This window comes from Escherichia sp. WS1368 (assembly GCF_046487485.1).
In the GTDB taxonomy this organism is placed as follows: domain Bacteria; phylum Pseudomonadota; class Gammaproteobacteria; order Enterobacterales; family Enterobacteriaceae; genus Escherichia; species Escherichia coli.
In genome coordinates, this window is sequence record NZ_JBJQJI010000001.1 from 919,650 (window position 1) to 1,032,775 (window position 113,126).

The following is a 113,126-nucleotide window of genomic DNA, read 5'->3' on the forward strand; positions in this document are numbered from 1 at the left end:
GCAGGTTATTAACTGCAAAGAACGAATAAAAAAACCGCGTCAGTGACGCGGTTCAAATAAACTGGTTTGACCTTAACGCAAAATAATTTTGCAAATCGCGTCGGCAACCTGTGGCGTGGTGGCATTGCCTTTCATATCAGGTGTTTTCGGCCCGTGAGCAATCACTTCTTCAATCGCGGCCAGAATACCGTTATGCGCTTGCTGGAAACGCTCATCGCCATTGCCGAGAAAATCGAGCATCATTGCACCGGCCCAAATTGTGGCGATAGGGTTAGCAATGTTTTTCCCGTAGATATCCGGCGCGGAACCGTGGACTGGCTCGAAGAGCGACGGGAAAGTGCGTTCCGGATTCAGGTTGGCGGATGGGGCAATGCCAATGGTGCCGGTGCAGGCCGGGCCAAGATCGGAAAGGATATCGCCAAACAAATTGGACGCCACTACCACATCGAAGCGTTCCGGCTGCATCACAAAACGCGCGCAGAGAATATCAATATGCTGCTTGTCCCAGCAGATCTCCGGGTAATTCTCGGCCATTGCTTCCACTCGCTCATCCCAGTACGGCATGCTGATGGCTAAACCGTTCGATTTAGTGGCAGAAGTTAGCGTCTTACGTGGGCGGCTTTGCGCAAGTTCGAAGGCATAACGCAAAATGCGATCGACACCACGACGCGTAAATACCGATTCCTGAATGACGACTTCATGCTCTGTACCTTCATTCACTCTGCCGCCGAGCGAGGAATATTCGCCTTCGGTGTTTTCCCTGACCACGTAAAAATCGATGTCGCCAGGCTGTTTTCCCGCCAGCGGGCAGGGAACGCCAGGAAAGAGACGAACCGGGCGCAGGTTGACGTACTGGTCGAATTCACGACGAAATTTCAGCAGCGAACCCCACAACGAAATATGGTCCGGAACGGTGTCCGGCCAGCCGACGGCACCAAAATAGATGGCGTCGAAACGGCTAAGTTGCTCATGCCAGTCGTCCGGCATCATTTTACCGTGATGGCTGTAATACTCGCAGCTCGCCCACTCCATTTGCTCAAAACTCAAGGCGAAGCCCCAGCGCTCAGCGGCAGCCTGTAACACGCGAATCCCTTCAGGAAGGACTTCTTTGCCAATCCCGTCTCCCGGGATCGCAGCAATACGCATCGTTTTCATCATTGGGTTCTCACTTCCTGACCATCAAAATTGACAACATCACCATCCTATAATTGACTGAAAAGGAATTAATCCCTGTAACTGGTGAAACATAAAACACGAATCATGAATAATTTACCGCTGCTGAACGATTTGCGCGTCTTTATGCTGGTGGCTCGCCGGGCTGGTTTTGCCGCCGTGGCGGAAGAACTGGGCGTTTCTCCAGCGTTCGTCAGCAAGCGCATCGCCTTGCTGGAGCAAACGCTAAACGTGGTGTTGTTACACCGCACCACCCGCCGTGTCACCATTACCGAAGAAGGAGAGCGGATTTATGAATGGGCGCAGCGGATTTTGCAGGATGTCGGTCAAATGATGGACGAACTTTCTGACGTGCGTCAGGTGCCGCAGGGGATGCTGCGTATTATCAGCAGCTTTGGTTTTGGACGACAGGTGGTGGCCCCGGCGTTATCAGCGCTGGCGAAGGCGTATCCGCAACTGGAATTACGTTTTGATGTGGAAGACCGGTTGGTCGATTTGGTCAATGAAGGTGTCGATCTCGATATTCGCATTGGCGATGATATCGCCCCTAATTTAATCGCCCGCAAACTGGCGACCAATTATCGCATTCTCTGCGCGTCACCGGAATTTATTGCGCAACATGGCGCGCCGAAACATTTAACCGATCTTTCTGCATTGCCGTGCCTGGTCATTAAAGAGCGCGATCATCCTTTTGGTGTCTGGCAATTACGCAATAAAGAAGGCCACCATGCGATTAAAGTTACCGGCCCACTGTCGTCTAATCATGGAGAAATTGTCCATCAGTGGTGTCTTGATGGGCAGGGGATTGCTCTGCGCTCCTGGTGGGATGTTAGCGAAAATATTGCCAGTGGTCATTTAGTGCAGTTGCTACCGGAATATTACCAGCCAGCGAATGTCTGGGCCGTTTATGTTTCAAGGCTGGCGACGTCAGCGAAAGTGCGGATAACGGTAGAATTTTTACGCCAGTATTTTGCCGAGCACTACCCGAATTTTTCACTGGAGCATGCCTGATTAATGATTCAATTATCGGGTTGATATCGGGTTAAAACCTGATTTTCTCCTTTCTAAGCCGCTACAGATTGGTTAGCATATTCACCTTTAATCGCGCATGATCGAAAGATAATTAAAGAGGTTAATGTGTTCGCTGAATACGGGGTTCTGAATTACTGGACCTATCTGGTTGGGGCCATTTTTATTGTGTTGGTGCCAGGGCCAAATACCCTGTTTGTACTCAAAAATAGCGTCAGTAGCGGTATGAAAGGCGGTTATCTTGCGGCCTGCGGTGTATTTATTGGCGATGCGGTATTGATGTTTCTGGCATGGGCTGGAGTGGCGACATTAATTAAGACCACCCCGATATTATTCAACATTGTACGTTATCTTGGTGCGTTTTATTTGCTCTATCTGGGGAGTAAAATTCTCTACGCGACCCTGAAGGGTAAAAATAACGAGGCCAAATCCGATGAGCCTCAATACGGTGCCATTTTTAAACGCGCGTTAATTTTGAGCCTGACTAATCCGAAAGCCATTTTGTTCTATGTGTCGTTTTTCGTACAGTTTATCGATGTTAATGCCCCACATACGGGAATTTCATTCTTTATTCTGGCGACGACGCTGGAACTGGTGAGTTTCTGCTATTTGAGCTTCCTGATTATTTCTGGTGCTTTTGTCACACAGTACATACGTACCAAAAAGAAACTGGCTAAAGTGGGCAACTCACTGATTGGTTTGATGTTCGTGGGTTTCGCCGCCCGACTGGCGACGCTGCAATCCTGATGCTTTCAGCCCGCGTTGTCGCGGGCTTCCCATCTGTAATCCTCCCTGATTCTTCTCTGATATGGTGCTAAAAAGTAACCAATAAATGGTATTTAAAATGCAAATTATCAGGCGTACCCTGAAACGGCTGGAATAAACCATTTTCAGCGCATTCACCGAAGGAGGGAAAAGGATGCTGCAAATCCCACAGAATTATATTCATACGCGCTCAACGCCTTTCTGGAATAAACAAACTGCGCCTGCCGGAATATTCGAACGTCATCTTGATAAAGGAACGCGCCCGGGAGTTTACCCACGCCTTTCCGTTATGCATGGGGCGGTCAAATATCTCGGCTACCCTGATGAACACAGTGCAGAGCCTGATCAGGTGATCCTTATCGAAGCGGGGCAGTTTGCGGTGTTCCCTCCAGAAAAGTGGCACAACATTGAAGCCATGACTGACGATACTTATTTCAACATTGACTTCTTCGTTGCCCCTGAAGTCCTGATGGAAGGTGCGCAACAACGGAAAGTCATTCATAACGGGAAATGAATCATGGGCAAAGCAACGTATACCGTGACCGTCACCAATAACAGCAATGGCGTTTCTGTCGATTATGAAACAGAGACGCCGATGACTTTGCTGGTGCCAGAAGTGGCGGCTGAAGTGATAAAAGATCTGGTGAATACCGTGCGTTCTTATGACACGGAAAACGAACATGATGTTTGTGGTTGGTAATTATCACTGATCGTTGATGGCGCAATTTCTGCGCCATCGCAAAAAAATCCTCCGTGATGCTCGTCACAAATCTTGCCCTCCCGATGTTGTGCTATGCTTTTTATCAGCGACTAACCCGCTAATGCAAAATAGATAAGTGAGGAAACAATGGGCATTCTGTCATGGATTATTTTTGGGCTTATTGCCGGTATTCTGGCGAAGTGGATCATGCCAGGTAAAGATGGTGGTGGATTCTTTATGACTATCCTGCTGGGGATAGTCGGTGCCGTAGTCGGCGGATGGATCAGCACGCTGTTTGGCTTTGGTAAAGTCGATGGCTTCAATTTTGGCAGCTTCGTGGTTGCCGTTATTGGCGCGATTGTCGTGCTGTTTATCTACAGAAAGATTAAAAGTTAACGCGTAAATTGCACAAAGGCTGCACACAGGCAGCCTTTGCTATTTTCTAGATGTGACGTTACCACCATCCCAGCTCAGTGCCGAGTACGACAATAATCGCCACACCCATCATAATAATCGTTGTTTTTTTCATCTTTATGCTCCCGGGGCAGCATAGCCGCCAATAAAAAACCATGCTAAAAATACGACCGCTGTAATAAAGATTACAACCGGAAAAATAATACCGATTCGCATGTTATCACCAATCAAAAGGATGTGAATACGCCTCAGGAATGTAGCGCTGGATGCGCGACAAAAGGTGTTTTCTGTTTGTGTTTTTTCTCCTGATACATCGCGATATCGGCAGCATGCAGGGCACTGTCTGCATCGGTCGTTTCAGGATCGACTTCTACTATGCCAAGACTGGCACCGGGATAATACAAATCAACATCACCTAAGTGATATTCTCCGCATATTTGCTGCTGAATACGTTCTCGCAGAGACGAAATATCCGCATTCTCGTTGTTCAGTGAAACAATCAAAAACTCATCACCGCCGAGACGACCAATAACTTCGCCATTTTGCTGGAGCGTATTAAGGCGCTCGCCAACCTGAATGAGGAACAAATCACCACTATTATGACCAAAACGATCGTTGATTAATTTGAAGTTATCCAGATCGATAAACGCGATCATTATCTTATGGTTAAGATGTCGGGCGAGAGAAAACAGCGTCGTCAGGTTTTCAAAAATCGCCCGCCGATTCGGTAGCCCGGTTAACGAGTCGGTATACGATTGCGCAATCAGCGCAGCATTGGCTTCGCGCAGCTGTTCAACCAGTGCCTCTTTTTGAATATATTGTGCAATCAGTCCGGCGAATAACTGTAAAACCTGTTCCGCGCGTTCACTCCACTGGCGCTTCTCACTACTGGCGGCGCAAAGCGTGCCATAGAATGATCCATCCGGTAAGTGAATTGGCGTGCTCAGAAATGTGGTGATGCCAAGATTGCGTGCCGCAATACAGTCGCCCCAACGGTCAGGGACTTCATCGCTGAAAAAGCAGTTTTCATCAATGGCGCGTTTGCATAACGAGTAATCCCACGAGACGGTAAAATTCTCCGGGATGTGCATTTTCTGGCTGTTACGGGCAAACATAATATGCTGCAGGCGCGCTTCGACATCCACTTTGGTCAGGTAGGTTGATTCCATATCAGTGACCATTTCCAGCATCTCCAGAAGCTGTCGGACCAGACTTTCCAGTGACTGTTCTTTGGCAAGGGATTGCGAGACGCGGGCGATAATCTGATCTGACACGAAACAACTCCAGGATACGGCGGGTAAATGCTGATTATTTAATCTTTGCAGGCATGATAAAACATCATCAACAAAGATGAAACAAGGCGTAATATGATTTGAGTGAATGTAATAAAAATAGTGCTGCAAAACAAAACGATACCGCGATACTCTAAGTCTGGATAAATATGTGAGATCAATAAATGAAAATTATCAGTTTTGTTCTGCCTTGCTTGCTGGTCCTGGCTGGTTGTTCAACCCCTTCTCAGCCAGAAGCACCCAAACCGCCGCAGATTGGTATGGCAAATCCGGCGTCGGTCTATTGCCAGCAGAAGGGCGGGACGCTCATTCCAGTGCAGACAGCGCAAGGGGTCAGCAACAATTGCAAATTACCGGGCGGTGAAACGATTGATGAATGGGCATTGTGGCGACGGGACCATCCGGCTGGTGAAAAATAACCGCCGGATGCTGTACTAAAATCACAAGCTACGTAGCCAGTCGGCCAGCACCAGCGCATGGTTCTGCGTGGTGTTTTTTGCTGAGTAGAGCAGGGTCAGCGGCTGTTTTTTGGCGATGTCCGCCAGCCGCTTTCCTTCTTGCTCGTGTTGCGCTAGTTCTGCAAGATATTGCTCGCGAAAGGTTGCAAAATCGACGACTTCGCCGTGAAAGGCTTTGCGCAGTTCCGTTGACGGCGTGATTTCTTTATCCCACTCATCAAGGGCTAAATCGGTTTTTTTGATACCACGCGGCCAGAGGCGGTCGACCAGTACGCGATAACCATCGCTCTGTTCTGCCGGATCATAAACGCGTTTGCACTGAATATTCATCGTGTTTGTTCTCCCTTCCACGCATGATTGGTCACGTCACTATAGCACCGGATATTAGCGAATTTCTTTGTCTCTCCCGGCGCAAAGTCCGAAAATCGCCATCAGTAGTGAAAGTATGGCAACACCCATCAATGGTATGGACCAGTCACCGTTAGTATCGTGTATTTTACCCATCAGCGGCGGCCCACAGGCTGCCAGCAAATACCCGACGGATTGTGCCATCCCCGAGAGTGCCGCCGCCTGATGCGCAGAACTTGCCCGAAGACCAATGAACGTCAATCCCAGTATCATTGTTGCGCCGGAACCAAAACCGAAAAGCAGAGTCCAGGTGATCGCGTGCGCTGGCATAAAGCAGAGCCCAACCGCGCCCACTGCGCACATCAAGGCAACGAACGCTGCAATACCACGCTGATCTTTCACATGATGTAAGAAAAGTGGGATCAGCAAACCGGGAGCTGCTGTGGCTAGTTGCAGCAAACCATGCAGTGAACCCGCCTGTGCTTCGCTATAGCCGTGGCTGATGAGGATCGCCGGAAGCCAGCCAATAATCACGTAATAGACCAGTGAGTTGATCCCAAGAAACAATGTTACCTGCCAGGCAAGCGGCGAACGCCAGATACCCCGAGTATGTAAGGCGCGTGAGGTACTCAAATTTGCATGTTGTTGACTTCGCCACTGTGGCAGCCATAAAAAAAGAGCCAGCAGAGGAAAAGACATCAGCATGAGCAACGCGCCTTGCCAGCCAAAACCGTTCAAAGCCAGCGGCACGACCATAGCCGATCCCAGTGCCGCTGCAGCTCCCATTGTCAGGGAATATGCGCCGGTAAGTCTGGCGACGGAATGAGGGAAATCGCGTTTAATTAATCCTGGCAGTAAGACATTGCCTAATGCAATCCCACCGCCAATGACCGCTGTACCGCCAAATAAGAAGTAAGGCGAAGGGAGAGAGCGAATTGCGATGCCAGCACAGATCAAAAGTAACGCGGCAAACAGGCTACGTTCCATACCAAAACGTCGCGCCACCGGGGCAGCCAGAGGTGAGATTAGCGCAAAGGCTAATAATGGCAGGGTGGTCAATAAGCCGGTTTGCGCCGTCGTCAGCGAGTAAGCGGAACGAATCGTATCCAGTAACGGTGCTGCGCCGGTAAAGGTGACGCGTAATGTTGTGGCAATCATTAAAATGCCAGCGATAAGGACAATCCTGTTTTTGCCGCTTAATGAAGTTGAACAGGTCATATGCTTCTCATTGTTACAAACGAGGCTGTACCTTACCGTTTTTATTGTTATGTTGAATCAAGCTAAAATGACAAATTATCGCTAAATTCGGACAAAATGATGCACAGGTTGAATCTCAATGGCTATGAACCCGACCGACACCATGAAGCCGCGGTCGCATTTTGTATTCACGCCGGAACGGATGAGTTAACCAGTCCTGTACATCAGCACCGCAAAGGACAGCTGATACTGGCGCTACATGGTGCAATTACCTGTACGGTGGAAAATGCTTTGTGGATGGTGCCACCGCAATATGCGGTTTGGATACCGGGCGGAGTGGAACATAGCAATCAAGTGACAGCTAACGCTGAACTCTGTTTTCTGTTTATCGAACCCAGCGCAGTGACAATGCCGACAACCTGTTGCACATTGAAAATATCGCCCTTATGCCGGGAATTAATTTTAACCCTGGCAAACAGGACGTCGACTCAGCGTGCTGAGCCGATGACCCGCAGATTAATTCAGGTCCTGTTTGATGAACTCCCTCAGCAGCCACAACAACAGCTGCACCTACCCGTTTCTTCTCATCCTAAAATTCGCGCGATGGTGGAGATGATGGCGAAAGAGCCCGTCGAGTGGGGGTCATTGGGGCAATGGGCTCGCTTTTTTGCGATGAGTGAACGCAATCTTGCCCGACTGATAGTGAAAGAGACGGGGTTGAGTTTTCGCCAGTGGCGTCAGCAGTTACAGCTGATTATGGCGCTTCAGGGATTAGTGAAAGGCGATACTGTACAGAAAGTTGCTCATACGCTGGGGTATGATTCAACAACGGCCTTTATTACTATGTTTAAGAAAGGCCTGGGGCAAACGCCAGGCCGATATATTGCGGGATTAACTACTGTTTCCCCACAATCAGCGAAACCAGACCCGCGGCAATAAGCGGGCCAACCGGTACGCCGCGAAACAGCGCCACGCCCAAAACAGTGCCCACCAGCAGCCCGGCGACCAGTTGCGGCTGGCTGCCCATTAACGTCACGCCGCGCCCACCTAGCCAGGAGACAATAACGCCTACTGCAATTGCCACCAGCGATTTCCAGTTCAGAAACGAGTGAATCAGGGTTGAGGGCGGTAGCGTGCCGCTGGCGATGGGGGCCATAACGCCAATCGTCAGAATGATTATCCCGATACTTAGCCCCTGTTTTTCAATCCACGGGAAAAAGGTGCTTAACGGTGTGACGCGGACAATGATTAACACCAGAATTGAAACGGCGACAGTGGTGTTATGACTGATAAAGCCCAGCGCAGCTAACCCGAGCAGGATCAGCAAAGTGACATCAAACATCGTGGTTTCCTTGCCAAAGAATAATAAGCCTGCTTACTTTACGCTTGCTGCAGGAAGGAAGTAGAAAATCTTTACGTTTTTTGCATAAAAAATCAGGCGAACTGTCATCAAACTGCCATTTGCGCACGCTAACAATAACGTGAAAACAGCTATCTCCCGGGGGTATACTATGAACGATCAAATGTTCGTCGAGACACTGATTATCACGTCATCGTTTTTTGCCATTGCTGTTGTGCTGGTTTTGTCCGTTCTTCTTATCGAACGGACAGGCTAGTTACACAGTGCGGCGGAAATTGACCAGTTCTGGTTGCGCAATGCGCAAATAATCCGCGGTTTTCAAAATAACGGATTTATCCAGCATGCCTGCATTGAAGGCGATTTCATCAAATCGTTCGAAGAGTAGGGGATCGGCAACCAGTTTGAGTTTTGGATGGAAGCTGAAAGGGGGGATCGCGCCGAAGACACAGCCTGTGAGTTCATCGACTTCCGCCGGGCTGGCCAACGAAGCGCGTAATCCGCCTATATGGCTGGCGAGTTGGCTCAGATCGGCCTGTTGATCGGCCGCGAGGATCGCCAGAACATGTTGATTTACACCATTGCCTTTGACTTTACATACCAGTGCCTTAGCCCCCTGGCCTAAAGCGGTGCCACGAATTTCTGACACCGCTTCGCATTTACCTACCGCTTCATGGGTAACGACGCGGAAGTCAGCACCTTCTTGTGATAATAAAGCGATTAACCGCTGATGCGTCACGCTTCCTTTAGCCATTTCAGTCATTTCATGCTCCTGAGATTACAAGCAAACAACCACAGAAGATTATCATGAACGGCTGTTTTTGTTCTGCTTATTGACATATAAACGCTCATCGGAAGCTTTATACGCATCATGTAACGTATCGTTTTCTTTCATCGCGTAAATACCGGAAGAGAAGCCGATCTCTTTCTGCGGCGCGATATGTTGCAGACGTTTTTCGATACGTTCAGGCAGTTGTGCTGCAATTTGCGGCGTCGAATCGACAAGAATGATGCAGAATTCATCGCCACCGAGTCGGATGGCATAATCACTTTTACGAATCGACTGTTTAATCGCCTGAGCTAATAACGTAATCGCTAAATCCCCCTCCTGATGACCAAGGGTGTCATTTATTTGCTTTAACTTGTCCATGTCAATTGCAATAAACATCACCGAAGAACCGGATTGCACCAGTTTTTGCAACCGCTGCTCCAGTTCAGGGGTTAAAATTTTGCGATTATAGAGTCCAGTCATCGCATCACTAATATTTTCTCGCGACACATTTTGGTATAAACGGAAGTGCATCCGCACCATATTCAGCAAAATTAACGCCGTCAAAATCCAGAACAGAACGCTTTTCCACGAAGACGTGATAAAGTAAAGAATATCAATGGATAACGAGACACGAATGCCGCCCGGTAAGTCATGGACGTAACTGACATACTGGAACAGATTATCTTCGCTCTGGTTGATGATAATGTCGCGCCCCGAATCGGTATCGGTTAGCGTGACATTGAGAAAACGCCAGAGGAGAGGGCGGTCATGAGTGTAAAAGATATTCCGCAGATTGTTTTTGTTAATATCCAGCAGCACAATCCCTTTTAGCTGCCCTGCGACATATACCGGCGTCAGCAAACTCATCACGTTCTGTTTAGTACGCTGATCCTGGTAAATGCTCGATAATACGGTACGCCCGGTAAATACCTTTTCAATATCTTTGCGATCGATGCCAATACTTCCTGACTGCAGGAAGGACCAGTTATTCATCGCAAAGTATTCAACATTAACCGGCTCATAAAAATAGACATAGCGGTCATTGAGATCGAGATAATAGTGAAATTTCTCTTCGGCCATCCCAAGACCTGAACCGTAATCATCCTGGTGGCGGTTGCCTTCCACTGCCTGATCAAAAGCGGGTAATAGTGCAGCAGCTTCCACAATTGTGTCGCAGTCAGTGGATGCGGTTTGTAGTGTGCCGCGTAAGCCCGGGTATTTATGGGCAGTCAGGTTTAAGCCATGGGTATTATTGGCAGACTCAAAAGCCTCGCAGATGGCGCGCCGCTGTTCTGGCGACACTTCCGACTGCTCAGCAGCGAGAGCGCGCATCACATGCGCGGCAATACTCTGATTCTGATACTTATCATAAAGAAAGGAGGAGTCTGCTCTCTGCACGATATAGCGCAGATAGGCACTCATTGCTCTGTCGCTGGCGACAAGTTCAAAAATAAGGAAGGAAGATGTCAGCACAATGACACTTGCGGCGATAAAATGCCGGAGCATTCTATGGTGCAATTTCATGATAAATGGCACTCCTTCGGTTAGTGAAACGAGAAAACCAGATAAAGTTCGATTGCGGCCTGGCACAGGGGCGCTAATTATACTCATCTCTGCGCCGCTGGGGAGGGGAAATTTAGGGGTAATAGTAATAAATTGTATGCAAAAGCCACGCAAAAAGCATGGCTCTGAATATTTTTGCACTTAAATATGATGAATAATCACTTTGTTGCCCCCCTCGCTTTTCGCTTCGCGTAAGGCTTTATCTGCTTCCGTCATGACAAGCGAGATATTACGTGTGTCACCCGTTGAAAAAACCGTGCCAATACTGATGGTCATTTGCTCAGGAACATCATATCTGTTACTAAAGCCGGTCAGGAGTTCGACATTTTTACGCATACGTTCCGCAATGATTTTTGCCTGGGCACTATTGAGTTCGGTAAATAGCAAGCCAAACACCTCACCCTCCAGTCGCGCTAAAATATCATCGGGGCGGATGCTTTGCTGGATAATATCGACAATTGAAACCAGCACTTTATCACCCACACGATGTCCCCATTGGGCATTGATGCGTTTGAACTGATTAATATCAACCAGCATGACACAGAAGTCCTTAACAACAGGTCGCGACAATAATGACTCTACGCTGTTGAAAAAGTAGCGCCGATTATAAATATTGGTCAGTACATCATGAACTGCCAGTTTGCTGGAGAGTTGCAGTTCCTGAAAAATGTTATAAATCAGAAAAGACACCACAAACAGTTTACTGGAAACTTCAATCCCGCGACTGATATACCAGATGGTATAATTATACTCATCCAGAGTCAGTAGAAGTAAGTTGCAGCATAGCGATGCCAGACATAATAATGCTATTAACGGCCATAGTTCGCTGGCTAATCGTGTACGCATGATAATAAAGAACAGTAAAAATGCCCACAGACAAACCAATATTTTTGTATAGTTGATTCCCCAGGTCGCAGTATGGTTGTCCGGACAGTAATCGACGACATACAAAGAATAGTCAGCGTTATAACTGCTCAGATTGTGTGCCAGAAGGGGAAAAACTAAAAAAGGGATCAGCGCCAGCAACAGTATTCCCGTTTTTTTCTTATTATTGTTCAGGATGTTGTCTTTACCATAACAAAAGAGCGCCAGCGAGGTTAAACAAATGAAACTGAGTTGGCGGAAAATATAGAAAATAGAAACATCATTCGACTTTGTCTGGATCAGTGTACTGCCGTTGATTGGTTTATGGATAATTACAATGGTTTCAACTAAATAGATAAGGCCACTTAAAAACGCAAGGCTTAAAATGAGTGTTGGTAAAATTTGTTTGTTAGTGAAATATTTCATTAACATGAAAAGAAAAATGACGGCGTTAAGGAAAAACAAAGCCACAACAACCATCAGGTAATTCATCTGTGGGATGAGTTTTACATTCGTGTTTTCGTTATATAAGGTAGTAATGCAAAATAAAATTAACGTCAGCAATAAACTGAAAATAAAAAAGCCTTGAGCTTTTAATTTTTGTGTACCCATAGAAGCCATAAAAAGGAGAGCAATGTGAGTGCTGGATTTTATTGATGGCAGAGATATATAGTTTTGACCAGGATCAATTTTCGTTGACGATAAAAAATAATTAAAGAATAACCCCAGGGAAATACGTGTTGACCGAATCATTTTTCCGAATGATTGTTTTCTGGAACTAAATTGTGTAAAGGTTATGCTGTCATATTTAAAGCGATTGTAAGATAATGTATGTAATAAATGAGATAATTTACAGTGAGCTAAAAATCAGCCAGGCGATAATGACCCGGCTGATAGTTTTAGTCTTTAGCTGTTGCATTTTGTTTATGAAACAGTTCACGGAACACCGGATAAATATCATCCTGGTCGCGGATATGCTGCATCGCAAAGTTGTCGAAAGTAGATTGCAGATGCTCATATTCTCGCCACAGTGTCTGATGAGCGCGACGGGTAATTTCGATATAGCTGTAATAACGAACGACGGGTAATAATTTTTTCGCCAGGATTTCATGGCAAAGCGGAGAGTCATCGGCCCAGTTATCGCCGTCCGATGCTTGTGCCGCGTAAATATTCCACTGTGCCGGGTTATAACGCTCTTTCACTACCTCATCCATCAGTTTCAGGGCGCTGGAAACAATGGTGCCGCCAGTTTCCTGCGAGTAGAAAAACTCATGTTCATCGACTTCTTTCGCCTGGGTATGATGGCGGATGTATACGACTTCCACGTTCTTATATGTTCTGCTGAGGAACAGATACAGCAGAATATAAAAACGCTTAGCCATATCTTTAGTGGACTGATCCATTGAACCGGAAACGTCCATCAGGCAAAACATCACTGCCTGGCTGGAGGGATCGGGCCGCTTCTCGTAGTTCTTGTAACGTAAATCGAAGGTGTCAATAAAAGGGACGCGTTCAATTTTGGCACGTAATTCTGCAATTTCTTTGCGCAGACGTTCCTCTTCCAGTAGTTGCGCAGGTTCACTGTTGCTGATGATGGCCAAATTCTCTTCCAGTGCATGAAGTTCCCGCCGCTTGCCTGCCGTCATGGCTGTGCGTCGCGCCAGTGAGTTCTGCAAGGAACGCACAACGCTGATATTGGCCGGAACGCCGTTAGCGGTATAACCCGCCCGATGCGTTTTATATTCGGTCAGCTGGCGTTGTTGGTTTTGTTTCAGATTCGGTAAGGCCAGATCTTCAAAGAGCAGATCAAGATACTCATCTTTCGAGATCTGAAAGACAAATTCATCCTGACCTTCACCATCCTGGCTGGCCTGGCCCTGACCACTGCCGGAACCTCCGCCGCCACCCTGGGGACGTTCAATTCGGTCATTCTGGACGAAATGGTCATTGCCCGGATGCACGCGGTGGCGCAGACCGCCACGCCCCTGATGAAACATCGGTTCGCTAATATCTTCCGTGGGAATGGATACAGACTCGCCGCTGTCGACGTCAGTCACCGAACGCTTATTAATGGCCTCGGAGATCGACTGTTTAATTTGCGCTTTATAACGGCGTAAGAAACGCTGGCGATTCACCATGCTTTTGTTTTTGCCGTTCAGACGCCGGTCAATAAACCAGGTCATATGCCCCCCGTACTACATTTGCCAACTGTATGCTACGCCTGTGTTGCCGCTTCTCTGGCCCACGGTTCGCTGTCGTTGTAGGCCCGGTAGCATGTGTACCGGGCCAGGGTTGTTAAGACGATTTACGTACGCGCAAATACCATTCGCACAGTAAACGCACCTGTTTACGGGTGTAGCCTTTTTCCATCATACGGTCGACAAAATCGTCGTGTTTCTTTTGCTCGTCGGTTGACGTTTTGGCGTTAAACGAAATAACCGGCAACAGCTCCTCGGTATTGGAGAACATTTTCTTCTCGATAACCGTGCGCAGTTTTTCATAGCTGGTCCAGTTCGGATTGCGTCCGCTGTTATTCGCTCTGGCGCGCAGTACGAAGTTAACAATCTCGTTGCGGAAATCTTTTGGATTACTGATCCCCGCCGGTTTCTCGATTTTCTCCAGCTCGGCGTTAAGAGACTCGCGATCAAACAGCTGCCCGGTATCTGGATCGCGATACTCCTGATCCTGAATCCAGAAATCCGCGTAGGTAACATAACGGTCGAAAATGTTTTGCCCATATTCGGAATAGGATTCAAGGTAGGCCGTCTGGATCTCTTTGCCGATAAACTCGGCATATTTCGGGATCAAGTAACCTTTCAGGAACTCCAGATAGCGTTCTGCCTGCTCTTGCGGGAACTGCTCGCGCTCGATCTGCTGTTCCAGGACGTAGAACAGATGGACCGGGTTTGCCGCCACTTCTACATGATCGAAGTTGAACACGCGGGAGAGGATCTTAAACGCAAAACGCGTCGACAGACCGTTCATCCCTTCATCGACACCGGCGTAGTCACGATATTCCTGATACGACTTGGCTTTGGGATCTGTGTCTTTCAGACTTTCGCCATCATAAACCCGCATCTTTGAATAAATGCTGGAGTTTTCTGGCTCTTTAAGGCGCGAAAGAATGGAAAAACGTGACAGCGTTTCCAGCGTGCCAGGGGCGCAGGGGGCGTGAGTCAATTCACTGTGATTAAGCAATTTCTCGTAGATTTTGATCTCTTCGGAAATGCGCAAGCAATACGGCACCTTCACGATGTAAACACGATCAAGGAAGGCTTCGTTGTTTTTGTTATTACGGAAAGTGACCCATTCGGATTCGTTCGAGTGGGCGAGAATAATCCCGTTGAACGGCAGGGCGGAGATACCTTCCGTCCCGTTGTAGTTACCTTCCTGAGTGGCGGTTAGCAAGGGATGCAGCACTTTAATCGGTGCTTTAAACATCTCAACGAATTCCATGATCCCCTGGTTGGCGCGGCACAGTGCACCGGAATAGCCGTAGGCGTCCGGGTCATTCTGCGCGTAGTGTTCGAGTTTACGAATATCGACTTTCCCAACCAGCGCGGAGATGTCCTGGTTGTTCTCATCACCGGGTTCCGTTTTGGCGATAGCAATTTGTTGCAGAATTGACGGCCAGACCTTCACTACCCGGAACTTAGTGATATCGCCACCAAATTCATGCAGGCGTTTTGCCGCCCACGGCGACATGATGGTGCCGAGATAACGGCGAGGAATGCCATACTCTTTTTCCAGAATCTGCGCATCTTCCTGCGGATTGAAAAGACAGAACGGATGATCGTTGACCGGGCTACGCTCACCGTTGGCGCTCAATACATAAATCGGTACGAGCTGCATTAATGATTTCAGTCGCTCAGCAAGCGATGATTTACCCCCACCCACAGGCCCCAGCAGATACAGGATTTGTTTCTTCTCTTCCAGCCCCTGAGCCGCGTGTTTCAGATAAGAGACAATCTGTTCAATCGCGTCTTCCATGCCGTAAAACTCTTCAAATGCCGGATAACGTGCTATGACCCGGTTAGAAAAGAGTCGAGAAAGTCTGGGTTCCTGGGCTGTATCGACCATGACAGGCTCACCGATAGCCATCAATAGCCGCTCAGCCGCGTTGGCATAAGCACTGCGATCTTGCCGACAAGTGGTAAGAAACTCCTGCAGTGTGAACTCTTCGTCCTTGGCAGCTTCATATCGCTGGCGATAGTGATCGAATATATTCATGGTATGCCGTCCTTTCGTTTTTTAGCACAGGTTAAGAGCCGTTCATATGAATAGTAGAGGCTCCCGGAAGAGGTAAACTGAACGACGTCTCTTGCTAAAACACAGCAACTCTCATGCCATTTTATCGACGATGAGAACAACGTGCCCGGTGATACACCTTCAAAATTAAGCGTAGATGGCAAATGGAAAACTTGCCTGCACGGCTTTCTTAATTTCAATGGCATATCAACAACTCATCCATAAATTTTGCATAATTAATGTAAAGACCAGGGTCGCCAGTAACGCTAAATTCATTTGGCTGTAAGCGCGGTGTCATCCGCGTCAGGAAAATTAAACAGTTACTTTAAAAAATGAAAACGTAAAAAGGTTGGGTTTCGATGTATTGACGGGTAAACTTTGTCGCCCGCTAAACATTTGTTTAAGGAATGATTAATTGTGACCAAACTCAAACTTCTGGCACTTGGAGTGCTTATCGCAACGTCTGCAGGCGTAGCGCACGCTGAAGGTAAATTTTCCCTGGGCGCAGGCGTAGGTGTCGTTGAACACCCATATAAAGATTACGATACCGATGTTTACCCAGTACCGGTAATCAACTATGAAGGCGATAACTTCTGGTTCCGTGGCTTAGGTGGTGGTTACTACCTGTGGAATGACGCAACGGACAAACTTTCAATTACCGCTTACTGGTCGCCGCTTTACTTCAAAGCGAAAGACAGTGGCGATCACCAAATGCGTCACCTGGATGACCGTAAGAGCACCATGATGGCTGGTCTGTCTTATGCTCACTTTACCCAGTACGGTTACCTGCGTACCACCCTGGCTGGCGATACCCTGGATAACAGCAACGGCATCGTCTGGGATATGGCCTGGTTGTATCGTTACACCAACGGTGGCCTGACCGTGACCCCGGGTATCGGTGTACAGTGGAACAGCGAAAACCAGAACGAATACTATTATGGCGTATCGCGCAAAGAGTCTGCTCGCAGCGGTCTGCGTGGCTATAACCCGAACGACAGCTGGAGCCCTTACCTGGAGCTGAGCGCCAGCTACAACTTCCTCGGCGACTGGAGTGTTTACGGTACCGCGCGCTACACCCGTCTGTCTGATGAAGTTACTGACAGCCCAATGGTGGATAAATCCTGGACTGGCCTGATTTCTACCGGGATCACCTACAAATTCTGATAATGCATCTTTCCAGGGCATTTTGTGCATAAAAACAGGGCGTCATGCCCTGTTTTGCATTACGGTGGTGCAATACCTGGGAGGAAACAATGCAACAAAAAATGATTCAATTTAGTGGCGATGTCTCACTGCCAGCCATAGGGCAGGGAACATGGTATATGGGCGAAGATGCCAGTCAGCGTAAAACAGAAGTAGCTGCACTACGCGCGGGCATTGAGTTCGGTTTAACCCTCATTGATACCGCCGAAATGTATGCCGAGGGCGGTGCCGAAATGGTGGTTGGGGAAGCATTAACCGGCCTACGTGATAACGTCTTTCTCGTCTCTAAAGTCTATCCGTGGAATGCTGGCGGGCAAAAAGCGATAAATGCATGCGAAGCCAGTTTACGCCGTCTCAATACTGATTATCTCGATCTCTACTTATTACACTGGTCTGGCAGTTTCGCTTTTGAAGAGACTGTCGCAGCGATGGAAAAATTGATCGCCCAGGGAAAAATCCGCCGCTGGGGCGTTTCTAACCTTGATTATGCCGATATGCAGGAACTCTGGCAGCTGCCGGGGGGAAATCAGTGTGCCACTAATCAGGTACTTTACCATCTCGGTTCACGAGGGATTGAGTACGATCTACTCCCCTGGTGCCAGCAACAGCAGATACCGGTGATGGCTTACAGTCCGTTAGCTCAGGCCGGGCGGTTGCGCAATGGGCTGCTAAAAAACGCAGTAGTCAACGAAATTGCACATGCTCACAATATCAGCGCGGCACAAGTATTGTTGGCGTGGGTAATCAGCCATCAGGGGGTGATGGCGATTCCAAAAGCGGCAACTGTCGCACATGTCCAACAAAATGCGGCTGTGCTTGAGGTTGAACTTTCGTCAGCGGAATTAGCTATGCTGGATAAAGCGTATCCGGCACCAAAAGGAAAAACTGCGCTGGATATGGTGTGATGTTGATACGTGCCGGATGCATCGCACCCGGCACACAACATTAACGCAAATTAACGTTTGGCAACGCGAATGGATTGCGCCAGATGTGCAGGTTTTTCTTTGGTGACTTTTTGCGTTTCTGAAGCGTAAGCCGTTTCTACACAAACAAAGGTCTTGTAGCCATCGTCCGGCATGTCGCCCATGCTAACTGAAAGCGCCGGTCCCGGATTCCAGCCTACAACGTTCAGATGATGCTGGTGACCTACGGCGATAATACGATTCAGCGCTTCATCATTAATCACGCTGCAATCTTGCGGATTCAGATACACGCGGTCGGTACGGTCAGGGAAGGTCTGAATACCGTCGGTCAGTACATCTTCTTTCGCGTCATTCACTTTATCAATGAAGCGATCGCCCAGCCCACTGACGCTTACCTTAGCGATATCACCCACGTTAAAGTAGGTATGCAGGGCAGAGGTGGTTTCAAATTCGCCATGTGATTCAAGATCGATTTCACAGGTTTTACCCACGCGGAAATGCGCTAACAGCGTAAAGTCGTGCGGCCAGAATTTTTTCGTCTCTTCGCTTTGCGTCAATTCAAAAGTCAGCGCTACGCCATCAGCATCTTCATGATGTGATTTCAGCGTCCACGGCAGGTTGCGGGCAAAACCGTGCGCAGGCAGGCCTTGTTGTGCAGCCGGACCAAACCACGGCCAGCAAACCGGTACGCCACCGCGAATAGCGACGCCATTTTTGAACGGTGTGTTGTTACTCAACCACAGAACTTCTTCTTCACCCGCAGGTTTCCATGAGAGAAGGTGTGCGCCCTGTAATGCAAAAGAGGCTTTTACCTGGGGATGATCGACCACAATGAGGTCCAGTTCATCCAGTTTACGACGGGAGAGGACAGGGGAGATTTGTTCGATGACCGGAAGGGCAAAAATTTTCTTAATCATGACGCAGTCCTTTAACTTCATTTTATCAGGTAAAAAAAAGAGCGACCGAAGTCGCTCTTTTTAGATCACAGTGTCATCTCAACTTATTTGGAGATGTGAGCGATCAGGTCCAGAACTTTGTTGGAGTAACCGGTTTCGTTGTCGTACCAGGATACCAGTTTCACGAAGTTGTCGTTCAGAGCGATACCAGCTTTAGCATCGAATACGGAAGTGCAAACTTCGCCGTTGAAATCGGTAGATACTACGTCATCTTCGGTGTAGCCCAGAACGCCTTTCATTTCGCCTTCAGCAGCAGCTTTAACGGCAGCTTTGATCTGCTCGTAAGTTGCAGCTTTTTCCAGACGAACGGTCAGGTCAACTACGGATACGTTCGGGGTCGGAACGCGGAACGCCATACCAGTCAGTTTGCCATTCAGTTCTGGCAGTACTTTACCTACAGCTTTAGCTGCACCGGTAGAGGACGGGATGATGTTCTGGGAAGCACCGCGGCCGCCGCGCCAGTCTTTGTGAGACGGACCATCAACGGTTTTCTGAGTAGCGGTAGTAGCGTGAACGGTGGTCATCAGACCTTCGATGATGCCGAAGTTATCGTTGATAACTTTAGCCAGCGGAGCCAGGCAGTTGGTGGTGCAGGAAGCGTTGGAAACGATGTCCTGGCCAGCATATTTGTCGAAGTTAGCGCCTTTAACGAACATCGGAGTGTTGTCTTTAGACGGACCAGTCATAACCACTTTCTTCGCACCAGCGGTGATGTGTTTACGAGCAGTTTCGTCAGTCAGGAACAGACCAGTTGCTTCAGCGACAACGTCAACACCAACTTCGTCCCATTTCAGGTTAGCCGGATCACGTTCAGCGGTAACACGGATTTTTTTACCGTTAACGATCAGATGACCGTCTTTCACTTCAACGGTACCGTCGAAACGGCCGTGAGTGGAGTCATATTTCAGCATGTATGCCATGTAATCAGCGTCTAACAGGTCGTTGATTGCAACGATCTCGATGTCAGAACGTTTCTGAGCAGCACGGAAAACAATGCGACCGATACGGCCAAAACCGTTGATACCTACTTTGATAGTCATATATTCCACCAGCTATTTGTTAGTGAATAAAAGGTTGCCTGTAAAATTACAAAAACCTTACGCAGCGTCAAGCGGAATCGTGTCAATCATTGCGACAAATCAATCCTGTGCCTAAGCATTACGCGACTGACTCGCCTCACTCTTCCTTTGGGCTTGAGACCACATGGGGTCGGCGTCCCGAATTTTAAAGGGCAATTACGATAAAAATGTGATTTTCATCACGATTTAGGTGCAGCCATTTCGTCGAGATCAAGTTTAGGACAAATTTTTGCCAGTTGGTGTTAATGTTTTGTTAGAATCAGTCACGTAATGTGAGCACGATTAAAGTGAGATGTGAGCAAATGGCTAATAAACCTTCGGCAGAAGAACTGAAAAAAAATTTGTCCGAGATGCAGTTCTACGTGACGCAGAATCATGGGACAGAGCCGCCATTTACGGGTCGTTTACTGCATAACAAGCGTGACGGCGTATATCACTGTTTGATCTGCGATGCCCCGCTGTTTCATTCCCAAACCAAGTATGATTCCGGCTGTGGCTGGCCCAGTTTCTACGAACCGGTGAGTGAAGAATCCATTCGTTATATCAAAGACTTGTCACATGGAATGCAGCGCATAGAAATTCGTTGCGGTAACTGTGATGCCCATCTGGGGCATGTCTTCCCCGACGGGCCGCAGCCAACGGGTGAACGTTATTGTGTTAACTCAGCCTCTTTACGCTTTACCGATGGCGAAAACGGCGAAGAAATCAACGGTTGAAAAAACGATTCAGCAACTTATTCCACAGGAGCGGAAAAATTATGAATCTTGATGACATTATCAACAGCATGACGCTTGAGGTATACCAGCGTTTGTCGACCGCCGTTGAATTGGGCAAATGGCCTGATGGCGTTGCGTTGACCGAGGAACAAAAAGAGAACTGCCTGCAACTGGTGATGCTGTGGCAAGCCCGCAATAATACCGAAGCACAGCATATGACAATTGACACAAATGGTCAGATGGTCATGAAGAGCAAACAACAGTTAAAAGAAGATTTTGGTATCTCAGCAAAGGCTATTGCCATGTTTAAGTAAGTGGTTTGTCCCCTTTTTGCCGCGGTTATAAAGGGGATAGCCAACAATAACCCCACGACTCATCTCAATTATCTCGTCACGACCAGGCTAAGTCCCAGCCCGGTCTCTTGCAGTCGCGTTCACGCCTGAATGACTTCTCCTGAACTTAAGTCTCAGACCTATTTGGCCGGTAATCCCTCTCAAATTTGCTCATTTTGCGTTCCGCCTTCCATCAACCTGTAACAGATCCAGCCATTTTCTGCGTAATTGTGATCTGAGTTGTAAAACGCAGATCATTATCTGTGTTTTACAGATTTAATGTTGACCTCAAAAATCATGTGGGTAAGTATGATGACCATCTAAGCAAAACAAAACACAGAGGATGACGCAATGAAAGCACTGGCTCGGTTTGGCAAAGCCTTTGGCGGCTACAAGATGATCGATGTCCCACAACCCATTTGTGGCCCGGAAGATGTAGTGATTGAAATTAAAGCCGCGGCAATCTGCGGCGCAGACATGAAGCACTACAATGTCGATAGCGGTTCTGATGAGTTTAACTCTATCCGCGGCCATGAGTTCGCAGGTTGTATTGCGCAGGTTGGTGAAAAAGTCAAAGACTGGAAAGTGGGGCAACGCGTCGTGTCGGATAACAGCGGTCACGTCTGCGGCGTTTGTCCGGCCTGTGAACAAGGTGATTTTCTGTGTTGTACAGAAAAAGTAAACCTTGGTCTGGATAACAATACCTGGGGCGGTGGTTTTTCCAAATATTGTCTGGTTCCTGGTGAAATTCTCAAAATTCATCGTCATGCATTGTGGGAAATCCCTGATGGTGTTGATTATGAGGACGCAGCCATACTTGACCCTATCTGTAATGCCTATAAATCCATCGCGCAGCAATCGAAATTCCTCCCTGGTCAGGATGTGGTCGTCATCGGCACTGGCCCACTCGGGCTGTTCTCCGTACAAATGGCGCGGATTATGGGGGCGGTAAATATCGTCGTCGTTGGTCTACAAGAAGATGTGGCGGTCCGCTTCCCGGTTGCAAAAGAACTGGGTGCGACGGCAGTAGTAAATGGTTCTACCGAAGATGTGGTGGCGCGCTGCCAGCAAATTTGTGGCAAAGACAATCTGGGACTGGTGATTGAATGCTCCGGTGCCAATATCGCACTGAAACAAGCCATCGAAATGCTCCGTCCGAACGGGGAAGTGGTACGCGTTGGAATGGGCTTCAAACCTCTTGATTTCTCGATTAATGACATTACCGCCTGGAACAAAAGCATCATTGGGCATATGGCCTATGACTCCACCTCATGGCGTAACGCTCTCCGGCTATTAGCCAGCGGCGCTATCAAAGTCAAACCGATGATCACGCATCGTATCGGCCTGTCGCAATGGCGCGAAGGGTTTGATGCGATGGTCGATAAAACCGCAATCAAAGTGATCATGACTTACGACTTTGATGAATAACTACTCTCCTGAAGGAACGTTATCGCATGGAACAGATAACAAAACCGCATTGTGGTGCACGGCTGGATCGCTTACCGGATTGCCGCTGGCATTCGTCAATGTTTGCCATCGTCTCGTTTGGCTTGCTTGTCTGCTGGAGTAATGCCGTTGGTGGCTTGATCCTCGCGCAGCTGAAAGAGTTGGGCTGGACAGATAATTCCACCACTGCCACATTCTCAGCAATCACGACCGCCGGAATGTTTCTCGGTGCGCTGGTTGGCGGCATCATCGGTGACAAAACCGGTCGCAGAAATGCGTTCATCCTCTATGAGGCCATTCATATTGCCTCGATGGTGGTCGGTGCTTTTTCACCGAATATGGATTTCCTTATTGCCTGCCGTTTTGTGATGGGCGTTGGGCTGGGAGCTTTACTGGTGACGCTGTTTGCTGGTTTCACCGAATATATGCCCGGTAGAAATCGCGGAACGTGGTCCAGTCGGGTTTCTTTTATTGGCAACTGGTCATATCCGCTCTGTTCATTGATTGCGATGGGACTCACGCCGCTGATTAGTGCAGAGTGGAACTGGCGAGTACAACTGCTTATCCCTGCAATATTGTCGCTTATCGCTACGGCGCTGGCCTGGCGCTACTTTCCTGAATCCCCGCGCTGGCTGGAATCGCGCGGACGGTATCAGGAAGCCGAGAAAGTCATGCGGAGTATAGAAGAAGGCGTCATACGCCAGACGGGAAAACCTTTGCCGCCCGTGGTTATTGCTGATGACGGTAAAGCGCCACAAGCGGTGCCGTATTCAGCCTTAATGACAGGAGTATTACTGAAACGCGTGATATTAGGCTCTTGTGTGCTGATTGCCATGAACGTTGTGCAGTACACACTAATTAACTGGTTGCCAACAATATTCATGACCCAGGGGATTAATTTAAAAGACTCGATTGTTTTAAATACCATGAGTATGTTTGGCGCGCCATTTGGTATTTTTATTGCTATGCTGGTGATGGATAAAATTCCGCGTAAAACAATGGGTGTGGGGCTATTAATCCTGATTGCGGTGCTCGGATATATCTATTCACTGCAAACCAGTATGTTGCTCATAACGTTGATTGGTTTCTTCCTGATTACTTTCGTCTATATGTACGTTTGCTATGCCTCGGCAGTGTATGTCCCTGAGATCTGGCCGACAGAGGCCAAATTACGTGGCTCCGGTCTGGCGAATGCAGTAGGGCGAATCAGTGGTATTGCCGCACCTTATGCCGTTGCAGTGCTGCTCAGTAGTTATGGCGTAACGGGAGTCTTTATTCTTCTGGGGGCGGTTTCAATTATTGTCGCAATTGCTATCGCCACCATTGGAATTGAAACCAAAGGTGTCTCCGTTGAAAGTTTAAGTATTGATGCAGTAGTCAATAAATAATACTGGTGGATTCAAAATGAAAAATTCAAAAGCAATATTGCAGGTGCCGGGCACAATGAAAATTATTTCAGCAGAAATACCTGTGCCTAAAGAAGATGAAGTTTTGATTAAAGTGGAATATGTCGGTATTTGTGGTTCAGATGTACATGGTTTTGAATCAGGCCCGTTTATTCCGCCTAAAGACCCAAATCAAGAAATTGGCTTGGGTCATGAATGCGCCGGGACGGTTGTGGCTGTGGGAAGCCGTGTGCGCAAATTTAAAGCGGGGGATCGGGTAAATATCGAACCTGGCGTTCCTTGCGGTCACTGTCGTTACTGTCTGGAAGGCAAATATAACATCTGCCCGGACGTTGATTTTATGGCGACACAACCTAACTACCGCGGCGCATTAACGCACTATCTGTGTCATCCGGAGAGCTTTACTTACAAACTGCCCGACAATATGGACATGATGGAAGGGGCGCTGGTGGAGCCTGCTGCAGTCGGGATGCATGCCGCGATGCTGGCAGATGTTAAACCGGGTAAGAAGATAATTATTCTGGGAGCGGGTTGTATTGGTTTGATGACGTTGCAAGCGTGCAAATGCCTGGGAGCTACGGATATTGCCGTCGTTGATGTACTGGATAAACGTCTGACAATGGCGGAACAGCTCGGCGCGACAGTGGTTATTAACGGTGCAAAAGAAGACACTATTGCACGCTGTCAGCAATTTACCGAAGAAATGGGCGCAGATATTGTTTTCGAAACAGCGGGTTCTGCGGTCACCGTTAAACAGGCACCTTATCTGGTAATGCGCGGCGGTAAAATTATGATTGTTGGTACTGTACCGGGCGATTCGGCAATCAATTTCCTCAAAATCAATCGCGAAGTCACTATTCAGACAGTATTCCGCTATGCCAATCGTTATCCGGTCACGATTGAAGCTATTTCCTCAGGGCGATTCGATGTGAAATCGATGGTGACACATATTTACGATTATCAGGATGTACAACAGGCATTTGAAGAGTCGGTTAACAACAAACGCGACATTATTAAAGGCGTTATTAAAATTAGCGATTAATTAATACGGGAGAACAGAATATGCTCGCAGATATCAGATATTGGGAAAACGATGCCACAAATAAACATTATGCAATTGCCCATTTTAACGTATGGAATGCAGAAATGTTGATGGGCGTTATCGACGCAGCCGAAGAAGCGAAATCACCGGTTATTATTTCTTTTGGTACAGGTTTTGTCGGGAACACCTCTTTTGAAGATTTCTCTCACATGATGGTATCAATGGCAAAAAAAGCAACGGTGCCGGTAATAACTCATTGGGATCATGGTCGGAGTATGGAAATTATTCATAACGCCTGGACTCATGGTATGAATTCATTAATGCGTGATGCTTCCGCATTTGATTTCGAAGAAAATATTCGTTTAACCAAAGAGGCTGTTGATTTCTTCCATCCGCTGGGTATTCCGGTAGAGGCAGAATTAGGGCATGTCGGTAATGAAACCGTTTATGAAGAAGCGCTGGCGGGCTATCACTATACCGATCCTGACCAGGCGGCTGAATTTGTTGAACGTACGGGCTGTGACTCATTGGCTGTCGCCATCGGCAACCAACATGGGGTTTATACGTCAGAGCCACAATTGAATTTTGAGGTCGTCAAACGCGTACGCGATGCCGTTTCTGTTCCGCTGGTTTTGCACGGCGCATCGGGGATCAGTGATACCGACATTAAAACTGCAATTTCGTTGGGTATCGCGAAAATCAACATTCATACGGAGCTCTGTCAGGCCGCAATGGTAGCAGTGAAAGAAAACCAGGATCAGCCTTTCCTGCATTTAGAACGTGAAGTACGTAAAGCTGTAAAAGAACGGGCATTGGAAAAAATTAAACTGTTCGGTTCTGATGGCAAAGCGGAATAATGATATGGATAATCTCGACGTTATTTGTATAGGTGCCGCTATTGTTGATATTCCATTGCAACCGGTCAGTAAAAATATCTTTGATGTGGATTCTTATCCTCTTGAAAGAATCGCAATGACCACCGGGGGTGATGCAATAAATGAAGCAACAATTATTTCTCGTCTGGGCCATCGCACAGCATTAATGAGTCGTATTGGTAAAGATGCCGCCGGGCAATTTATTCTCGACCATTGCCGCAAAGAGAATATTGATATTCAAAGCCTGAAGCAGGACGTCAGCATAGATACCTCAATTAACGTTGGACTGGTGACGGAGGATGGCGAGCGGACGTTTGTCACAAACTGTAACGGCAGTCTGTGGAAATTGAATATTGACGATGTTGATTTTTCGCGGTTTTCTCAGGCGAAATTATTATCTCTGGCCAGTATTTTCAACAGTCCTCTATTGGATGGTAAAGCGCTAACAGAAATTTTTACGCAAGCTAAAGCCCGGCAGATGATTATCTGTGCCGATATGATCAAACCGCGGTTGAATGAAACGCTGGATGATATTTGCGAAGCATTGAGTTATGTCGATTATCTGTTTCCTAATTATGCCGAGGCAAAATTACTCACCGGGAAAGAGACACTGGATGAAATTGCTGACTGCTTTCTTGCGTGCGGCGTAAAAACGGTGGTGATTAAAACGGGTAAAGACGGCTGCTTTATCAAGCGTGGTGACATGACGATGAAGGTGCCGGCGGTCGCAGGAATAACCGCCATCGACACCATTGGCGCGGGCGATAACTTTGCTTCAGGTTTTATTGCGGCACTGTTAGAAGGCAAAAATCTGCGTGAATGCGCACGCTTTGCCAATGCAACGGCGGCTATCTCGGTTCTAAGCGTCGGTGCCTCCACCGGCGTAAAAAACAGAAAGCTGGTCGAACAATTGCTGGAAGAATGCGAAGGATAATGAAGGCAAATGAAAAAGATACCTTTAGGCACAACGGATATTACGCTTTCGCGAATGGGGTTGGGGACATGGGCCATTGGCGGCGGTCCTGCATGGAATGGCGATCTCGATCGACAAATATGTATTGATACGATTCTTGAAGCCCATCGTTGCGGCATTAACCTGATTGATACTGCGCCAGGATATAACTTTGGCAATAGTGAAGTTATCGTCGGTCAGGCGTTAAAAAAACTGCCCCGTGAACAGGTTGTAGTAGAAACCAAATGCGGCATTGTCTGGGAACGAAAAGGGAGTTTATTCAACAAAGTTGGCGATCGGCAGTTGTATAAAAACCTTTCCCCGGAATCTATCCGCAAAGAGGTAGAAGCCAGCTTGCAACGTCTGGGTATTGATTACATCGATATCTACATGACGCACTGGCAGTCGGTGCCGCCATTTTTTACGCCGATCGCTGAAACTGTCGCAGTGCTCAATGAGTTAAAGGACGAAGGGAAAATTCGCGCTATAGGCGCTGCTAACGTCGATGCTGACCATATCCGCGAGTATCTGCAATATGGTGAACTGGATATTATTCAGGCGAAATACAGTATCCTCGACCGGGCAATGGAAAGCGAACTGCTGCCGCTATGTCGTGATAATGGCATTGTGGTACAGGTTTATTCGCCGTTAGAGCAGGGATTGTTGACCGGTACCATCACTCGTGATTACGTTCCGGGCGGCGCTCGGGCAAATAAAGTCTGGTTCCAGCGTGAAAACATGCTGAAAGTGATTGATATGCTTGAACAGTGGCAGCCACTCTGTGCTCGTTATCAGTGCACAATTCCCACTCTGGCACTGGCGTGGATATTAAAACAGAGTGATTTAATCTCCATTCTTAGTGGGGCTACTGCACCGGAACAGGTACGCGAAAATGTCGCGGCATTGAATATCAACTTATCGGATGCAGACGCAACATTGATGAGGGAAATGGCAGAGGCCCTGGAGCGTTAAATACTCAACACGATTCACCTCTGTTTCTGTGAAAACTGTGATGAAAATCTGTGATTCAAACAGGTTATTTTGAAAGTAAACATCGGTTATGCGATAATCGCGCTAATGTGATGTAAAAAGATACAGGGGTGTAATCGTGGCGGCAAAAGACAGGATTCAGGCAATTAAGCAAATGGTTGCCAACGATAAAAAGGTGACAGTCTCAAATTTGAGTGGGATTTTTCAGGTAACCGAAGAAACCATTCGCCGCGATCTCGAGAAGCTGGAAGATGAAGGCTTTTTGACCAGAACCTATGGTGGTGCTGTTTTAAATACAGCGATGTTGACGGAGAATATCCATTTTTATAAGCGCGCTTCATCGTTTTATGAAGAGAAGCAGCTTATTGCACGCAAGGCACTACCCTTTATCGACAATAAAACCACTATGGCAGCCGATTCCAGTAGTACCGTTATGGAATTGCTCAAATTGTTGCAGGACCGTAGTGACCTGACGTTGCTAACTAACTCGGCGGAAGCGATTCATGTTCTGGCTCAATCAGAAATTAAAGTCGTTTCAACGGGGGGGGAACTAAACAAAAATACACTTTCCCTGCAAGGAAGAATTACTAAAGAGATCATCAGCCGCTACCATGTCGATATCATGGTAATGAGTTGTAAAGGTCTTGATATTAACAGCGGCGCGCTGGACTCTAACGAAGCGGAAGCTGAAATCAAAAAGACAATGATCCGTCAGGCGACAGAGGTTGCGTTATTGGTTGATCACTCTAAGTTTGATCGCAAAGCTTTTGTCCAGTTAGCTGACTTTAGTCATATTAATTACATAATAACTGATAAATCACCGGGTGCAGAGTGGATAGCATTTTGCAAAGACAATAATATCCAGCTGGTGTGGTAATTTAAGCACACGTTGTCAATATTATTTGTTCCTGCGCCTGGAAAATAAAATGATGATAAAGATGCGGCAAGTGAATTTGCCGCAATTGCTACCTTTTTAGCAAATCCGAGGCACCTAATGGAACAATATGATCAAATTGGCGCAAGACTGGACCGCTTGCCTTTGGCCCGGTTTCATTATCGTATATTTGGTATTATAAGCTTTAGTCTGTTATTAACGGGTTTTTTGAGTTATTCAGGCAATGTTGTTTTAGCAAAGCTGGTAAGCAATGGATGGTCAAATAATTTCCTCAATGCCGCCTTTACCTCGGCATTAATGTTTGGTTATTTCATCGGCTCTCTTACCGGTGGGTTCATCGGTGATTATTTTGGGCGGCGCAGGGCTTTTCGCATAAATCTTCTCATCGTCGGTATTGCGGCAACAGGGGCCGCTTTTGTCCCTGATATGTACTGGCTCATCTTCTTTCGCTTCCTGATGGGCACAGGAATGGGGGCGCTGATTATGGTTGGCTATGCTTCGTTTACGGAGTTTATCCCCGCGACGGTGCGTGGAAAATGGTCCGCGCGGCTCTCATTTGTCGGTAACTGGTCGCCCATGTTGTCTGCGGCGATAGGCGTGGTGGTTATCGCTTTTTTTAGTTGGCGGATAATGTTTCTGCTGGGTGGTATTGTCATACTGTTAGCCTGGTTTCTCTCAGGTAAATACTTTATTGAGTCGCCTCGATGGTTGGCGGGGAAAGGACAAATCGCAGGTGCAGAAAGCCAACTTCGTGAAGTAGAGCAGCAAATTGAAAGAGAGAAGAGTGTTCGTTTACCCCCGCTTACTTTGAATCAGAGCAACAGCAAGGCTAACGTAATCAATGGTACTTTCTGGCTGCTGTTTAAAGGGGAAATGTTACGACGTACATTAGTCGCGATTACTGTTTTAATTGCAATGAATATTTCACTTTATACCATCACCGTATGGATACCGACCATATTTGTTAACTCCGGCATTGATGTCGATAAATCAATATTAATGACTGCTGTTATTATGATTGGCGCTCCGGTAGGAATATTTATTGCGGCATTAATTATTGATCATTTTCCTCGTCGATTATTTGGCTCCGCCTTACTTATTATTATTGCCGTGTTAGGCTATATCTATTCAATTCAGACTACAGAGTGGGCGATTTTAATCTATGGCCTGGTGATGATCTTCTTTTTATACATGTATGTTTGCTTCGCGTCGGCGGTTTATATCCCGGAGCTCTGGCCAACGCATTTACGCTTGCGCGGTTCGGGTTTCGTTAATGCCGTCGGACGGATCGTCGCGGTCTTCACGCCTTATGGCGTTGCGGCACTATTAACGCATTATGGGTCAATCACGGTGTTTATGGTGCTTGGCGTGATGTTAGTGCTCTGTGCGCTGGTTCTCTCCATTTTTGGCATCGAAACGCGGAAGGTGTCGCTGGAAGAGATTTCTGAGGTGAATTAAATCTTTCGTTGATGGCGTCAATTGCCAGATGTACCACTGACGTGTTTTATCTGGCCTACAATGGCAGTACAGAATTGTAGGCCAGCATAAAATTACTCCTGCGTCTCTTCCCAGTCTGCCAGCGTATATAGCGTTGCCCCAGCTGCTGACATCTCCATAAACGCGTGCGCACTGTCCTGTGGCTGGATATTCACACCACGACAACCATCGGTAATCACATTAACCTTATAACCTAACTGTAACGCGTCCAGTACGGTAAACTTCACGCAATAGTCAGTAGCCAGGCCCATAATGATCAATTCATCGATTTCATGATCGCGTAACCAGTCATCGAGCGTGGTTTTCTGCCGACGGCCGTTATCAAAAAAGGCACTGTAACTGTCAACTAAAGGATTTTCGCCTTTATGGAACACCGCTGCGATCGCTTTTTGGTTCAGTAACGGATGTAATTGTGCGCCTTCACTGTTCTGCACACAGTGATCTGGCCAGAAGGTTTGTGGCAAACCGTCGAGTTGGCCTGGCGTATAAGGCTCTACACCGTGCTGACTGGCAAAACTGCCGTGATTCGCCGGGTGCCAGTCCTGACTGGCGATAACCGCTTCACCGCGCGACTGGCACCAGTCAATCAGGCGGTTAGCGACATCCACCGTACTGTCACCTTCCGGCACGGCGAGCGCGCCACCAGCACAGAAATCATTTTGTAAATCGACCAGTAACAGGGCGCGAGGGGGCATTGCAGTCTCCTTAATCATCCGGCGTCAGTTCGCCGCGCAGGTTTTGGCTCATGGCCTTGCGAATGGTTTCAGTATCCAGTTCCTGGCTAAGCAGGTAATGCAGTTTGGTTAGTGTGGCTTCTACAGTCATATCTGCACCGCCAATAACGCCGGCATGGGCGAGGGCGTTACCGGTGGCATAACCACCCATGTTCACTTTACCGGACATACATTGTGTCAGGTTGACCACCACAATACCGCGATCGCTGGCTTCTTGTAATTCCTGCAGGAAGGCTTTGTTTTGTGGCGCATTACCCACGCCATATGAGCGCAGAATCAATGCTTTCACCGGTTGGCGCAGAAAATTGCGCACGACGTCAGCAGAAATCCCTGGATAAATCGTCACTACGCCAATCGGTTGTGGGGTGATTGGATGAACGATCAATTCCCCTTCACCGTGCGGGGCGGGTGGCGTATTCAAACGACGAATATGGATACCTGCTTCCAGTAACGGAGGAAGGTTTGGAGAGGCAAACGCATCAAAACCATCGGCATGGGCTTTGGTGGTACGGTTGCCACGATAAAGTCGATTATTAAAAAAGAGAGTTACTTCGTTGATAGGATAATTCGCCGCAACGTACAACGCATTCAGCAGATTAATTTGTCCGTCAGAGCGTAACTCAGCTAGCGGGATTTGTGACCCTGTCACAATGACCGGTTTACCGAGATTCTCGAGCATGAACGACAGCGCAGAGGCGGTATACGCCATCGTGTCGGTGCCGTGCAGAATGACAAAACCATCATAGTCGTCATAATGCGCTTTAATATCTTCAGCAATATGCTGCCAGTCTTCTGGCGTCATATCTGAAGAGTCCATCAGCGGCGTATATTCATGAATGGTGAAATCTGGCATCTCCGGGCGATGGAATTCCGGCATCAGCGCCAGTTGGCGCTGTAGATGACCTGACACCGGAATATAACCCTGCTCGGAACGCTGCATCCCGATGGTCCCGCCCGTGTAGGCGACGTAAATTGATTTCTTTTGCATGATATTGATATGAATGATATCGAAAGAGCAAAAGTATATACGTGAGGCAGGGGGAGCGCACCTGATACTATGCGGATAAGGAAATATGGGGCGAGACAGCGGGAAGAGGATTCGTCGAGGTAAAAAAATGTGGCCGACGATCTGTCGGCCACTCAGTACAAGACTTAACGCACGTTGGCGCAGGTCAGGCAAAACGCATAACGGTTTTGTGGGTCGTTAAACGCGGCCAGCTTGTCGCTTTCACTTTTAACGGTAGAGGCTACCGAGGCCAGCGGTGCAGGTAACATGGCCTGGAACGCATCTGGCAACATTGCCCGGACAGAACCAGACATGTTGTCCATCACTTTGTCGAAGAAGGTCGGTTCATCAACGTAGTATTCCAGATGCCACTGTTTCACTTTTGCCAGCTCTGCTGCTTTGGCGACCGCATCATCGAAATCCCCGAGACTATCGACCAGCCCGTTAGCTTTTGCATCCTGACCGGTCCAGACGTGGCCCTGGGCGATTTTATCAATCTGCTCCGGCGTCGAATGACGCGCATCAGCAACCAGCGTGATAAAGCGTTTATAGCCATTCTCAATGCTTAACTGCATCATCTGCTGCGCTTCCGGCGGCAGTGCCCTGGTGATAGAAACATCCGCCAGCGGTGAAGTTGAGACACCATCAGTATGAACACCAATCGAATCCAGACTATTTTCTACGGTGGTGATCACGCCGAAGATACCGATAGAACCGGTCAGGGTGCTGGGGTTAGCCACAATGTAATTAGCTGGCGTGGAAATCCAGTAACCACCAGATGCTGCCATGCCACCCATCGATACAACCACAGGCTTACCCGCTGCCCGGGCTGCTGCCAGTTCAGCGCGAATCACTTCAGACGCGGTAACGCTGCCGCCTGGGCTATTAACACGCAGGACAATCGCTTTCACTTTCGGGTCAAGGCGAGCGTCGCGGATTTGTGCCGCAGTGGTATCACCGCCAACATTCCCCTGAGTTTCCTCGCCATCCATAATTGCGCCATTAGCGAAGACGACACCGATACTGTCACCGGTATCTGCCGGCGTTTTCAATGCGTAATCGTAATAACTGATGGCGCGATAATTTTTATCAGTTTTACTCCAGCCGAACTCTTTGGTCAGAGTTTTTTCGATTTCGGCACTCGATGCCAGTGCATCGACCAGCTTGTTTTCCAGCGCATATTTCGCGGTATCGCCACCGGTTTTGGTTAAACCCTCAAGCACCCCTTGCGCGCCAGGGAATACCTGCTGAGCAGGGATCTGCCGGTTAGCGGCAACAGTATTCAGATAGTTTTGCCACAGCTCACCAATCCAGCGGCTGTCAGCTTCGCGGGCTGCAGGCGACATATCATCACGAATAAACGGTTCAACGGCAGATTTATACGTACCCACGCGGAACACATGGGTGGAAACTTTCAGCTTATCCAGCAACGATTTGTAGTACAGACCGTTGGTGGCAAAGCCGTGCAGATCCACCACGCCTTGCGGTGACAGCCAAATTTTATTGGCGAAACTGGCGAGATAATATTGCCCCTGGCTGTAGTTCTCGCCAACGGCATAAACCGGTTTCCCGCTGTCACGAAACTCTTTCAGAGCTTTGCCGATGTACTGCATAGACGGCTGGTCGCCACCTGCGAAGTTTTTCAGATCCATCACGATACCGGTGATATTGCGGTCATCCTTCGCCTGGCGAATGGTATTGACGATATCAAACAGTGAGTTTTCCTGCAGACGATCGGAACTGGCACCAAGCAGTTGGCGGCTTAATTTACTAAACCGCTGAGAACTGTCGGGTTTATCGACGATCACACCAGAAATGTCCAGCAGCAGTGCGCCACGACTGGCCGTTTCTTTCGAATCACCACCACTGACCTGCATCCAAATCCCCACACCAACCAGTACGAGAAAAATAAAGAACAGGTTAAGTACCATTTCACGGACGAAATTCAGCAGACGCCACGTCCATTTAAAAAATCCGGCAATAAATCGCCAAAGGGTTCGCATGTATTCTCCCAACTAAAGGTCACACCTGTCACAGGCGCAATAGATGTGGTTATCGTAATGACCCAACCGGCACTTGTCAGCAGGAATTGCGGACTGGGCTGTAACAAAATCCACTCTCGTGTTAATTTTGTGAATAAATATCACGACAGGAGTTAATCAAATGGATGCACTCGAACTATTGATCAATCGCCGTAGCGCCTCCCGCCTGGCTGAACCTGCGCCAACGGGTGAACAACTGCAAAACATCCTGCGTGCGGGTATGCGTGCGCCGGACCATAAGTCCATGCAACCGTGGCATTTTTTTGTGATTGAAGGGGAAGGGCGCGAGCGTTTCAGCGCCGTTCTGGAGCAGGGGGCGATTGCTGGCGGTAGTGATGACAAAGCCATCGACAAAGCCCGTAATGCGCCGTACCGCGCACCGCTCATCATAACGGTGGTGGCAAAATGCGAAGAAAATCATAAAGTCCCGCGCTGGGAACAGGAAATGTCTGCGGGATGCGCGGTCATGGCGATGCAAATGGCAGCAGTTGCCCAGGGGTTTGGCGGCATCTGGCGCAGTGGCGCATTAACTGAAAGTCCGGTAGTGCGTGAAGCATTCGGTTGCCGTGAGCAGGATAAAATTGTCGGTTTTCTCTACCTTGGTACGCCGCAGCTGAAAGCATCTACGTCGATTAACGTCCCGGACCCGACGCCGTTTGTCACTTATTTCTGATAATTGTCGCGAAACTGTCTGGATTGTGAGCAAAGGCGCAGGAATTCAGACACTCTCACTTATCACTTCACGGAATGAGGGTTACCATACCCGGATTGCATTGACAGGAGATGTCCATGAGCGAGAACTCGATTCGTTTGACCCAATACAGCCACGGAGCTGGTTGCGGCTGTAAAATTTCCCCAAAAGTGTTGGAAACCATCCTGCACAGTGAGCAGGCGAAGTTTGTTGATCCGAATTTGCTTGTGGGTAATGAAACCCGCGACGATGCGGCGGTGTACGATCTGGGCAATGGCACCAGCGTTATCAGTACCACCGACTTCTTTATGCCGATCGTTGATAATCCTTTCGATTTTGGCCGCATTGCGGCGACTAACGCCATCAGCGATATCTTCGCGATGGGGGGCAAACCGATTATGGCGATTGCGATCCTCGGCTGGCCGATTAACAAACTTTCCCCGGAAATTGCCCGCGAAGTAACCGAAGGTGGACGCTATGCATGCCGTCAGGCGGGTATTGCGCTGGCTGGCGGTCACTCCATCGATGCGCCGGAGCCGATTTTTGGTCTGGCGGTAACGGGGATCGTACCGACCGAGCGGGTGAAGAAAAACAGTACCGCACAAGCCGGATGCAAACTGTTCCTGACGAAACCGCTGGGGATCGGCGTTCTTACCACGGCTGAGAAAAAATCACTGCTGAAACCAGAACATCAGGGACTGGCGACGGAAGTGATGTGCCGGATGAACATCGCAGGCGCGTCCTTTGCCAACATCGAAGGCGTAAAAGCGATGACCGACGTTACGGGCTTTGGTCTGCTGGGGCATTTAAGCGAAATGTGTCAGGGTGCTGGTGTGCAGGCGCGCGTCGACTATGAAGCGATCCCGAAACTGCCGGGGGTTGAAGAGTACATTAAGTTGGGCGCAGTGCCTGGCGGCACCGAACGTAACTTTGCCAGCTACGGTCATCTGATGGGTGAAATGCCGCGTGAAGTGCGCGATCTGCTGTGCGATCCGCAAACTTCTGGCGGTCTGCTGCTGGCGGTCATGCCGGAAGCAGAAAATGAGGTCAAAGCTACAGCCGCCGAGTTTGGCATTGAACTGACGGCGATTGGCGAACTGGTGCCAGCGCGCGGCGGTCGTGCCATGGTTGAGATCCGTTAATTCAATGCGGTTGTTTATTGCCGAAAAACCGAGTCTGGCGCGCGCCATTGCTGATGTCCTGCCCAAACCGCACCGGAAAGGCGATGGCTTTATCGAGTGCGGTAATGGTCAGGTGGTGACCTGGTGTATCGGTCACCTGCTTGAGCAGGCGCAGCCAGACGCCTACGACAGCCGCTATGCGCGCTGGAATCTTGCTGATTTGCCGATTGTCCCGGAAAAGTGGCAATTACAGCCCCGACCCTCCGTGACCAAACAACTTAATGTCATCAAACGCTTCCTGCATGAAGCCAGCGAAATCGTTCACGCCGGTGACCCGGATCGCGAAGGGCAATTACTGGTGGATGAAGTGCTGGACTATCTGCAACTGGCACCGGAAAAGCGCCAGCAGGTGCAGCGTTGCTTGATAAACGACCTGAACCCGCAGGCGGTTGAGCGGGCGATCGACCGTCTTCGTTCCAACAGTGAGTTTGTGCCGTTGTGCGTTTCTGCACTGGCGCGAGCCCGAGCCGACTGGCTGTACGGCATCAATATGACCCGCGCTTACACCATTCTCGGTCGCAATGCGGGTTATCAGGGCGTACTTTCCGTGGGACGCGTGCAGACGCCCGTACTCGGACTGGTGGTGCGCCGCGACGAAGAGATTGAAAACTTCGTGGCGAAAGATTTCTTTGAAGTCAAAGCGCATATCGTGACACCTGCCGATGAGCGGTTTACCGCTATCTGGCAACCGAGCGAAGCGTGTGAACCTTATCAGGATGAAGAAGGGCGCTTGTTACATCGTCCGCTGGCGGAGCATGTGGTCAACCGCATCAGCGGCCAACCGGCTATTGTCACCAGCTATAACGATAAACGGGAATCAGAATCCGCACCGCTGCCGTTTTCGCTTTCGGCGTTGCAGATTGAAGCGGCAAAACGCTTTGGTCTGAGTGCGCAGAACGTGCTTGATATCTGCCAGAAGTTGTACGAAACGCACAAGCTAATCACTTATCCGCGTTCCGATTGTCGCTATCTGCCGGAAGAGCATTTTGCCGGACGCCACGCAGTGATGAATGCCATCAGCGTTCATGCACCGGACTTGTTACCGCAGCCAGTGGTCGATCCAGATATACGCAACCGCTGCTGGGATGACAAAAAGGTCGATGCGCACCACGCCATCATCCCGACCGCACGGAGTTCTGCGATCAACCTGACGGAGAACGAAGCGAAGGTCTATAACCTGATTGCCCGTCAGTATTTGATGCAGTTCTGCCCGGATGCGGTGTTCCGCAAGTGTGTTATCGAACTGGATATTGCCAAAGGCAAATTTGTCGCTAAAGCGCGTTTTCTTGCTGAAGCAGGCTGGCGCACGCTGTTAGGCAGCAAAGAGCGCGATGAAGAAAACGACGGTACGCCATTGCCTGTGGTGGCGAAAGGCGATGAGTTGCTGTGTGAAAAAGGTGAAGTGGTAGAGCGGCAAACCCAGCCGCCGCGTCATTTTACCGATGCAACACTGCTTTCGGCGATGACCGGGATAGCACGTTTTGTGCAGGACAAAGATCTGAAAAAGATCCTTCGTGCGACCGATGGTCTGGGGACAGAAGCGACTCGCGCCGGGATTATTGAACTGCTGTTCAAGCGAGGCTTCCTGACCAAAAAAGGGCGCTATATCCACTCCACCGACGCCGGAAAAGCATTATTCCATTCGCTGCCAGAGATGGCGACGCGACCGGACATGACCGCGCACTGGGAATCGGTGCTGACGCAAATCAGCGAAAAGCAGTGTCGCTACCAGGACTTTATGCAACCGCTGGTGGGGACATTGTACCAGTTGATTGATCAGGCAAAGCGCACGTCGGTAAGGCAGTTTCGGGGAATAATGGCTCCCGGCGGTGGAGAAGGGAAGAAAAAGGATTCGCCACGCAAGAGAGCGCCGAAAAAAAGCCCGCCATCAGAAGAGGCGGGCAATGGAGTGATAACATAAAGGTTCTTTCAACCATCTGATACTGAAGATTTTTATGGCCGGATTAGGCGTTTGCGCTGTATCCGGCACAATTGTCTTAAATCACGCCCTGGCTTAACATCGCATCCGCAACCTTCACAAAACCGGCAATGTTCGCGCCCTGCACGTAGTTGGTTTGCTCACCTTCACCACCATGCTCAACACAGGCATGGTGGATATCCAGCATGATGTGATGCAAACGTGCGTCAACTTTCTCGGCTTTCCAGCCCAGGCGCGCAGCGTTTTGCGCCATTTCCAGGCCCGATGTTGCTACACCGCCAGCATTAGCCGCTTTACCCGGTGCAAACAGTACGCCTGCCTGCTGGAACAGTTCAGTCGCTTCGATGGTGGTCGGCATATTTGCCCCTTCGGCGACGGCTTTAACGCCATTGGCGATAAGCTGATGCGCGGCGTCAACATCCAGTTCGTTCTGGGTGGCGCAAGGCAGGGCGATATCAACTGGTACAGACCACGGCTGTTGGCCTTCGAGATAGACCAGACCAAATTCTTTGGCGTAATCTGCCACTCGACCATCGCGGCTGGCTTTGATTTCGATAAGACGCGCCAGTTTCTCTTTCGTGAATCCGCTTTCATCAACTACAGTGCCACTGGAGTCTGACGCAGTGATCACACGAGCACCAAATTCCATCGCTTTTTCGATAGCGTACTGGGCGACGTTGCCGGAGCCAGAAACGGAAACGCGCATTCCTTCAAAACCCATACCGTGGCGTTTTAGCATTGCTTCTGTGAAATAAACCAGACCGTAGCCGGTAGCTTCCGGGCGAATAAGACTGCCGCCAAATGAAAGGCCCTTACCGGTGAAGACGCAGGCGGTATTGTTGGAGAGCTTTTTCATCATCCCCGCCATAAAGCCGACTTCACGACCACCAACCCCGATATCACCTGCCGGAACGTCGGTATCCGCGCCCAGGTGGCGATACAGTTCAGTCATCAGCGCCTGGCAAAAACGCATCACTTCACCTTCGCTTTTTCCTTTCGGATCGAAATCGCTGCCGCCTTTACCACCGCCCATCGGCAGAGTAGTCAGGGCATTTTTGAAGGTTTGTTCGAAGCCGAGGAATTTGAGAATGGAAAGGTTAACTGACGGATGGAAGCGCATACCGCCTTTGTACGGGCCGATGGCAGAGCTGAACTGCACACGCCATGCACGGTTGACCTGTACCTGGTTGCGATCATCAACCCATACCACGCGAAACTGGATCACGCGCTCCGGTTCAACCAGACGCTCCAGTAATGACATCTGGCGATATTTTGGATTTTGTTCAAGAAAAGGCCAGAGTGTGGTCATTACTTCACGAACGGCTTGCGCGAACTCGGTTTGATTCGGGTCGCGCTTTTGGACATGGTTGAGGAATGACTCCAGAGAATATGTCTGATCCATAGATATAAAACCCTTATATATTAATACGATTGTGCTTATGTTGTTTATGTCATGTGCTTTTGCAGTTTTCGACTATACCATCAAGAATGTGACGGTAAGCAAGAAAAAAATGACCCAGGAAAGCAAATTAATAACGAGAGTAATCTCATAACCAAATGCGATAACTCAGACGCTAAAGTTTTGCCACCCGGCTACCGTTATCAGTAGCAGAGACAATAACGTTAAGGAGTTCCCTGTGAGTCGAGCATTGTTCGCCGTAGTATTAGCATTTCCATTAATTGCACTGGCTAACCCGCATTATCGTCCGGACGTGGAGGTAAACGTACCGCCAGAAGTGTTCAGTTCAGGCGGGCAGTCAGCGCAGCCCTGTACTCAGTGCTGCGTTTATCAGGATCAAAATTATTCTGAAGGGGCGGTAATTAAAGCCGAAGGAATACTGCTGCAATGCCAGCGTGATGACAAAACCCTTAGCACTAATCCGCTGGTCTGGCGGCGCGTAAAGCCATAAACGCCTCTAATAATGGAATGTCAGCAGGGGCCAGCGGATATTGCAGCGCCTCTTCAGGTGAGCACCAGACCAGCGCCTGATGTTCATGTGCCTGTAACGTCCCGTGGAAGTCGGGTACGTGCCAGGCATGAAGATGGATAATCCGCCCCGAAACTTCTCGCTGATGGCTGGCAACATATTCACCCACAGCTGCTTCGATGCCCAGTTCTTCGCGTAACTCACGCACCAGCGCCTGCCGCTGGCTTTCATCCGGCTCGACTTTACCACCGGCAAACTCCCATAATCCCGCCTGATCGCTATGGGCGGGGCGTTGCGCGAGTAAAATTTTGCCATCACGTTCGATGATGGCGGCAACAACTTCAACCATTTTCATAAATTACACACGGGTAGATAAGCGAAAAATGCCATAATATCCGCACTGTTGCTCAATCAGAAAGGCTTTATATTTAAGGAGTGCCTGTGCTAGACCGCCATCTTCATCCCCGAATTAAACCTTTGTTGCATCAGTGTGTGAAGGTGCTGGATAAACCCGGCATCACGCCAGATGGTTTAACATTAGTGGGATTTGCCATCGGTGTGCTGGCACTGCCTTTTCTGGCGCTGGGCTGGTATCTGGCGGCGCTTGTCGTCATTTTGTTAAACAGGCTGCTTGATGGTCTGGACGGTGCGCTGGCGCGGCGCAGAGGGCTTACCGACGCGGGCGGCTTTCTCGATATTTCTCTCGATTTTCTCTTTTACGCGCTGGTGCCGTTTGGTTTTATTCTTGCTGCACCGGAGCAAAATGCGCTGGCAGGCGGCTGGCTGCTGTTTGCGTTTATCGGTACGGGCAGCAGTTTTCTCGCCTTTGCTGCACTGGCAGCAAAACATCAGATTGATAACCCCGGTTATGCACATAAGTCGTTTTACTATCTGGGGGGATTAACCGAAGGCACTGAAACGATCTTACTGTTTGTGCTGGGATGTTTATTCCCTGCATGGTTTGTGTGGTTTGCGTGGATCTTCGGTGCGTTGTGCTGGATGACGACCTTTACGCGGGTGTGGAGTGGGTATCTGACGCTGAAGTCGCTCCAGCGTCAGTAATTGCAATGTTATTTGCTGCTGTCCGGGCCGCGTTCACCGGTTGCAACCGGATTTTTTGGATCGCTGCTCCATTCGTACCAGCCGCCGTCGTAAACGGAGACGTTATTCCAGCCCATTGCTCGTGCGTACATAAAGGTTTCGGATGCGCGCCAGCCGGTGCCGCAGTAGAATGAAACTTGCTGATCTGGCTTGATATTCCATGCTTTCCACATAGCGGTAATATCATCGGCGCTACGCATGGTGCCATCCGGGTTATGGAAATCTTCCATATGCGTCGAGTCGCTACCAGCGTGTCCCCAACGTGCTCCGGCTATTTCACCTTTTGGTTTAATATAGCTGTAACCGCTGGTCGTACCGATAAATTCTGGCCACGAACGAATGCTCACCAGCGATGCATCCTGGCGATGCAGCAGTCCACGCGCCTGTTCCATATCAAGCATCAGTTGCGGTTGTGCCGGGATCTTCACGCCGAAATCCGGTTCCGCTTTCACTTTCGGTGGCGTTCCGCGCTCAACAGGCAGTCCCGCGTCGGACCAGGTTTGCCAGCCGCCATCCAGCAGGCGGACATCTTTCACGCCGGCATAAAGCATTATCTGCGCCACACGCGCTGCAGCGTATACGTCACGCCCGTACAGAATGACCGTGGTGTCATGGCGAATGCCGTGTTTTGCCAGCATCGCTTTTAGTTGTTCATCAGAAACTTTGTTCCACAGCGGTTCGCTTTCCACTTCGTTGGTATCGATGTAGTCAGCGCCGGGAATATGACTGATAAGGTAAAGCTTAGGAGCGCCCCAGGCCGCTTCAATGACTTTCCAGTCACCGGCAGGTTTCGCCGTAACCTCTTTACCTTGTTGCAGGTCGTGCAGCCATTGCGGATAAACCAGCTGCTCAAAGTGCGGCAGTTTTTGCAGACGGGAAGGTTCACTTAGCGCGTCACTCAGGATGGAGATATGCGTAAAACCTGCTTTTTGCAGACGCGTTTTGACGGCATCGACATCTTTGTCATTACCGTACAGCGCAACCGGAGCATCGGCTTTCAGGTTATGTAGCTTGATCCACGCGTTAAGCTGTTCGGTGCTCATTTTGTCGAGCCAGCTGGCAGAGAGGTTTAAGGCGGCAGGCTCATGACCAGAAGGGCCATTTAAGATTTGTGGCCAGCCGTTATAAAACGCGCTGGGGCGAGTATCTATCGCTTTGCCATTTTGTTGTTGAAGCTGGTCAAGTGTAAGAGGCTTCGCCAGTTCAGCGGCCCACGAAGAAGCGCAAGCCAGCCCTAAAGCCATTGCCAGCGCGGTCATTTGAGAAACACGTTTCATCGAAAATCCCGACATTGTAGTTTTGAGTGCGCCATTCTGAACTGACGCATTGGGAAAAACTTTGCGTTATCGCAGTTTGTTGTAATTTTCTGACCACTGCGCCATATCCAGAACAGAACTATCAGCAGGAACATCCTGGAGATCGTGCGTTACCTGAACGACTGGGATCGCCTGGGCGCGAACTTCGCTGAACACCCACTGGCGAAAATTATCGCGCAGAGCTACATCAAGACGGCTGAATGGCTCATCCAGTAGCAACGCTTTTGGCTGAGCGAGAAGAGCGCGAAGCAGAGCAACGCGCGCTCGCTGACCGCCAGACAAAGTGGCAGGATCCTGATGGAACATACCGCCAAGCCCCGCACGCTCCAGCGCATCATTTACCGCATCGCGCCTTGCAACACCTTTGAGTGCCGCTGGCAGAGCCAGCAGTAAATTTTGCCCGACGCTGAACTGGTCAAATAACAGTGCATCCTGGAAAAGAATGCCAATCTGACGCTCTGCGGTGGGTAGCATGTCAATCCGTTGCTCATTGAGCCATAGCTCACCTGTACAAGAAAACTGTCCGGCCAGCGCACCAATCATCCATGAAAACAGAGTGGATTTTCCACAGCCAGACGGCCCCATTAACGTGACAATGTCACATTTATCCACCGTAAAGTTAACGTTTGTCAGCAAGCAGCTTTCTGGTAAACGTAGCGAAACATTTTTCACGCAGAGCATTAGCGGAGTCCTTGTCTGACATAACCTACCCATTTTGCGACTAACGCGGTCAGGGCAAAAATAATAAGCGGCAACAGTAGTTGCCATAAAGCCTGGGCGGCGAGAATACCGTTGCTGCCGCCGCTGCTTAATGCCACCGCTTCAGTGGTGAGCGTCGGAAAACGCCCCGCGCCCAGCCACAGCGTCGGCATATACTGTGCAATACTGACTGAAAATCCCACCGCGAAGACAATCAGCGCAGGGCGTAGCATGAGTGGGCATTTCACGTAAAAGAAGATTTTGGCCCGCGACCAGCCCAGTGTTTGCGCAATCAAAATTAACCGTGAATCAATGCGCTGCCAGGCGGGTTGCAGGATAAACAGCATCCACGGCATTACCCACAGCAGATGCCCCCAGACCACCGCCGTCCAGCTTCCATCCAGGTTCAGCCATAGCGCCAGCGTGTACTGGCCCGCCACCAGCGGCAGAGCGGGTAATAAAATGGGCAACCATAGCCACAACTGGCGACGCTGTGGCCCCCATTCCAGCCACAGCAGTAACAGGAGCAAAGCGATGAATGCCGCCACCAGCCCCATTGTCAGGCTGTTGATGAGCGCTTCACTATTGATCGTCGACTGATCCGCGAGGATCGCCAGCAGAACCACACACAGCACACCGGTTAAGGGTAAAAAACTCGCCAGCGTATTGCCTGGCAATAAAGGCGTGGCAGGCTTACGAACGCCATCTACGCGGGGAATAGTACGCCGCCAGCTACGCCATAGCAGATAGCCCAGCAAAACGTAGGCGGCGAGTAACAGCATCAGCAGCAGGCTGGCGAGTGCGCCTTTCGTTTGTTGATCGGCGTCGCCCTGAGTTAACCACTGCCAGCTAATTACTGCCAGCGTCGGGGGATTACCTGGCCCAAGGATAATCGCCACATCCACGACCGACAGCGACCAGGCGACAATCGCCAGCATCGCCATTGCCAGTGCAGGTGCGACGGAGGGCAACAACAGCCAGTTCAGGCATTGCCAGCGGCTGTAGCCCAGCGAATCCAGTACAATAACTTGCTGCAACAGCCGTTTTTCGCTCAATACTGCCGCTAAGATCCACAGCAGAAATGCGCTTTCTTTCACTGCAAGGGTGAGGCCCAGACCGATGCCAAATCGGTCCATTGGCGGAGTGAAATACGGGAAATAGTCATAAAGCAGCCCTCCGTCAGCAAAGAGCAGAAGGGCGCTGGTGGCAAAAGCCACATGGGGAATGGCGAGCAGCCACGGCAGACGGGCGCACATACGCTGCCATTTCGGCCCAGGCCACAGCGCCACAATCACCAGCAGGGCAATCAACAACGCCCCGACCGCCGCGATGGTTGTCGACACCAGCGTTGCCAGTAATGCCTGCGGTAACTGTGGATCGGCAAATAACGTCTGCCAGTGTGTCAACGACAAAGCAGGCGATATCAGCGTGAGAGCTGCCGGGATCAGCGGTGCATAAATCACCGCCACCATCGCCCACAGCAAAAAGATTAATGCGTACCGTAACGGTGTAGCCATTCTTGTTCCAGCGCATTTACCCAACCTGCGTGCGGTTCAGCCAGTACCGGCGGCAGATCCTGCGGCATTCTTGATTGCAATATTTCGCGCTGCCCGTCAGGCAGTTTTTGCGGATCGAGAACCGAAGGATCGCCCCAGACAGCAGGGTCTGCTTTACGCAGTTGTGCATCGGGTGAGAGCAGGAAATTGGCAACTACCTTCGCCGCAGCACTGGCATTCGCGTTGGCGGGAATGGTGACGAAATGCACGTTGCCAATCATTCCCTCGCTAAAGCCAAAGCTGTAACTGCTGGCGGGTAAATCGCCGCTGGCGATTTTTTGCTGCGCATGCGCGGGATTAAAGGTCAGCGACAGGCGCAATGTGCCGGCTTTCAGCAGAGCATCCATCCGCGCGGGCGAAGGCGGGAAATCCTTTCCTTCGCGCCACAAATACGGATGCAGCGCATCAAGATATTGCCACAAGGGAGCAGTGACACGGGCGAAAGTCGCATCGTCCGGCGCTTCTTTTAATGCTGTGGGATCTGGCGTTAGCATAATCAGCAACTGTTCAAGAAACGCCGTGCCGGTAAAGTCCGGTGGGCGCGGATAGGTAACCGTACCGGGATTGGCTTTAGCAAACTCCAGTAAGGCTTGCGGCGTTTGTGGTGGCTGCGGCGTAACATCGCGGCGGGCGATAAACGTCAGTTGCGCGCCCCCCCAGGGCGATTCAGCCCCTTCTGTAGGCACTGAAAAATCTTCCCGCACCGGCAGCTGTGTGTCGACATAGCGCCAGTTGGGCAGAGTCTCCGCCCAGCCCGTTTGTAATAAATTGGCCTCTTTTAAGGTGCGGAAGTTTTCGCCGTTCACCCAGAGCAGATCCACCGAGCCGCCTGTTTTGCGTCCGGCAGCAGCTTCGGTCTGAATGCGCTTCACCGCGTCTGCGGCATCCGCGAGACGAACAATCTTCAGGTTTATAGCGTAATGGGTTTTCATCTCGCCGCTAACCCAGTCGAGATAGCGGTTAATTGCGGTATCGCCGCCCCAGGCGTTAAACCAGACGGTTTGTCCTTTGGCCTCATTTTTTATTTCCTGCCAGTCACTGGCATGTGTTGCCAAAGAAAACAGCGATAACAATCCCAGCAACCACCCACAATGGCGCATCATCTCTCCTTAAGAACGTTTTTCAGGAATACGGCACAGCCCCTGAGCGGGAATGTCCATGGCAGAATTAAAACGGGCTGACAGGTTTTGCAGGCCGATCAATGCCGTCAGTTCGGTGAGCGCCTGGGCGTCAAAATGCGCAGCCAGTCGGGTACGCAGGGCATCATCGACCGTTGGCGGCGTTACGCTTGCGGCTTCGGCGTACTCCAGCGCCAGCCGTTCTTCATCGCTAAAGAGCGGGCTTTGCCGCCAGTCAGCCACTGCCAGCAGTTTATCGGTGCTGCCAGTGCGCTCGGCGACTTTCATACTGGTGATATCCACGCAAAACTCACACAGACACATTTGCGCAATGCGCGCGCTGACAAGCGATCGCACTACTGGATCCAGCGGTGAGCGTTTGCGCTCCAGCCAGCCGACAAACATCGACACCAGATAAAAGATAAACGGGATCCGCCCCCACCAGCGAATCGGGCTTAGCACCTCGCCGTAATGGCGACGATGCAGCCACGCCTGCGGACGTAAAATGAAAGGAATTTTGCTAAGCGGCGGTAAACCCATCAGGCATTCCTCTTCTGGCGCTCAAGCCATATTTTCTTCGCCATAAAAATCACCACGGTCAGGGCAAACAGAATAAACAGTCCGGTGACAAACCAGAAAGTACCGCCTGTTAATATGCTGCCCGCCCAGGAATAAACAATAGTCGCTGGTAACTGACCAAGCCCGGTGGCGATAAAAAACGAGCGAAAACGTATTGAAGTCAAACCGGCAGCATAGCTTACGGGATCAAAAGGCACAAAAGGCAATAATCGGCATACCAGAATGGTGTGTTTACCATAGCGGGTAAAAAAGCCGTCCATACTATTGAGTACCGTTTTACCCGTTAACTTTTCCACCACTTCGCGGCCCATCACTCTGGCGATAAAAAAGCACAGCGCCGCGCCGGCCATCGAACTGGTCCACGACAGCAAGCCGCCCCAGAGCGCGCCAAACAGCGACGCATTGGCAAAGGTGATCAAAAACGCAGGTAGCGGTGCAGCAATGGCCTGTAAAATCATCAACAAGAACGAGACAACTGCCGCCAGTGCGCCGTAAGACTGAATAAAGCGTTCTATACCCTGTTGGTCCACGGCGGCAAACGCCGCAACGCTGCGATTAATAAACTCATGGACGCCGGGAAGCAGCGCCCATGCCAGCAGCATAGCGAACAACAGGATGATGAGGGTTATACGGTAGTACCAGATTTTTCGCGATTGCATCTTCATCATCCTTTATCCTGGCTTTATTCGGTGATTTTAAAGGTAACCGTTGCCAGCGTGTTATCCGCCGGGAGAACCGAGGCATTGCCTTTGAATTTCACTTCGCCGCGTTTTTCCACCGCACCATAAGTGTATGTTGCATTGCTGACGATGCCGACCGGGCAGCTATCCAGACACACCAGGCAGCCCGTTTTCTTCTCTTCTGCTGCCGTTAAATTACCGCCAAAGCGCATGTCCAGTTTCTTGCCATTACTGTCAACAATCACTTCATCGAAGGAATACGCTTTTGCCGCCCCTTGCCAGTTGACCGAAATATCCAGTTTGCTGCCTGCGACGTGAGTCGTTTCTTTATTATCCATCGTCATGTTTTCGCCCGGTGTACCACCTGCCTCTTTCAGGGCTTCATAAAATGCTTTCGGGGTCGCATAACCCATAAACAGCGATTTATGCCCGTTTGAGCCATCTTTAAACACAATGCCGTGGCGGGTGTCGTCGGTCAGGAAACGACCATTAATTTGCACCAGCATGGTTACCGTATGGTTATTGGCATCGACACGCAGCGGTTGGCTGTTCGAAAGTCCGTCGTATTCCACTTTTGCAGCCGCATTCTCTTTTTGATCGCAGCCGCTAAGCCCGGCAACAGCCAGTAAGCAGAGTGCAGCCAGTCCTTTTTTCCATGACGCTGAATAATGTTGCAACATCGTTCTATCCTTCATTTTTTGGGTGAGTAAGTGGGCTGCGGCGCGAAGCAGACAGATCCACATGTTTGTGTCGGGCGTAGAGTTTGGCGAGCTGGACGAGAATAAACAGCGCCAGGCCCGCCAGACAGAGTTGTAAAATAAAGCGCAGCGTAATGCCTTCATTGGCGAGATCGCTTGCCATCACGGTATAAATAACAATACCGGGCAGGGTCGTGAGTGCCGAAATAAGGGTATAAGGCCAGAAGGCGATGGTGGTTAATCCGTAAGCGTAATTTTGAATATTGTAAGGAAACAACGGGATTAAGCGGGTCAGAATAAGAAAATCAATACCGTTACGCGCAATGCCTTTTTCAATGGCCTGGAAGGTATGGCTATGGCCAACGTATTTCAGCAGTAAATCACGTCCCAGCCAGCGCGCCAGCAGGAATGAGCACGAGGAGGCCAGCGTGGCGGCAATTAATGATAGTAGTGTCCCTAAGAGCGGGCCAAAAACTATTCCTCCAGCGATCACCAGTATGCTTCCTGGTAACAGAAAGAGGGTGGCAATGATGAATAACAGAATATAGAGGCTATAACCGAACAATCCGCTCTGGCGAATGAGTGTCTGTAAGTGGGGTAAATCGGTGAGCAGATCGAATAAACCGAAAGCGTGGATAGCGTAAATGAGCAGCGCAAAAATAAGACAGGCAAAAAGAAATTTACGCTCAGCGTTCATTGTGGAGTTTCCTATATCAAACTTGATAATAGAGAAGTGGTCAGACAACTAAAAACGCAGTGACGGTATAACAAAGGGCGGCAGGCAACAAATCATTACTGACAGTTTGTTGATTTTTCTCAAGGTTAATTCTCCTGACCCAGTTTGAGCCAGGAGAACAGCTAAATTAGCGGCGGAAGGTCGCCCAGACGGGGGCATGATCTGACGGTTTTTCCATGCTGCGGATTTCATAGTCGATGCCGGTTTCAACACAACATTCTGCCAGCGGTTGGCTGGCGAGAAGCAGGTCGATGCGCAGACCACGGTTATCGTCAAAACCTTTTGAGCGGTAATCAAACCATGAGAAACGATCGGCTGTTTGCGGATTCGCATGGCGGAAGGTATCGACCAACCCCCAGCTCATCAGTCTCTCCATCCATTCGCGTTCTTCCGGAAGGAAAGAGCATTTTCCGGTACGCAGCCAGCGCTTACGGTTCTCTTCGCCAATGCCAATATCCAGGTCGCCAGGACTGATATTCATATCACCCATAATCAGCACCGGATTTTCACGCTTGAGTTCGGTTTCCAGGTAGTTTTGCAGATTCTGATAAAACTGCGCCTTTGCCGGGAATTTTATCGGATGGTCGCGGCTTTCACCCTGCGGGAAGTAACCGTTGATCACGGTAACATTGCCCAGCGTCGAGGGGATTTCAGCCATAATAATTCGCCGTTGCGCCTCTTCGTCATCACCCGGAAAACCGCGACGCACGGCAATCGGCGTCTCTTTGGTCAGCAGCGCCACGCCATAATGGCCTTTCTGCCCGTGATAAAACACGTTGTAGCCGAGCTTCGCCACCTCTTCGAGTGGAAACATATCGTCATGAACTTTTGTCTCCTGCAGGCCAATCACATCCGGTTGGTGCTTTTCGACGATGGCTTCAAGCTGATGAGGTCTGGCGCGCAGGCCGTTGATATTAAAAGAGACAAATTTCATAGTCGCTGCCATTTATTCAGATAAAGAGTGCGTGGATGGTAGCAGAATTTCGCTTTGCGTACCGCCTGTTGTTAAGTGATTTGATCGATAGTTGTTAATGATGTCAACGATGGCGCAAAAAATGCCCGCTTTTGGTGCGCGCTGCGTCAGAATGGCGCAGTAATTTCCAGTAAATTTCGTCAATGATCACAATTCCAGAATTATATTTTACTTCTGCATAACATTGCGTTTTTTATTCTTTTTATTCACCCACATCGCAAACGTATTCACTTTATATGCACTTTAAATGCATATGGTTTGGTTATAACTCCTTGATTTCCAGTTAGCCTCCGCGATTTATGCACTTTTATCACTGGCTGGCACGAACCCTGCAATCTACATTTACAGCGCAAACATTACTTATTATTAACATATAAATAACGAATTATTTACTGTAGAGGTCGCTATGTCTCAGCCAATTACGCGTGAAAACTTTGATGAATGGATGATACCTGTTTACGCTCCGGCACCGTTTATACCGGTACGTGGCGAAGGTTCGCGCTTGTGGGATCAGCAGGGGAAAGAGTATATCGACTTCGCGGGTGGCATTGCGGTGAACGCGCTGGGCCATGCGCACCCGGAACTGCGTGAGGCGCTGAACGAACAGGCGAGTAAGTTCTGGCATACCGGCAACGGTTACACCAACGAGCCGGTACTGCGACTGGCGAAAAAATTGACCGACGCCACGTTTGCCGATCGCGTCTTCTTTTGTAACTCCGGTGCGGAAGCCAATGAAGCGGCGCTAAAACTGGCGCGTAAATTCGCTCACGACCGCTACGGCAGCCATAAGAGCGGTATCGTGGCGTTTAAAAATGCGTTTCATGGTCGCACGCTGTTTACTGTCAGTGCGGGTGGGCAGCCAGCCTATTCACAGGATTTTGCGCCACTGCCGCCGGATATTCTTCATGCCGCATATAACGATATTAACTCTGCCAGCGCGCTGATTGACGACTCTACCTGTGCGGTGATTGTCGAACCCATCCAGGGGGAAGGCGGTGTGGTGCCAGCCAGCAACGCGTTTTTACATGGTCTGCGTGAATTGTGTGACCGCCACAATGCATTGCTGATTTTTGATGAAGTACAAACCGGCGTCGGACGCACCGGGGAACTGTATGCCTATATGCACTACGGCGTGACGCCCGATCTGTTAACTACCGCCAAAGCGCTGGGCGGCGGTTTCCCGGTTGGTGCGTTGTTGGCAACCGAAGAGTGCGCCAGTGTGATGACCGTTGGCACTCATGGCACCACCTATGGCGGCAATCCGCTGGCCTCGGCGGTGGCAGGCAAAGTGCTGGATCTCATCAACACGCCAGAGATGCTTAATGGCGTTAAACAGCGTCACGACTGGTTTGTTGAGCGTCTTAATACCATTAATCACCGCTACGGTTTGTTCAGTGAAGTTCGCGGCTTAGGTTTGTTGATTGGTTGCGTGTTGAATGCCGATTACGCCGGGCAAGCGAAACAGATCTCTCAGGAAGCGGCGAAAGCAGGCGTGATGGTACTGATTGCGGGTGGCAACGTGGTGCGTTTTGCGCCTGCGCTCAATGTTAGCGAAGAAGAGGTGACGACCGGACTGGATCGCTTTGCAGCTGCTTGCGAACACTTTGTTAGCCGAGGTTCTTCATGATGGTCATCCGTCCCGTTGAGCGTTCAGATATCTCGGCGCTGATGCAGCTTGCCAGCAAAACTGGCGGCGGCCTGACGTCGCTTCCCGCCAATGAAGCCACGCTTTCGGCGCGTATCGAAAGGGCAATCAAAACCTGGCAAGGCGAACTGCCCAAAAGTGAGCAGGGCTATGTGTTCGTGCTGGAAGATAGCGAGACAGGCACAGTGGCGGGGATTTGCGCCATTGAGGTGGCAGTTGGGCTGAACGATCCCTGGTACAACTATCGCGTCGGCACGCTGGTTCACGCTTCGAAAGAGCTGAATGTCTATAACGCGTTGCCGACGCTGTTTCTCAGTAACGATCACACCGGCAGCAGCGAGCTGTGCACGCTGTTTCTCGACCCGGAGTGGCGCAAAGAGGGCAACGGCTATTTGCTGTCGAAATCGCGCTTTATGTTTATGGCGGCTTTTCGCGACAAGTTTAATGACAAAGTGGTTGCCGAAATGCGCGGGGTGATTGACGAACATGGCTATTCACCGTTCTGGCAAAGCCTCGGTAAGCGCTTCTTTTCGATGGATTTTAGCCGCGCCGATTTTCTCTGCGGCACCGGGCAAAAGGCATTTATTGCAGAACTGATGCCGAAACATCCGATCTATACCCACTTTTTATCTCAGGAAGCCCAGGACGTCATCGGTCAGGTACATCCGCAAACCGCGCCTGCCCGTGCGGTACTGGAGAAAGAAGGTTTTCGCTACCGTAATTATATCGACATCTTCGACGGTGGGCCGACGCTTGAGTGTGACATCGACCGCGTGCGCGCCATCCGTAAAAGTCGGCTGGTGGAAGTGGCAGAAGGGCAGCCTGCGCAGGGCGATTTTCCGGCCTGCTTGGTCGCCAATGAAAATTATCACCATTTCCGCGTGGTGCTGGTGCGTACCGATCCGGCAACCGAGCGTTTGATTTTAACCGCCGCACAACTGGATGCCCTCAAATGCCACGCAGGGGATCGCGTTCGTCTGGTGCGCCTGTGCGCAGAGGAGAAAACAGCATGACTTTATGGATTAACGGTGATTGGGTAACGGGCCAGGGCGCATTGCGTGTGAAGCGTAATCCGGTATCGGGCGAGGTGTTATGGCAAGGCAATGATGCCGATGCCGCTCAGGTCGGGCAGGCTTGTCGGGCAGCCCGTGCGGCGTTTCCGCGCTGGGCGCGTCTCTCCTTTGGCGATCGTCAGGTAAGAGTTGAACGCTTTGCCGGATTGCTGGAAAGCAATAAAGCCGAATTAACCGCGATTATTGCCAGAGAAACGGGTAAGCCGCGCTGGGAAGCGGCAACCGAAGTGACGGCGATGATCAATAAAATCGCGATATCAATTAAGGCGTATCATGTTCGTACCGGCGAGCAGCGTAGCGAAATGCCGGACGGCGCGGCGAGCCTGCGACATCGCCCGCACGGCGTGCTGGCGGTGTTTGGGCCGTATAATTTCCCTGGTCATTTGCCGAACGGGCATATCGTTCCGGCATTGCTGGCGGGTAACACCATTATCTTTAAACCCAGCGAACTGACACCCTGGAGCGGCGAAGCGGTAATGCGTTTATGGCAGCAGGCTGGCTTGCCGCCGGGCGTGCTGAACCTGGTGCAGGGCGGGCGTGAAACGGGTCAGGCGCTGAGTGCGCTGGAGGATCTCGACGGCTTGCTGTTTACCGGTAGCGCCAATACTGGCTACCAGTTGCATCGTCAGCTTTCCGGTCAGCCGGAGAAAATTCTCGCCCTCGAAATGGGCGGCAATAACCCGCTGATTATCGATGAGGTGGCGGATATCGATGCCGCTGTCCATCTGACCATTCAGTCGGCATTTGTCACAGCCGGGCAACGCTGCACCTGCGCCCGCCGTTTATTGCTGAAAAGCGGGGCGCAGGGCGATGCGTTTCTTGCTCGTCTGGTTGCCGTCAGCCAGCGATTAACGCCGGGCAAATGGGATGACGAACCGCAGCCGTTTATTGGCGGGCTGATTTCTGAACAGGCCGCACAGCAGGTGGTTACTGCCTGGCAGCAACTGGAAGCGATGGGCAGACGAACCCTGCTTGCGCCGCGCTTATTACAAGCAGGGACATCGTTGCTGACGCCGGGGATCATTGAAATGACAGGCGTTGCTGGCGTACCAGATGAAGAGGTGTTCGGACCGTTATTGCGCGTCTGGCGTTATGATACTTTCGATGAAGCGATTCGAATGGCGAATAACACTCGCTTCGGACTCTCTTGCGGACTGGTTTCCCCCGCGCGGGAAAAATTCGATCAACTGTTGCTGGAGGCGCGGGCGGGGATTGTTAACTGGAACAAACCGCTTACCGGCGCTGCCAGTACCGCGCCATTCGGCGGCATTGGCGCTTCCGGTAACCATCGCCCCAGCGCCTGGTATGCCGCAGATTACTGCGCCTGGCCGATGGCGAGTCTGGAGTCGGACTCGTTAACATTGCCCGCCACGCTTAACCCTGGGCTGGATTTTTCCGATGAGGTGGTGCGATGAACGCCTGGGAAATCAATTTCGACGGGCTGGTAGGGCTGACGCATCATTACGCGGGCCTGTCGTTTGGTAATGAAGCCTCCACCAGTCACCGTTTTCAGGTCTCTAACCCGCGACTGGCGGCGAAGCAGGGCTTACTGAAAATGAAAGCCCTTGCCGACGCGGGATTCCCCCAGGCGGTGATCCCGCCGCACGAGCGTCCGTTTATTCCGGTGCTGCGTCAGTTGGGTTTCAGCGGCAGCGATGAGCAGGTACTGGAAAAGGTTGCCCGCCAGGCACCGCACTGGCTTTCCAGCGTCAGTTCCGCTTCGCCAATGTGGGTAGCTAATGCGGCCACGGTAGCGCCATCCACCGATACGCTGGATGGCAAAGTGCATCTCACCGTTGCTAACCTGAACAATAAATTTCACCGTTCGCTGGAAGCGCCCGTCTCTGAATCGCTGTTAAAAGCGATTTTTAACGACGAAGAGAAATTTAGTGTCCATTCGGCGTTGCCGCAGGTAGCCTTGCTCGGTGATGAGGGGGCGGCAAACCACAATCGTCTCGGCGGTCATTACGGTGAACCGGGTATGCAACTTTTTGTCTACGGGCGAGAAGAGGGCAATGATACCCGGCCTTCCCGTTATCCGGCGCGACAGACTCGCGAAGCCAGCGAGGCGGTGGCAAGGTTGAATCAGGTGAATCCCCAACAGGTGATTTTCGCCCAGCAAAACCCGGACGTTATCGACCAGGGCGTTTTTCATAATGACGTGATTGCCGTGAGTAACCGCCAGGTGCTGTTTTGTCATCAACAGGCGTTCGCTCGACAGGTGCAGTTACTGGCAAACCTGCGTGCGCGGGTGAACGGTTTTATGGCGATAGAAGTTCCGGCGACTCAGGTTTCCGTGTCGGATGCGGTGTCTACATATCTGTTTAACAGCCAACTGTTGAGCCGCGATGATGGTTCCATGATGTTGGTGCTGCCTCAGGAGTGTCGGGAACACGCCGGAGTATGGGGTTATCTCAATGAACTCCTTGCCGCTGACAACCCGATTAGCGAACTAAAAGTCTTTGATTTACGTGAAAGCATGGCGAATGGTGGCGGCCCGGCGTGCCTGCGGTTGCGGGTGGTATTAACAGAAGAAGAACGCCGGGCGGTGAATCCGGCGGTGATGATGAACGATACGCTGTTTAATGCGCTCAATGACTGGGTGGATCGTTACTACCGCGATCGTCTTACTGCTGCCGATCTGGCCGACCCGCAATTGCTGCGCGAAGGGCGGGAAGCACTGGATGTATTGAGCCAATTACTGAATCTCGGTTCGGTTTATCCGTTCCAGCGCGAGGGAGGGGGCAATGGATAATTTTCTTGCTCTGACCTTAACGGGTAAAAAACCGGTTATCACCGAGCGAGAAATCAACGGCGTTCGCTGGCGCTGGCTGGGCGATGGTGTGCTGGAACTGACGCCATTAACGCCACCGCAAGGCGCACTGGTGATTTCAGCGGGAATACACGGTAATGAGACGGCACCTGTGGAGATGCTGGACGCGTTGCTTGGCGCGATATCTCACGGCGAGATCCCGTTACGTTGGCGGTTGCTGGTGATCCTCGGGAATCCTCCTGCGCTGAAGCAAGGGAAACGTTATTGCCATAGCGATATGAACCGAATGTTTGGCGGTCGTTGGCAGCTATTTGCTGAAAGCGGGGAAACCTGTCGCGCGCGCGAACTGGAACAGTGCCTGGAAGATTTTTATGACCAGGGCAAAGAATCTGTGCGCTGGCACCTTGATCTCCATACCGCAATTCGTGGCTCCTTGCATCCGCAGTTCGGTGTATTACCGCAACGCGACATTCCCTGGGACGAGAAATTTCTGACGTGGCTGGGGGCGGCGGGGCTGGAGGCACTGGTATTCCATCAGACGCCTGGTGGTACGTTTACTCATTTCAGCGCCAGACATTTTGGCGCGCTGGCCTGTACGCTGGAACTCGGCAAAGCGTTGCCCTTTGGACAAAACGATCTTCGCCAGTTTGCAGTCACTGCCAGCGCCATTGCTGCGCTGCTATCGGGTGAGAGTGTTGGTATCGTGAGAACGCCGCCGCTCCGTTATCGGGTGGTTTCGCAAATTACTCGCCACTCGCCGTCCTTCGAAATGCATATGGCAAGTGACACGCTGAATTTTATGCCGTTTGAGAAAGGAACATTGCTGGCGCAGGACGGGGAGGAACGTTTTACCGTAACCCATGATGTAGAGTATGTGTTATTCCCTAATCCTTTGGTAGCGTTGGGATTACGCGCGGGATTAATGCTCGAAAAAATAAGCTAATACTTACCCGCAGAAATCATTCTGCGGGTATTAAGTTACTTTCTTATAAATTAATACAGATTAATCCTGGTTATTTGCTTTATTTATCACCAGTCATCCGGTATAGTTCTTCATAATCTCTGCTAAATCATCGTGTTGTAATATTCCCTCATCACTCTCCATCAAATTTTCTTTTTTTCTCCATAATTGGCGCAAAAGTGTTTTTTACACTTTCATTGTTTTACCGTTGCTCTGATTAATTGACGCTAAAGTCAGTAAAGTTAATCTCGTCAACACGGCACGCTTCTTAAGAAAGCCGTAATAAATAACTGAAAGGAAGGATATAGAATATGCGTAAATTAACTGCACTGTTTGTTGCCTCTACCCTGGCTCTTGGCGCGGCTAACCTGGCCCATGCCGCAGACACCACTACCGCAGCACCGGCTGACGCGAAGCCGATGATGCACCACAAAGGCAAGTTCGGTCCGCATCAGGACATGATGTTCAAAGACCTGAACCTGACCGACGCGCAGAAACAGCAGATCCGCGAAATCATGAAAGGCCAGCGTGACCAGATGAAACGTCCGCCGCTGGAAGAACGCCGCGCAATGCATGACATCATTGCCAGCGATACCTTCGATAAAGCAAAAGCTGAAGCGCAGATCGCAAAAATGGAAGAACAGCGCAAAGCTAACATGCTGGCGCACATGGAAACCCAGAACAAAATTTACAACATCCTGACGCCGGAACAGAAAAAGCAATTTAATGCTAATTTTGAGAAGCGTCTGACAGAACGTCCAGCGGCAAAAGGTAAAATGCCTGCAACTGCTGAATAATCTTTCAGCCAAAAAACTTAAGACCGCCGGTCTTGTCCACTACCTTGCAGTAATGCGGTGGACAGGATCGGCGGTTTTCTTTTTTGTTCTCAAACAGATGCAAAAAAAGCCTGATCGCCACTAACGTAAATCACCCGAGTTGCCGATAACCATCCACGGTTACCTGAACGATAACAATGAAAAGAACGGGCCGGGAGCGAGTATGGAATACTTTGATATGCGTAAAATGTCGGTGAATCTGTGGCGAAATGCTGCCGGTGAAACGCGCGAAATTTGCACTTTCCCACCGGCAAAACGTGATTTTTACTGGCGTGCCAGCATTGCATCCATCGCGGCGAATGGGGAGTTTTCTTTGTTTCCAGGTATGGAAAGGATAGTGACGTTGCTGGAAGGCGGCGAGATGTTCCTTGAAAGCGCAGACCGCTTTAACCATACCTTAAAACCGTTACAGCCTTTTGCCTTTGCGGCGGACCAGGTGGTAAAAGCGAAACTGACGGCAGGGCAGATGTCGATGGATTTCAACATCATGACACGCCTGGATGTCTGTAAGGCGAAAGTCAGAATTGCCGAACGTACGTTTACTACCTTTGGCTCACGCGGCGGGGTGGTGTTTGTAATTAACGGCGCGTGGCAACTGGGCGACAAACTGCTCACTACCGACCAGGGCGCGTGCTGGTTCGATGGCAGGCACACCCTGCGGCTTTTACAACCGCAGGGTAAACTGTTGTTCAGTGAAATCAACTGGCTCGCTGGTCATTCGCCGGATCAAGTTCAGTAATTTCATAGTTACCGGAAAGCAGCGGCTTACAAAGAATTTTATAACCGTCGTGATCAAACCCGGCGGGTGTCCGAATTAACGTTGTCGCTTCTTCCAGCGAATTAACCGCTCCCAGCCACAGCCAGTTTTGAATAATATGATATTGAGTCATTTCCGGGTGCTGTTCTTTCAGCGCCACCGCCCCTTGCCAAGGCCAACACACCACCCGCAAACGCTCCAGAGACTGGCGCAAACGTAGCGCATGTTCCTCATGGCTCTCTTTACCGCAACACGCCCCAGCGCAACGTTTTAATGCAGAACGAAAACAAGCACGCCCGCGGCTTAACGGTTCCAGTCCCAGCAGGCCATAGCAAAGTTTTTGTTCATCAGCGATGGTCTGCAATGCTTGCAAAGCTGCGCGCCTATTGGCAAACAGGCCAAACAGGTTGGGGGCTCGTGAAAAATCCACCTCTTTGGCATACACCACATCAACACGCTTTTCATTTAATTGCAGGGCGCAGAGCTGGCGATTGCGGCGCAACCGTTTATTAAACAGCGGTTGTTGTTCTTTGATTAATCGCGCTTCAAGGAGCAGAGCGCCGATTTCGCCTGCGGTGCAGATCCAGCTAATTCGCCGGGATTGCCGTAGCATGGCGGCTTCATCCGGGGTGCGTAAATGAGAAAGCACCCGACTGCGGATATTAACGCTTTTGCCGATATAGAGCGGCATGGTGTCACTTTCGCCATGAAACAGATACACCCCTGGTCGGGTGGGTAAGTCATTAAGGAATGAACGTAAATGTTCGGGATATTCATAAATTGCCGCAGCTTCAAATTCGAGCCGCGGAGAAGTTAAACGCCGTACCACTGTTGACTCCGAATGCTGGTTATCTATCCAGTGTAACAGGCGGGGAGCGATTAAAAAAGAGGCGGGTCGATGACAAAGGTTACACCGTCTGACGTGCTACGCCTGTCAGGCCTATTCGACTCATGCAATATATTGAATTTGCATAGTTTTGTGGGGCGAATAAGGCGTTCACGCCGCATCCGGCGTGAACAAAGTACTCTTTTTCGCACAAACCAATATGTGCAAATTATTACTTTTTCCAGAAATCATCGAAAACGGTAATTGGCGGACGGCGTTTATGTTCAGTTTTCAGATACCAGTTCTCTATTGTTCTGGCGACCTGTTCAGGTACGTTTTTCCCTTCCAGATAGTCGTCGATATTGTCATAGGTCACGCCGAGTGCCACTTCATCTGGCAGAGAAGGGCGATCATCTTCCAGATCGGCAGTTGGGGCTTTCTTATAAAGGTGTTCCGGGCAACCTAATGCTGCCAGTAACTGTTTACCCTGACGTTTGTTGAGACGATACAGTGGATTAATGTCCGTACCGCCGTCACCATATTTAGTGAAGAATCCGGTAATGGCTTCTGCTGCATGATCGGTGCCCACCACGACACCGCTGGTCATACCCGCAATGCTATATTGTGCTTTCATCCGCTCACGCGCTTTTTCATTGCCACGAACAAAATCGCTCAGTTCAATGCCCGCTTCGCGCAGCGCCTGTTCGCTGGCCAATACCGCGCCCTTGATATTAACGGTTAATACGCGATCCGGTTGAATAAAGGCAATGGCATCCTGGCAATCTTGTTCGTCGGCCTGAACACCATAGGGCAGGCGTACGGCAATAAATTGCAGCGATTCGTTGCCGGTTTCCTGGCGCAGCTCATTAATCGCCATCTGGCACAGCTTTCCGGCAAGCGTGGAGTCCTGACCGCCGCTGATCCCGAGCACCAGTGATTTAATGAACGGATAAGTTTGCAGGTAGCTTTTCAGAAAATCGACACTACGACGAATTTCCTCTTCAGCATTAATCTGCGGTTTTGCGCCCAGCGCCTTTATTATTTGTTGTTGCAATGTCATTGAACCCCTCCAGACAGAAAAGACAAAACTTCCTTAAAGCTAACCCGTTGCTACTGAAACGACAAGCGACAGCGGGTTGAATGGTGGTTAAAACGTCATACAGGAATCCTCTGAAAGCGGAGCCGTTTCGTTCACGGGCTTGAAAAAGCGCCCAATGTATTCCAGGCTTATCTAACACGCTGATAAACAAGAGGACGGAATATGAACAAGAATATGGCAGGAATTCTGAGTGCAGCGGCGGTATTAACCATGCTGGCGGGTTGTACGGCTTATGATCGTACCAAAGACCAGTTTGTACAGCCTGTGGTGAAAGACGTCAAAAAAGGCATGAGCCGGGCGCAGGTTGCACAAATTGCGGGTAAACCTTCGTCTGAAGTGAGCATGATCCATGCTCGTGGTACTTGCCAGACCTACATCCTGGGTCAACGTGATGGTAAAGCAGAAACCTACTTTGTCGCGTTAGATGATACCGGACATGTCATCAACTCCGGTTATCAGACCTGTGCTGAATACGACACTGATCCACAGGCTGCGAAGTAATCACTTCGCCTGAAAGCTTGAGTTACAACGGAAACCGGCCATTGCGCCGGTTTTTTTTGGCCTGAGTTCTTAATTATCTTCGCGAATTATTTGCCCGAAATGTGAAGAGGGTCATAACCGCAGGTCAAGGAGAGACAATTTATAAGGTCAAAGAAATACTATTGCTCAGGTCTATACCGTATACTCCTTTCAGCCACAAAAAAAGTCATGTTGGTTTCGCAAGTTACCCAGAGCATGGAAGCAGGTTAAGGCTTGCGGAGTGTCTGGCTGACAGATAATCGTCGATGAGGGCAGTTTTATGGAAAAGAAACACATTTATCTGTTTTGTTCTGCGGGCATGTCTACCTCTTTACTGGTATCAAAAATGCGCGCACAGGCAGAAAAATATGAAGTTCCGGTCATTATTGAAGCATTTCCGGAAACACTGGCTGGTGAAAAAGGTCAGAATGCCGATGTCGTGTTATTAGGGCCGCAGATTGCTTATATGTTGCCCGAAATCCAGCGTTTGTTACCCAACAAACCGGTTGAAGTAATTGACTCGCTGCTTTATGGCAAAGTCGATGGTTTAGGCGTGCTTAAGGCTGCGGTTGCAGCGATTAAAAAAGCCGCAGCAAATTAATTTATTTTAAATTTTCCCGTCAAAGAGTTATTTCATAAATCAATACCGCAATATTTAAATTGCGGTTTTTAAGGGTATTTTTCTATGAGTAATGTTATTGCATCGCTTGAAAAGGTACTCCTCCCTTTTGCAGTTAAAATAGGAAAGCAGCCACACGTTAATGCAATCAAAAATGGCTTTATTCGCTTAATGCCGTTAACCCTTGCGGGGGCCATGTTTGTATTAATTAACAACGTTTTTCTAAGCTTTGGGGAGGGGTCGTTTTTTTATTCCTTAGGTATTCGCCTGGATGCCTCAACCATTGAAACACTTAATGGTCTGAAAGGTATTGGCGGCAACGTATATAACGGAACATTAGGGATAATGTCTTTAATGGCACCGTTCTTTATTGGCATGGCGCTGGCAGAAGAGCGTAAAGTCGATGCGCTGGCGGCTGGGTTGTTATCCGTTGCAGCATTTATGACCGTCACCCCATACAGTGTCGGTGAGGCCTATGCGGTTGGCGCAAACTGGTTAGGTGGGGCGAATATCATCTCCGGGATTATTATTGGCCTGGTGGTGGCAGAAATGTTTACCTTTATTGTCCACCGCAATTGGGTCATTAAATTGCCCGACAGCGTACCTGCTTCAGTATCGCGTTCCTTCTCGGCATTAATCCCCGGCTTTATTATTCTTTCCGTGATGGGGATTATTGCCTGGGCGTTGAATACCTGGGGTACCAATTTCCATCAGATCATTATGGATACCATCTCAACCCCACTGGCATCGTTGGGTAGCGTGGTGGGATGGGCCTATGTGATCTTTGTTCCACTGCTCTGGTTCTTCGGTATTCATGGCGCGCTGGCGCTGACCGCACTGGACAACGGCATTATGACGCCGTGGGCGCTGGAAAACATCGCGACCTATCAGCAATATGGTTCCGTCGAAGCGGCGCTGGCAGCCGGTAAGACCTTCCATATCTGGGCCAAGCCGATGCTGGACTCCTTTATTTTCCTCGGTGGCAGTGGTGCGACTTTGGGTCTGATCCTGGCTATCTTTATCGCTTCTCGCCGTGCTGATTATCGTCAGGTGGCAAAACTGGCGCTGCCGTCCGGCATCTTCCAGATTAACGAACCGATTCTGTTTGGTCTGCCAATTATCATGAACCCGGTGATGTTTATTCCGTTTGTACTGGTACAACCGATTCTGGCGGCAATCACCCTCGCAGCTTACTACATGGGCATTATTCCTCCGGTGACCAATATTGCACCGTGGACCATGCCAACCGGTCTGGGAGCCTTCTTTAACACCAACGGTAGCGTCGCCGCATTGCTGGTCGCACTCTTCAACCTTGGTATCGCAACGTTAATTTATCTGCCCTTTGTTGTGGTCGCTAACAAAGCACAAAACGCGATTGATAAAGAAGAGAGCGAAGAAGATATCGCTAACGCCCTGAAATTTTAATCGATGCCGGTACGGGTAATCGTGCCGGTAAGAAAAGAGAGGAACGATGTATGATGGATCTCGATAACATTCCCGATACGCAAACAGAAGCTGAAGAGCTGGAAGAAGTGGTGATGGGACTTATCATCAACTCCGGACAAGCGCGCAGCCTGGCGTATGCCGCACTGAAACAGGCGAAGCAGGGCGATTTTGCCGCAGCAAAAGCCATGATGGATCAGTCACGGATGGCATTGAATGAAGCGCATCTGGTACAGACGAAACTGATTGAAGGCGATGCGGGCGAAGGTAAGATGAAAGTGAGTCTGGTGCTGGTCCACGCTCAGGATCATTTAATGACGTCCATGCTTGCGCGTGAACTGATTACCGAATTAATTGAGCTTCATGAAAAACTGAAGGCATAAGGAGTCGATGATGCAGCCAGTGATTAACGCGCCGGAAATTGCCACTGCCCGAGAACAGCAGTTGTTTAATGGCAAAAACTTCCATGTGTTTATCTACAACAAAACTGAGAGTATCAGCGGACTGCATCAGCACGACTATTATGAATTTACTCTGGTATTAACCGGGCGTTATTTCCAGGAGATTAACGGTAAGCGCGTGTTACTGGAACGGGGCGATTTTGTTTTTATTCCGTTAGGTTCGCACCATCAAAGTTTTTATGAGTTTGGTGCCACGCGCATATTGAATGTTGGGATCAGTAAACGCTTTTTTGAGCAGCATTACCTGCCGTTGTTGCCTTATTGCTTTGTCGCTTCGCAGGTATACCGGACCAATAACGCTTTTCTCACCTATGTGGAAACAGTGATTTCTTCATTGAATTTCCGCGAAACAGGGCTGGAAGAGTTTGTTGAGATGGTTACTTTTTATGTCATTAACCGTTTACGTCATTACCGCGAAGAACAGGTGATTGATGATGTACCGCAGTGGCTGAAAAGTACGGTAGAAAAGATGCATGATAAAGAGCAGTTTAGTGAATCGGCGCTGGAGAATATGGTGACGTTGTCAGCCAAATCACAGGAATATTTGACGCGAGCGACTCAACGATATTATGGCAAAACACCAATGCAGATTATTAATGAGATCCGTATTAATTTTGCCAAAAAACAACTGGAAATGACCAACTATTCCGTGACGGATATTGCGTTTGAGGCCGGTTATAGTAGCCCGAGCTTGTTTATTAAAACGTTTAAGAAATTAACGTCCTTTACGCCTAAGAGCTATCGTAAGAAATTGACTGAATTTAATCAGTAAGTCGTTATACCTGACAATTCACATATCTGTCCTGTTGCTGGATTATTTATGTCCGGGGGGCAGATATGCCAGATATCAGTATTCTGTACTGAAGGGAGAAATTATGAGCCAGAAATTAAAAGTCGTCACTATTGGTGGCGGGAGCAGCTATACCCCGGAGTTACTGGAAGGATTTATTAAGCGTTATCACGAATTGCCGGTCAGCGAATTATGGCTGGTGGATGTCGAAGGTGGTAAAGCTAAACTGGATATTATTTTTGATCTCTGCCAACGGATGATTGATAACGCTGGCGTCCCGATGAAGCTTTATAAAACGCTGGATCGCCGCGAAGCATTGAAAGATGCTGATTTCGTTACTACCCAACTGCGCGTAGGCCAATTACCGGCGCGCGAACTGGATGAACGTATTCCATTAAGTCATGGTTATCTTGGTCAGGAAACCAACGGCGCGGGCGGTCTTTTTAAAGGTCTGCGTACCATTCCGGTGATTTTTGACATCGTAAAAGATGTCGAAGAACTTTGTCCGAATGCATGGGTGATTAACTTCACTAACCCGGCGGGAATGGTCACTGAAGCCGTTTATCGTCATACCGGATTTAAACGCTTTATCGGCGTGTGTAATATTCCGATCGGCATGAAGATGTTTATTCGCGATGTTCTGATGCTGAAAGACAGCGATGATTTATCTATCGATCTGTTCGGCCTCAACCATATGGTGTTCATTAAAGATGTGCTGGTAAATGGCAAATCACGCTTTGCCGAATTGCTTGATGGTGTGGCATCCGGGCAGTTAAAAGCATCTGGCGTTAAAAATATTTTCGATCTGCCATTTAGCGAAGGCTTAATTCGTTCTCTGAATCTGTTGCCGTGTTCTTATTTGCTTTATTACTTCAAGCAAAAAGAGATGCTGGCTATTGAAATGGGCGAATACTACAAAGGCGGCGCACGAGCACAGGTAGTACAGAAAGTCGAGAAACAACTTTTTGAGCTGTATAAAAACCCGGAGTTGAAAGTTAAGCCGAAAGAACTGGAACAGCGCGGTGGGGCTTATTACTCTGATGCAGCGTGCGAAGTGATCAACGCTATCTACAACGACAAGCAAGCTGAACATTACGTTAATATCCCGCATCATGGGCATATTGATAATATTCCGGCAGACTGGGCGGTAGAAATGACCTGTACGCTGGGGCGCGATGGCGCGACGCCACATCCGCGCATTACGCATTTCGATGATAAAGTGATGGGGCTGATTCACACCATTAAAGGCTTCGAGATTGCTGCCAGCAACGCTGCACTTAGCGGAGAATTTAACGATGTGTTACTGGCGCTAAACCTTAGTCCGTTGGTGCATTCCGATCGCGATGCTGAGCTGCTGGCACGCGAGATGATTCTGGCGCACGAGAAATGGCTGCCAAATTTTGCCGACTGCATCGCAGAGCTTAAAAAAGCACATTAACCGAGGCTGATTATGGAACGCTTACTGATTGTTAATGCCGATGATTTTGGCTTAAGCAAAGGTCAGAACTACGGCATTATCGAGGCCTGTCGCAATGGGATTGTCACATCGACGACGGCGCTGGTGAATGGGCAGGCTATTGACCATGCGGTGCAGTTGAGTCGTGATGAACCGAGTCTGGCCATAGGGATGCACTTTGTCCTTACTATGGGCAAGCCACTGACAGCTATGCCGGGGTTAACCCGCGATGGTGTGCTGGGAAAATGGATCTGGCAGTTGGCAGAAGAAGATGCTTTACCGCTGGAAGAAATTACTCAGGAGCTTGCCAGTCAGTATTTGCGTTTCATTGAGCTATTTGGACGCAAACCTACGCATCTTGATAGCCATCATCATGTGCATATGTTCCCGCAGATTTTCCCGATTGTTGCCAGGTTTGCGGCAGAAGAGGGCATTGCGTTGCGGGCGGATCGTCAGATGGTGTTTGATTTGCCGGTCAACCTGCGCACTACCCAGGGATTCAGCAGTGCATTCTACGGTGAAGAGATCAGTGAGTCGCTGTTCCTGCAAGTGCTTGATGACTCCAGTCATCGCGGCGAGCGCTCTCTGGAAGTGATGTGTCATCCGGCGTTTATCGATAATACGATTCGCCAGAGTGCTTATTGCTTACCTCGGTTAACGGAACTGGATGTGCTGACTTCAGCGTCGTTGAAATATGCGATTGCTGAGCGTGGTTATCGGTTGGGTAGTTATCTTGATGTGTAAGTAAGGTGGTAAGGTCACTCCCCAGGGGGCGTGACCTTATCCATATTTACGCCGGAATTTTGTCAATCTTAGGAATGCGTGACCACATGCGGTGTGCTGCCATCAGCGTTAACAGTTCATCCATAAAACTACCATCGGCGCTGTCAGCTTCCACAATCCCTTCTTCACCCTGGTCAGCGACCTTGATTGTTGCTTTAAACTTGCGCGCGTCTCCCGCCAGCGCAATCGGTTTAAGGTGTTTGTAGGCTTCCATCAGGTAGTAGTTGGCATCGCCGTTGTCAGCGATATCCGCGATATTGCCGCAAGGGACAATAACCGCATCGACCGTCAGCGAAGGTGCACCGGCAAAGGTAGCGGCTATAGGCAACACCGTACCGTCATCCGCAGTCACTTCACCCATTCGGGAGTAGAGCAGTTTGGCATGAACGCCTTTGGCCTTCAGCGCCTTGAGAATGGCCAGAAGGTCTGCCGATCTCACTTCATCATTAAGTAAAATCGCTACCACGCGACCTTTCACATCACCGTCAGGAATGGCGTACAAACTTAAGGATGGATCCTTTTTCAGACCGTTGACGTCCGGAGGCGGGGTGATATTCAGCTGGTCGTCCGTCAGCTCGATACCGAGATTTTTCGCCACCGCCTGGGCCAGAGTGAGATCAATATGCGCCAGCTGGTCAACAACGCGCTCACGAATATACGGACGAACTACTTTGCTTAACTCAAAACTGAAACCATCGACAATATGGCGCTGCTCGAATGGCGTCTGACTTAGCCAGAACAGACGCGGATGGGAATAATATTCGCCAAACGATGGGCTGCGCTCGCGAACTTTATTGCCTTCCACGCGCTCCTGGTATGATTCAAAACCGCCGCGTTTCGGCCCCGGCGGTGTTTCGCGCGGCCAGTTATCGTTGATCGAGTTCGGTTCATAATTCGCCGGGTTAGTGTCGATCCCCATACGATGCATGCCGTCACGCTGGAAATTATGGTAAGGGCAGGTCGGGCGGTTAATCGGAATCTCATGGAAATTCGGCCCACCAAGACGACTGATTTGTGTATCGGTATAGGAGAACAAACGTCCCTGCAACAGGGGATCGTTGGTGAAGTCCAGACCAGGAACAATATGACCTGGATGGAATGCTGCTTGTTCGTTTTCGGCAAAGAAGTTATCCGGATTGCGATTGAGCACCATTTTGCCGACACGCTGAACGGGCACCAGTTCTTCCGGGATAAGTTTAGTTGGATCAAGAAGGTCGAAGTCGAACTTAAATTCATCTTCCTCAGGAATCAACTGGAAGCCCAGTTCGTATTCCGGAAAATCGCCTGCTTCGATGGCTTCCCACAACTCGCGGCGGTGGAAGTCCGGGTCACGTCCGGTTAGTTTTTGTGCTTCATCCCAAACGAGTGAGGCTTTACCTGCCAGTGGTTTCCAGTGGAAACGTACGAACGTTGCCTTCCCTTCGGCATTAATCAGGCGGAAGGTGTGAATACCGAAGCCTTCCATGGTGCGGTAACTGCGCGGGATACCGCGATCCGACATCGCCCACATCACGTTGTGCAGAGTTTCAGGTTGCAGAGAAACATAATCCCAGAAAGTATCGTGGGCGCTTTGCCCTTGTGGAATTGCCCAGTGCGGTTCTGGTTTTACCGCATGAACAAAATCGGGGAATTTATGCGCATCCTGGATAAAGAAGATTGGCGTGTTATTGCCAACGAGGTCAAAAATACCCTCTTCGGTATAGAACTTGGTGGCAAAGCCACGGATATCACGCACGGTATCGGCAGAGCCAGCACCACCCTGAACGGTAGAGAACCTAACAAATACTGGGGTGATTTTGTTCGGATCTGAGAGGAAATCCGCTTTGGTGATATCGCTTAAGCTTTTATATGGCTGGAAATAACCGTGAGCGGCTGATCCGCGTGCATGAACAATACGTTCCGGGATGCGCTCATGGTCAAAGTGGGTGATTTTCTCGCGCAGAATAAAATCTTCCAGCAGCGTTGGACCACGGCTACCGGCACGCAGTGAGTTTTGATCATCGGCGATGCGCACGCCCTGATTAGTGGTCAGCGCAAAATTTTCACTGCCTTTGCGTACGTCTTCCAGAGAATTAAGTTTTTCGTTACGCGTATCAGGGGCTTTCAGGCTCCCAGGGGTGGTAGGTTGTGCGCCTGGCGGTGTTGGTTCAGCCGTTGGACGATGAGATCCGTCTTCAGGTGCCAGTGAGTCCATCCCCGGTTTCGCTTCGCTGGAATCGTGTAGTGGTGACTGGTGCTGATGTGGATTCTTTTCGTTATGTTGCGACATTGAACTCGTCTCCTTAACTTATTACTGAAAGGGCCGCTGTTTTGGTCAAAAAACCCTCTAACTATAGACCATCAGCCAGATCCCGCTTCGGAGACTATTCTGGAAACGGTGTTATGAAATACACGCAAAGCGGGACGTACAGGGGCTAAATCGGCTAAACTACAGTTTTTCTGATTTTTAATATGCGTTTAGTGAAGCCAGTAATGAAGAAACCGCTCCGTCAGCAAAACCGCCAGATTATTAGCTATATCCCACGCACGGAACCCGCGCCGCCAGAACATGCGATAAAGATGGATTCGTTTCGTGATGTCTGGATGCTGCGTGGCAAATATGTTGCGTTTGTACTGATGGGAGAGTCATTTCTGCGCTCACCGGCATTTACTGTGCCTGAATCCGCCCAGCGTTGGGCAAATCAGATCCGCCAGGAAGGGGAAGTGACTGAGTAAAGATTACGTACCTCCCGGTTTTGCCGGGAGTTACATGGCCTGAAATTTTGTATTTCATTGCTACATTCATTCAAACCACCTGTAACAAAAAGCTGCCTTTGACGATCTATTGCTATAAATAAGTGAACTTTTTTCTTTAATTGTTTATTTATTTTAAAATGGTTAAGTTTTGCTAATCATGATGAGCTATTTTTGATAGTTCATCCTGTGGTGTCGCTCTTAAACTTATATTGTAAATGACTTAGATTTAAATGAGATAATAATTTTGTTAACAATATGAGGCGGGAGATGTTTTCTACAAACTTAATACAGAGTGATTATGGTAATTTAAATATTAAAAACCTTGCCTTCGACTCTTTTAAAGAAAGACTGCAGTCTACCATGACAGCACTCACTTTCTTTATATCAACGGGTCAATGTGCCTGCGATGAAATAGCAGAATCAAACTTCAATTATATGATTGCCTATATGTCTAACATTAACTATGATGCCTCAAAGCCAGGAGCGCCAGCACTTAGTTTTGATACATATCTGCAGGACAATGTTAAATATAGAGTGATAATTAATAATCTTTATGGTAGTGAAATTAGGATAAGAGGTATTAATGAGAATTTTGTTGGGATGGATTTTACCTGTGAATTCCGACCAGAAAAAATGACCAATTTGATCAATATAAAAAACAGGTTGGTTATTCACTATTTAAGAACGATATACTATGAACAAAATTATATACATCCTGTTGGGAGCATTTTTGCTGCGATTCAAAAAAATGAGAGTCTCCTAAAGTTTCCTTCGGTAATATCAATGCTTAATGTCAATCTTCTTTTTAATCCACTGAATCTTCCGGGAATGGGAAGTGGTGTGCTTGAAGAGATTATGAGTATTTCAGATAGTTCACTTAGAAAACGTCTTGGGTATGAGGTTTTAAGCTTCTCGCTACAAGCACATTCATTGAGTCAGGAATGTATCGATAAGTTAGCCATTTTTTTCGCTGACGATCTGTTTAAATATGAGTCAGTATGCATCGCCGCGATGGAACATTTAAAAAGTAAGGCAACGGCCCCTATACAAAACGGACCGTTGCCAGCATAAGAATTAACGGTGTGCCAGTTCGGCGTCGTCTTCGCTATCCAGAATGGCTTTATCGGTTTGCTTCAGCCACTGGCTGGTCAGCGTGCCAGCGGTCATCGAGCCACTAACGTTTAGCGCCGTACGCCCCATGTCGATAAGCGGTTCAACGGAGATTAACAATGCCACCAGCGTTACAGGCAGGCCCATCGCAGGCAGCACAATCAGTGCGGCGAAAGTTGCACCACCACCGACACCGGCAACGCCTGCGGAACTAACGGTAACAATACCGACCAGCGTCGCAATCCACATCGGGTCCATCGGGTTAATGCCAACCGTAGGCGCAACCATCACCGCCAGCATTGCCGGATACAAACCGGCACAGCCGTTCTGACCAATGGTTGCACCGAAAGAGGCGGCGAAACTGGCGATGGATTCAGGAACACCCAGACGACGCGTTTGTGCTTCCACATTCAGTGGGATAGACGCAGCACTGGAACGGCTGGTAAAGGCAAACGTCAGAACTGGCCATACCTTACGGAAGTACTTCAGCGGGCTCACGCCATTAATACCCAGCAGAAGGCCATGCACTGCAAACATAATCAGAAGACCGAGGTAGGACGCGACAACGAAACTTCCCAGTTTGATGATGTCTTGCAGGTTAGAACCTGCAACCACTTTGGTCATCAGCGCCAGAACGCCGTAAGGGGTCAGCTGCATGACCAGGCGAACCAGTTTCATCACCCAGCTTTGCAGGGTATCGATAGCGGTTAAGACGCGTTCACCTTTCGGCGCATCATCCTTCAGCAGCTTCAGCGCAGCTACGCCGAGGAATGCGGCAAAAATTACCACGCTGATAATTGACGTCGGATTGGCTCCGGTCAGATCGGCAAACGGGTTTTTCGGGATAAAGGACAAGACCAGCTGCGGAACGCTCAGGTCAGAGACTTTACCAACATAGTTACTTTCAATGGCGTTCAGACGTGCAGTTTCTGCACCACCCTGAACCAGACCTTCAGCCGTCAAACCAAACAGGTTGGTGACCAGCACACCGACCAGCGCCGCAATCAGCGTGGTAAACAAAAGCGTACCGATGGTCAGAAAACTGATTTTGCCTAACTGAGATGCGTTATGCAGACGGGCAACCGCGCTCAGAATAGAGGCGAAGACTAACGGCATAACGATCATTTGCAGCAGTTGAACATAGCCGTTACCAACAATGTTAAACCACTGTACAGAATCTTTAAGTACCTGGCTGTCAGAACCATAAATGGTATGCAGGGCGAGGCCAAAAACCACACCCATCACCAGACCCACCAGCACTTTTTTCGCCAGACTCCACTGTTTATGGCGGGTCTGAGCCAGCGCAAACAGCAGTACAACGAACACCACGATGTTCGCAATTAATGGAAAGTTCATCCCCGTTCTCCTGATCTTATTATTTCTATCACTGCGTAGCAGTCATAGTGTTGGCGCAAGATTAACAGAACTGTGAGCTGGCTCTTATATTCAAATGGAATTGCTTATTCCAGAAAGGTGATTTTTGCCTTTTTAGTATTCAACCTGATGCTTAATAAGCCGATGAAACTGGATCTGCAAAGTATTGATCATTTGCGATGACCAACGAACAGCGCTGTTTTCGGGTAATGAATGGGGCATCCATACCGACCAGACAAATAATGCCATGCAGATAAAACGTTCCAGTTGGTTGCCCTTTTGGGGAACCAGGATAGGCAAGCGGAAACGCCAGCGGCATGGCCAGAGCAGGGGAACACCGGCGGGTGTCAGCATATCGGCAAGTATGTGGCTCAAATAACCCAGCACCATTCCTTGTAGCGCATCAGCCGGAATGAACCAGCTTTCAGGAACCTTAAGGTAAAAGGTTGCCAGCAGCGCAAATACCGCCAGCAGACTGTGGGTAAAACCACGATGCCCAAAAGCGCGGGCGATCGGTTTTGATATCCACTTTAATCGCTGCCCAAGAAACGACTTTGGGTGATCGATGTCCGGTAACAAACACGTCAGGATTGCGGAAGGGACAATATGCCACCAGTCACCCTGTGCCAGCACGGGCGTCAGCTCGGCATTTTTGGCAAATACCGCACAAGCAATAGAAAAGAGAAGGTGACCTTCCGCCGTCATGATAAAACTCACTAAACTGTCAATACGTACAGTATAGGATTTTTATACAGTGCACGGAAGTGGTGACGGTGTAACTCTTTCTCTTAAATTGACGATTAATCCGTCAGTTGAATGCAAATTCAGATAAAGAACCAGGAGCAGTGTGATCACTGCCCCTGGTCATTAACCGAGAAGGTCTTTTGCGGTGAGTTCTGTCAGCGATGAGAGTTTGACGTTTGCTAATACAAAACGTGGATCATTTTGCGCTTCTGGCGCAGGAACGACGATGGAACGCATGCGGGCTGCTTTAGAAGCGATCATGCCATTTACCGAGTCTTCCAGCGCCACGCAGGTCAGTGGGTCAACGCCCAGTTTTGCTGCGCAGTCGAGATATACTTGCGGATGCGGCTTGCTGTAAGGCAGTTTTTCAGCCGAGGCGAGGGCATCGAAACTGTCGCGTAAGTCAAACATGGTCAACACTTTTTCCAGCATATGTAGTGGTGACGCGGAGGCCAGTCCCACTAATAAACCTTGTTCTTTGCATAACGCAACAGCTTCGCGCACGCCTGGTAATAATGGACGCGTCTCTTCAACCAGTGAAATGGCACGAGCAATAACCCGTTCTACTACTTCCTGACGGCTTGGCCCATTCCAGGGTTGCCGGGCGTACCAAAGATCGACCACCATATCGATGCGTAAACCTAAGGTGTCCGGCAGCTCGTTACGACGGGAGATATCCACCCCCAGGCTTGCCATCACATCCAGTTCAGCTCGATCCCATAAAGGTTCTGAGTCGATAAGTAATCCATCCATATCAAAAATTGCAGCAAGAATCTGACGCGGGGTTGACATTACAACCTCTCCTTTAGAGCATTATGTGTAAAGTATTAAGCCGTGCTTATGATTAAGCGCCTATCATATCGCCTTTAAAGAATGGGCGAAAACAGATATCTACAGGTAAACTAAGTGAAACGACGCGTCTTAATCAAGGAGAACTCATGACGTATCAACAAGCTGGACGCATTGCTGTTTTGAAAAGGATTTTGGGTTGGGTGATTTTTATACCTGCATTGATCTCTACACTGATTTCTTTGCTGAAATTTATGAATACCCGGCAGGAAAACCAGGAAGGCATTAATGCGGTCATGCTCGACTTTACTCATGTCATGATCGATATGATGCAGGCGAATACGCCTTTTTTGAATCTGTTCTGGTATAACTCCCCGACGCCCAATTTTAATGGTGGCGTGAACGTTATGTTCTGGGTGATTTTCATCCTGATTTTTGTCGGACTGGCGTTGCAGGATTCCGGTGCCCGGATGAGTCGCCAGGCGCGCTTCTTGCGGGAAGGTGTTGAAGATCAACTCATTCTGGAAAAAGCCAAAGGGGAAGAGGGGCTAACGCGTGAACAAATTGAGTCACGTATTGTTGTGCCGCACCATACTATTTTCCTGCAGTTTTTCTCGCTGTATATCCTGCCGGTTATTTGTATTGCTGCAGGTTATGTGTTCTTTTCTCTGCTGGGGTTTATTTAATCAAAAGGCCGCACGGAGCGGCCATTATCCTCACCCCATATTATGCTGCTAATAATCTATCCAGTGACTGCTGAGCAATAACCAAATGCTGACCGCCAAATAACCTTGCACGATTTAACAGCGTGTAGAGTTGGTAAACCGGTTGACGTTCAAGGAAATCGGCAGGTAGCGGGGATACTGACTGATAGCCGTCATAGATTTGTGGCGGCTGTTCAGTATGCAGCGGTAACATCGCCAGGTCGCACTCTCGGTCACCCCAGTAGCAGGCCGGGTCGAAAATGTACGGGCCATCCGGACCCAGCGCACAGTTGCCGGACCATAAATCGCCATGCAACAGAGAAGGCTGCGGTTGATGCGAGGCCAGACGCTGCTGAATATGCTCTACGATGGCGTCGATATTGCCGAAAGCGATCCCTTTCTCTGCTGCTAGTTCCAACTGCCAGCCAATCCGTTGTTCAGCAAAAAACGTTGACCAGCGACGTTGCCAGGTGTTGGGCTGCGGAGTTGTGGAGAGCGAGTTATCAAAATCGAGGCCAAATTGTGGTTGGTCGCTCCATTGATGTAAACGCGCAATTTGCTGACCAAGAATAAATGCGCTATGCGCATCCAGCGGGCGAGGTGGGAGATAATCCATCACCAGAAAACTGTAGTCACGGTCAGCGCCAACTGCCCAAACCTTAGGCACGGTGACGGTTTTACTACGCGACAGTAACTCCAGTTGGTCGGCTTCGGCGGTAAAACCGGGAAGCAGTTCCCTTTCATCACATTTGACGAAAAAGTCACGTCCTGCATAGCGCAAATGCCATGCGGCATGGACTTCTCCGCCAGGCAGTTCATTACGCAGTTCGATTTCGCCTTCACCTAACTGCTCGCTCAAAAGACGACTGATTGCCTGCCACATGATGTCTCTCCCATGTTGTCTGCCAGATCATAAGGTTAGCGCAAGAATGCGGTGTAAAAACACGAGCTAACGCACACCACAGACTGATTATTGCCCAAAAACCATTTATTTTCTGTTGCTATTCCATTCCTCCCAGGTCGTGATGGCGATTTCAGGATCTTTACCGGTTGCACTTTGGGTAAGCCCCGAAACCAGTTCTCTAATTTCTTCTTCACTTTGGGTACTGATAAGTCCAAAAGTGTTAGTCCCCAGCTCATGGATATTTCCATCATCATCCGTCATGGTGAGCAAAAAACCGTCGCGAGTCAGGTAATTATTCAACTCGTTAATTTCAGTCAATGTATCCTCATGCAACATGACGGTTATGACATAACGGACAAGATCGCCACTGGCCATAGTTCACCCCTTTGTTATCACATGACTTTTGAGCATAGTCGGAGAAACGCGTTGCCGACAGGTTGGTGGTGATTCCCCCAATGCAGGGGGAATGTTTCAGTTAGCGGGAAAGGTAAGCGTAAATTTTTTGTGTATCGTCATGGGAGCACAGGCGTGTTCCCTGATTGAGTGTGGCTGCACTCCCCGCAGCTACGCCAAAACGGACCATCTCTTCAAGAGAGGCATTTTCTGCCAGTTTCAGTGTCATCGCGCCGACCATGCTGTCACCAGCGCCAACGGTGCTCTGGCTTTTCACCGGTGGTGGCACAACCTGAATGCAGTTTTCACTATCAACGCCCAGCGCCCCTTGTGGACCCAGGGAAACGACAACTCGTTTGGCCTTGCCGCTATTAACGATTTCCTGCGCGGCTTTGCGGACATCGTCTGGCTGGGTGAGTTCGCGATTCACTAGCGCACTGAGTTCTTTTTGGTTAGGCTTAACCAACTCGATATTACCAATCGCCAGTGCTGCACTTAACGCTTCGCCAGAACTGTCGACGATGCAGCGAATCCCTTGTTTTTGCGCAGCGGAAATCAGTTGGGTTAATTTTTCCAGCTTCACACCTGGCGGCAGGCTTCCGCTTATGACCAGGATAGCACCGGATTCAATTTCCAGAACTTGCTCTTCAAGCTGGCGAAACTCATCTTCACTTAATGCCGCGCCTGGCATGACAAAACGATACTGCTCACCGCTTGCTTCCACATGTACGTGTAAATTCTGCCGGGTCCAGTCTTTGGCTTCTACAGTAGCGACGGGGACATTTTCATCTGCCAACAGTGAAACCAGATGTTCGCCGGTCGCACCACCCGCCGGGAAGATCGCTGTGGCACTGCCTCCAAGATGGGCAATGGCGCGGGCGACGTTGATGCCGCCGCCTCCGGGTTCGAATACCGGTGCGGTACAGCGCAGCTTTCCTTCGGGATAAATTTGCGGGGTAATTGTTGCGCTATCGAGAGAGGGCGCAAGTGTCAACGTATAGATACGTACCATCATTTCCTCCTATAGGCTGATTTCAGTCTGGCACCGAATCAGCGGAAAGGGAAGAAATTAACAATATGATTTATTAGAGCTTTATTTAAAATTTTGCAGATAAATATATATAAATAAAAATCTGTTTTCTTCACATGCTTATTCAAAAAATGAAATAAGAATACATTGCTAAGTTATTCAAGCCTTTTTATAATTCGTTACCTTTCCAGGGACGCTAATCTTTGATCCTTAAGAAAGTTTCCGGGACCGCGATGGTCTCTTTTTTTGTTGTACGGACTCTTGATAAATGAAGCTTTTGAAGACAGTTCCTGCCATCGTTATGTTGGCGGGGGGCATGTTTGCGTCATTGAATGCAGCTGCCGATGATTCCGTTTTTACTGTCATGGACGATCCTGCCAGCGCTAAAAAACCTTTCGAAGGTAATCTGAACGCAGGATATCTTGCACAATCAGGCAATACGAAAAGCTCCTCACTTACGGCTGACACCACCATGACCTGGTATGGACAAACCACTGCCTGGTCGCTGTGGGGGAACGCCAGTAATACTTCTTCTAATGATGAGCGTTCTTCAGAAAAATATGCCGCGGGCGGGCGTAGCCGTTTTAATTTAACTGATTATGACTATTTATTTGGGCAGGCAAGCTGGCTGACAGACCGTTATAACGGCTATCGAGAGCGCGATGTGTTGACCGCGGGTTATGGTCGTCAGTTTTTGAATGGCCCGGTACACAGTTTCCGCTTTGAATTCGGTCCAGGTGTGCGTTACGACAAATATACCGACAATGCCAGTGAAACCCAGCCGCTGGGCTATGCCTCCGGGGCTTATGCATGGCAGTTGACTGACAACGCTAAATTTACGCAGGGTGTTTCGGTCTTCGGCGCGGAAGACACAACGCTGAACTCCGAAAGCGCATTAAATGTTGCTATTAATGAACATTTTGGACTGAAGGTGGCTTACAACGTAACATGGAACTCTGAACCTCCAGAGTCTGCACCGGAACATACCGATCGTCGGACAACCTTATCGCTGGGCTACAGCATGTAAAATTATCTGCCGGACCGTGTTATGCGGTCTGGCTGTCTTCGTTTGTCACTGCTCAGCCCCAAATCATTGCTGCCCAACGTAGCAACAACATAGCGCCACAGATTGCCAGTAGCACCACCACCATCTTCCAGTGTTTTTTATCAAAGCGTTTAGTCGGCATACCAGTGTCCTGCATATCTCTTGTGCGTGATAACGGAGTGTAACAAAAGGGACAGGCATCAAGGGATTTTTTGTTATTACAGCCGTCGGGTGGCGTTGTACACCTGATCACTGTTTTTGCGGTTTATGAAAAAAATAAAATTATGTATCGATATATAAATATCTGGTTATAAATACGTCTTTAGTTCATCAGCACTAAAACTCAGGCTTTGGCTGATTACGTTTATAGCAGCATAATATGTTTCTACAGTTTTATAATGATTATGATGAATGGCTATATGAACAGCTGACATATTGTCATGATTTTTAGCGGCCAACAATGTGAATAACTGACATTGACTAAAAGAATATTTATTTGCAAAAGTACCCAGCGTTGATATATAAGATAACACGACGTCTTTATTACCCTTGCTCATGGCGATGTATAAAGCAGGGGTTCCATATGCTGTTGCGCCTTTTAATAAATCCATGATGTTAATTTTGCTGAGGTTATATTTAACAGCGATTCCATAAACTTTAGAGAGGAACCGTGTGACACACAAAGGGTGATTATTTTCCATTGCGGCATATAATCCTGGCTCACCATCACGTGTTTTCATTGCTAAAATATCCATCACCATTTTTTTGCTTAAAAGCTCTTGTGTTATTGGAGTGGTTAATGCATTCAGAAAGATATCGATTATTTCATCGAATCCATACAACATGGAGATATAGAGTCCAGGTGTTTCGTTAGCACTTTTAGTTTGCAGTAATTTAACCAGATTATCTTCATGAATGATATGATTATCTACCAGTGACTGAATTTCTTGCATAAATATTTTTACGTTGTCAGTATGTCCGTTCATCATAGCCAGAAATAAAGCAGGTGTACCAACGCTATTCTGCGCAGTTATTATTTCAATGATTTCTTTTTCAGGGAGTATGGGTAACTGTTTGAATAATGCAATAAGCTGTTGAGTCTGGCCTGTGGCCATTATTAACAACATTGCCGATGGATGTATAGGGGCAAATGGCATTCGTGATGCAATACCCGCGAAAATAGCCCCTGGAACTCCCTCAGGTAATAGGGGCAGAAAAGCAATTGCACAGTTGCGAACATACATATCAGCCCAGGTCTGAGCATCGGGACCTGAACTGATGAATTTATCGAGCGAGAGAAAGCCCCGTGCTGTCCTGTGGGTGCCTCTGACGGCAACGTTGGTATCGTTCGGGTCGTAAACGGACACAACATAATTTAATTGCCCATACGCTGACTGCTTTATTCGTAGCCTTACTGACAAAGTATGATTGTCTATATATAAAATCGCGGACATATGACTGACATTGTTTGCCATCATTCGACAGAAGAAAATATCTAAAGCGAAGCCAAAATCCTTACTCGCGATAACGCGACTCCCTGCAGGAGGATGGCGAAGTAATGATCTGAACTCCGCGTCCCGGACTAAGGGAACATGCTGCTGTATGGATTCAACGGAGGAGTAATGTTTAATCAGATTGACTTTGCCTTTTCCATTTCTCAGTGAATCAAGTGCGTATTGCAATGACAGATGGCGACAAAAAATAGCGTCAGAAGGAGATTGCGAAAAAAATGCACTACCATTGAGATTTACTGTTGGTTGTATAGTTTTTTCTCTATGGATTTTTTTAGACAGTTTCATACAATGGTTACGATTTTCGGCAGTTAACTGTTCCTGTTCAATATAATCCAGTATGCTTCGCAAATGGTTAGCTTTAATAGGCGTGGTTTCCAGTAATAAGGAAATGATTTCTTTTTTATAGTGTAATGTAATGAGTATATTTTCTGCATGGATGGGTGAAGTGGCAAAGTTAATGGTAAAAAGGGCAGTGGAATAACAATTTTGTGATATTTTTCGACAGTTTGCGGTAAATTCCTGAGTAACACAGTATGACAGCATCGAACTTAAGTCAGAGGTATCAAGTAGGGTGATGAGTTGGCGCGCAAATTGATTAATAGGCTCTGATGAAGGCGTTGGTATGTCGCTATCGATGTGCATTCTATGAGGAGACTTATAATGAGTTCTGATAATAATGTCGTTTTCACTCATAATCTATTCGCCTTATATATGTCTGGAGGTTTTGAGGATGATGATTAATTATTATCGCCAGAACGAAATGTGCACGAAAAATTGCTATAAGAATTGTGTCATTTTTATCATTGTGATATGACCACTTCGTCATTAATCTTATGATCGTTTAAATAGTACCTCCAAATCACGCAACGAACTTTGCTGGATTCAGTTTATGCTGCTGCAAATCCGCTCGCAGTAAACCTTTCAGACGCTCCGTGATGTTATCAGTGGTTCTTTAAGCGTTTTGCTGGTGTACTCACTACAAACGAATTGCGAATCGAATCAATGTGAAACGGAAAGGTACAATCTCCCTTTTTTTAGTGTTAACATCGCTCAACCGGGTGGAAGGTGAGAGGTTAATGTCTTTCATTTGTGTACCTGATTGCGAACCAATTTAGCATTTGTTGGCTAGATGGTTTCGCAATGAACTGTTAATAAACAAATTTTTCTTTGTATGTGATCTTTCGTGTGGGTCACCACTGCAAATAAGGATATAAAATGCCTGTTATAACTCTTCCTGATGGCAGCCAACGCCATTACGATCACGCTGTAAGCCCCATGGATGTTGCGCTGGACATTGGTCCAGGTCTGGCGAAAGCCTGTATCGCAGGGCGCGTTAATGGCGAACTGGTTGATGCTTGCGATCTGATTGAAAACGACGCACAACTGTCGATCATTACCGCGAAAGACGAAGAAGGTCTGGAGATCATTCGTCACTCCTGTGCGCACCTGTTAGGGCACGCGATTAAACAACTTTGGCCGCATACCAAAATGGCAATCGGCCCGGTTATTGACAACGGTTTTTATTACGACGTTGATCTTGACCGCACGTTAACCCAGGAAGATGTCGAAGCACTCGAGAAGCGGATGCATGAGCTTGCTGAGAAAAACTACGACGTCATTAAGAAGAAAGTCAGCTGGCACGAAGCGCGTGAAACTTTCGCCAACCGTGGGGAGAGCTACAAAGTCTCCATTCTTGACGAAAACATCGCCCATGATGACAAGCCAGGTCTGTACTTCCATGAAGAATATGTCGATATGTGCCGCGGTCCGCACGTACCGAACATGCGTTTCTGCCATCATTTCAAACTAATGAAAACGGCAGGGGCTTACTGGCGTGGCGACAGCAACAACAAAATGTTGCAACGTATTTACGGTACGGCGTGGGCAGACAAAAAAGCGCTTAACGCTTACCTGCAGCGCCTGGAAGAAGCCGCGAAACGCGACCACCGTAAAATCGGTAAACAGCTCGACCTGTACCATATGCAGGAAGAAGCACCGGGTATGGTATTCTGGCACAACGATGGCTGGACCATCTTCCGTGAACTGGAAGTGTTTGTTCGTTCTAAACTGAAAGAGTACCAGTATCAGGAAGTTAAAGGTCCGTTCATGATGGACCGTGTCCTGTGGGAAAAAACCGGTCACTGGGACAACTACAAAGATGCAATGTTCACCACGTCTTCTGAGAACCGTGAATACTGCATTAAGCCGATGAACTGCCCGGGTCACGTACAAATTTTCAACCAGGGGCTGAAGTCGTATCGCGATTTGCCGCTGCGTATGGCCGAGTTTGGTAGCTGCCACCGTAACGAGCCGTCAGGTTCGCTGCATGGCCTGATGCGTGTACGTGGTTTTACCCAGGATGACGCGCATATCTTCTGTACTGAAGAACAAATTCGCGATGAAGTTAACGGATGTATCCGTTTAGTCTATGATATGTACAGCACTTTTGGCTTCGAGAAGATCGTCGTCAAACTCTCCACTCGTCCTGAAAAACGTATTGGCAGCGACGAAATGTGGGATCGTGCTGAGGCGGACCTGGCGGTTGCGCTGGAAGAAAACAACATCCCGTTTGAATATCAACTGGGTGAAGGCGCTTTCTACGGTCCGAAAATTGAATTTACCCTGTATGACTGCCTCGATCGTGCATGGCAGTGCGGTACAGTACAGCTGGACTTCTCCTTGCCGTCTCGTCTGAGCGCCTCCTATGTGGGCGAAGACAACGAGCGTAAGGTACCGGTAATGATTCACCGCGCAATTCTGGGGTCGATGGAACGTTTCATCGGTATCCTGACCGAAGAATTCGCTGGTTTCTTCCCGACCTGGCTTGCGCCGGTTCAGGTTGTTATCATGAATATTACCGATTCACAGTCTGAATACGTTAACGAATTGACGCAAAAACTATCAAATGCGGGCATTCGTGTTAAAGCAGACTTGAGAAATGAGAAGATTGGCTTTAAAATCCGCGAGCACACTTTGCGTCGCGTCCCGTATATGCTGGTCTGTGGTGATAAAGAGGTGGAATCAGGCAAAGTTGCCGTTCGCACCCGCCGTGGTAAAGACCTGGGAAGCATGGACGTAAATGAAGTGATCGAGAAGCTGCAACAAGAGATTCGCAGCCGCAGTCTTAAACAATTGGAGGAATAAGGTATTAAAGGCGGAAAACGAGTTCAAACGGCGCGCCCTAACCGTATCAATGGCGAAATTCGCGCCCAGGAAGTTCGCTTAACAGGTCTGGAAGGCGAGCAGCTTGGTATTGTGAGTCTGAGAGAAGCTCTGGAGAAAGCAGAAGAAGCCGGAGTAGACTTAGTCGAGATCAGCCCTAACGCCGAGCCGCCGGTTTGTCGTATAATGGATTACGGCAAATTCCTCTATGAAAAGAGCAAGTCTTCTAAGGAACAGAAGAAAAAGCAAAAAGTTATCCAGGTTAAGGAAATTAAATTCCGTCCTGGTACAGATGAAGGCGACTATCAGGTAAAACTCCGCAGCCTGATTCGCTTTCTCGAAGAGGGTGATAAAGCCAAAATCACGCTGCGTTTCCGCGGTCGTGAGATGGCGCACCAGCAAATCGGTATGGAAGTGCTTAATCGCGTGAAAGACGATTTGCAAGAACTGGCAGTGGTCGAATCCTTCCCAACGAAGATCGAAGGCCGCCAGATGATCATGGTGCTCGCTCCTAAGAAGAAACAGTAAGGCCTTCAAGTAGCACTGTCTGTGGAGCCTTTGGGCTTCACAGGCATTGTTCGCCTTTGTTTCGTTTATTAACAATGCGAAGTGGAAGTTATTAAAATGCCAAAAATTAAGACCGTACGCGGTGCTGCTAAGCGCTTCAAAAAAACCGGTAAAGGTGGTTTTAAGCACAAGCACGCTAACCTGCGTCACATTCTGACCAAAAAAGCGACCAAACGTAAACGTCACCTGCGTCCGAAAGCCATGGTTTCCAAAGGCGATCTGGGCCTGGTAATCGCGTGCCTGCCGTACGCATAAGCCGTTAACGTTTTTTAACTTTTTAATTAGAATATAGATACAGGAGAGCACATATGGCTCGCGTAAAACGTGGTGTTATTGCACGCGCACGTCACAAGAAAATTTTGAAACAAGCTAAAGGCTACTACGGTGCGCGTTCTCGCGTATACCGCGTTGCCTTCCAGGCTGTTATCAAAGCTGGTCAGTATGCTTACCGTGACCGTCGTCAACGTAAGCGTCAGTTCCGTCAACTGTGGATTGCGCGTATCAACGCAGCAGCACGTCAGAACGGTATTTCTTACAGCAAATTCATCAATGGCCTGAAAAAAGCCTCTGTTGAAATCGACCGTAAGATCCTGGCTGATATCGCAGTATTCGACAAAGTAGCGTTCACCGCTCTGGTTGAAAAAGCGAAAGCAGCTCTGGCATAAGCCAGTTGAAAGAGGGAGCTAGTCTCCCTCTTTTCGTTTCAACGCCATCAAAACATTGACTTTTATCGCCGTAGCCTTTTCAATAAAGGTCTTTTGAAAAGTACCAAAAGGTAACGCAAGCAATGAATGCTGCTATTTTCCGCTTCTTTTTTTACTTTAGCACCTGACTCCAGGAGGCTAGCGCGTGAGAAGAGAAACGGAAAACAGCGCCTGAAAGCCTCCCAGTGGAGGCTTTTTTTGTATGCGCGTTTTGAAAAAATTAAGTCCAACGAACCAGTGTCACCACTGACACAATGAGGAAAACCATGTCACATCTCGCAGAACTGGTTGCCAGTGCGAAGGCGGCCATTAGCCAGGCGTCAGATGTTGCCGCGTTAGACAATGTGCGCGTCGAATATTTGGGTAAAAAAGGGCACTTAACCCTTCAGATGACGACCCTGCGTGAGCTGCCGCCAGAAGAACGCCCGGCAGCCGGTGCGGTTATCAACGAAGCGAAAGAGCAGGTTCAGCAGGCGCTGAATGCACGTAAAGCGGAACTGGAAAGCGCAGCGCTGAATGCGCGTCTGGCGGCGGAAACGATTGATGTCTCCCTGCCGGGGCGTCGTATTGAAAACGGCGGTCTGCATCCGGTGACCCGTACCATCGACCGTATCGAAAGTTTCTTCGGTGAGCTTGGCTTTACCGTGGCAACCGGGCCGGAAATCGAAGACGATTATCATAACTTCGATGCTCTGAACATTCCTGGTCACCACCCGGCGCGCGCTGACCACGACACTTTCTGGTTTGACGCTACCCGCCTGCTGCGTACCCAGACCTCTGGCGTACAGATCCGCACCATGAAAGCTCAGCAGCCACCGATTCGTATCATCGCGCCTGGCCGCGTTTATCGTCACGACTACGACCAGACTCACACGCCGATGTTCCATCAGATGGAAGGTCTGATTGTTGATACCAACATCAGCTTTACCAACCTGAAAGGCACGCTGCACGACTTCCTGCGTAACTTCTTTGAGGAAGATTTGCAGATCCGCTTCCGTCCTTCCTACTTCCCGTTTACCGAACCTTCTGCAGAAGTGGACGTCATGGGTAAAAACGGTAATTGGCTGGAAGTACTGGGCTGCGGGATGGTGCATCCGAACGTGCTGCGTAATGTTGGCATCGACCCGGAAGTTTACTCTGGTTTCGCCTTCGGAATGGGGATGGAGCGTCTGACCATGTTGCGTTACGGCGTCACCGACCTGCGTTCATTCTTCGAAAACGATCTGCGTTTCCTCAAACAGTTTAAATAAGGCAGGAATAGATTATGAAATTCAGTGAACTGTGGTTACGCGAATGGGTGAACCCGGCGATTGATAGCGATGCGCTGGCAAATCAAATCACTATGGCGGGCCTGGAAGTTGACGGTGTAGAACCGGTTGCCGGTAGCTTCCACGGCGTGGTCGTTGGTGAAGTGGTTGAGTGTGCGCAGCATCCGAACGCTGACAAACTGCGTGTGACAAAAGTGAATGTCGGCGGCGATCGCCTGCTGGACATCGTCTGCGGTGCGCCAAACTGCCGTCAGGGCCTGCGTGTGGCGGTAGCGACCATTGGTGCTGTTCTGCCGGGCGATTTCAAAATTAAAGCGGCGAAACTGCGTGGCGAACCGTCTGAAGGGATGCTGTGCTCCTTTTCTGAGCTGGGAATTTCTGACGATCACAGCGGCATTATCGAGCTGCCTGCAGATGCGCCGATTGGCACAGACATCCGCGAATACCTGAAACTCGATGACAACACCATCGAAATCAGCGTAACGCCAAACCGTGCCGATTGCTTAGGCATTATCGGCGTGGCGCGTGATGTTGCCGTGCTGAACCAGCTGCCGCTGGTTGAACCGGAAATCGTTCCGGTTGGTGCGACCATCGACGACACGCTGCCGATTACAGTCGAAGCGCCGGAAGCCTGCCCGCGCTATCTTGGCCGTGTGGTAAAAGGCATTAACGTTAAAGCGCCAACTCCGCTGTGGATGAAAGAAAAACTGCGTCGTTGCGGGATCCGATCTATCGATGCAGTCGTTGACGTCACCAACTATGTACTGCTTGAACTGGGCCAGCCGATGCACGCTTTCGATAAAGATCGCATTGAAGGCGGCATTGTGGTGCGGATGGCGAAAGAGGGCGAAACGCTGGTGCTGCTTGATGGCACTGAAGCGAAGCTGAATGCTGACACCCTTGTCATCGCCGACCACAACAAGGCGCTGGCGATGGGCGGCATCTTTGGTGGCGAACACTCTGGCGTGAATGACGAAACGCAAAACGTCCTGCTGGAATGCGCTTTCTTCAGCCCGCTGTCTATCACCGGTCGTGCTCGTCGTCATGGCCTGCATACCGATGCGTCTCACCGTTATGAGCGTGGCGTTGATCCGGCACTGCAGCACAAAGCGATGGAACGTGCGACCCGTCTGCTGATCGACATCTGCGGCGGTGAGGCTGGCCCGGTAATTGATATCACCAACGAAGCAACGCTGCCGAAGCGAGCCACCATTACTTTACGTCGCAGCAAACTGGATCGCCTGATCGGCCATCATATTGCCGATGAGCAGGTAACTGATATTCTGCGTCGTCTCGGCTGCGAAGTGACCGAAGGCAAAGACGAATGGCAGGCAGTTGCGCCGAGCTGGCGTTTCGACATGGAGATTGAAGAAGATCTGGTCGAAGAAGTCGCGCGTGTTTACGGCTACAACAACATCCCTGATGAGCCGGTGCAGGCAAGCCTGATTATGGGTACTCACCGCGAAGCAGATCTGTCGCTCAAGCGCGTGAAAACGCTGCTCAACGACAAAGGCTATCAGGAAGTGATCACCTACAGCTTCGTTGATCCGAAAGTGCAGCAGATGATCCATCCAGGCGTTGAAGCCTTACTGCTGCCAAGCCCGATTTCCGTTGAAATGTCAGCAATGCGTCTTTCCCTGTGGACCGGCCTGCTGGCAACCGTGGTGTACAACCAGAACCGTCAGCAGAACCGTGTGCGCATTTTCGAAAGTGGTCTGCGTTTCGTACCAGATACTCAGGCACCGTTGGGCATTCGTCAGGATCTGATGTTAGCCGGTGTGATTTGCGGTAACCGTTACGAAGAGCACTGGAACCTGGCAAAAGAGACCGTTGATTTCTATGATTTGAAAGGCGATCTGGAATCCGTTCTCGACCTGACCGGTAAACTGAATGAGGTTGAGTTCCGTGCAGAAGCGAATCCGGCACTGCATCCGGGGCAATCCGCAGCGATTTATCTGAAAGGTGAACGTATTGGTTTTGTTGGGGTTGTTCATCCTGAACTGGAACGTAAACTGGATCTTAACGGTCGCACTCTGGTGTTCGAACTGGAGTGGAACAAGCTCGCAGACCGCGTGGTGCCTCAGGCGCGCGAGATTTCTCGCTTCCCGGCGAACCGTCGTGACATCGCGGTGGTGGTCGCAGAAAACGTTCCCGCAGCGGATATTTTATCCGAATGTAAGAAAGTTGGCGTAAATCAGGTAGTTGGCGTAAACTTATTTGACGTGTACCGCGGTAAGGGTGTTGCGGAGGGGTATAAGAGCCTCGCCATAAGCCTGATCCTGCAAGATACCAGCCGTACACTCGAAGAAGAGGAGATTGCCGCTACCGTCGCCAAATGTGTAGAGGCATTAAAAGAGCGATTCCAGGCATCATTGAGGGATTGAACCTATGGCGCTTACAAAAGCTGAAATGTCAGAATATCTGTTTGATAAGCTTGGGCTTAGCAAGCGGGATGCCAAAGAACTGGTTGAACTGTTTTTCGAAGAGATCCGTCGCGCTCTGGAAAACGGCGAACAGGTGAAACTCTCTGGTTTTGGTAACTTCGATCTGCGTGATAAGAATCAACGCCCGGGACGTAACCCGAAAACGGGCGAGGATATTCCCATTACAGCACGGCGCGTGGTGACCTTCAGACCCGGGCAGAAGTTAAAAAGCCGGGTCGAAAACGCTTCGCCCAAAGACGAGTAATCTGATCTAACTAAAAAGGCCGCTTTGCGGCCTTTTTTCTTTTCACTGTCGAAGAGTCACCGTAAAATCAACGCCATGACACTTCAGCAGAACGGATACCATGCTGACACTTGCCCGCCAACAACAGCGACAAAATATTCGCTGGTTATTATGCCTGTCAGTTTTGATGCTGCTGGCGCTTCTCTTAAGCCTTTGCGCCGGTGAACAATGGATTTCGCCCGGTGACTGGTCTACTCCTCGTGGCGAACTGTTCGTCTGGCAAATTCGCCTGCCACGTACGCTGGCTGTATTGCTGGTTGGTGCGGCGCTGGCTATATCCGGCGCAGTAATGCAGGCGTTGTTTGAAAATCCTCTGGCAGAACCTGGACTACTTGGCGTCTCTAACGGCGCAGGCGTAGGGCTTATCGCCGCGGTGTTGCTTGGGCAAGGGCAACTCCCAAACTGGGCACTAGGGCTGTGTGCGATTGCTGGCGCGCTTATCATCACTTTAATACTCTTACGTTTCGCCCGTCGTCATCTTTCGACCAGTCGGTTATTGCTGGCTGGCGTTGCATTAGGGATTATCTGTAGCGCACTAATGACGTGGGCTATCTACTTTTCCACCTCTGTTGATTTACGTCAGCTGATGTACTGGATGATGGGCGGTTTTGGCGGCGTAGACTGGCGGCAAAGCTGGCTGATGCTGGCATTGATCCCCGTGTTGTTGTGGATCTGTTGTCAGTCCAGGCCGATGAATATGTTAGCACTTGGCGAGATCTCGGCGCGGCAACTGGGTTTACCCCTGTGGTTCTGGCGCAATGTGCTGGTGGCAGCGACCGGCTGGATGGTTGGCGTCAGTGTGGCGCTGGCGGGTGCTATCGGCTTTATTGGTCTGGTTATCCCACATATTCTCCGGCTGTGTGGTTTAACCGATCATCGCGTATTACTTCCCGGCTGCGCGCTGGCAGGGGCGAGCGCATTGCTGCTGGCCGATATTGTAGCGCGCCTGGCATTAGCTGCCGCAGAGCTGCCTATTGGCGTGGTCACCGCAACGTTGGGTGCGCCGGTGTTTATCTGGTTATTGTTAAAAGCAGGACGTTAGCCGCAAAAAGACGGTCTATGATTAAAAGCTAAGATTTTTACTGACCACACCCAGGAGAAACGATGCAAGATTCCATTCTGACGACCGTAGTGAAAGATATCGACGGTGAAGTGACCACGCTGGAGAAGTACGCCGGTAATGTGCTGTTGATTGTCAATGTCGCCTCAAAGTGTGGCTTAACGCCGCAATATGAGCAGTTGGAGAATATTCAGAAAGCCTGGGCCGATCGTGGTTTTGTGGTGCTGGGATTCCCGTGCAACCAGTTTCTGGAGCAAGAACCGGGCAGCGATGAAGAGATTAAAACTTACTGCACCACTACATGGGGGGTGACGTTCCCGATGTTCAGTAAGATTGAAGTTAATGGCGAAGGACGCCATCCGCTGTATCAAAAATTGATTGCCGCAGCGCCGACCGCAGTCGCGCCGGAAGAGAGCGGATTCTATGCCCGTATGGTCAGCAAAGGTCGTGCACCGCTGTACCTTGATGATATTTTATGGAATTTTGAGAAATTTTTAGTTGGCAGGGACGGATTGGTCATCCAGCGTTTTTCCCCGGATATGACGCCGGAAGATCCCATTGTGATGGAAAGCATTAAACTGGCGTTGGCGAAATAATGTCTATTGTGATGCAGTTACAGGATGTTGCGGAATCTACCCGCCTGGGGCCGCTTTCTGGCGAGGTTCGGGCTGGGGAGATCCTGCATCTGGTGGGGCCGAACGGCGCGGGTAAGAGTACCTTACTGGCGCGAATGGCCGGAATGACCAGCGGTAAGGGAAGCATTCAGTTCGCGGGGCAACCACTGGAAGCATGGTCCGCAACAAAACTCGCGCTGCATCGCGCCTATCTTTCACAACAACAGACGCCACCGTTTGCAATGCCGGTCTGGCACTACCTGACACTGCATCAGCACGATAAAACGCGTACCGAACTACTGAATGATGTCGCAGGGGCGCTGGCTCTTGATGACAAACTCGGACGTAGCACCAATCAACTTTCCGGCGGCGAATGGCAACGCGTACGTCTTGCTGCGGTGGTGCTGCAAATCACACCACAAGCCAATCCCGCAGGTCAATTGCTGCTTCTTGATGAGCCGATGAACAGTCTTGATGTTGCGCAACAAAGTGCGTTAGACAAAATTCTGAGCGCGCTGTGTCAGCAAGGACTGGCGATTGTGATGAGCAGTCACGATCTCAACCATACATTGCGTCATGCGCATCGGGCATGGTTGCTAAAAGGTGGAAAAATGCTGGCCAGTGGACGCAGGGAAGAGGTGCTCACGCCGCCAAATCTGGCGCAGGCCTATGGGATGAATTTTCGCCGTCTGGATATCGAAGGTCACAGAATGCTGATTTCGACCATCTGATTTCATTAGTATCTTGAAAATCGGGTAATTACGACGCTAAATTAATGCAAGAATAAAAAACAGAGGAACCGTACGGAATGCGTTTCTGCCTTATTTTGATCACAGCACTGTTTCTGGCCGGGTGTAGCCACCATAAAGCACCGCCGCCAAATGCCAGACTTTCTGATTCGATTACCGTTATTGCCGGTTTGAACGACCAGCTACAAAGCTGGCATGGCACGCCGTATCGTTATGGTGGCATGACGCGGCGCGGTGTGGACTGTTCGGGATTTGTGGTTGTGACGATGCGCGATCGTTTCGATTTGCAGCTGCCCCGAGAAACCAAAGAACAAGCCTCTATCGGCACGCAAATTGATAAAGACGAGTTGCTGCCTGGTGACCTGGTCTTTTTCAAAACGGGTTCCGGACAAAATGGTTTGCATGTAGGTATTTACGATACCAACAACCAATTTATCCACGCCTCTACCAGCAAGGGAGTGATGCGTTCCTCACTCGATAATGTCTATTGGCAGAAAAATTTCTGGCAGGCGAGACGAATCTAGTATGTCGAAAAATGGACGGCGATGATACATCTCCGTCCATTTACTCCTGAATACAGTAGTATTTTACAGACAAAAATTCCGTAAATGGATTATTCGTTTATAATCAGGATAATCTAATAAAAGGACCCCTGAAAAAGTGGTTAACATGGAACAAATGAAAGTTACTCCTTCTGTAATTGTTATGTCTTATGGCCTCATCCCTTTTAGCCGGATACTGAAAAACATCCTTCGAGAGGGACGGTTACCATGAAGATTTTTTTGGAGAATCTTTATCATTCTGATTGCTATTTCCTGCCGATAAGAGATAACCAGCAAGACCTTGTCGGCGTTGAGTTAATTACCCATTTCTCCAGTGAAGATGGTACGGTTCGTATCCCGACGAGTCGGGTTATAGCGCAACTTACCGAGGAGCAACATTGGCAATTATTTTCAGAGCAGTTGGAATTACTAAAATCATGCCAACACTTTTTTATTCAACATAAACTCTTTGCTTGGCTTAATTTAACGCCACAAGTGGCTACTTTATTATTAGACAGGGATAATTACGCAGGCGAACTATTAAAATATCCGTTTATTGAACTGTTGATTAATGAGAATTACCCGCATCTCGATGAAGGAAAAGATAATCGCGATCTTTTTTCCTTATCGCAAATGTATCCCCTTGTGTTAGGTAATTTGGGCGCAGGCAATAGCACAATGAAAGCGGTTTTTGATGGTCTTTTCACCCGCGTCATGCTGGATAAAAGTTTTATTCAGCAACAAATCACGCATCGCTCCTTCGAACCGTTTATTCGTGCGATCCAGGCGCAAATTTCCCCATGTTGCAATTGCATCATCGCGGGGGGCATTGATACGCCAGAAATAATGGCACAGATTACCCCCTTTGATTTCCATGCTCTCCAGGGATGCCTGTGGCCTGCCGTTCCCATAAATCAGATAACGACGTTGGTTCAGCGATAACCCTCCTGTTTGCTGGTGTTTAAGACGAGAGTAACCGTCTACACTATCAAACAGGAGGATCTATGACCCTGTCTTTTATTACCCGTTGGCGCGATGAATTGCCAGCAACCTATACAACACTTTCCCCTACGCCTTTAAATAATGCCCGGCTGATTTGGCATAATGCCGAACTGGCTAACACGCTGGGTATTCCATCGTCACTGTTTAAAAATGGCGCAGGTGTCTGGGGTGGCGAAACCCTACTGCCTGGTATGTCACCACTGGCGCAGGTTTACAGTGGTCATCAGTTCGGCGTCTGGGCGGGCCAACTGGGTGATGGGCGCGGCATTTTACTCGGCGAACAACGGCTTGCTGATGGCACTACAATGGACTGGCATCTGAAAGGTGCTGGCCTGACGCCTTATTCGCGAATGGGTGATGGACGGGCGGTTTTACGTTCGACGATACGAGAAAGTCTCGCCAGTGAGGCGATGCATTATCTGGGCATTCCGACGACCCGCGCTTTAAGTATCGTCACCAGCGATTCGCCAGTGTATCGGGAAACGGTGGAGCCAGGCGCGATGCTGATGCGTGTGGCAACAAGTCATCTGCGCTTTGGTCATTTCGAACATTTTTACTATCGCCGCGAGCCGGAAAAGGTTCGTCAGTTAGCTGACTTTGCCATTCGTCATTACTGGTCACATCTTGCAGATGATGAGGACAAATACCGTCTCTGGTTTACCGATGTTGTCGCACGTACCGCATCGTTAATTGCCCAATGGCAGACGGTCGGCTTTGCTCATGGGGTGATGAATACCGACAACATGTCGCTGTTGGGGCTGACGCTTGATTACGGGCCGTTTGGTTTTCTTGATGATTACGAACCCGGTTTTATTTGTAATCACTCGGATCACCAAGGGCGTTACAGCTTTGATAATCAACCTGCCGTCGCGTTGTGGAATTTACAGCGTCTGGCGCAGACATTGTCACCATTTGTCGCCGTTGATGCCCTGAATGAGGCCCTGGATAGCTATCAGCAGGTTTTGTTGACGCATTATGGACAACGGATGCGGCAGAAACTGGGCTTCATGACGGAGCAAAAAGAGGATAACGCGCTACTGAATGAATTATTCAGTCTGATGGCGCGAGAGCGCAGCGATTATACCCGCACATTCCGCATGCTGAGTCTGACCGAGCAGTACAGCGCGGCGTCACCGCTACGTGATGAGTTTATCGATCGTGCGGCATTTGATGACTGGTTTGCCCATTATCGGGTACGTTTGCAACAAGACGAGGTTACCGATAGTGAGCGTCAGCAGCTGATGCAAAGCGTTAACCCAGCTCTGGTGTTGCGCAACTGGTTGGCGCAACGGGCGATTGAAGCGGCAGAAAAGGGTGATATGACGGAATTGCACCGCCTGCATGAGGCGTTGCGAAATCCTTTCAGCGACAGAGATGATGACTACGTCAGTCGTCCACCTGACTGGGGTAAACGGCTGGAAGTCAGCTGCTCGAGTTAAAGGCTACTTGGTCAACAGCAGCTTGCCAGCCTGAGTTTTACGGAGCAGATATTCTTGCCCGTCATGATCGATAATCAGTTTGCCATCCGGACCTAACAGTGTCTGGCTGGTAATTCGCCGGATGGGCTGCGGGGAAGCGGTCTTGTGATTGGCATCCGTTTCAGGCGTGAGTTTTCTGCTATCCGTATAACGCATAAAAATTAATAATAATTGATATAACAATGATTCTTATTATCAATATTATGGCGGCCAGAGCAAGCAGTAATTTGTTGAGAAGACAACAAGTTGCGCAGAAATGCCCATTCCGTCAGGAATGGGCACGCATTCAGAAGCGGCTATCTACCGCAGAGGCGAGTTTTTCGACCAGGCGTTCGGTATCTTCCCAGCCCAGACACGGGTCGGTAATCGATTGACCGTAAGTGAGCGGCTGACCGCCGACGATTTTTTGCGTTCCTTCGCGCAGGAAACTTTCCGCCATAATTCCAGCAATCGCCGTAGAGCCATTGCGGATTTGCTGACAAATATCCTCACAAACTTCTAACTGGCGACGGTGCTGCTTCTGGCAGTTACCGTGGCTGAAATCCACCACCAGATGTTCAGGTAAATCAAACTCGTGCAGCGTATCGCAGGCTGCGGCGATATCATCGGCATGATAATTCGGTTTTTTGCCGCCACGCATAATAATGTGGCCATACGGGTTGCCGCTGGTCTGATAGATGGTCATCTGACCGTTTTTGTCTGGCGAGAGGAACATATGGCTGGCGCGGGCTGCGCGGATAGCATCTACGGCAATCCGCGTGTTGCCATCGGTACCATTTTTAAAACCTACCGGACAGGAGAGTGCCGAAGCCATTTCACGGTGGATCTGACTTTCGGTAGTACGTGCGCCAATCGCGCCCCAACTGATTAAATCAGCAATAAACTGACCGGTCACCATATCGAGGAACTCAGTCGCGGTAGGGACGCCCAGCTCATTTACCTGTAAAAGTAATTTGCGCGCCAGCTCCAGACCGTGATTTACCCGATAGCTGCCGTTTAAATCTGGATCGGAGATTAGCCCTTTCCAGCCGACAACAGTTCGTGGTTTTTCAAAATAGGTGCGCATTACGATTTCCAGCCGTGACTGGTACTGGTTGCGCAGCGACTGCAGACGGGTGGCGTACTCCATTGCAGCGGTGAGATCGTGGATCGAGCAGGGGCCAATAATGACCAACAGTCGCTTATCTTCACCATTCAGTATTTTTTCAATTCTGCGGCGGGAGTCGGTGACATGGGTGGCGACGCCAGGCGTTACGGGATACCGTAGCGCGAGTTCGGCGGGCGTTACCAGGCTCTCAATACGCGCAGTACGGAGTTCGTCAGTTCTGTTCATTACAAGTCTCAGAAATTTGTTGCTTCTACGGCAGGACTACCGGGAAGTGATGCGCATCACGATAAACCAATCGCAGCTGATTTCAAGTGCGAGGTGTGTCACACCTCGCCGGGTGGTTAGCATGATAACAAAAAAATAAGCTAATGCACTAGTTCTCTAGTACATTCGGCGGCTAAGGCCCATGATATCGAGAATCTTGGTGGCAATCTCTTCTACCGAATAATTGGTACTGTTAATCCACGGGATCTGATTTTTACGGTACAAGGCTTCTACTTCCGCGACTTCCATCCTGCACTGACGAAGCGAGGCATAGCGACTGTTCTCCCGACGTTCTTCGCGAATCGCCGCCAGACGTTCCGGGTCGATAGTCAGGCCGAACAATTTATGCTGAAGCGGTTTGAGCGACGCGGGTAGCACCAGATTATCCATGTCGTCGGCAATAAAGGGGTAGTTTGCCGCGCGGATACCAAATTGCATTGCCAGATACAGACTGGTGGGGGTTTTACCACAGCGAGAAACACCGAGCAGGATCACCTGAGCCTGATCCAGATTGCGCAACGAAATGCCGTCATCGTGGGCGAGGGTGTAATCAATCGCCGCAATGCGCGCATCATATTTATTGAGATTATTAGGGTTAAGGCCATGGGTACGATGAGCAATCGGCGTTGGATCCAGTTTCATCTCTTGTTGTAGCGGGGCAACCAGCGCCTGAACGATATCCTGGCAAAAGCCTTCACTTTGCAAGATGATGGCGCGAATCTCCGGCAACACGATGGAGTAGAAGACCAGCGGGCGCACGCCTGTCTGGTGATAAATTGCGTCAATCTGATCCTTCACTGCCCGTGCACGGCTCTCATTTTCGACAAACGGCAGCGTAATGCTGCTGATAGTGACGGGAAATTGTGACATTACTGCGTGTCCTAATACCTCCGCAGTTATTGCCGTACCATCAGAAATATAAAAAACGTGGCGATCAACAGCATTATCCATTTTGTTCTTCCCGTGATGCAGACATAATTCTATGAAAGCATAAATTAAAAACGCACAGAAGCGTAGAACGTTATGTCTGGTTTATAAAATGAACCTTCAATTTTATTTTTTATGAAAACAGCATTTCATTTTTACGGTTTCGTTTATACCGATGGTTTATGTGGAAATTGTCGAAGAGAGCAGATTTGCGCAACGCTGGGATCAGTCTTAAAAAGTAAAAAAATATATTTGCTTGAACGATTCACCGTTTTTTTCATCCGGTTAAATATGCAAAGATAAATGCGCAGAAATGTGTTTCTCAAACCGTTCATTTATCACAAAAGGATTGTTCGATGTCCAACAATGGCTCGTCACCGCTGGTGCTTTGGTATAACCAACTCGGCATGAATGATGTAGACAGGGTTGGGGGCAAAAATGCCTCCCTGGGTGAAATGATTACTAACCTTTCCGGAATGGGTGTTTCCGTTCCGAATGGTTTCGCCACAACCGCCGACGCGTTTAACCAGTTTCTGGACCAAAGCGGCGTAAACCAGCGCATTTATGAACTGCTGGATAAAACGGATATTGACGATGTTACCCAGCTTGCGAAAGCGGGCGCGCAAATCCGCCAGTGGATTATCGACACTCCCTTCCAGCCTGAGCTGGAAAACGCCATCCGCGAAGCCTATGCACAGCTTTCCGCCGATGACGAAAACGCCTCGTTTGCGGTGCGTTCCTCCGCTACTGCAGAAGATATGCCGGACGCTTCTTTTGCCGGTCAGCAGGAAACTTTCCTCAACGTTCAGGGTTTTGACGCCGTTCTCGTGGCAGTGAAACATGTATTTGCTTCTCTGTTTAACGATCGCGCCATCTCTTATCGTGTGCACCAGGGTTACGATCACCGTGGCGTGGCGCTCTCCGCCGGTGTTCAGCGGATGGTGCGCTCCGACCTCGCATCTTCTGGCGTGATGTTCTCCATTGATACCGAATCCGGCTTTGACCAGGTGGTGTTTATCACTTCCGCATGGGGCCTTGGTGAAATGGTCGTGCAGGGTGCGGTTAACCCGGATGAGTTTTACGTGCACAAACCGACACTGGCGGCGAATCGCCCGGCTATCGTGCGCCGCACCATGGGGTCGAAAAAAATCCGCATGGTCTACGCGCCGACCCAGGAGCACGGCAAGCAGGTTAAAATCGAAGACGTACCGCAGGAACAGCGTGACATCTTCTCGCTGACCAACGAAGAAGTGCAGGAACTGGCAAAACAGGCCGTACAAATTGAGAAACACTACGGTCGCCCAATGGATATTGAGTGGGCGAAAGATGGCCACACCGGCAAACTGTTCATTGTGCAGGCGCGCCCGGAAACCGTGCGCTCACGCGGTCAGGTCATGGAGCGTTATACGCTGCATTCACAGGGTAAGATTATCGCCGAAGGCCGTGCTATCGGTCATCGCATCGGCGCGGGTCCGGTGAAAGTCATCCATGACATCAGCGAAATGAACCGCATCGAACCTGGCGACGTGCTGGTTACTGACATGACTGACCCGGACTGGGAACCGATCATGAAGAAGGCATCTGCCATCGTCACCAATCGTGGCGGTCGTACCTGTCACGCGGCGATCATCGCTCGTGAACTCGGCATTCCGGCGGTAGTGGGCTGTGGTGATGCAACAGAACGGATGAAAGACGGTGAGAACGTCACTGTTTCTTGTGCCGAAGGTGATACCGGTTATGTCTATGCGGAGTTGCTGGAATTTAGCGTGAAAAGCTCCAGCGTAGAAACGATGCCTGATCTGCCGTTGAAGGTGATGATGAACGTCGGTAACCCGGACCGTGCTTTCGACTTCGCCTGCCTGCCGAACGAAGGCGTGGGCCTTGCGCGTCTGGAATTTATCATCAACCGTATGATTGGCGTCCACCCACGCGCACTGCTTGAGTTTGACGATCAGGAACCGCAGTTGCAAAACGAAATCCGCGAGATGATGAAAGGTTTTGATTCTCCGCGTGAATTTTACGTTGGGCGTCTGACTGAAGGGATCGCGACGCTGGGTGCCGCGTTTTATCCGAAGCGCGTCATTGTCCGTCTCTCTGATTTTAAATCGAACGAATATGCCAACCTGGTCGGTGGTGAGCGTTACGAGCCAGATGAAGAGAACCCGATGCTCGGCTTCCGTGGCGCGGGCCGCTATGTTTCCGACAGCTTCCGCGACTGCTTTGCGCTGGAGTGTGAAGCAGTGAAACGTGTGCGCAGCGACATGGGACTGACCAACGTTGAGATCATGATCCCGTTCGTGCGTACCGTAGATCAGGCGAAAGCGGTGGTTGACGAATTGGCGCGTCAGGGGCTGAAACGTGGTGAGAACGGGCTGAAAATCATCATGATGTGTGAAATTCCGTCCAACGCCTTGCTGGCAGAGCAGTTCCTCGAATATTTCGACGGCTTCTCAATTGGCTCAAACGACATGACACAGCTGGCGCTCGGTCTGGACCGTGACTCCGGAGTGGTGTCTGAACTGTTCGATGAGCGCAACGATGCGGTGAAAGCACTGCTGTCGATGGCGATTCGTGCCGCGAAGAAACAGGGCAAATATGTCGGGATTTGCGGTCAGGGCCCGTCCGACCACGAAGACTTTGCCGCATGGTTGATGGAAGAAGGGATCGATAGCCTGTCTCTGAACCCGGATACCGTGGTGCAAACCTGGTTAAGCCTGGCTGAACTGAAGAAATAAAATAAATCCCCGGCGGCGTTCAGTCGCCGGGTTTATGTGATCCCCGAAGATGAAACTTATTCAATCTCTTCACAGACATCCTGAGTTAATCTCCGCATAATATCTTTCCTTAACAAAAACTTTTGTATTTTACCTGAGGCAGTGCGCGGTAGTTTTTCGATTACCACGATATGTTCAGGATATTTATATTTCGCGACCCGTTTACGGCTAAAAAAAGCCACCACCTCTTCCAGCGATAATGAATGATGCGGTGCTTTCAGCACGACATAAGCGCATGAGCGTTCACCTAAACGTTCATCGGGCATCGCAACCACACAGGCATCGTGAATTTTAGGATGCTGCAATAAAATATCTTCTACTTCACGGCTGCTAATATTTTCGCCGCCGCGGACAATAATATCTTTCTTGCGCCCGGTTATTTTTATATAGCCGGCCTCATCCATGCAGCAGAGATCGCCGCTGTAATACCAGCCTTCTTCATCCAGGGCACGGGCGGTTAATTCAGGTTCATCAAAATACCCCATAAACACATTGGGGCCACGCGAGGCTTCTTCACCTTCGCAACCTGGCGGTAAGGTCTTGCGTGCGTCATCGACCACTTTAATCTCAACACCTGCGGCAGCGTAACCATCGGTGTGCATAAAGCGCGACAAAGGATCGTCGAGATTCACCACTGCGTGCGGCGAACTTTCTGTGGAACCATAAACACTTAATAATTTAATGCCGCGCTGCTGGCATTCACGCGCCACTTTTTTGGGGATTGTGGTCCCGCCGCAAAGAAAGAAGCGCAGCGCTGAAAGGTCAGCGGGTTGTTTCTCCAGTAAATTCAAAAGATCATAGACAAACGGCGTTGCGCCGAGCATACAGGTGCAACGCTGCTGCTCAAGCAGCGCGAGACACGCATCAGGAGTGAAAATATCTAACAACACGCTGCGAGCGCCAATTAAGAATGGTGCCGTTACGCCATGCAGAAAGCCCGTTGCATGACCAAGTGGCGCAGGCATCATAAAGACATCCTGCCAGGTCAGATTCAACCGCGCGCAATAAGCCCGCTCACTGGCGAGAATATTGTTATGCGTTAGCATCACGCCCTTTGGCAGACCCTCGGTTCCGGAGGTAAACAGCACCGCGGCTAATTCATCGCCGTGGACCGTTATCGCCGTGGTTAGAGGAGTATTGTCGGCGATAATCTGACTTAATGAGAGAGCAGAGGTGGCGGGAGCCAGTTTGTCCACGCCGACAAGTTGTTGTAGTTGTGGAAGCTGATTTTGCAGCGGCAGGATTAAATCTACCGGACGCGTTTGTTTAAACAACGTCGGAGCAAAGAACATTTTTGCCTGACACTTATTGAGCACCCATACTAGTTCTGCTTCCCGCCAGGAAGGCAACAGCGGTACGGAAACCGCACCGATTTTCAGGCAGGCAAGATAGATAACGGTAAATTCACACCAGCCAGGCAGTTGAAATGCGATGCGATCGCCTGATTCAATACCCTTCGCTAACATCCAGTTTGCCAGACAGCTCGCGGCGTGATCGAGCGCGCTATAGGTGTACGATGCTCCATGATTATCGACCACGGCAATTTTGTCTGGCATCGCACGAGCGGTCTGCTGCCAGTAATCGGCCAGCGAAGCATCGCCCCATAGCCCTTGCTGACGATACGCCGCACGACGTTGTTCGTTAAACGTTAATGTCACTTTCATTTTGGACTCTCGAGACAGAACATCAGGCCCGAGATGCGGGCCTGTGGGATGCATGATTAGCCGTAGCGAAAATCAATACCGAAGGTGCCTGCGGGATATTGCCACTGTTCGAGAATAGTGTTGCCGCACAGCACCCGACAGGTGCCGCACTCCAGACAACCGGCAGAATCAAAATGAATGTTGCCGGCGTCATCCTGCTTATAAAGTCCGGCAGGGCAGGCTTTCATTAATTTACGGAATTCATTGATATCGGGATTTGCCGCCAAAATGATATGCGGGTGGCCCTCATCAACATGGAATTTATTGACGCCTAATTTGATGTCGACGTTAACCGTAGCGTTCTGGCTCATAGCGCGGTTGCTCCCTTAATGCCATCTTTCAGCAAGTTGATCAGCCCAATTTTTTTCGCGTGTCCCATGATCATTTTGCGTACCGGCTGGTTTGGTTTGCCGTCAATGGTGAACATATCGTTCATGATGTCGGCGACAATGCGCGGATACTGACTAAACAGGCGCGGATTTTCCATCAGCGCCGGGATCTTGCGGAAATGCTGCATATCGCGCATAACACAACTTTGTTCCAGCTCACGTTTGTATTGCGCCAGACTGCTGGCGGAGAAATCCGCGCGTTCTTTGGCGGCAATCACTGTTGTGGCGGCAGCCTGAGCTGATGCAATGGCTAAATCCATGCCGCGAACTGTAAAACCCAAATTCAGGCAGAAGCCTGCGGCGTCACCAACGATCATCACGCCATCGTTAACCAGCTGCGGCACCATTGCCAGACCGCCTTCCGGCACCATATGCGCGGAATATTCAAGCAGTTTGCCGCCGCTAATCAGCGGGCGAATGGCGGGGTGTTGTTTAAAATCTTCCAGCATTTGCGGCACGCTTTTTTGCGCATGGGCGATATCACCCAATCCACAAACCAGCCCCAACGATATGGAATCCTTATTGGTATAGAGGAATCCGCCACCCATCAGGCCGTCAGAAGGGGAACCGGCAAACAGCCAGGCGGCACCTTCCTCGCCCGTAATATTAAAGCGATCGTTGATCTGTTCTGGTGTGAGGCCAATAACCTCTTTAACACCAACAGCGTAATGATGCGGATCGGAAGCGGAAACCATTCCCAGCGAGCGGCCAAGCATCGAGTTAACGCCATCAGCCAGAATCACCACATTCGCTTCAAGAACATCATCCCCGGCCTGCACGCCAGTGACCTTGTTTCCTTCACGAACCAGCGCATCGACGCGTACGCCCGGGATAAACTGCGCGCCCGCCTGCTCGGCTTGTTCCATCAACCACGGGTCCAGACGATTACGCAATACGGTATAAGACGCGTGTTGCGGAACATCTGGTTGCTCGCGGTGAAAGTCGAGGGTAACGGCGCTTTCTTCGGTTAAGAAGGAGATTTTCTCGCGTGTGACCTTGCGTTCTACCGGCGCTGATGCTGCAAAGCCTGGAATAATCGCTTCAAGTGTGTGGGCATAAAGACGCCCGCCGGTCATGTTTTTACATCCGGCACTGTCGCCGCGTTCTATCACCAGGACATCCAGCCCGGCTCGCGCCATGACCAGTGCGGCAACGCTACCGGCAACGCCCGCACCGACCACAATGGCATCAAATTTGTCATCCGACATGCGTTATGCTCCCTTCCCGCTGCGTTTACAGCGGGAGATGTGGTTGAAAGGGGAATTAGCGGCTCAACTGGCTAATCAGGGCAGGGACGACTTTGTAGATATCGCCCACCAGACCGTAGTCGGCATAGTTGAAGATTGGCGCATTTTTATCTTTATTGATGGCGACAATCACTTTTGCGCCGTTGCCGCCAACCATATGCTGGATCTGCCCGGAGATCCCCAGCGTCAGGTAGAGATCGGATTTCAGCAACACGCCGGAGACACCGATATAACGTTCACGCTCCATCCAGTTCTCGCCTTCGGCAATTGGACGTGAACAGCCGACTTCAGCATTCAGCACCGCCGCCAGTTCGTGGACCATTTTCAGGTCATCCTGCGCTGCCAGACCACGACCGACGCCAACCACACGTTTTGCTTTGCTCAGGTCCACGCTGCTTGCCGCTTTCGCACGGCGTTCGCGACAGAGAATTTCATGACGCGGGGCAACATAAGGTACCGTTTCTGTCGGGCACTGATGAGCGGTATCACTGGTGCACGGTTCCTGAACACCGGGTGCAAGGGTAATGATCGCCAGCGGGCTGTTGATCTTTTCCTGTGCGAACGCTAACCCGCCATACATCCGGTGTTCGGCGCAAATGTGACCATCGACAATATCCACCGCAGTGGCATCGTTCACCAGCGCCGCATTCAGTTGCACACTTAACCGTGCTGCCAGAGCTTTACCGCGTTTCGTCGCGGCCAGCAGCAACATAGAAGGATGTTTATCTTTCAGCAGGGCAGCAATGCTTTCGGCGTAATTTTCAGTACGTTGCAGCGCATCATTTTGCTCAAGAACATAAATACATTTTGGACCATAAGGCATAACTGCCTGCGCCTGGTCGGTATTTTGTACAATGGCATACACCTGTTGGCCCCATTGCTGCGCGCCGCCAAACAGTTCAGCATAACGTTCAGGATTATCGCTAAAGACCCAGACGCTGTTTAATTGACTCATCGTTTCTTCTCCGTAGGCTTCAGTTCAGGGCTTTCTTCAGATATTCCGCCAGCTCGGCAATGGCCTCCGGCGAATCGTTATCGAGAATGATGTGCTTACGTTCTGTTTGCGGCGGTACGCGAATGCCGGTCAGCTCAGCAAGTGGCGCGCTCTGGCTCCAGCCAATGTCACTTGCCTGCCACTGATTTATCGGTTTTTTACCCGCGCCGAGAATGGCTTTCATCGAAGGAATGCGTGGCATGTTAATATCGGAGGTGACGCAGAGCACGGCTGGAACAGAGAGCTCAATAACTTCAACATCATCTTCAAGCGTGCGTTCAATCACCAGTGTATTGCCCTGACGCTGAATAGCACTCACTGCATTAATCACCGGAAGTTGCAGAATTTCTCCGACCAGCAAGCCAACCTGCTGGGCATAAAGGTCACCGCAACCTTCACCAAAGATCAGTAAATCGAAGCCGATCTTTTCAACTGCTGCCGCCAGTGCTTTTGCGGTATCGAGAGGCAGTGCATGTTCAAGTTGCGCATCCTGCACCAAATACAGGCTATGCGGCCCGCGGGATAGCACGTCTTTGCGTACTTTCGAGTTCTGCAACAATGAGCCGCCAACGGTCAGCGCGGCTATCTCATCGTCATCTGTTGCAATCTGGCTTGCAGCTTCAATGGCATTGAGATCGAACTGGCTGATTTTGGCGTCGGCATTGTCGAAATTCAGGGTATATTCTGGAGTGACAACAATGTCCTGTTCTTCAGGCACCAGCTTAAAGCAGGTTATTATTTTCATGATTTCTCCTGTGAGTCGCATACGGAACCATCTCCGATGGAAGGTAAAAATGGCCTGAAAATAGTGTGCGATAGCGGTGCGGGGTTTTCGACGGAGCAAGCTGTTTTCCTTGCCAACAATCTTGCAAAAAAAATGCGATCGCTAAAACAAAAGTGCAATTTGCGGCAATATAGTTATTCCATGACCGTACAATCTTGCATTCAGTGTAAATAATCTTGTTTAGCTCTCGCTAAACGCGGTTGTATAACCGCAATACACGCCGTATTTTATCCGGCATATATTGTTTTTGCTTGCTCATGGAATAGGGAGGTTGTCATGTATCAACGCTGTTTTGATAACGCCAGCGAAACGCTGTTTGTCGCCGGTAAAACGCCACGGCTTTCACGTTTTGCATTTAGCGATGATCCAAAATGGGAGTCCGGACATCACGTTCATGACAATGAAACCGAGTTGATTTACGTCAAGAAAGGGGTAGCAAGGTTTACCATCGATTCTTCGTTATATGTCGCGCACGCCGATGACATTGTGGTGATAGAACGTGGCAGGCTGCATGCGGTGGCCTCTGACGTTAACGATCCGGCAACGACGTGTACCTGTGCGCTGTACGGCTTTCAGTTTCAGGGGGCTGAGGAAAATCAGCTACTGCAACCGCATTCTTGCCCGGTAATTGCCGCAGGGCAGGGAAAAGAAGTTATTAAAACCTTATTTAATGAGCTAAGTGTGATTTTGCCGCAAAGTAAAAATAGCCAAACATCTTCGTTATGGGACGCATTTGCCTATACGTTAGCAATTCTTTACTATGAAAACTTTAAAAATGCTTATCGTTCGGAGCAGGGATATATTAAAAAAGATGTTCTGATAAAAGATATTCTTTTCTATCTGAATAATAACTATCGCGAAAAAATCACTTTAGAGCAGTTATCGAAAAAGTTTCGTGCCAGCGTCAGTTATATTTGCCATGAATTTACCAAAGAGTATCGTATTTCCCCTATTAACTATGTTATTCAACGGCGTATGACGGAAGCGAAATGGTCACTCACTAATACTGAATTATCACAGGCAGAGATCTCCTGGCGTGTGGGTTATGAAAATGTCGATCACTTTGCCAAACTGTTTTTGCGCCATGTCGGCTGTTCGCCCAGCGATTACCGCAGGCAATTTAAAAACTGTTTTGCGGAACAAGAAATCTTATCTGAATTTCCTCAACCGGTAAGTCTTGCCGGATAAATCTGGCGGCGCAGTTTGTTAAGAAGCTGCGCCGCCTGCAGATTATTTGTTCTGATAATCTTTCAGGATCTGCCGACCCGCTACGTAAATCATAATTTCGTCTGTACCGCCGCCGATACGTTCACAACGGACATCACGCCAGAAGCGAGAGACGCGCGCCTCATCGGTATAGCCCAGACCGCCCATGATTTGAATCGCATCATCAATAACTTCCATTGCGGTACGTGCGCAGTACAGTTTTGCCAGCGCCGCGCTGGTGCGCAGTGACTGATGCTGATCGGCTTGCCATGCCACTTTCAGCACCATGTTGCGCATGTTGTCGATCTTAATCGCCATCAGCGCCAGTTTTTCCTGGATCATCTGGTTATGACCAATGGGCTTACCAAAAGCGATACGTTGGTTGGCATAGCGGGCGGCATCTTCAAAGGCACACTCGGCAAAGCCGGTGCTGCGCGCGGCGTTGATCAGGCGCTCCATCTCAAAGTTGTACATCACATTGAGGAAACCCATTCCTTCTTCGCCCACCATGTCGCTCTCTTCAACTTCCACGTTGTCGAGATAGACTTCGCAGGTGCTGAGCATATGCCAGCCGATTTTATGCAGCGGGTTAATCTTAATGCCGGGCTTACTGGAGTCGACCCACCACAGGGTGAAGGCTTTTTTGGGATCTTTCGGTTCTGGATCGCGCGCCAGCACCAGCATATACGGGTACTCTTTCGCGCCGGTAATAAAGGTTTTCTGGCCGTTGATGTAAACCTTGCCGTTTTTACGCGTGTAAGTGGTGGTGGCGCTGTTGTTATCTGAGCCTGCGCCTGGTTCCGTCAATGCCAGGGCATAGGCGGGATCACCCGTTTCCAGGGTGCTCTCTGCCGTTTTACGTAGCTGCTCTGCAGAACCGAAACGGCGCATACTGTGAATACATTGACCGTTGGTGATCAAAAATGCCGGGGCACCGCATTTTGACACTTCCATCAGCGCCAGCATTTGGGTGACGTAATCCGCAGGGATACCACCAAATTCTTCCGGCACGCCAAGCATGGAAATACCGTTATCCGCCAGTGCCCGCATAAATTCACGCGGGTATGTCCCGTTTTGATCGCAGGTGCGGAAATACTCTTCCGGAAAGTTAGTCGTAATCAGTTCGCGAATACTGGCCAGCAGCAGTTCTTGTTCTTCAGTTAAAGAAAAATCCATCGTGATACTCCTGTTAATGAGCCGCTTCAGGCAGGACAAAACCCATCGCCGCATCGATAAATAATCTTTCGTCCATCAGTTTGAGTTCTGGCGAAATCACTGGGGTGAAATCCATTTTGTCGAGAATATCTTTTTGTAAATCGACGCCAGGGGCGATTTCGATTAAATGCAGGCCGTCTTCTTTCAGCGTGAATACTGCGCGCTCAGTGATATAACGAACATCCAGCCCTCGCTCGAGAGCGATTTTTCCGCTGAAAGTAATTTCCGGTAGTTCCCGAATAAATTTCTTCACCCGTCCTTCCTGGACGATATTTAATTTGCCGTCGGTAATTTCTGTTTTTAAACTGCCCGCAGTTAATGTGCCGCAGAAAACGATTTTCTTCGAAGTGGCACTGATATCAATAAATCCACCGGTGCCCATGATTTTACCATTGAATTTATGCACGCCGACGTTACCGTGCTGGTCGACTTCAGCAAAACTCAAATAACAAACATCCAGACCGCCACCGTGATAAAAATCAAACTGGGACGTCATATCCAGAATGGCACGGGTATTCACGTTCGCGCCAAAGGCGATCCCCTGTGAAGTAATTCCGCCAATCGGACCTGTTTCTACCGTCAGAATAAAGTCATCAGCACAACCTTCTTCTCGGGCGACCAGGCCAATGCCGTCAGCAATACCGACGCCGACATTCCCCACCGCGCCTTTACGCATTTCGAATAATGCGCGCCGTGCAACTAATTTACGTTGGTTTAGGGGCAGGCTAAGTTTGGTGCTGTCATCAAGGGTGAAGTCACCAGAAATAAAGCGGTTAACCGGCGCACCGCCATACAGTTGGGTTTGATCCGGATCGACCACCACAATATCCACCAGATAACCCGGAATACGGACAGATTTAGGATGCAGCGTGGCTTTCTTAACCATTTTCTGCACCTGCATCATCACAATACCGCCGTTATTGTGCACCGCCTGGGCAATAACCAATGCGTCGAGATACATCACCTCATCTTCAAAAGTGGCGTAGCCTTCGCTGTCGCAGGTGGTAGCGCGAATGAAGGCGATATCTGGCGCAATCGCTTTGTAATAGAGATATTCTTGGTTATCAAACTCGACCAGTTTAATCAGGTCTTCTTTAGTGACTTCATTCAGTTTGCCGCCTTGCTGGCGTGGATCAACAAATGTCCCGATGCCAATATCACTAATAATACCAGGCTGGTGGGCTGCGGCGGCGCGTAAGGTTTGTGTAAGTACACCTTGTGGATAGTTATAAGCAATAATTTTATTTTGTTCTGCGAGATCAGAAATACGCGGCGATTGTCCCCAGTGACCGCATAATGCCCATTTCACCAGACCTTCTTGTGCCAGCGGACTAATACCACGGTCGGCGCGATCGCCAAGCCCTGTTGGACTAATAATCGATAAATTACGTGGTGTTTGAGTCTGTTTATATTTATCAGCAAGAGCAGTAATTAACGTGGTGGCTTCCAGAATACCGCCGCCAGCGCCTAACACACAAAGTGTTGCTTCGTCGGGAATATAATTCACCGCTTCCTGTGCCGACAGGACCGGCACTCGTCCATTAATACGAGGTGGTTTTACAGGTTTCATTGTTAATTCCTGATTCAGATGTGATTTTCCCTACGCCAGATGGAGAATTAGCGCACAGAGACTCACGAAATATTTTTATTAAATACGGTTAAATATATTTTTTTAGTTCGGCGGGGGAGGATGTTCCCGCCGAAATATTATTGCTTATGCCTGATGTAAAATAGTTAATACTGTGCGCAAATCATTTACCGAGATTTGCCCTGGTGCAGAGGCCTTTTTTACCGCACCAAAAGTTGCCGCCGAGCCAAATACTTCACCAGCCAGACGAGAAATTACGCCAGTTTTTGCCATTGACATCGTGATGATTGGACGATCGGCATACTGCTCCTGCATCTCCAGGGTCGCGGCAAGCAACGTCAGCACATCGCTGGTACTTTGCGGCATCAGCGCAATCTTAGGAATATCGGCGTCGAAGGACTGCATTTTGCGCAGACGGGCAATGATTTCTTCGGCTTCCGGCGTTTTATGGAAGTCATGGTTGGACATGACAACTTTCACATCATGCGCGTGGGCGTAGGCGACGGTTTCTTTAACCTGATCATCGCCGGTAAATAACTCCAGATCGATCATATCAACCAGGCCGCTGTCGATGGCTGCACGATTGAGTGCAATATAAGCCTCGGTGGAAATCGCCTGCTCGCCGCCTTCTTTGGCACTGCGGAAGGTAAACAGCAGCGGTTTTTCTGGCATGGTTTCACGGAGAATTTTTGCCGCCGCCATGACAGAATCCACATTGGAGAGGTCGGCATAGTGGTCAACACGCCATTCCAGAATATCAAAGTCCGCTTCACGATAGGCGAGAGCTTCAGATTTCACGCTGGCGATATCTTTCGCCATCAGCGAGACGATGATTTTAGGTGCGCCCGTACCAATGACGAGATCTTTTACAGTTACGGTTTTCATTTTTTACCCTTTCTGCACGCGGTCAGCCTGTCAGGCACCGAACCCCATGACCTGTTTAACATATTCCAGAGGGAAATCTTTGCCAGTCCATAACGTGAACTGTTCAGCCCCTTGCCACAACAACATGCCGTATCCATCAATCGTTTTGCAACCAGCTTGTTGCGCCTGCTGCAATAACTTCGTCATATGCGGGTTATACACGCATTCAGTGACCAGAAGTCCCGGATGTAACAGACTGATATCATTAACCAATGATTCATTCTCAAGGGGTTTCATACCCACTTTTGTGCCATTGGTTAAAATGTCGGCGGAAGCCAGGGCTTCAGCAAAGGCTTGCTGATCGGCGAGATCGGTAACCGTGACGACACAATCGGTGTTTTCGTTAACCCGCTGCGCGAAGGCGAGGGCTTTATCGAAGAACTCATCCCGACGGTTAAAGAGTTTAATTTCTTTTAAACCTTCAATTGCCCCCTGCGCGCCAATCGCCGTTGAGGCACCTCCGGCCCCTAACAGCACCATCGTTTTGCCTTTGATATCAAAACCGCTCTCTTTAATGGCGCGAATATGGCCCGTGCCGTCGGTGTTATAGCCACGCAGATAGCCATCATCATTAACGATGGTGTTGATGGCACCCACCAGTTTGGCCGCTGGCGTTAATTCATCAACATATTCACACGCCAGTTGTTTGTTCGGCATTGATACACCAGTTCCGCGCATTTTGAGGGCTTTTAATCCTTCAATTGCTCCGGGAAAACTATCGTTATCCACTTCAAAAGCCATATAGGTAAATGGCAATCCCGCTTTTTCTAAGGCTTTATTCTGCATTTCAGGCGATAAACTGTGGCGGATGGGATATGCCATCAGCCCAATCAATTCGTATTTTGCGGTAACATCCATAATTAACTCCTTTAACCTCTATGCTTAATTGTGTTTAACCGGGTGCTAAATTTACGCTCGCCAAACCGCACATCATTTTCAGGAATAATGAAAACGCGGTAATAGCGGATAAAGACAATAATTGCGGTAATCAGGGCCAGCAGCGCGAAAGTAAAATCGAGAGCAATGATATATTGCAGGCCGATGTTCGACAGATAACCGGTAATCAGCGGAATAACAAAATTAGCCAGTCCACCCATCATCATATATATACTGGTGACTTTGGCTTTGCTTTTTGGGAAAAACTCTGACATGACCGAAACGCCGAGCTGTAAAATGCCGCCAGCTGCTGAGAAACCGATAACAAAGGCTCCGGCATTACACACCAATGGAGAAGGGTACAGGTAGATAATGGCAGCTGTTATTGTTGCCAGTGCAGAGTTAAATACATTAGCCCAGATGGGCCGGACCATTTTTTTCAGCAGTGCGGCAAAAATAAAGACACAGACCAACGAGCCCATACTGTAATAAGAGATGGTTTTTAATGCCTCAGCTTCTGACATACCAGCAAAAGCCATCGCATATTTGGGCATCCACACCACAATCACATAAAAGGTCGAGAATGCGGCTACACCGAACAGTACTGATGAAACACCTTCCAGCCAGACTAACGGTTTGCTGTTCATTTGCGGTAATTCATTAGCTACGCTGGCGTCCACCAACTGGCTGGGGAATTTGCTTTTCAACAGCATCAGTGTGATCAGTACAAACAGAATACCCGGAATAATCAGCCCATAGCCGTACCAGATGTTATTGAGCAACATATAGCTCACCAGCATTGGGTAGAACATTTGCCCGAATGACACCATCGCTTTAACCAGTATGACCGCCGAACCAGAGGCTTTCGGAAAGCATTCCATGAGCGCGGGGTAGCCACCCGTATCCAGCGCTGAGTTAGCGATACCTACGCACACTGCCAGACAGTAGGCGAGAGTTAAATTCGGGCAAGCGGGAATACCAAAGAAGAATAGCAGATACATTATTACTGCCATTAATATCACCGCCCGACGACCAAACTTATCGGAGATCACACCGAAGAATAAAATACTGATCAATCGCCCCAAACCGATACCGGAAATTAAATAGGCAATGCCCGCGTTGTCAGTGGAAAACTTTTCTGCCAGAGATGACATATTTTGGGCAAGCGTAATAACACTAATGCCGTGCAGGAAATAGCTGAAGTAAATACAAAGAACAGCCAGGATAAATGGCGTGCTGAAAGCCTTATTTTGAGACATTTTCACAGCTCCTTGCTGAAAGATAATTTCGTTACCGTACGTATTGTTCTCCGACGGTTCACATAATTACTATACTGAAGATGATTTTCCCTGGGTACATGGCATAAAGTTTATGTTTCCAGGAATATTGCATGTCATAGTTTGTTTTTTATCGCGATTTTCGTTAGTTGGCGCAGAAAGAGTTATTTATCCGTAAGATCTTGCATGACCTGAAAAGAATATTGCATTACCCACCCGGAGCGACATTTTCCTTTAGCGAGTGATGCCGCGTTTCTTTGCGGCTGCGTAAGCCGATAAACAGTGCCAGTAAAAAGCCGATGGCAGCGATGGCGGTATCGAACCACATAATATCGGCAATACTTCTTTGGGACAGATGAGCCGTAATCAACGGAATAGTAAAGGTCGCAATACTGCCCGCACTGTAATAGATCCCTGTAGCTTTACCTTTAGCGTAGGGGAAACGTTCAGCCATTAATGTCAGGCCAATTTGCACAACACCTCCAGCAGAGGTAAAACCAATGACAAAAGCAAATATTATCACCACATAAAATGTGGGATGCAGGCAGACGGTAAACAGAGCAGTAAATGAGATAAAGGTGTACAGCATGAGTAATGTTGTTGCTCGAACGGTATTACGAATGAGTGGAGCGGTAATAAATACACAAAGCAGCGAACCCACGGTGTAGATACTGAGTAGTTTGATCGACATAGTGTATGACATGCCTGCAACAAATTGTCCGTACTGTGCCAGCCACTGGCTAACCAGATAAAACGTTGCCATTGAGATATAGCCATATAAGGTATAACTGGCTAAATCGATTATTGAGCAGCGATGTTCCGTAGAGCTGGTGGTTTTCTTTATGACAGGTAAGCGACGACCCGGATGGGGTGGGAACGTACAACGGTATAAAAACAGAGCGTTAATAAACATAATGCCTGCGGCAATCATAAAGGACCAACCGAACCACAGTTCAGCCCACACTAACAGGCTAATGATTAGCGGTAATAAAAATTGCCCGCTGGAAACAAATGCTTTAATTAAAATATTGGCTGTACCCGGTGAGCGTGGAAAAGCTTCCATCAAACTGGGATAGGTGCCTGCATCGAGAAAACTGTTTGCCATTCCCGCCAGAAAGCCAAAAACATAAGCGATAATGATGTTATTGGTGTGCAGGATGCCAAAAAAGAAGGCCATATAGCAACACATCCCGAGCATGATAAAAGGGCGGCGACCAAAGCGATCGGATAATAATCCTGCAAAAAGCAAGACACTTAATCGACCAATACCCAGCGATGAGATAACTATTGAGACGCCTGCGGCATTAGTCTGCCAAAGCGTCTCCAGCGAGGCCATATTCAGGCTCATCAAAATGACGCCCATACCATGCACCAGGTAATTAAAATACAACCCCAGTGCGGTAGGGTAATAGGGATTTTTCATAGGTTCTACTTAGCAAAGGTGCTTTAAAAAGTGAAGCGATGTTGTGTCAGCATCCGTTCATTATTGTTGTAACAACGACAATTCCTTTCTTTGGAAAATTAACAAAGGCGCTCCAGATCGTGTGCATATAATTCAGCGGCTACCGATTGATAGATCTTCCAGTCAATAAAATTGCCATCAGGGTAGACTTGTTGAAACGCGGTTAAGTCGGGGAAAAAACGCATGGTGTTGTTGCCGATGCGGTTATTTATTTTCTCTATGATGGCATGAAGATGTTTTTTTCTTTGCTGACGCATAGCCAACAGTTGCTCGACTACACGATCAGGAATGGCGTATTTGCCATTTTCCCATTGACGCCAGCTTTCACTGTCACCGGTCTGGGCAATCCAGGTCGCGCATTCATCAATAGTCATGGCAAAAATATGGCGGAGTGCCTGGAGTTCATAAGCGTTCATCGTGTAATGGCTGCATGAAATAAACAATAAAATATAAATAACATTATCAGCCTGCTGACGGCTTGAAGAGAGTCACAGTATCTTGTGCAACATTATTGGAAAGCGTGAGGGGCGAGGTAGCGAAGCGGAAAAATGTTAAAAAAAAGCCCATCGTGGGAGATGGGCAAAGACTACACACAGCAATTCGTTGTTTCACTCAGGGGATTTCCATGCTTATAAATCAATATGTTGATTTATAACCGTGAGCTAATAGTAGGCATACGGACTTTTTGCGTCGATCAGATTCGTCTCATTAGTTTAAAAACTGTAAAGAATTTGCGACAGGTACTACCAGCTGAATGGCGGTAAGCAGGAAAATATGGGGAAGAGCAAGCAAATATCAATTAGCGGTGGTTAACAATCAGGCGGCAGAGCCGCCTGATGAGAAATTACTTATTCGGTTTCTCGGTTTCGCCAAGTTCTTCGAGAATTTCTTCCGGTTGGTCCGTCGGCGGTGGGACCTCTTCCACCCACGCGGCAAACAGACGCCAGGAAACGGCTAAAAGAACCGGACCAATAAATAGACCGATCATCCCGAAAGCAATCAAACCACCAATAACACCAGAGAGGATCAGGATCAGCGGTAAATCGGCACCCATGCGAATTAACATTGGGCGGATGACGTTATCCAGCGTGCCAACCACACCGCTCCACACTAACAATACCGTTCCCCAGGTGGTATCACCGGTCCAGTAGAGCCAGATAATCGCCGGAATCAGTACCGGCAACGGTCCAAGCTGGACAAGGCAGGAGAGGATCATTAACACCGTGAGCAACGTTGCATAAGGTACGCCGGATACGGCGAGGCCGATACCGCCAAGCACTGCCTGTACTAACGCTGTCACCACAACACCCAGCGCCACCGCGCGGATAGCTTGTGCCGCTAGCAGCACGGCGGCATCTCCACGAACGCCTGCCAGACGGGTTGCAAAATGGCGAATGCCTTGCCCCACTTGTTCACCGCGCCAGTACAGCAGGGCGCTGAAGAGAAGCATCAGCGCACAATGCACCATAAAGCGCCCGATATGCGCCGCCTGCCCAACGAACCAGGTGGTGGTGGTGCCAATATAAGGACGGACTTTTGCCATGATCGCCGTCCCCCCCATATCCAGCAAGTTGTGCCAGCCTGCATACAGCTTCGCGCCAATCACCGGAATGGTATTAAGCCACGCCAGATCGGGTAACGTCATGTCACCGCTGGAAATGGCTTTAATTAGCGGGCCGCTGCCGTCGACGATACTGTTAACCAGCAAAGCAATAGGGATGATAAACACCATCACTAATAACAGCGTCATCACCAGAACGGCGAGAGAGCGGCGGCCAAACATGATCTTTTGCAAACGTAACAATACCGGCCAGGTGGCGATAACCACCGTACCGGCCCATGCAAAGCCGAGAATAAAGGGTTGAACAATCCACAGACATGCCACAATCATGATGGCTAAAAACAGCACCGAAAGCAGAATTTGTGCGACATCCCTGGGCTGACGAACATTTACCATAACAACTTTTCACCTTTTTTGTGCGTCAAATCGTCGACGCGACGTGAACACGCGAAACTCACCTGCATAATGATGAGCAATTTCAGCGGTTTTTAACAGGCCGATTCTGCCCTTAATTCTGATGGGCGTGTTAGAAAAAAATGTGGTACAACAACTCAGGCAACACGCAAACGATTTACTCGTCGTATTTCAAGTTGCATGTGCTGCGGCTACGTTCGTTCACCCCAGTCACTTACTATTGTAAGCTCCTGGAGTTCACTCGCTTGCCGCCTTTCTGCAACACGAAATCCATAGAGTAAACAAACATCACCTTTCAGTGCGCTATTGCAGCAGCCTGAAAGAATAGTGTATCGACCTACATCACAGACCGCAGGAAAGGGTCAATATAATGATTCCACAGATTTCCCAGGCACCCGGCGTCGTTCAACTGGTGCTTAATTTTTTGCAAGAGCTGGAGCAACAGGGGTTTACCGGCGATACGGCGACAAGTTATGCCGATCGTCTGACAATGTCGACCGACAACAGTATTTACCAACTTCTCCCCGATGCGGTGGTATTTCCGCGTTCAACCGCAGATGTGGCGCTGATCGCCCGTCTTGCCGCGCAGGAACGCTATTCATCGCTGATCTTTACCCCCCGCGGCGGCGGCACCGGCACTAACGGTCAGGCGCTCAACCAGGGGATTATTGTTGATATGTCCCGCCA

115 protein-coding genes, 1 other RNA gene and 1 other annotated feature (1 of these 117 only partly in view) are annotated in these 113,126 nt (G+C 49.4%); of the genes, 60 read left to right on the top strand and 56 right to left on the bottom strand.

From position 1 onward, the window contains the following. Window positions 1-72: 72 nt before the first annotated feature. The gene (gene dmlA, locus ACJHYD_RS04470) at window positions 73-1,158 is read right to left on the bottom strand and encodes a multifunctional D-malate/3-isopropylmalate/tartarate dehydrogenase (RefSeq protein WP_000978487.1); all 1,086 of its coding nucleotides are present in this window, start codon (window positions 1,156-1,158) and stop codon (window positions 73-75) included. A 102-nt stretch (window positions 1,159-1,260) separates the two neighbouring features. Here dmlA and dmlR point away from each other — a divergent pair, with 102 nt between their 5' ends. The 5 genes from dmlR (at window position 1,261) to ACJHYD_RS04495 (ending at window position 4,063) form a co-directional block, all read left to right on the top strand. Then, the gene (gene dmlR / locus ACJHYD_RS04475) at window positions 1,261-2,184 is read left to right on the top strand and encodes a DNA-binding transcriptional regulator DmlR (RefSeq protein WP_001328838.1); all 924 of its coding nucleotides are present in this window, start codon (window positions 1,261-1,263) and stop codon (window positions 2,182-2,184) included. Window positions 2,185-2,310: 126 nt separating this feature from the next. Beyond that, the gene (gene leuE / locus ACJHYD_RS04480; RefSeq protein WP_000457202.1) at window positions 2,311-2,949 is read left to right on the top strand and encodes a leucine efflux protein LeuE; all 639 of its coding nucleotides are present in this window, start codon (window positions 2,311-2,313) and stop codon (window positions 2,947-2,949) included. A 172-nt stretch (window positions 2,950-3,121) separates the two neighbouring features. After that, on the top strand, window positions 3,122-3,481 hold the full coding sequence (gene yeaR / locus ACJHYD_RS04485; protein ID WP_000939323.1) for a DUF1971 domain-containing protein YeaR: 360 nt from the start codon (window positions 3,122-3,124) through the stop codon (window positions 3,479-3,481). 3 nt (window positions 3,482-3,484) lie between these two features. Beyond that, window positions 3,485-3,667 (top strand): DUF1869 domain-containing protein, encoded by a 183-nt coding sequence (locus ACJHYD_RS04490; RefSeq protein ID WP_000513737.1) that lies wholly within the window; start codon window positions 3,485-3,487, stop codon window positions 3,665-3,667. 147 nt (window positions 3,668-3,814) lie between these two features. Continuing rightward, the gene (locus tag ACJHYD_RS04495) at window positions 3,815-4,063 is read left to right on the top strand and encodes a GlsB/YeaQ/YmgE family stress response membrane protein (RefSeq protein ID WP_000512153.1); all 249 of its coding nucleotides are present in this window, start codon (window positions 3,815-3,817) and stop codon (window positions 4,061-4,063) included. Window positions 4,064-4,121: 58 nt separating this feature from the next. Here ACJHYD_RS04495 and yoaJ read toward each other — a convergent pair whose 3' ends face one another. The 3 genes from yoaJ to dgcP are packed head-to-tail and all read right to left on the bottom strand — an operon-like array spanning window position 4,122 to window position 5,355. Beyond that, window positions 4,122-4,196, bottom strand: a complete 75-nt coding sequence (gene yoaJ, locus ACJHYD_RS04500; protein ID WP_001386836.1) for a protein YoaJ — start codon at window positions 4,194-4,196, stop codon at window positions 4,122-4,124. Window positions 4,197-4,198: 2 nt separating this feature from the next. After that, the gene (locus ACJHYD_RS04505; RefSeq protein WP_001219350.1) at window positions 4,199-4,297 is read right to left on the bottom strand and encodes a YoaK family small membrane protein; all 99 of its coding nucleotides are present in this window, start codon (window positions 4,295-4,297) and stop codon (window positions 4,199-4,201) included. Between the two features lie 32 nt (window positions 4,298-4,329). Then, a complete protein-coding gene (gene dgcP, locus ACJHYD_RS04510; protein ID WP_001551220.1) occupies window positions 4,330-5,355 on the bottom strand; it encodes a diguanylate cyclase DgcP in 1,026 nt (341 codons plus the stop codon). 182 nt (window positions 5,356-5,537) lie between these two features. Here dgcP and yoaF point away from each other — a divergent pair, with 182 nt between their 5' ends. After that, window positions 5,538-5,792, top strand: coding sequence for a DUF333 domain-containing lipoprotein YoaF (gene yoaF / locus ACJHYD_RS04515; RefSeq protein ID WP_000691930.1), 255 nt, complete (start codon window positions 5,538-5,540; stop codon window positions 5,790-5,792). Between the two features lie 21 nt (window positions 5,793-5,813). Here the strand turns inward: yoaF and ACJHYD_RS04520 are convergent, their stop codons facing one another. Then, window positions 5,814-6,161: a DUF488 domain-containing protein gene (locus ACJHYD_RS04520; RefSeq protein ID WP_001025381.1), complete on the bottom strand. Its 348-nt coding sequence runs from the start codon at window positions 6,159-6,161 to the stop codon at window positions 5,814-5,816. 54 nt (window positions 6,162-6,215) lie between these two features. After that, window positions 6,216-7,397, bottom strand: a complete 1,182-nt coding sequence (gene nimT, locus ACJHYD_RS04525; RefSeq protein ID WP_001551219.1) for a 2-nitroimidazole transporter — start codon at window positions 7,395-7,397, stop codon at window positions 6,216-6,218. Between the two features lie 96 nt (window positions 7,398-7,493). Between nimT and nimR the strand changes: the two genes are divergently transcribed. Continuing rightward, window positions 7,494-8,315, top strand: coding sequence for a DNA-binding transcriptional regulator NimR (nimR, locus tag ACJHYD_RS04530; protein ID WP_000972237.1), 822 nt, complete (start codon window positions 7,494-7,496; stop codon window positions 8,313-8,315). On the opposite strand, the gene ACJHYD_RS04535 is transcribed toward nimR, so the two are convergent. Further along, window positions 8,272-8,718, bottom strand: coding sequence for a DUF441 domain-containing protein (locus ACJHYD_RS04535; protein ID WP_000460707.1), 447 nt, complete (start codon window positions 8,716-8,718; stop codon window positions 8,272-8,274). The two genes, nimR and ACJHYD_RS04535, sit on opposite strands and share 44 nt — an antisense overlap. 169 nt (window positions 8,719-8,887) lie before the next feature. On the opposite strand from ACJHYD_RS04535, the gene yoaI reads away from it, so the two are divergent. Next, the gene (gene yoaI / locus ACJHYD_RS04540) at window positions 8,888-8,992 is read left to right on the top strand and encodes a small membrane protein YoaI (RefSeq protein ID WP_000999630.1); all 105 of its coding nucleotides are present in this window, start codon (window positions 8,888-8,890) and stop codon (window positions 8,990-8,992) included. Here yoaI and yeaK read toward each other — a convergent pair whose 3' ends face one another. From yeaK to yeaG, 5 genes are all read right to left on the bottom strand, one after another. Continuing rightward, entirely contained in the window at window positions 8,993-9,496 is a 504-nt protein-coding gene (yeaK, locus tag ACJHYD_RS04545) for a mischarged aminoacyl-tRNA deacylase (protein ID WP_001551218.1), read from the bottom strand. Window positions 9,497-9,538: 42 nt separating this feature from the next. Continuing rightward, window positions 9,539-11,029 carry a diguanylate cyclase DgcJ gene (dgcJ, locus tag ACJHYD_RS04550; protein ID WP_000766137.1) on the bottom strand — a complete coding sequence of 497 codons (1,491 nt, stop codon included), beginning with the start codon at window positions 11,027-11,029 and terminating at the stop codon, window positions 9,539-9,541. Window positions 11,030-11,209: 180 nt separating this feature from the next. Next, entirely contained in the window at window positions 11,210-12,685 is a 1,476-nt protein-coding gene (locus ACJHYD_RS04555; RefSeq protein ID WP_001551217.1) for a GGDEF domain-containing protein, read from the bottom strand. Between the two features lie 146 nt (window positions 12,686-12,831). Continuing rightward, on the bottom strand, window positions 12,832-14,115 hold the full coding sequence (locus ACJHYD_RS04560; RefSeq protein ID WP_000219686.1) for a YeaH/YhbH family protein: 1,284 nt from the start codon (window positions 14,113-14,115) through the stop codon (window positions 12,832-12,834). A gap of 112 nt (window positions 14,116-14,227) precedes the next feature. Beyond that, window positions 14,228-16,162, bottom strand: coding sequence for a protein kinase YeaG (yeaG, locus tag ACJHYD_RS04565; RefSeq protein ID WP_001019882.1), 1,935 nt, complete (start codon window positions 16,160-16,162; stop codon window positions 14,228-14,230). A gap of 435 nt (window positions 16,163-16,597) precedes the next feature. Here yeaG and mipA point away from each other — a divergent pair, with 435 nt between their 5' ends. Then, window positions 16,598-17,344 carry a scaffolding protein MipA gene (mipA, locus tag ACJHYD_RS04570; RefSeq protein WP_000163771.1) on the top strand — a complete coding sequence of 249 codons (747 nt, stop codon included), beginning with the start codon at window positions 16,598-16,600 and terminating at the stop codon, window positions 17,342-17,344. Window positions 17,345-17,433: 89 nt separating this feature from the next. Continuing rightward, complete coding sequence (yeaE, locus tag ACJHYD_RS04575; protein ID WP_001389767.1) at window positions 17,434-18,288, top strand: methylglyoxal reductase YeaE; 855 nt, start codon at window positions 17,434-17,436, stop codon at window positions 18,286-18,288. Window positions 18,289-18,338: 50 nt separating this feature from the next. Here the strand turns inward: yeaE and ACJHYD_RS04580 are convergent, their stop codons facing one another. Together ACJHYD_RS04580 and gapA are read right to left on the bottom strand one after the other, a co-directional pair. Then, window positions 18,339-19,223, bottom strand: a complete 885-nt coding sequence (locus ACJHYD_RS04580) for a D-hexose-6-phosphate mutarotase (protein ID WP_001343163.1) — start codon at window positions 19,221-19,223, stop codon at window positions 18,339-18,341. An 83-nt stretch (window positions 19,224-19,306) separates the two neighbouring features. Then, complete coding sequence (gapA, locus tag ACJHYD_RS04585) at window positions 19,307-20,302, bottom strand: glyceraldehyde-3-phosphate dehydrogenase (RefSeq protein WP_000153502.1); 996 nt, start codon at window positions 20,300-20,302, stop codon at window positions 19,307-19,309. Window positions 20,303-20,643: 341 nt separating this feature from the next. Here gapA and msrB point away from each other — a divergent pair, with 341 nt between their 5' ends. The 10 genes from msrB to ACJHYD_RS04635 all read left to right on the top strand — a co-directional run bounded on the left by msrB (window position 20,644) and on the right by ACJHYD_RS04635 (window position 30,453). After that, a complete protein-coding gene (gene msrB, locus ACJHYD_RS04590) occupies window positions 20,644-21,057 on the top strand; it encodes a peptide-methionine (R)-S-oxide reductase MsrB (protein ID WP_001284618.1) in 414 nt (137 codons plus the stop codon). Between the two features lie 41 nt (window positions 21,058-21,098). Beyond that, window positions 21,099-21,371 carry a YeaC family protein gene (locus ACJHYD_RS04595; RefSeq protein ID WP_001328831.1) on the top strand — a complete coding sequence of 91 codons (273 nt, stop codon included), beginning with the start codon at window positions 21,099-21,101 and terminating at the stop codon, window positions 21,369-21,371. Window positions 21,372-21,740: 369 nt separating this feature from the next. Next, window positions 21,741-22,817, top strand: coding sequence for a zinc-binding dehydrogenase (locus tag ACJHYD_RS04600; RefSeq protein WP_000645196.1), 1,077 nt, complete (start codon window positions 21,741-21,743; stop codon window positions 22,815-22,817). 26 nt (window positions 22,818-22,843) lie between these two features. Then, a complete protein-coding gene (locus tag ACJHYD_RS04605; protein WP_000435316.1) occupies window positions 22,844-24,223 on the top strand; it encodes an MFS transporter in 1,380 nt (459 codons plus the stop codon). Window positions 24,224-24,239: 16 nt separating this feature from the next. Continuing rightward, window positions 24,240-25,283 carry an NAD(P)-dependent alcohol dehydrogenase gene (locus ACJHYD_RS04610; protein WP_000798093.1) on the top strand — a complete coding sequence of 348 codons (1,044 nt, stop codon included), beginning with the start codon at window positions 24,240-24,242 and terminating at the stop codon, window positions 25,281-25,283. Window positions 25,284-25,303: 20 nt separating this feature from the next. Continuing rightward, the gene (locus ACJHYD_RS04615) at window positions 25,304-26,140 is read left to right on the top strand and encodes a ketose-bisphosphate aldolase (RefSeq protein ID WP_000878883.1); all 837 of its coding nucleotides are present in this window, start codon (window positions 25,304-25,306) and stop codon (window positions 26,138-26,140) included. 4 nt (window positions 26,141-26,144) lie between these two features. Next, complete coding sequence (locus ACJHYD_RS04620) at window positions 26,145-27,092, top strand: carbohydrate kinase family protein (protein ID WP_001551216.1); 948 nt, start codon at window positions 26,145-26,147, stop codon at window positions 27,090-27,092. A gap of 9 nt (window positions 27,093-27,101) precedes the next feature. Continuing rightward, the gene (gene ydjG / locus ACJHYD_RS04625) at window positions 27,102-28,082 is read left to right on the top strand and encodes an NADH-dependent methylglyoxal reductase (RefSeq protein ID WP_000723733.1); all 981 of its coding nucleotides are present in this window, start codon (window positions 27,102-27,104) and stop codon (window positions 28,080-28,082) included. A 136-nt stretch (window positions 28,083-28,218) separates the two neighbouring features. Continuing rightward, window positions 28,219-28,977 (top strand): DeoR/GlpR family DNA-binding transcription regulator, encoded by a 759-nt coding sequence (locus tag ACJHYD_RS04630; protein ID WP_000719088.1) that lies wholly within the window; start codon window positions 28,219-28,221, stop codon window positions 28,975-28,977. A 117-nt stretch (window positions 28,978-29,094) separates the two neighbouring features. Beyond that, a complete protein-coding gene (locus tag ACJHYD_RS04635) occupies window positions 29,095-30,453 on the top strand; it encodes an MFS transporter (protein ID WP_000438821.1) in 1,359 nt (452 codons plus the stop codon). 92 nt (window positions 30,454-30,545) lie between these two features. On the opposite strand, the gene pncA is transcribed toward ACJHYD_RS04635, so the two are convergent. From pncA to sppA, 3 genes are all read right to left on the bottom strand, one after another. Beyond that, window positions 30,546-31,187: a bifunctional nicotinamidase/pyrazinamidase gene (pncA, locus tag ACJHYD_RS04640; RefSeq protein ID WP_001135079.1), complete on the bottom strand. Its 642-nt coding sequence runs from the start codon at window positions 31,185-31,187 to the stop codon at window positions 30,546-30,548. A 10-nt stretch (window positions 31,188-31,197) separates the two neighbouring features. Beyond that, a complete protein-coding gene (ansA, locus tag ACJHYD_RS04645) occupies window positions 31,198-32,214 on the bottom strand; it encodes an asparaginase (protein WP_001170162.1) in 1,017 nt (338 codons plus the stop codon). 164 nt (window positions 32,215-32,378) lie between these two features. Then, the gene (sppA, locus tag ACJHYD_RS04650) at window positions 32,379-34,235 is read right to left on the bottom strand and encodes a signal peptide peptidase SppA (protein WP_001259841.1); all 1,857 of its coding nucleotides are present in this window, start codon (window positions 34,233-34,235) and stop codon (window positions 32,379-32,381) included. A gap of 160 nt (window positions 34,236-34,395) precedes the next feature. Between sppA and ACJHYD_RS04655 the strand changes: the two genes are divergently transcribed. The 3 genes from ACJHYD_RS04655 to topB all read left to right on the top strand — a co-directional run bounded on the left by ACJHYD_RS04655 (window position 34,396) and on the right by topB (window position 38,067). Beyond that, window positions 34,396-34,947 carry an NAD(P)H nitroreductase gene (locus ACJHYD_RS04655; RefSeq protein WP_000339297.1) on the top strand — a complete coding sequence of 184 codons (552 nt, stop codon included), beginning with the start codon at window positions 34,396-34,398 and terminating at the stop codon, window positions 34,945-34,947. Window positions 34,948-35,063: 116 nt separating this feature from the next. Beyond that, window positions 35,064-36,107 carry a selenide, water dikinase SelD gene (gene selD / locus ACJHYD_RS04660; protein WP_001295485.1) on the top strand — a complete coding sequence of 348 codons (1,044 nt, stop codon included), beginning with the start codon at window positions 35,064-35,066 and terminating at the stop codon, window positions 36,105-36,107. Window positions 36,108-36,111: 4 nt separating this feature from the next. Further along, entirely contained in the window at window positions 36,112-38,067 is a 1,956-nt protein-coding gene (gene topB / locus ACJHYD_RS04665) for a DNA topoisomerase III (protein WP_001235805.1), read from the top strand. 76 nt (window positions 38,068-38,143) lie between these two features. On the opposite strand, the gene gdhA is transcribed toward topB, so the two are convergent. After that, the gene (gdhA, locus tag ACJHYD_RS04670; protein ID WP_000373044.1) at window positions 38,144-39,487 is read right to left on the bottom strand and encodes an NADP-specific glutamate dehydrogenase; all 1,344 of its coding nucleotides are present in this window, start codon (window positions 39,485-39,487) and stop codon (window positions 38,144-38,146) included. Window positions 39,488-39,722: 235 nt separating this feature from the next. On the opposite strand from gdhA, the gene ACJHYD_RS04675 reads away from it, so the two are divergent. Then, complete coding sequence (locus tag ACJHYD_RS04675; protein ID WP_000085240.1) at window positions 39,723-39,995, top strand: YnjH family protein; 273 nt, start codon at window positions 39,723-39,725, stop codon at window positions 39,993-39,995. On the opposite strand, the gene nudG is transcribed toward ACJHYD_RS04675, so the two are convergent. Beyond that, entirely contained in the window at window positions 39,961-40,368 is a 408-nt protein-coding gene (gene nudG / locus ACJHYD_RS04680) for a CTP pyrophosphohydrolase (protein WP_000784733.1), read from the bottom strand. The genes ACJHYD_RS04675 and nudG overlap by 35 nt on opposite strands. 86 nt (window positions 40,369-40,454) lie before the next feature. Here nudG and ACJHYD_RS04685 point away from each other — a divergent pair, with 86 nt between their 5' ends. After that, complete coding sequence (locus tag ACJHYD_RS04685; RefSeq protein WP_001445647.1) at window positions 40,455-41,075, top strand: CDP-alcohol phosphatidyltransferase family protein; 621 nt, start codon at window positions 40,455-40,457, stop codon at window positions 41,073-41,075. A gap of 8 nt (window positions 41,076-41,083) precedes the next feature. On the opposite strand, the gene ynjE is transcribed toward ACJHYD_RS04685, so the two are convergent. The 9 genes from ynjE to xthA form a co-directional block, all read right to left on the bottom strand. Continuing rightward, window positions 41,084-42,391, bottom strand: a complete 1,308-nt coding sequence (ynjE, locus tag ACJHYD_RS04690) for a thiosulfate sulfurtransferase YnjE (RefSeq protein WP_001328828.1) — start codon at window positions 42,389-42,391, stop codon at window positions 41,084-41,086. A gap of 66 nt (window positions 42,392-42,457) precedes the next feature. Then, window positions 42,458-43,111 carry an ATP-binding cassette domain-containing protein gene (locus tag ACJHYD_RS04695; protein WP_001328827.1) on the bottom strand — a complete coding sequence of 218 codons (654 nt, stop codon included), beginning with the start codon at window positions 43,109-43,111 and terminating at the stop codon, window positions 42,458-42,460. Then, entirely contained in the window at window positions 43,111-44,646 is a 1,536-nt protein-coding gene (locus ACJHYD_RS04700; RefSeq protein WP_001551214.1) for an ABC transporter permease, read from the bottom strand. Before ACJHYD_RS04700 ends, ACJHYD_RS04695 begins: the two co-directional genes overlap by 1 nt. Beyond that, a complete protein-coding gene (locus ACJHYD_RS04705) occupies window positions 44,619-45,785 on the bottom strand; it encodes an ABC transporter substrate-binding protein (RefSeq protein ID WP_001551213.1) in 1,167 nt (388 codons plus the stop codon). Before ACJHYD_RS04705 ends, ACJHYD_RS04700 begins: the two co-directional genes overlap by 28 nt. Before the next feature lie 9 nt (window positions 45,786-45,794). Beyond that, window positions 45,795-46,343 carry a carboxymuconolactone decarboxylase family protein gene (locus ACJHYD_RS04710; protein ID WP_000524080.1) on the bottom strand — a complete coding sequence of 183 codons (549 nt, stop codon included), beginning with the start codon at window positions 46,341-46,343 and terminating at the stop codon, window positions 45,795-45,797. Beyond that, entirely contained in the window at window positions 46,343-47,050 is a 708-nt protein-coding gene (locus ACJHYD_RS04715) for a TVP38/TMEM64 family protein (RefSeq protein WP_001551212.1), read from the bottom strand. Before ACJHYD_RS04715 ends, ACJHYD_RS04710 begins: the two co-directional genes overlap by 1 nt. Before the next feature lie 14 nt (window positions 47,051-47,064). Beyond that, the gene (gene ydjY / locus ACJHYD_RS04720) at window positions 47,065-47,742 is read right to left on the bottom strand and encodes a lipoprotein YdjY (RefSeq protein ID WP_001551211.1); all 678 of its coding nucleotides are present in this window, start codon (window positions 47,740-47,742) and stop codon (window positions 47,065-47,067) included. A gap of 4 nt (window positions 47,743-47,746) precedes the next feature. Next, window positions 47,747-48,457, bottom strand: a complete 711-nt coding sequence (locus tag ACJHYD_RS04725) for a TVP38/TMEM64 family protein (RefSeq protein WP_001309538.1) — start codon at window positions 48,455-48,457, stop codon at window positions 47,747-47,749. Between the two features lie 166 nt (window positions 48,458-48,623). Continuing rightward, window positions 48,624-49,430, bottom strand: a complete 807-nt coding sequence (gene xthA / locus ACJHYD_RS04730) for an exodeoxyribonuclease III (protein ID WP_000673933.1) — start codon at window positions 49,428-49,430, stop codon at window positions 48,624-48,626. Between the two features lie 445 nt (window positions 49,431-49,875). Between xthA and astC the strand changes: the two genes are divergently transcribed. From astC to ves, 7 genes are all read left to right on the top strand, one after another. Next, the gene (gene astC / locus ACJHYD_RS04735) at window positions 49,876-51,096 is read left to right on the top strand and encodes a succinylornithine/acetylornithine transaminase (RefSeq protein ID WP_001551210.1); all 1,221 of its coding nucleotides are present in this window, start codon (window positions 49,876-49,878) and stop codon (window positions 51,094-51,096) included. Continuing rightward, window positions 51,093-52,127 (top strand): arginine N-succinyltransferase, encoded by a 1,035-nt coding sequence (gene astA, locus ACJHYD_RS04740; RefSeq protein ID WP_001551209.1) that lies wholly within the window; start codon window positions 51,093-51,095, stop codon window positions 52,125-52,127. The genes astC and astA overlap by 4 nt, the downstream gene beginning before the upstream one ends. Then, window positions 52,124-53,602 (top strand): succinylglutamate-semialdehyde dehydrogenase, encoded by a 1,479-nt coding sequence (astD, locus tag ACJHYD_RS04745; RefSeq protein ID WP_001551208.1) that lies wholly within the window; start codon window positions 52,124-52,126, stop codon window positions 53,600-53,602. The genes astA and astD overlap by 4 nt, the downstream gene beginning before the upstream one ends. Further along, complete coding sequence (gene astB, locus ACJHYD_RS04750; RefSeq protein WP_001551207.1) at window positions 53,599-54,942, top strand: N-succinylarginine dihydrolase; 1,344 nt, start codon at window positions 53,599-53,601, stop codon at window positions 54,940-54,942. The genes astD and astB overlap by 4 nt, the downstream gene beginning before the upstream one ends. Next, the gene (gene astE / locus ACJHYD_RS04755; protein WP_001551206.1) at window positions 54,935-55,903 is read left to right on the top strand and encodes a succinylglutamate desuccinylase; all 969 of its coding nucleotides are present in this window, start codon (window positions 54,935-54,937) and stop codon (window positions 55,901-55,903) included. The genes astB and astE overlap by 8 nt, the downstream gene beginning before the upstream one ends. Before the next feature lie 329 nt (window positions 55,904-56,232). Further along, the gene (gene spy / locus ACJHYD_RS04760) at window positions 56,233-56,718 is read left to right on the top strand and encodes an ATP-independent periplasmic protein-refolding chaperone Spy (protein ID WP_001228981.1); all 486 of its coding nucleotides are present in this window, start codon (window positions 56,233-56,235) and stop codon (window positions 56,716-56,718) included. A gap of 202 nt (window positions 56,719-56,920) precedes the next feature. After that, window positions 56,921-57,496 carry an environmental stress-induced protein Ves gene (gene ves / locus ACJHYD_RS04765; RefSeq protein WP_000455601.1) on the top strand — a complete coding sequence of 192 codons (576 nt, stop codon included), beginning with the start codon at window positions 56,921-56,923 and terminating at the stop codon, window positions 57,494-57,496. On the opposite strand, the gene cho is transcribed toward ves, so the two are convergent. After that, window positions 57,456-58,343, bottom strand: a complete 888-nt coding sequence (cho, locus tag ACJHYD_RS04770) for an excinuclease Cho (RefSeq protein ID WP_000252397.1) — start codon at window positions 58,341-58,343, stop codon at window positions 57,456-57,458. The genes ves and cho overlap by 41 nt on opposite strands. A 229-nt stretch (window positions 58,344-58,572) precedes the next feature. Continuing rightward, window positions 58,573-59,400: an ammonia-dependent NAD(+) synthetase gene (nadE, locus tag ACJHYD_RS04775; RefSeq protein WP_000175037.1), complete on the bottom strand. Its 828-nt coding sequence runs from the start codon at window positions 59,398-59,400 to the stop codon at window positions 58,573-58,575. Window positions 59,401-59,601: 201 nt separating this feature from the next. On the opposite strand from nadE, the gene osmE reads away from it, so the two are divergent. The 7 genes from osmE (at window position 59,602) to chbG (ending at window position 65,471) form a co-directional block, all read left to right on the top strand. After that, on the top strand, window positions 59,602-59,940 hold the full coding sequence (gene osmE, locus ACJHYD_RS04780; protein ID WP_001039044.1) for an osmotically-inducible lipoprotein OsmE: 339 nt from the start codon (window positions 59,602-59,604) through the stop codon (window positions 59,938-59,940). Between the two features lie 298 nt (window positions 59,941-60,238). After that, window positions 60,239-60,559 carry a PTS N,N'-diacetylchitobiose transporter subunit IIB gene (gene chbB / locus ACJHYD_RS04785; RefSeq protein ID WP_000412169.1) on the top strand — a complete coding sequence of 107 codons (321 nt, stop codon included), beginning with the start codon at window positions 60,239-60,241 and terminating at the stop codon, window positions 60,557-60,559. An 84-nt stretch (window positions 60,560-60,643) separates the two neighbouring features. Next, window positions 60,644-62,002, top strand: coding sequence for a PTS N,N'-diacetylchitobiose transporter subunit IIC (chbC, locus tag ACJHYD_RS04790; protein WP_001551205.1), 1,359 nt, complete (start codon window positions 60,644-60,646; stop codon window positions 62,000-62,002). A 50-nt stretch (window positions 62,003-62,052) separates the two neighbouring features. Continuing rightward, the gene (gene chbA, locus ACJHYD_RS04795; protein ID WP_000968919.1) at window positions 62,053-62,403 is read left to right on the top strand and encodes a PTS N,N'-diacetylchitobiose transporter subunit IIA; all 351 of its coding nucleotides are present in this window, start codon (window positions 62,053-62,055) and stop codon (window positions 62,401-62,403) included. 7 nt (window positions 62,404-62,410) lie between these two features. Continuing rightward, window positions 62,411-63,253 carry a transcriptional regulator ChbR gene (chbR, locus tag ACJHYD_RS04800; protein WP_000983653.1) on the top strand — a complete coding sequence of 281 codons (843 nt, stop codon included), beginning with the start codon at window positions 62,411-62,413 and terminating at the stop codon, window positions 63,251-63,253. A 103-nt stretch (window positions 63,254-63,356) separates the two neighbouring features. Next, a complete protein-coding gene (celF, locus tag ACJHYD_RS04805) occupies window positions 63,357-64,709 on the top strand; it encodes a 6-phospho-beta-glucosidase (RefSeq protein ID WP_000078748.1) in 1,353 nt (450 codons plus the stop codon). 12 nt (window positions 64,710-64,721) lie between these two features. Further along, on the top strand, window positions 64,722-65,471 hold the full coding sequence (gene chbG, locus ACJHYD_RS04810; protein ID WP_000440439.1) for a chitin disaccharide deacetylase: 750 nt from the start codon (window positions 64,722-64,724) through the stop codon (window positions 65,469-65,471). 46 nt (window positions 65,472-65,517) lie between these two features. Here the strand turns inward: chbG and katE are convergent, their stop codons facing one another. Next, window positions 65,518-67,779, bottom strand: coding sequence for a catalase HPII (gene katE, locus ACJHYD_RS04815; RefSeq protein ID WP_001551203.1), 2,262 nt, complete (start codon window positions 67,777-67,779; stop codon window positions 65,518-65,520). Between the two features lie 182 nt (window positions 67,780-67,961). Here katE and cedA point away from each other — a divergent pair, with 182 nt between their 5' ends. Continuing rightward, entirely contained in the window at window positions 67,962-68,225 is a 264-nt protein-coding gene (gene cedA, locus ACJHYD_RS04820; protein WP_001241553.1) for a cell division activator CedA, read from the top strand. Between the two features lie 288 nt (window positions 68,226-68,513). Next, window positions 68,514-69,317 carry a hypothetical protein gene (locus tag ACJHYD_RS04825; protein ID WP_001306144.1) on the top strand — a complete coding sequence of 268 codons (804 nt, stop codon included), beginning with the start codon at window positions 68,514-68,516 and terminating at the stop codon, window positions 69,315-69,317. A 3-nt stretch (window positions 69,318-69,320) separates the two neighbouring features. Here the strand turns inward: ACJHYD_RS04825 and tcyP are convergent, their stop codons facing one another. The 3 genes from tcyP to hxpB form a co-directional block, all read right to left on the bottom strand. After that, window positions 69,321-70,712 (bottom strand): cystine/sulfocysteine:cation symporter, encoded by a 1,392-nt coding sequence (gene tcyP / locus ACJHYD_RS04830; RefSeq protein ID WP_001010716.1) that lies wholly within the window; start codon window positions 70,710-70,712, stop codon window positions 69,321-69,323. A 132-nt stretch (window positions 70,713-70,844) separates the two neighbouring features. After that, on the bottom strand, window positions 70,845-71,435 hold the full coding sequence (locus ACJHYD_RS04835) for a metal-dependent hydrolase (protein ID WP_001295408.1): 591 nt from the start codon (window positions 71,433-71,435) through the stop codon (window positions 70,845-70,847). 162 nt (window positions 71,436-71,597) lie between these two features. Continuing rightward, window positions 71,598-72,266, bottom strand: a complete 669-nt coding sequence (hxpB, locus tag ACJHYD_RS04840) for a hexitol phosphatase HxpB (RefSeq protein WP_000106834.1) — start codon at window positions 72,264-72,266, stop codon at window positions 71,598-71,600. Window positions 72,267-72,412: 146 nt separating this feature from the next. On the opposite strand from hxpB, the gene ACJHYD_RS04845 reads away from it, so the two are divergent. Further along, the gene (locus tag ACJHYD_RS04845; RefSeq protein ID WP_000222172.1) at window positions 72,413-72,949 is read left to right on the top strand and encodes a YniB family protein; all 537 of its coding nucleotides are present in this window, start codon (window positions 72,413-72,415) and stop codon (window positions 72,947-72,949) included. 40 nt (window positions 72,950-72,989) lie between these two features. Here ACJHYD_RS04845 and ACJHYD_RS04850 read toward each other — a convergent pair whose 3' ends face one another. From ACJHYD_RS04850 to pfkB, 3 genes are all read right to left on the bottom strand, one after another. Beyond that, on the bottom strand, window positions 72,990-73,850 hold the full coding sequence (locus tag ACJHYD_RS04850) for a fructosamine kinase family protein (RefSeq protein ID WP_001520632.1): 861 nt from the start codon (window positions 73,848-73,850) through the stop codon (window positions 72,990-72,992). Window positions 73,851-73,955: 105 nt separating this feature from the next. Further along, window positions 73,956-74,246: a type V toxin-antitoxin system endoribonuclease antitoxin GhoS gene (gene ghoS, locus ACJHYD_RS04855; protein ID WP_000146147.1), complete on the bottom strand. Its 291-nt coding sequence runs from the start codon at window positions 74,244-74,246 to the stop codon at window positions 73,956-73,958. 100 nt (window positions 74,247-74,346) lie between these two features. Continuing rightward, window positions 74,347-75,276: a 6-phosphofructokinase II gene (gene pfkB, locus ACJHYD_RS04860; RefSeq protein ID WP_000251740.1), complete on the bottom strand. Its 930-nt coding sequence runs from the start codon at window positions 75,274-75,276 to the stop codon at window positions 74,347-74,349. Window positions 75,277-75,562: 286 nt separating this feature from the next. Here pfkB and ACJHYD_RS04865 point away from each other — a divergent pair, with 286 nt between their 5' ends. Continuing rightward, entirely contained in the window at window positions 75,563-76,321 is a 759-nt protein-coding gene (locus tag ACJHYD_RS04865; protein WP_000771396.1) for a YdiY family protein, read from the top strand. 52 nt (window positions 76,322-76,373) lie between these two features. Here ACJHYD_RS04865 and yniD read toward each other — a convergent pair whose 3' ends face one another. Beyond that, complete coding sequence (yniD, locus tag ACJHYD_RS04870) at window positions 76,374-76,481, bottom strand: small membrane protein YniD (protein ID WP_001142445.1); 108 nt, start codon at window positions 76,479-76,481, stop codon at window positions 76,374-76,376. 166 nt (window positions 76,482-76,647) lie between these two features. Then, a complete protein-coding gene (gene espL1, locus ACJHYD_RS04875; RefSeq protein WP_001551201.1) occupies window positions 76,648-78,546 on the bottom strand; it encodes a type III secretion system effector EspL1 in 1,899 nt (632 codons plus the stop codon). 522 nt (window positions 78,547-79,068) lie between these two features. Here espL1 and thrS point away from each other — a divergent pair. The 14 genes from thrS to selO all read left to right on the top strand — a co-directional run bounded on the left by thrS (window position 79,069) and on the right by selO (window position 91,687). After that, the gene (gene thrS, locus ACJHYD_RS04880; protein ID WP_001144202.1) at window positions 79,069-80,997 is read left to right on the top strand and encodes a threonine--tRNA ligase; all 1,929 of its coding nucleotides are present in this window, start codon (window positions 79,069-79,071) and stop codon (window positions 80,995-80,997) included. Window positions 80,998-81,000: 3 nt separating this feature from the next. Beyond that, window positions 81,001-81,543: a translation initiation factor IF-3 gene (gene infC, locus ACJHYD_RS04885; RefSeq protein ID WP_001700733.1), complete on the top strand. Its 543-nt coding sequence runs from the start codon at window positions 81,001-81,003 to the stop codon at window positions 81,541-81,543. Window positions 81,544-81,639: 96 nt separating this feature from the next. After that, window positions 81,640-81,837 carry a 50S ribosomal protein L35 gene (gene rpmI / locus ACJHYD_RS04890; protein WP_001124225.1) on the top strand — a complete coding sequence of 66 codons (198 nt, stop codon included), beginning with the start codon at window positions 81,640-81,642 and terminating at the stop codon, window positions 81,835-81,837. Between the two features lie 53 nt (window positions 81,838-81,890). After that, window positions 81,891-82,247: a 50S ribosomal protein L20 gene (gene rplT / locus ACJHYD_RS04895; protein WP_000124850.1), complete on the top strand. Its 357-nt coding sequence runs from the start codon at window positions 81,891-81,893 to the stop codon at window positions 82,245-82,247. 116 nt (window positions 82,248-82,363) lie between these two features. Next, window positions 82,364-82,488, top strand: a sequence feature (Phe leader region). Then, window positions 82,370-82,414 (top strand): pheST operon leader peptide PheM, encoded by a 45-nt coding sequence (pheM, locus tag ACJHYD_RS04900; RefSeq protein WP_001386830.1) that lies wholly within the window; start codon window positions 82,370-82,372, stop codon window positions 82,412-82,414. It overlaps the preceding feature by 45 nt. A gap of 64 nt (window positions 82,489-82,552) precedes the next feature. After that, a complete protein-coding gene (gene pheS / locus ACJHYD_RS04905) occupies window positions 82,553-83,536 on the top strand; it encodes a phenylalanine--tRNA ligase subunit alpha (protein WP_410228811.1) in 984 nt (327 codons plus the stop codon). A gap of 14 nt (window positions 83,537-83,550) precedes the next feature. Further along, window positions 83,551-85,938, top strand: a complete 2,388-nt coding sequence (pheT, locus tag ACJHYD_RS04910; RefSeq protein ID WP_000672359.1) for a phenylalanine--tRNA ligase subunit beta — start codon at window positions 83,551-83,553, stop codon at window positions 85,936-85,938. A 4-nt stretch (window positions 85,939-85,942) separates the two neighbouring features. Beyond that, window positions 85,943-86,242, top strand: coding sequence for an integration host factor subunit alpha (gene ihfA / locus ACJHYD_RS04915; protein ID WP_001229265.1), 300 nt, complete (start codon window positions 85,943-85,945; stop codon window positions 86,240-86,242). A gap of 100 nt (window positions 86,243-86,342) precedes the next feature. After that, on the top strand, window positions 86,343-87,323 hold the full coding sequence (btuC, locus tag ACJHYD_RS04920; protein ID WP_001520628.1) for a vitamin B12 ABC transporter permease BtuC: 981 nt from the start codon (window positions 86,343-86,345) through the stop codon (window positions 87,321-87,323). Between the two features lie 62 nt (window positions 87,324-87,385). Then, on the top strand, window positions 87,386-87,937 hold the full coding sequence (gene btuE / locus ACJHYD_RS04925) for a bifunctional thioredoxin/glutathione peroxidase (protein WP_001154182.1): 552 nt from the start codon (window positions 87,386-87,388) through the stop codon (window positions 87,935-87,937). After that, on the top strand, window positions 87,937-88,686 hold the full coding sequence (gene btuD / locus ACJHYD_RS04930) for a vitamin B12 ABC transporter ATP-binding protein BtuD (protein ID WP_000029466.1): 750 nt from the start codon (window positions 87,937-87,939) through the stop codon (window positions 88,684-88,686). The genes btuE and btuD overlap by 1 nt, the downstream gene beginning before the upstream one ends. Before the next feature lie 77 nt (window positions 88,687-88,763). Further along, window positions 88,764-89,228: an NlpC/P60 family protein gene (locus ACJHYD_RS04935; RefSeq protein ID WP_001209780.1), complete on the top strand. Its 465-nt coding sequence runs from the start codon at window positions 88,764-88,766 to the stop codon at window positions 89,226-89,228. Window positions 89,229-89,474: 246 nt separating this feature from the next. Next, the gene (gene ydiV / locus ACJHYD_RS04940) at window positions 89,475-90,188 is read left to right on the top strand and encodes an anti-FlhDC factor (protein ID WP_001544590.1); all 714 of its coding nucleotides are present in this window, start codon (window positions 89,475-89,477) and stop codon (window positions 90,186-90,188) included. A 62-nt stretch (window positions 90,189-90,250) separates the two neighbouring features. Continuing rightward, window positions 90,251-91,687, top strand: coding sequence for a protein adenylyltransferase SelO (selO, locus tag ACJHYD_RS04945; RefSeq protein WP_001551177.1), 1,437 nt, complete (start codon window positions 90,251-90,253; stop codon window positions 91,685-91,687). A gap of 3 nt (window positions 91,688-91,690) precedes the next feature. Here the strand turns inward: selO and hemP are convergent, their stop codons facing one another. The 3 genes from hemP to ppsR form a co-directional block, all read right to left on the bottom strand. Continuing rightward, window positions 91,691-91,882 (bottom strand): hemin uptake protein HemP, encoded by a 192-nt coding sequence (gene hemP / locus ACJHYD_RS04950; RefSeq protein WP_001270810.1) that lies wholly within the window; start codon window positions 91,880-91,882, stop codon window positions 91,691-91,693. A gap of 130 nt (window positions 91,883-92,012) precedes the next feature. Continuing rightward, window positions 92,013-93,059, bottom strand: a complete 1,047-nt coding sequence (gene aroH / locus ACJHYD_RS04955) for a 3-deoxy-7-phosphoheptulonate synthase AroH (protein WP_001551176.1) — start codon at window positions 93,057-93,059, stop codon at window positions 92,013-92,015. Window positions 93,060-93,215: 156 nt separating this feature from the next. Continuing rightward, the gene (ppsR, locus tag ACJHYD_RS04960; RefSeq protein ID WP_000368046.1) at window positions 93,216-94,049 is read right to left on the bottom strand and encodes a posphoenolpyruvate synthetase regulatory kinase/phosphorylase PpsR; all 834 of its coding nucleotides are present in this window, start codon (window positions 94,047-94,049) and stop codon (window positions 93,216-93,218) included. A gap of 332 nt (window positions 94,050-94,381) precedes the next feature. Here ppsR and ppsA point away from each other — a divergent pair, with 332 nt between their 5' ends. Next, window positions 94,382-96,760 carry a phosphoenolpyruvate synthase gene (gene ppsA / locus ACJHYD_RS04965; RefSeq protein ID WP_001551175.1) on the top strand — a complete coding sequence of 793 codons (2,379 nt, stop codon included), beginning with the start codon at window positions 94,382-94,384 and terminating at the stop codon, window positions 96,758-96,760. 56 nt (window positions 96,761-96,816) lie between these two features. Here the strand turns inward: ppsA and fadK are convergent, their stop codons facing one another. The 5 genes from fadK to ACJHYD_RS04990 are packed head-to-tail and all read right to left on the bottom strand — an operon-like array spanning window position 96,817 to window position 101,877. Next, a complete protein-coding gene (fadK, locus tag ACJHYD_RS04970; RefSeq protein WP_001309534.1) occupies window positions 96,817-98,463 on the bottom strand; it encodes a medium-chain fatty-acid--CoA ligase in 1,647 nt (548 codons plus the stop codon). A 56-nt stretch (window positions 98,464-98,519) separates the two neighbouring features. After that, window positions 98,520-98,813, bottom strand: coding sequence for a ferredoxin family protein (locus tag ACJHYD_RS04975; RefSeq protein ID WP_000081071.1), 294 nt, complete (start codon window positions 98,811-98,813; stop codon window positions 98,520-98,522). After that, window positions 98,810-100,099, bottom strand: coding sequence for an FAD-dependent oxidoreductase (locus tag ACJHYD_RS04980; protein WP_001551174.1), 1,290 nt, complete (start codon window positions 100,097-100,099; stop codon window positions 98,810-98,812). The genes ACJHYD_RS04975 and ACJHYD_RS04980 overlap by 4 nt, the downstream gene beginning before the upstream one ends. A 55-nt stretch (window positions 100,100-100,154) precedes the next feature. Further along, on the bottom strand, window positions 100,155-101,093 hold the full coding sequence (locus ACJHYD_RS04985) for an electron transfer flavoprotein subunit alpha (protein ID WP_000080713.1): 939 nt from the start codon (window positions 101,091-101,093) through the stop codon (window positions 100,155-100,157). Window positions 101,094-101,112: 19 nt separating this feature from the next. Then, on the bottom strand, window positions 101,113-101,877 hold the full coding sequence (locus ACJHYD_RS04990; protein WP_001551173.1) for an electron transfer flavoprotein: 765 nt from the start codon (window positions 101,875-101,877) through the stop codon (window positions 101,113-101,115). A 315-nt stretch (window positions 101,878-102,192) separates the two neighbouring features. Between ACJHYD_RS04990 and ACJHYD_RS04995 the strand changes: the two genes are divergently transcribed. After that, the gene (locus ACJHYD_RS04995) at window positions 102,193-103,104 is read left to right on the top strand and encodes an AraC family transcriptional regulator (protein WP_000284798.1); all 912 of its coding nucleotides are present in this window, start codon (window positions 102,193-102,195) and stop codon (window positions 103,102-103,104) included. A gap of 42 nt (window positions 103,105-103,146) precedes the next feature. Here ACJHYD_RS04995 and ACJHYD_RS05000 read toward each other — a convergent pair whose 3' ends face one another. The 9 genes from ACJHYD_RS05000 to ydiK form a co-directional block, all read right to left on the bottom strand. Then, window positions 103,147-104,298: an acyl-CoA dehydrogenase gene (locus ACJHYD_RS05000; protein ID WP_000347836.1), complete on the bottom strand. Its 1,152-nt coding sequence runs from the start codon at window positions 104,296-104,298 to the stop codon at window positions 103,147-103,149. Between the two features lie 13 nt (window positions 104,299-104,311). After that, window positions 104,312-105,907: an acyl CoA:acetate/3-ketoacid CoA transferase gene (locus tag ACJHYD_RS05005; RefSeq protein WP_000805670.1), complete on the bottom strand. Its 1,596-nt coding sequence runs from the start codon at window positions 105,905-105,907 to the stop codon at window positions 104,312-104,314. A 144-nt stretch (window positions 105,908-106,051) separates the two neighbouring features. After that, window positions 106,052-106,810 carry a type I 3-dehydroquinate dehydratase gene (gene aroD, locus ACJHYD_RS05010; RefSeq protein WP_000860192.1) on the bottom strand — a complete coding sequence of 253 codons (759 nt, stop codon included), beginning with the start codon at window positions 106,808-106,810 and terminating at the stop codon, window positions 106,052-106,054. 30 nt (window positions 106,811-106,840) lie between these two features. After that, complete coding sequence (gene ydiB / locus ACJHYD_RS05015) at window positions 106,841-107,707, bottom strand: quinate/shikimate dehydrogenase (protein WP_000383469.1); 867 nt, start codon at window positions 107,705-107,707, stop codon at window positions 106,841-106,843. 11 nt (window positions 107,708-107,718) lie between these two features. Then, window positions 107,719-108,984: an MFS transporter gene (locus ACJHYD_RS05020; RefSeq protein ID WP_001328865.1), complete on the bottom strand. Its 1,266-nt coding sequence runs from the start codon at window positions 108,982-108,984 to the stop codon at window positions 107,719-107,721. Window positions 108,985-109,210: 226 nt separating this feature from the next. After that, window positions 109,211-110,425, bottom strand: a complete 1,215-nt coding sequence (locus tag ACJHYD_RS05025) for an MFS transporter (protein WP_001551172.1) — start codon at window positions 110,423-110,425, stop codon at window positions 109,211-109,213. A gap of 98 nt (window positions 110,426-110,523) precedes the next feature. Further along, on the bottom strand, window positions 110,524-110,880 hold the full coding sequence (locus tag ACJHYD_RS05030) for a YdiL family protein (RefSeq protein WP_001308680.1): 357 nt from the start codon (window positions 110,878-110,880) through the stop codon (window positions 110,524-110,526). A gap of 135 nt (window positions 110,881-111,015) precedes the next feature. Beyond that, window positions 111,016-111,123: antisense sRNA RprA (gene rprA, locus ACJHYD_RS05035), an RNA gene on the bottom strand. 185 nt (window positions 111,124-111,308) lie between these two features. Beyond that, entirely contained in the window at window positions 111,309-112,421 is a 1,113-nt protein-coding gene (gene ydiK / locus ACJHYD_RS05040; RefSeq protein ID WP_001551171.1) for an AI-2E family transporter YdiK, read from the bottom strand. Window positions 112,422-112,809: 388 nt separating this feature from the next. Between ydiK and ACJHYD_RS05045 the strand changes: the two genes are divergently transcribed. Next, window positions 112,810-113,126 carry the 5' portion of an FAD-binding and (Fe-S)-binding domain-containing protein gene (locus ACJHYD_RS05045; protein ID WP_000612975.1) on the top strand. 2,740 nt of this gene lie beyond the right edge of the window, so the window shows 317 of its 3,057 coding nt (coding positions 1-317); its start codon is at window positions 112,810-112,812; the stop codon falls past the right edge of the window.

What these genes read in the sequence shown, in the direction of transcription:
- dmlA (WP_000978487.1), bottom strand. Translation starts at nt 1,158, where the DNA reads ATGATGAAAACGATGCGTATTGCTGCGATCCCGGGAGACGGGATTGGC.
- dmlR (WP_001328838.1), top strand. Translation starts at nt 1,261, where the DNA reads ATGAATAATTTACCGCTGCTGAACGATTTGCGCGTCTTTATGCTGGTG.
- yeaR (WP_000939323.1), top strand. Translation starts at nt 3,122, where the DNA reads ATGCTGCAAATCCCACAGAATTATATTCATACGCGCTCAACGCCTTTC.
- ACJHYD_RS04490 (WP_000513737.1), top strand. Translation starts at nt 3,485, where the DNA reads ATGGGCAAAGCAACGTATACCGTGACCGTCACCAATAACAGCAATGGC.
- ACJHYD_RS04495 (WP_000512153.1), top strand. Translation starts at nt 3,815, where the DNA reads ATGGGCATTCTGTCATGGATTATTTTTGGGCTTATTGCCGGTATTCTG.
- ACJHYD_RS04505 (WP_001219350.1), bottom strand. Translation starts at nt 4,297, where the DNA reads ATGCGAATCGGTATTATTTTTCCGGTTGTAATCTTTATTACAGCGGTC.
- yoaF (WP_000691930.1), top strand. Translation starts at nt 5,538, where the DNA reads ATGAAAATTATCAGTTTTGTTCTGCCTTGCTTGCTGGTCCTGGCTGGT.
- ACJHYD_RS04520 (WP_001025381.1), bottom strand. Translation starts at nt 6,161, where the DNA reads ATGAATATTCAGTGCAAACGCGTTTATGATCCGGCAGAACAGAGCGAT.
- nimT (WP_001551219.1), bottom strand. Translation starts at nt 7,397, where the DNA reads ATGACCTGTTCAACTTCATTAAGCGGCAAAAACAGGATTGTCCTTATC.
- nimR (WP_000972237.1), top strand. Translation starts at nt 7,494, where the DNA reads ATGATGCACAGGTTGAATCTCAATGGCTATGAACCCGACCGACACCAT.
- ACJHYD_RS04535 (WP_000460707.1), bottom strand. Translation starts at nt 8,718, where the DNA reads ATGTTTGATGTCACTTTGCTGATCCTGCTCGGGTTAGCTGCGCTGGGC.
- yoaI (WP_000999630.1), top strand. Translation starts at nt 8,888, where the DNA reads ATGAACGATCAAATGTTCGTCGAGACACTGATTATCACGTCATCGTTT.
- yeaK (WP_001551218.1), bottom strand. Translation starts at nt 9,496, where the DNA reads ATGACTGAAATGGCTAAAGGAAGCGTGACGCATCAGCGGTTAATCGCT.
- dgcJ (WP_000766137.1), bottom strand. Translation starts at nt 11,029, where the DNA reads ATGAAATTGCACCATAGAATGCTCCGGCATTTTATCGCCGCAAGTGTC.
- ACJHYD_RS04555 (WP_001551217.1), bottom strand. Translation starts at nt 12,685, where the DNA reads ATGATTCGGTCAACACGTATTTCCCTGGGGTTATTCTTTAATTATTTT.
- ACJHYD_RS04560 (WP_000219686.1), bottom strand. Translation starts at nt 14,115, where the DNA reads ATGACCTGGTTTATTGACCGGCGTCTGAACGGCAAAAACAAAAGCATG.
- yeaG (WP_001019882.1), bottom strand. Translation starts at nt 16,162, where the DNA reads ATGAATATATTCGATCACTATCGCCAGCGATATGAAGCTGCCAAGGAC.
- yeaE (WP_001389767.1), top strand. Translation starts at nt 17,434, where the DNA reads ATGCAACAAAAAATGATTCAATTTAGTGGCGATGTCTCACTGCCAGCC.
- ACJHYD_RS04580 (WP_001343163.1), bottom strand. Translation starts at nt 19,223, where the DNA reads ATGATTAAGAAAATTTTTGCCCTTCCGGTCATCGAACAAATCTCCCCT.
- gapA (WP_000153502.1), bottom strand. Translation starts at nt 20,302, where the DNA reads ATGACTATCAAAGTAGGTATCAACGGTTTTGGCCGTATCGGTCGCATT.
- msrB (WP_001284618.1), top strand. Translation starts at nt 20,644, where the DNA reads ATGGCTAATAAACCTTCGGCAGAAGAACTGAAAAAAAATTTGTCCGAG.
- ACJHYD_RS04595 (WP_001328831.1), top strand. Translation starts at nt 21,099, where the DNA reads ATGAATCTTGATGACATTATCAACAGCATGACGCTTGAGGTATACCAG.
- ACJHYD_RS04600 (WP_000645196.1), top strand. Translation starts at nt 21,741, where the DNA reads ATGAAAGCACTGGCTCGGTTTGGCAAAGCCTTTGGCGGCTACAAGATG.
- ACJHYD_RS04605 (WP_000435316.1), top strand. Translation starts at nt 22,844, where the DNA reads ATGGAACAGATAACAAAACCGCATTGTGGTGCACGGCTGGATCGCTTA.
- ACJHYD_RS04610 (WP_000798093.1), top strand. Translation starts at nt 24,240, where the DNA reads ATGAAAAATTCAAAAGCAATATTGCAGGTGCCGGGCACAATGAAAATT.
- ACJHYD_RS04615 (WP_000878883.1), top strand. Translation starts at nt 25,304, where the DNA reads ATGCTCGCAGATATCAGATATTGGGAAAACGATGCCACAAATAAACAT.
- ACJHYD_RS04620 (WP_001551216.1), top strand. Translation starts at nt 26,145, where the DNA reads ATGGATAATCTCGACGTTATTTGTATAGGTGCCGCTATTGTTGATATT.
- ydjG (WP_000723733.1), top strand. Translation starts at nt 27,102, where the DNA reads ATGAAAAAGATACCTTTAGGCACAACGGATATTACGCTTTCGCGAATG.
- ACJHYD_RS04635 (WP_000438821.1), top strand. Translation starts at nt 29,095, where the DNA reads ATGGAACAATATGATCAAATTGGCGCAAGACTGGACCGCTTGCCTTTG.
- pncA (WP_001135079.1), bottom strand. Translation starts at nt 31,187, where the DNA reads ATGCCCCCTCGCGCCCTGTTACTGGTCGATTTACAAAATGATTTCTGT.
- ansA (WP_001170162.1), bottom strand. Translation starts at nt 32,214, where the DNA reads ATGCAAAAGAAATCAATTTACGTCGCCTACACGGGCGGGACCATCGGG.
- sppA (WP_001259841.1), bottom strand. Translation starts at nt 34,235, where the DNA reads ATGCGAACCCTTTGGCGATTTATTGCCGGATTTTTTAAATGGACGTGG.
- ACJHYD_RS04655 (WP_000339297.1), top strand. Translation starts at nt 34,396, where the DNA reads ATGGATGCACTCGAACTATTGATCAATCGCCGTAGCGCCTCCCGCCTG.
- selD (WP_001295485.1), top strand. Translation starts at nt 35,064, where the DNA reads ATGAGCGAGAACTCGATTCGTTTGACCCAATACAGCCACGGAGCTGGT.
- topB (WP_001235805.1), top strand. Translation starts at nt 36,112, where the DNA reads ATGCGGTTGTTTATTGCCGAAAAACCGAGTCTGGCGCGCGCCATTGCT.
- gdhA (WP_000373044.1), bottom strand. Translation starts at nt 39,487, where the DNA reads ATGGATCAGACATATTCTCTGGAGTCATTCCTCAACCATGTCCAAAAG.
- nudG (WP_000784733.1), bottom strand. Translation starts at nt 40,368, where the DNA reads ATGAAAATGGTTGAAGTTGTTGCCGCCATCATCGAACGTGATGGCAAA.
- ynjE (WP_001328828.1), bottom strand. Translation starts at nt 42,391, where the DNA reads ATGAAACGTGTTTCTCAAATGACCGCGCTGGCAATGGCTTTAGGGCTG.
- ACJHYD_RS04695 (WP_001328827.1), bottom strand. Translation starts at nt 43,111, where the DNA reads ATGCTCTGCGTGAAAAATGTTTCGCTACGTTTACCAGAAAGCTGCTTG.
- ACJHYD_RS04700 (WP_001551214.1), bottom strand. Translation starts at nt 44,646, where the DNA reads ATGGCTACACCGTTACGGTACGCATTAATCTTTTTGCTGTGGGCGATG.
- ACJHYD_RS04705 (WP_001551213.1), bottom strand. Translation starts at nt 45,785, where the DNA reads ATGCGCCATTGTGGGTGGTTGCTGGGATTGTTATCGCTGTTTTCTTTG.
- ACJHYD_RS04710 (WP_000524080.1), bottom strand. Translation starts at nt 46,343, where the DNA reads ATGGGTTTACCGCCGCTTAGCAAAATTCCTTTCATTTTACGTCCGCAG.
- ACJHYD_RS04715 (WP_001551212.1), bottom strand. Translation starts at nt 47,050, where the DNA reads ATGATGAAGATGCAATCGCGAAAAATCTGGTACTACCGTATAACCCTC.
- ydjY (WP_001551211.1), bottom strand. Translation starts at nt 47,742, where the DNA reads ATGTTGCAACATTATTCAGCGTCATGGAAAAAAGGACTGGCTGCACTC.
- ACJHYD_RS04725 (WP_001309538.1), bottom strand. Translation starts at nt 48,457, where the DNA reads ATGAACGCTGAGCGTAAATTTCTTTTTGCCTGTCTTATTTTTGCGCTG.
- xthA (WP_000673933.1), bottom strand. Translation starts at nt 49,430, where the DNA reads ATGAAATTTGTCTCTTTTAATATCAACGGCCTGCGCGCCAGACCTCAT.
- astC (WP_001551210.1), top strand. Translation starts at nt 49,876, where the DNA reads ATGTCTCAGCCAATTACGCGTGAAAACTTTGATGAATGGATGATACCT.
- astA (WP_001551209.1), top strand. Translation starts at nt 51,093, where the DNA reads ATGATGGTCATCCGTCCCGTTGAGCGTTCAGATATCTCGGCGCTGATG.
- astD (WP_001551208.1), top strand. Translation starts at nt 52,124, where the DNA reads ATGACTTTATGGATTAACGGTGATTGGGTAACGGGCCAGGGCGCATTG.
- astB (WP_001551207.1), top strand. Translation starts at nt 53,599, where the DNA reads ATGAACGCCTGGGAAATCAATTTCGACGGGCTGGTAGGGCTGACGCAT.
- astE (WP_001551206.1), top strand. Translation starts at nt 54,935, where the DNA reads ATGGATAATTTTCTTGCTCTGACCTTAACGGGTAAAAAACCGGTTATC.
- spy (WP_001228981.1), top strand. Translation starts at nt 56,233, where the DNA reads ATGCGTAAATTAACTGCACTGTTTGTTGCCTCTACCCTGGCTCTTGGC.
- ves (WP_000455601.1), top strand. Translation starts at nt 56,921, where the DNA reads ATGGAATACTTTGATATGCGTAAAATGTCGGTGAATCTGTGGCGAAAT.
- nadE (WP_000175037.1), bottom strand. Translation starts at nt 59,400, where the DNA reads ATGACATTGCAACAACAAATAATAAAGGCGCTGGGCGCAAAACCGCAG.
- osmE (WP_001039044.1), top strand. Translation starts at nt 59,602, where the DNA reads ATGAACAAGAATATGGCAGGAATTCTGAGTGCAGCGGCGGTATTAACC.
- chbB (WP_000412169.1), top strand. Translation starts at nt 60,239, where the DNA reads ATGGAAAAGAAACACATTTATCTGTTTTGTTCTGCGGGCATGTCTACC.
- chbC (WP_001551205.1), top strand. Translation starts at nt 60,644, where the DNA reads ATGAGTAATGTTATTGCATCGCTTGAAAAGGTACTCCTCCCTTTTGCA.
- chbA (WP_000968919.1), top strand. Translation starts at nt 62,053, where the DNA reads ATGATGGATCTCGATAACATTCCCGATACGCAAACAGAAGCTGAAGAG.
- chbR (WP_000983653.1), top strand. Translation starts at nt 62,411, where the DNA reads ATGATGCAGCCAGTGATTAACGCGCCGGAAATTGCCACTGCCCGAGAA.
- celF (WP_000078748.1), top strand. Translation starts at nt 63,357, where the DNA reads ATGAGCCAGAAATTAAAAGTCGTCACTATTGGTGGCGGGAGCAGCTAT.
- chbG (WP_000440439.1), top strand. Translation starts at nt 64,722, where the DNA reads ATGGAACGCTTACTGATTGTTAATGCCGATGATTTTGGCTTAAGCAAA.
- katE (WP_001551203.1), bottom strand. Translation starts at nt 67,779, where the DNA reads ATGTCGCAACATAACGAAAAGAATCCACATCAGCACCAGTCACCACTA.
- cedA (WP_001241553.1), top strand. Translation starts at nt 67,962, where the DNA reads ATGCGTTTAGTGAAGCCAGTAATGAAGAAACCGCTCCGTCAGCAAAAC.
- ACJHYD_RS04825 (WP_001306144.1), top strand. Translation starts at nt 68,514, where the DNA reads ATGTTTTCTACAAACTTAATACAGAGTGATTATGGTAATTTAAATATT.
- tcyP (WP_001010716.1), bottom strand. Translation starts at nt 70,712, where the DNA reads ATGAACTTTCCATTAATTGCGAACATCGTGGTGTTCGTTGTACTGCTG.
- ACJHYD_RS04835 (WP_001295408.1), bottom strand. Translation starts at nt 71,435, where the DNA reads ATGACGGCGGAAGGTCACCTTCTCTTTTCTATTGCTTGTGCGGTATTT.
- hxpB (WP_000106834.1), bottom strand. Translation starts at nt 72,266, where the DNA reads ATGTCAACCCCGCGTCAGATTCTTGCTGCAATTTTTGATATGGATGGA.
- ACJHYD_RS04845 (WP_000222172.1), top strand. Translation starts at nt 72,413, where the DNA reads ATGACGTATCAACAAGCTGGACGCATTGCTGTTTTGAAAAGGATTTTG.
- ACJHYD_RS04850 (WP_001520632.1), bottom strand. Translation starts at nt 73,850, where the DNA reads ATGTGGCAGGCAATCAGTCGTCTTTTGAGCGAGCAGTTAGGTGAAGGC.
- ghoS (WP_000146147.1), bottom strand. Translation starts at nt 74,246, where the DNA reads ATGGCCAGTGGCGATCTTGTCCGTTATGTCATAACCGTCATGTTGCAT.
- pfkB (WP_000251740.1), bottom strand. Translation starts at nt 75,276, where the DNA reads ATGGTACGTATCTATACGTTGACACTTGCGCCCTCTCTCGATAGCGCA.
- ACJHYD_RS04865 (WP_000771396.1), top strand. Translation starts at nt 75,563, where the DNA reads ATGAAGCTTTTGAAGACAGTTCCTGCCATCGTTATGTTGGCGGGGGGC.
- yniD (WP_001142445.1), bottom strand. Translation starts at nt 76,481, where the DNA reads ATGCCGACTAAACGCTTTGATAAAAAACACTGGAAGATGGTGGTGGTG.
- espL1 (WP_001551201.1), bottom strand. Translation starts at nt 78,546, where the DNA reads ATGAGTGAAAACGACATTATTATCAGAACTCATTATAAGTCTCCTCAT.
- thrS (WP_001144202.1), top strand. Translation starts at nt 79,069, where the DNA reads ATGCCTGTTATAACTCTTCCTGATGGCAGCCAACGCCATTACGATCAC.
- rpmI (WP_001124225.1), top strand. Translation starts at nt 81,640, where the DNA reads ATGCCAAAAATTAAGACCGTACGCGGTGCTGCTAAGCGCTTCAAAAAA.
- rplT (WP_000124850.1), top strand. Translation starts at nt 81,891, where the DNA reads ATGGCTCGCGTAAAACGTGGTGTTATTGCACGCGCACGTCACAAGAAA.
- pheS (WP_410228811.1), top strand. Translation starts at nt 82,553, where the DNA reads ATGTCACATCTCGCAGAACTGGTTGCCAGTGCGAAGGCGGCCATTAGC.
- pheT (WP_000672359.1), top strand. Translation starts at nt 83,551, where the DNA reads ATGAAATTCAGTGAACTGTGGTTACGCGAATGGGTGAACCCGGCGATT.
- ihfA (WP_001229265.1), top strand. Translation starts at nt 85,943, where the DNA reads ATGGCGCTTACAAAAGCTGAAATGTCAGAATATCTGTTTGATAAGCTT.
- btuC (WP_001520628.1), top strand. Translation starts at nt 86,343, where the DNA reads ATGCTGACACTTGCCCGCCAACAACAGCGACAAAATATTCGCTGGTTA.
- btuE (WP_001154182.1), top strand. Translation starts at nt 87,386, where the DNA reads ATGCAAGATTCCATTCTGACGACCGTAGTGAAAGATATCGACGGTGAA.
- btuD (WP_000029466.1), top strand. Translation starts at nt 87,937, where the DNA reads ATGTCTATTGTGATGCAGTTACAGGATGTTGCGGAATCTACCCGCCTG.
- ACJHYD_RS04935 (WP_001209780.1), top strand. Translation starts at nt 88,764, where the DNA reads ATGCGTTTCTGCCTTATTTTGATCACAGCACTGTTTCTGGCCGGGTGT.
- ydiV (WP_001544590.1), top strand. Translation starts at nt 89,475, where the DNA reads ATGAAGATTTTTTTGGAGAATCTTTATCATTCTGATTGCTATTTCCTG.
- selO (WP_001551177.1), top strand. Translation starts at nt 90,251, where the DNA reads ATGACCCTGTCTTTTATTACCCGTTGGCGCGATGAATTGCCAGCAACC.
- hemP (WP_001270810.1), bottom strand. Translation starts at nt 91,882, where the DNA reads ATGCGTTATACGGATAGCAGAAAACTCACGCCTGAAACGGATGCCAAT.
- aroH (WP_001551176.1), bottom strand. Translation starts at nt 93,059, where the DNA reads ATGAACAGAACTGACGAACTCCGTACTGCGCGTATTGAGAGCCTGGTA.
- ppsR (WP_000368046.1), bottom strand. Translation starts at nt 94,049, where the DNA reads ATGGATAATGCTGTTGATCGCCACGTTTTTTATATTTCTGATGGTACG.
- ppsA (WP_001551175.1), top strand. Translation starts at nt 94,382, where the DNA reads ATGTCCAACAATGGCTCGTCACCGCTGGTGCTTTGGTATAACCAACTC.
- fadK (WP_001309534.1), bottom strand. Translation starts at nt 98,463, where the DNA reads ATGAAAGTGACATTAACGTTTAACGAACAACGTCGTGCGGCGTATCGT.
- ACJHYD_RS04975 (WP_000081071.1), bottom strand. Translation starts at nt 98,813, where the DNA reads ATGAGCCAGAACGCTACGGTTAACGTCGACATCAAATTAGGCGTCAAT.
- ACJHYD_RS04980 (WP_001551174.1), bottom strand. Translation starts at nt 100,099, where the DNA reads ATGTCGGATGACAAATTTGATGCCATTGTGGTCGGTGCGGGCGTTGCC.
- ACJHYD_RS04985 (WP_000080713.1), bottom strand. Translation starts at nt 101,093, where the DNA reads ATGAGTCAATTAAACAGCGTCTGGGTCTTTAGCGATAATCCTGAACGT.
- ACJHYD_RS04990 (WP_001551173.1), bottom strand. Translation starts at nt 101,877, where the DNA reads ATGAAAATAATAACCTGCTTTAAGCTGGTGCCTGAAGAACAGGACATT.
- ACJHYD_RS04995 (WP_000284798.1), top strand. Translation starts at nt 102,193, where the DNA reads ATGTATCAACGCTGTTTTGATAACGCCAGCGAAACGCTGTTTGTCGCC.
- ACJHYD_RS05000 (WP_000347836.1), bottom strand. Translation starts at nt 104,298, where the DNA reads ATGGATTTTTCTTTAACTGAAGAACAAGAACTGCTGCTGGCCAGTATT.
- ACJHYD_RS05005 (WP_000805670.1), bottom strand. Translation starts at nt 105,907, where the DNA reads ATGAAACCTGTAAAACCACCTCGTATTAATGGACGAGTGCCGGTCCTG.
- aroD (WP_000860192.1), bottom strand. Translation starts at nt 106,810, where the DNA reads ATGAAAACCGTAACTGTAAAAGATCTCGTCATTGGTACGGGCGCACCT.
- ydiB (WP_000383469.1), bottom strand. Translation starts at nt 107,707, where the DNA reads ATGGATGTTACCGCAAAATACGAATTGATTGGGCTGATGGCATATCCC.
- ACJHYD_RS05020 (WP_001328865.1), bottom strand. Translation starts at nt 108,984, where the DNA reads ATGTCTCAAAATAAGGCTTTCAGCACGCCATTTATCCTGGCTGTTCTT.
- ACJHYD_RS05025 (WP_001551172.1), bottom strand. Translation starts at nt 110,425, where the DNA reads ATGAAAAATCCCTATTACCCTACCGCACTGGGGTTGTATTTTAATTAC.
- ACJHYD_RS05030 (WP_001308680.1), bottom strand. Translation starts at nt 110,880, where the DNA reads ATGAACGCTTATGAACTCCAGGCACTCCGCCATATTTTTGCCATGACT.
- ydiK (WP_001551171.1), bottom strand. Translation starts at nt 112,421, where the DNA reads ATGGTAAATGTTCGTCAGCCCAGGGATGTCGCACAAATTCTGCTTTCG.